The sequence below is a fragment of the Klebsiella sp. 141203 genome (assembly GCF_032601985.1).
Lineage (GTDB): Bacteria > Pseudomonadota > Gammaproteobacteria > Enterobacterales > Enterobacteriaceae > Klebsiella > Klebsiella aerogenes.
Genome location: NZ_JAQIRL010000001.1, coordinates 510,535 through 625,877, shown reverse-complemented (window position 1 = coordinate 625,877; position 115,343 = coordinate 510,535). Strand labels below are relative to the sequence as shown.

Annotated in this window: 104 protein-coding genes (2 of these 104 only partly in view); 66 read left to right on the top strand and 38 right to left on the bottom strand. The window is 54.8% G+C overall.

Annotated features, from left to right (window positions below; translation table 11 throughout):
• From PGR29_RS03070 to PGR29_RS03025, 10 genes are all read left to right on the top strand, one after another.
• On the top strand, positions 1–498 hold the 3' portion of the coding sequence (locus PGR29_RS03070) for a T6SS effector BTH_I2691 family protein (RefSeq protein ID WP_316424044.1). The gene continues 2,385 nt to the left of window position 1, outside the view; only the last 498 of its 2,883 coding nucleotides appear in the window; its start codon lies off the left edge, out of view; it ends in the stop codon at positions 496–498.
• A gap of 167 nt (positions 499–665) precedes the next feature.
• Positions 666–932 (top strand): PAAR domain-containing protein, encoded by a 267-nt coding sequence (locus tag PGR29_RS03065; RefSeq protein WP_087859424.1) that lies wholly within the window; start codon positions 666–668, stop codon positions 930–932.
• 4 nt (positions 933–936) lie between these two features.
• Positions 937–2,106, top strand: coding sequence for a hypothetical protein (locus PGR29_RS03060; protein ID WP_316424043.1), 1,170 nt, complete (start codon positions 937–939; stop codon positions 2,104–2,106).
• A complete protein-coding gene (locus PGR29_RS03055) occupies positions 2,093–5,539 on the top strand; it encodes an ImcF-related family protein (protein ID WP_316424041.1) in 3,447 nt (1,148 codons plus the stop codon). The genes PGR29_RS03060 and PGR29_RS03055 overlap by 14 nt, the downstream gene beginning before the upstream one ends.
• Positions 5,539–7,110 (top strand): type VI secretion system protein TssA, encoded by a 1,572-nt coding sequence (gene tssA, locus PGR29_RS03050; RefSeq protein ID WP_316424040.1) that lies wholly within the window; start codon positions 5,539–5,541, stop codon positions 7,108–7,110. The genes PGR29_RS03055 and tssA overlap by 1 nt, the downstream gene beginning before the upstream one ends.
• Positions 7,111–7,148: 38 nt before the next feature.
• Positions 7,149–8,912 carry a type VI secretion system baseplate subunit TssF gene (tssF, locus tag PGR29_RS03045; protein WP_213793906.1) on the top strand — a complete coding sequence of 588 codons (1,764 nt, stop codon included), beginning with the start codon at positions 7,149–7,151 and terminating at the stop codon, positions 8,910–8,912.
• Positions 8,913–8,941: 29 nt separating this feature from the next.
• Positions 8,942–9,967: a type VI secretion system baseplate subunit TssG gene (gene tssG, locus PGR29_RS03040; protein ID WP_410477021.1), complete on the top strand. Its 1,026-nt coding sequence runs from the start codon at positions 8,942–8,944 to the stop codon at positions 9,965–9,967.
• On the top strand, positions 9,948–10,484 hold the full coding sequence (gene tssJ / locus PGR29_RS03035) for a type VI secretion system lipoprotein TssJ (RefSeq protein ID WP_183269068.1): 537 nt from the start codon (positions 9,948–9,950) through the stop codon (positions 10,482–10,484). Before tssG ends, tssJ begins: the two co-directional genes overlap by 20 nt.
• A gap of 1 nt (position 10,485) precedes the next feature.
• The gene (tssE, locus tag PGR29_RS03030; RefSeq protein WP_087859431.1) at positions 10,486–10,929 is read left to right on the top strand and encodes a type VI secretion system baseplate subunit TssE; all 444 of its coding nucleotides are present in this window, start codon (positions 10,486–10,488) and stop codon (positions 10,927–10,929) included.
• A gap of 21 nt (positions 10,930–10,950) precedes the next feature.
• Entirely contained in the window at positions 10,951–12,297 is a 1,347-nt protein-coding gene (locus tag PGR29_RS03025) for a VasL domain-containing protein (RefSeq protein WP_316424039.1), read from the top strand.
• A gap of 50 nt (positions 12,298–12,347) precedes the next feature.
• Here the strand turns inward: PGR29_RS03025 and bdcA are convergent, their stop codons facing one another.
• A complete protein-coding gene (gene bdcA, locus PGR29_RS03020) occupies positions 12,348–13,061 on the bottom strand; it encodes an SDR family oxidoreductase (protein WP_316424038.1) in 714 nt (237 codons plus the stop codon).
• Positions 13,062–13,223: 162 nt separating this feature from the next.
• On the bottom strand, positions 13,224–13,790 hold the full coding sequence (locus PGR29_RS03015) for a DJ-1/PfpI family protein (RefSeq protein WP_113373199.1): 567 nt from the start codon (positions 13,788–13,790) through the stop codon (positions 13,224–13,226).
• A 463-nt stretch (positions 13,791–14,253) separates the two neighbouring features.
• On the opposite strand from PGR29_RS03015, the gene PGR29_RS03010 reads away from it, so the two are divergent.
• A complete protein-coding gene (locus PGR29_RS03010; RefSeq protein ID WP_316424037.1) occupies positions 14,254–15,012 on the top strand; it encodes a hypothetical protein in 759 nt (252 codons plus the stop codon).
• Positions 15,013–15,092: 80 nt separating this feature from the next.
• On the opposite strand, the gene PGR29_RS03005 is transcribed toward PGR29_RS03010, so the two are convergent.
• Positions 15,093–15,287, bottom strand: a complete 195-nt coding sequence (locus PGR29_RS03005; RefSeq protein ID WP_316424035.1) for a hypothetical protein — start codon at positions 15,285–15,287, stop codon at positions 15,093–15,095.
• A gap of 248 nt (positions 15,288–15,535) precedes the next feature.
• Here PGR29_RS03005 and PGR29_RS03000 point away from each other — a divergent pair, with 248 nt between their 5' ends.
• On the top strand, positions 15,536–16,513 hold the full coding sequence (locus PGR29_RS03000) for a threo-3-hydroxy-L-aspartate ammonia-lyase (RefSeq protein WP_316424034.1): 978 nt from the start codon (positions 15,536–15,538) through the stop codon (positions 16,511–16,513).
• Positions 16,510–17,142: a helix-turn-helix transcriptional regulator gene (locus PGR29_RS02995; RefSeq protein WP_316424033.1), complete on the top strand. Its 633-nt coding sequence runs from the start codon at positions 16,510–16,512 to the stop codon at positions 17,140–17,142. Before PGR29_RS03000 ends, PGR29_RS02995 begins: the two co-directional genes overlap by 4 nt.
• A 39-nt stretch (positions 17,143–17,181) precedes the next feature.
• On the opposite strand, the gene PGR29_RS02990 is transcribed toward PGR29_RS02995, so the two are convergent.
• The 5 genes from PGR29_RS02990 to PGR29_RS02970 form a co-directional block, all read right to left on the bottom strand.
• Entirely contained in the window at positions 17,182–18,264 is a 1,083-nt protein-coding gene (locus PGR29_RS02990) for an oxidoreductase (RefSeq protein ID WP_316424032.1), read from the bottom strand.
• Between the two features lie 13 nt (positions 18,265–18,277).
• The gene (locus PGR29_RS02985) at positions 18,278–19,024 is read right to left on the bottom strand and encodes a DeoR/GlpR family DNA-binding transcription regulator (RefSeq protein ID WP_087859439.1); all 747 of its coding nucleotides are present in this window, start codon (positions 19,022–19,024) and stop codon (positions 18,278–18,280) included.
• A gap of 187 nt (positions 19,025–19,211) precedes the next feature.
• Positions 19,212–21,029, bottom strand: coding sequence for an ABC transporter ATP-binding protein (locus tag PGR29_RS02980; RefSeq protein WP_316424031.1), 1,818 nt, complete (start codon positions 21,027–21,029; stop codon positions 19,212–19,214).
• Between the two features lie 3 nt (positions 21,030–21,032).
• Positions 21,033–22,484, bottom strand: a complete 1,452-nt coding sequence (locus tag PGR29_RS02975) for a M81 family metallopeptidase (protein ID WP_087859441.1) — start codon at positions 22,482–22,484, stop codon at positions 21,033–21,035.
• A gap of 13 nt (positions 22,485–22,497) precedes the next feature.
• On the bottom strand, positions 22,498–23,631 hold the full coding sequence (locus tag PGR29_RS02970; protein ID WP_113373205.1) for an ROK family transcriptional regulator: 1,134 nt from the start codon (positions 23,629–23,631) through the stop codon (positions 22,498–22,500).
• A gap of 232 nt (positions 23,632–23,863) precedes the next feature.
• On the opposite strand from PGR29_RS02970, the gene PGR29_RS02965 reads away from it, so the two are divergent.
• The 4 genes from PGR29_RS02965 to PGR29_RS02950 are packed head-to-tail and all read left to right on the top strand — an operon-like array spanning position 23,864 to position 28,117.
• Complete coding sequence (locus PGR29_RS02965; RefSeq protein WP_316424030.1) at positions 23,864–25,396, top strand: ABC transporter substrate-binding protein; 1,533 nt, start codon at positions 23,864–23,866, stop codon at positions 25,394–25,396.
• Positions 25,397–25,420: 24 nt separating this feature from the next.
• Positions 25,421–26,341, top strand: coding sequence for an ABC transporter permease (locus tag PGR29_RS02960; RefSeq protein ID WP_032711787.1), 921 nt, complete (start codon positions 25,421–25,423; stop codon positions 26,339–26,341).
• 1 nt (position 26,342) lies between these two features.
• Entirely contained in the window at positions 26,343–27,203 is an 861-nt protein-coding gene (locus PGR29_RS02955; protein ID WP_087859443.1) for an ABC transporter permease, read from the top strand.
• Positions 27,200–28,117 carry an ROK family protein gene (locus tag PGR29_RS02950; protein ID WP_316424028.1) on the top strand — a complete coding sequence of 306 codons (918 nt, stop codon included), beginning with the start codon at positions 27,200–27,202 and terminating at the stop codon, positions 28,115–28,117. The genes PGR29_RS02955 and PGR29_RS02950 overlap by 4 nt, the downstream gene beginning before the upstream one ends.
• 403 nt (positions 28,118–28,520) lie before the next feature.
• Here PGR29_RS02950 and PGR29_RS02945 read toward each other — a convergent pair whose 3' ends face one another.
• A complete protein-coding gene (locus PGR29_RS02945) occupies positions 28,521–28,964 on the bottom strand; it encodes a GNAT family N-acetyltransferase (RefSeq protein WP_045397472.1) in 444 nt (147 codons plus the stop codon).
• 180 nt (positions 28,965–29,144) lie between these two features.
• Here PGR29_RS02945 and zntB point away from each other — a divergent pair, with 180 nt between their 5' ends.
• The 3 genes from zntB (at position 29,145) to dbpA (ending at position 31,986) form a co-directional block, all read left to right on the top strand.
• Positions 29,145–30,128, top strand: a complete 984-nt coding sequence (gene zntB, locus PGR29_RS02940) for a zinc transporter ZntB (protein WP_045397470.1) — start codon at positions 29,145–29,147, stop codon at positions 30,126–30,128.
• Between the two features lie 278 nt (positions 30,129–30,406).
• A complete protein-coding gene (locus PGR29_RS02935; RefSeq protein ID WP_087859447.1) occupies positions 30,407–30,598 on the top strand; it encodes a hypothetical protein in 192 nt (63 codons plus the stop codon).
• Positions 30,599–30,612: 14 nt separating this feature from the next.
• Positions 30,613–31,986, top strand: coding sequence for an ATP-dependent RNA helicase DbpA (gene dbpA, locus PGR29_RS02930; protein WP_087859635.1), 1,374 nt, complete (start codon positions 30,613–30,615; stop codon positions 31,984–31,986).
• 47 nt (positions 31,987–32,033) lie between these two features.
• On the opposite strand, the gene ttcA is transcribed toward dbpA, so the two are convergent.
• The 4 genes from ttcA to nifJ form a co-directional block, all read right to left on the bottom strand.
• Positions 32,034–32,969: a tRNA 2-thiocytidine(32) synthetase TtcA gene (gene ttcA / locus PGR29_RS02925; protein WP_015366315.1), complete on the bottom strand. Its 936-nt coding sequence runs from the start codon at positions 32,967–32,969 to the stop codon at positions 32,034–32,036.
• A 213-nt stretch (positions 32,970–33,182) separates the two neighbouring features.
• On the bottom strand, positions 33,183–33,617 hold the full coding sequence (gene uspF, locus PGR29_RS02920; RefSeq protein ID WP_316424027.1) for a universal stress protein UspF: 435 nt from the start codon (positions 33,615–33,617) through the stop codon (positions 33,183–33,185).
• A gap of 144 nt (positions 33,618–33,761) precedes the next feature.
• On the bottom strand, positions 33,762–34,904 hold the full coding sequence (gene ompC / locus PGR29_RS02915; protein WP_087859449.1) for a porin OmpC: 1,143 nt from the start codon (positions 34,902–34,904) through the stop codon (positions 33,762–33,764).
• Between the two features lie 360 nt (positions 34,905–35,264).
• Positions 35,265–38,792: a pyruvate:ferredoxin (flavodoxin) oxidoreductase gene (nifJ, locus tag PGR29_RS02910; protein ID WP_316424026.1), complete on the bottom strand. Its 3,528-nt coding sequence runs from the start codon at positions 38,790–38,792 to the stop codon at positions 35,265–35,267.
• A gap of 655 nt (positions 38,793–39,447) precedes the next feature.
• On the opposite strand from nifJ, the gene PGR29_RS02905 reads away from it, so the two are divergent.
• A complete protein-coding gene (locus PGR29_RS02905; RefSeq protein WP_032711780.1) occupies positions 39,448–39,714 on the top strand; it encodes a putative hemolysin in 267 nt (88 codons plus the stop codon).
• A gap of 16 nt (positions 39,715–39,730) precedes the next feature.
• Here the strand turns inward: PGR29_RS02905 and hslJ are convergent, their stop codons facing one another.
• The 3 genes from hslJ to PGR29_RS02890 all read right to left on the bottom strand — a co-directional run bounded on the left by hslJ (position 39,731) and on the right by PGR29_RS02890 (position 41,915).
• Positions 39,731–40,153, bottom strand: a complete 423-nt coding sequence (gene hslJ, locus PGR29_RS02900; RefSeq protein WP_087859451.1) for a heat shock protein HslJ — start codon at positions 40,151–40,153, stop codon at positions 39,731–39,733.
• A gap of 125 nt (positions 40,154–40,278) precedes the next feature.
• A complete protein-coding gene (locus PGR29_RS02895; RefSeq protein WP_015366323.1) occupies positions 40,279–41,268 on the bottom strand; it encodes a 2-hydroxyacid dehydrogenase in 990 nt (329 codons plus the stop codon).
• Positions 41,269–41,414: 146 nt separating this feature from the next.
• Positions 41,415–41,915, bottom strand: a complete 501-nt coding sequence (locus tag PGR29_RS02890; protein WP_316424025.1) for a DedA family protein — start codon at positions 41,913–41,915, stop codon at positions 41,415–41,417.
• Positions 41,916–42,101: 186 nt separating this feature from the next.
• On the opposite strand from PGR29_RS02890, the gene PGR29_RS02885 reads away from it, so the two are divergent.
• Genes PGR29_RS02885 through PGR29_RS02875 form a run of 3 tightly spaced genes read left to right on the top strand, consistent with a single transcriptional unit; the run spans position 42,102 to position 45,248 of the window.
• Positions 42,102–44,735 carry a YdbH family protein gene (locus tag PGR29_RS02885; protein WP_271032665.1) on the top strand — a complete coding sequence of 878 codons (2,634 nt, stop codon included), beginning with the start codon at positions 42,102–42,104 and terminating at the stop codon, positions 44,733–44,735.
• On the top strand, positions 44,732–44,917 hold the full coding sequence (locus tag PGR29_RS02880; protein WP_015366326.1) for a YnbE family lipoprotein: 186 nt from the start codon (positions 44,732–44,734) through the stop codon (positions 44,915–44,917). The genes PGR29_RS02885 and PGR29_RS02880 overlap by 4 nt, the downstream gene beginning before the upstream one ends.
• Before the next feature lie 7 nt (positions 44,918–44,924).
• Positions 44,925–45,248, top strand: coding sequence for a YdbL family protein (locus PGR29_RS02875; RefSeq protein ID WP_015366327.1), 324 nt, complete (start codon positions 44,925–44,927; stop codon positions 45,246–45,248).
• Here PGR29_RS02875 and feaR read toward each other — a convergent pair whose 3' ends face one another.
• On the bottom strand, positions 45,249–46,157 hold the full coding sequence (feaR, locus tag PGR29_RS02870) for a transcriptional regulator FeaR (RefSeq protein ID WP_087859454.1): 909 nt from the start codon (positions 46,155–46,157) through the stop codon (positions 45,249–45,251).
• Between the two features lie 235 nt (positions 46,158–46,392).
• On the opposite strand from feaR, the gene PGR29_RS02865 reads away from it, so the two are divergent.
• Both PGR29_RS02865 and PGR29_RS02860 read left to right on the top strand, forming a co-directional pair.
• Positions 46,393–47,892, top strand: coding sequence for an aldehyde dehydrogenase family protein (locus PGR29_RS02865; RefSeq protein WP_316424024.1), 1,500 nt, complete (start codon positions 46,393–46,395; stop codon positions 47,890–47,892).
• A 261-nt stretch (positions 47,893–48,153) separates the two neighbouring features.
• On the top strand, positions 48,154–49,104 hold the full coding sequence (locus PGR29_RS02860; protein WP_316424023.1) for a zinc-dependent alcohol dehydrogenase family protein: 951 nt from the start codon (positions 48,154–48,156) through the stop codon (positions 49,102–49,104).
• Positions 49,105–49,106: 2 nt separating this feature from the next.
• On the opposite strand, the gene tynA is transcribed toward PGR29_RS02860, so the two are convergent.
• The gene (gene tynA / locus PGR29_RS02855) at positions 49,107–51,374 is read right to left on the bottom strand and encodes a primary-amine oxidase (protein WP_316424022.1); all 2,268 of its coding nucleotides are present in this window, start codon (positions 51,372–51,374) and stop codon (positions 49,107–49,109) included.
• Positions 51,375–51,557: 183 nt separating this feature from the next.
• Positions 51,558–53,603 (bottom strand): phenylacetic acid degradation bifunctional protein PaaZ, encoded by a 2,046-nt coding sequence (paaZ, locus tag PGR29_RS02850; RefSeq protein WP_316424021.1) that lies wholly within the window; start codon positions 53,601–53,603, stop codon positions 51,558–51,560.
• Between the two features lie 286 nt (positions 53,604–53,889).
• Here paaZ and paaA point away from each other — a divergent pair, with 286 nt between their 5' ends.
• The 16 genes from paaA to PGR29_RS02770 all read left to right on the top strand — a co-directional run bounded on the left by paaA (position 53,890) and on the right by PGR29_RS02770 (position 67,323).
• Entirely contained in the window at positions 53,890–54,819 is a 930-nt protein-coding gene (gene paaA, locus PGR29_RS02845) for a 1,2-phenylacetyl-CoA epoxidase subunit PaaA (protein ID WP_025713674.1), read from the top strand.
• Positions 54,820–54,830: 11 nt separating this feature from the next.
• Positions 54,831–55,118 carry a 1,2-phenylacetyl-CoA epoxidase subunit PaaB gene (gene paaB, locus PGR29_RS02840; protein ID WP_004224492.1) on the top strand — a complete coding sequence of 96 codons (288 nt, stop codon included), beginning with the start codon at positions 54,831–54,833 and terminating at the stop codon, positions 55,116–55,118.
• A gap of 7 nt (positions 55,119–55,125) precedes the next feature.
• Positions 55,126–55,881 carry a 1,2-phenylacetyl-CoA epoxidase subunit PaaC gene (gene paaC, locus PGR29_RS02835; protein ID WP_316424020.1) on the top strand — a complete coding sequence of 252 codons (756 nt, stop codon included), beginning with the start codon at positions 55,126–55,128 and terminating at the stop codon, positions 55,879–55,881.
• Between the two features lie 11 nt (positions 55,882–55,892).
• Positions 55,893–56,390, top strand: a complete 498-nt coding sequence (gene paaD / locus PGR29_RS02830) for a 1,2-phenylacetyl-CoA epoxidase subunit PaaD (RefSeq protein WP_308958708.1) — start codon at positions 55,893–55,895, stop codon at positions 56,388–56,390.
• 7 nt (positions 56,391–56,397) lie between these two features.
• The gene (gene paaE, locus PGR29_RS02825; RefSeq protein WP_316424019.1) at positions 56,398–57,468 is read left to right on the top strand and encodes a 1,2-phenylacetyl-CoA epoxidase subunit PaaE; all 1,071 of its coding nucleotides are present in this window, start codon (positions 56,398–56,400) and stop codon (positions 57,466–57,468) included.
• Entirely contained in the window at positions 57,465–58,232 is a 768-nt protein-coding gene (gene paaF / locus PGR29_RS02820; RefSeq protein ID WP_213316205.1) for a 2,3-dehydroadipyl-CoA hydratase PaaF, read from the top strand. Before paaE ends, paaF begins: the two co-directional genes overlap by 4 nt.
• Before the next feature lie 2 nt (positions 58,233–58,234).
• Entirely contained in the window at positions 58,235–59,023 is a 789-nt protein-coding gene (gene paaG, locus PGR29_RS02815) for a 2-(1,2-epoxy-1,2-dihydrophenyl)acetyl-CoA isomerase PaaG (protein WP_316424018.1), read from the top strand.
• 3 nt (positions 59,024–59,026) lie between these two features.
• Positions 59,027–60,448, top strand: a complete 1,422-nt coding sequence (locus PGR29_RS02810; RefSeq protein WP_316424017.1) for a 3-hydroxyacyl-CoA dehydrogenase — start codon at positions 59,027–59,029, stop codon at positions 60,446–60,448.
• Complete coding sequence (gene paaI, locus PGR29_RS02805) at positions 60,438–60,860, top strand: hydroxyphenylacetyl-CoA thioesterase PaaI (protein ID WP_023279988.1); 423 nt, start codon at positions 60,438–60,440, stop codon at positions 60,858–60,860. Before PGR29_RS02810 ends, paaI begins: the two co-directional genes overlap by 11 nt.
• Entirely contained in the window at positions 60,860–62,065 is a 1,206-nt protein-coding gene (gene pcaF, locus PGR29_RS02800; RefSeq protein WP_316424016.1) for a 3-oxoadipyl-CoA thiolase, read from the top strand. The genes paaI and pcaF overlap by 1 nt, the downstream gene beginning before the upstream one ends.
• A gap of 26 nt (positions 62,066–62,091) precedes the next feature.
• A complete protein-coding gene (paaK, locus tag PGR29_RS02795) occupies positions 62,092–63,408 on the top strand; it encodes a phenylacetate--CoA ligase PaaK (RefSeq protein WP_004224503.1) in 1,317 nt (438 codons plus the stop codon).
• Between the two features lie 99 nt (positions 63,409–63,507).
• Positions 63,508–64,434, top strand: coding sequence for a phenylacetic acid degradation operon negative regulatory protein PaaX (paaX, locus tag PGR29_RS02790; RefSeq protein ID WP_026612287.1), 927 nt, complete (start codon positions 63,508–63,510; stop codon positions 64,432–64,434).
• Positions 64,435–64,443: 9 nt separating this feature from the next.
• Positions 64,444–65,040, top strand: coding sequence for a phenylacetic acid degradation protein PaaY (gene paaY, locus PGR29_RS02785; protein ID WP_113373226.1), 597 nt, complete (start codon positions 64,444–64,446; stop codon positions 65,038–65,040).
• 120 nt (positions 65,041–65,160) lie between these two features.
• On the top strand, positions 65,161–65,763 hold the full coding sequence (locus tag PGR29_RS02780) for a CDP-alcohol phosphatidyltransferase family protein (protein WP_087859466.1): 603 nt from the start codon (positions 65,161–65,163) through the stop codon (positions 65,761–65,763).
• Positions 65,760–66,677, top strand: a complete 918-nt coding sequence (locus PGR29_RS02775) for a phosphatidate cytidylyltransferase (RefSeq protein WP_087859467.1) — start codon at positions 65,760–65,762, stop codon at positions 66,675–66,677. Before PGR29_RS02780 ends, PGR29_RS02775 begins: the two co-directional genes overlap by 4 nt.
• Positions 66,678–66,681: 4 nt before the next feature.
• Complete coding sequence (locus tag PGR29_RS02770; protein ID WP_410477025.1) at positions 66,682–67,323, top strand: lysophospholipid acyltransferase family protein; 642 nt, start codon at positions 66,682–66,684, stop codon at positions 67,321–67,323.
• Between the two features lie 194 nt (positions 67,324–67,517).
• Here PGR29_RS02770 and PGR29_RS02765 read toward each other — a convergent pair whose 3' ends face one another.
• The 6 genes from PGR29_RS02765 to PGR29_RS02740 are packed head-to-tail and all read right to left on the bottom strand — an operon-like array spanning position 67,518 to position 73,024.
• Positions 67,518–67,985, bottom strand: a complete 468-nt coding sequence (locus PGR29_RS02765; RefSeq protein WP_316424014.1) for a tellurium resistance protein TerW — start codon at positions 67,983–67,985, stop codon at positions 67,518–67,520.
• A gap of 38 nt (positions 67,986–68,023) precedes the next feature.
• Entirely contained in the window at positions 68,024–68,971 is a 948-nt protein-coding gene (locus tag PGR29_RS02760) for an HpcH/HpaI aldolase/citrate lyase family protein (protein ID WP_113373230.1), read from the bottom strand.
• A complete protein-coding gene (locus PGR29_RS02755; RefSeq protein ID WP_316424013.1) occupies positions 68,971–70,044 on the bottom strand; it encodes a cysteine protease StiP family protein in 1,074 nt (357 codons plus the stop codon). The genes PGR29_RS02760 and PGR29_RS02755 overlap by 1 nt, the downstream gene beginning before the upstream one ends.
• A 1-nt stretch (position 70,045) precedes the next feature.
• Positions 70,046–70,819, bottom strand: coding sequence for a hypothetical protein (locus tag PGR29_RS02750; RefSeq protein ID WP_087859471.1), 774 nt, complete (start codon positions 70,817–70,819; stop codon positions 70,046–70,048).
• Positions 70,812–71,942 (bottom strand): phosphoribosyltransferase domain-containing protein, encoded by a 1,131-nt coding sequence (locus PGR29_RS02745; protein ID WP_316424012.1) that lies wholly within the window; start codon positions 71,940–71,942, stop codon positions 70,812–70,814. Before PGR29_RS02745 ends, PGR29_RS02750 begins: the two co-directional genes overlap by 8 nt.
• Positions 71,939–73,024 carry an ATP-grasp domain-containing protein gene (locus PGR29_RS02740; protein WP_271032655.1) on the bottom strand — a complete coding sequence of 362 codons (1,086 nt, stop codon included), beginning with the start codon at positions 73,022–73,024 and terminating at the stop codon, positions 71,939–71,941. The genes PGR29_RS02745 and PGR29_RS02740 overlap by 4 nt, the downstream gene beginning before the upstream one ends.
• A 288-nt stretch (positions 73,025–73,312) precedes the next feature.
• On the opposite strand from PGR29_RS02740, the gene PGR29_RS02735 reads away from it, so the two are divergent.
• The 6 genes from PGR29_RS02735 to PGR29_RS02710 are packed head-to-tail and all read left to right on the top strand — an operon-like array spanning position 73,313 to position 77,840.
• Entirely contained in the window at positions 73,313–73,903 is a 591-nt protein-coding gene (locus tag PGR29_RS02735; RefSeq protein ID WP_316424011.1) for a TerD family protein, read from the top strand.
• The gene (locus PGR29_RS02730; RefSeq protein ID WP_308958706.1) at positions 73,903–75,042 is read left to right on the top strand and encodes a TerD family protein; all 1,140 of its coding nucleotides are present in this window, start codon (positions 73,903–73,905) and stop codon (positions 75,040–75,042) included. Before PGR29_RS02735 ends, PGR29_RS02730 begins: the two co-directional genes overlap by 1 nt.
• Before the next feature lie 21 nt (positions 75,043–75,063).
• Positions 75,064–75,519, top strand: a complete 456-nt coding sequence (locus PGR29_RS02725) for a tellurite resistance TerB family protein (protein WP_316424010.1) — start codon at positions 75,064–75,066, stop codon at positions 75,517–75,519.
• 22 nt (positions 75,520–75,541) lie between these two features.
• Positions 75,542–76,582, top strand: coding sequence for a TerC/Alx family metal homeostasis membrane protein (locus PGR29_RS02720; RefSeq protein ID WP_316424009.1), 1,041 nt, complete (start codon positions 75,542–75,544; stop codon positions 76,580–76,582).
• 46 nt (positions 76,583–76,628) lie between these two features.
• Positions 76,629–77,207, top strand: coding sequence for a TerD family protein (locus PGR29_RS02715; protein ID WP_087859477.1), 579 nt, complete (start codon positions 76,629–76,631; stop codon positions 77,205–77,207).
• Positions 77,208–77,264: 57 nt separating this feature from the next.
• Positions 77,265–77,840: a TerD family protein gene (locus tag PGR29_RS02710; RefSeq protein ID WP_087859478.1), complete on the top strand. Its 576-nt coding sequence runs from the start codon at positions 77,265–77,267 to the stop codon at positions 77,838–77,840.
• 47 nt (positions 77,841–77,887) lie between these two features.
• Here PGR29_RS02710 and azoR read toward each other — a convergent pair whose 3' ends face one another.
• The gene (gene azoR, locus PGR29_RS02705; protein WP_015366346.1) at positions 77,888–78,493 is read right to left on the bottom strand and encodes an FMN-dependent NADH-azoreductase; all 606 of its coding nucleotides are present in this window, start codon (positions 78,491–78,493) and stop codon (positions 77,888–77,890) included.
• 201 nt (positions 78,494–78,694) lie between these two features.
• Between azoR and hrpA the strand changes: the two genes are divergently transcribed.
• Positions 78,695–82,597 carry an ATP-dependent RNA helicase HrpA gene (hrpA, locus tag PGR29_RS02700; RefSeq protein ID WP_316424007.1) on the top strand — a complete coding sequence of 1,301 codons (3,903 nt, stop codon included), beginning with the start codon at positions 78,695–78,697 and terminating at the stop codon, positions 82,595–82,597.
• A 47-nt stretch (positions 82,598–82,644) separates the two neighbouring features.
• On the opposite strand, the gene PGR29_RS02695 is transcribed toward hrpA, so the two are convergent.
• From PGR29_RS02695 to PGR29_RS02670, 6 genes are all read right to left on the bottom strand, one after another.
• Positions 82,645–83,319 (bottom strand): O-methyltransferase, encoded by a 675-nt coding sequence (locus tag PGR29_RS02695; RefSeq protein ID WP_074160623.1) that lies wholly within the window; start codon positions 83,317–83,319, stop codon positions 82,645–82,647.
• The gene (locus tag PGR29_RS02690) at positions 83,320–84,699 is read right to left on the bottom strand and encodes an efflux transporter outer membrane subunit (protein WP_316424006.1); all 1,380 of its coding nucleotides are present in this window, start codon (positions 84,697–84,699) and stop codon (positions 83,320–83,322) included. It lies immediately after the preceding gene.
• Positions 84,696–85,781: an HlyD family secretion protein gene (locus PGR29_RS02685; protein ID WP_113373241.1), complete on the bottom strand. Its 1,086-nt coding sequence runs from the start codon at positions 85,779–85,781 to the stop codon at positions 84,696–84,698. The genes PGR29_RS02690 and PGR29_RS02685 overlap by 4 nt, the downstream gene beginning before the upstream one ends.
• 27 nt (positions 85,782–85,808) lie before the next feature.
• Positions 85,809–87,461 (bottom strand): MFS transporter, encoded by a 1,653-nt coding sequence (locus PGR29_RS02680; RefSeq protein ID WP_049034926.1) that lies wholly within the window; start codon positions 87,459–87,461, stop codon positions 85,809–85,811.
• On the bottom strand, positions 87,461–87,892 hold the full coding sequence (locus PGR29_RS02675) for a MarR family winged helix-turn-helix transcriptional regulator (RefSeq protein ID WP_015366352.1): 432 nt from the start codon (positions 87,890–87,892) through the stop codon (positions 87,461–87,463). The genes PGR29_RS02680 and PGR29_RS02675 overlap by 1 nt, the downstream gene beginning before the upstream one ends.
• 184 nt (positions 87,893–88,076) lie before the next feature.
• Positions 88,077–89,351, bottom strand: a complete 1,275-nt coding sequence (locus PGR29_RS02670) for a Glu/Leu/Phe/Val family dehydrogenase (protein WP_015366353.1) — start codon at positions 89,349–89,351, stop codon at positions 88,077–88,079.
• 531 nt (positions 89,352–89,882) lie between these two features.
• Between PGR29_RS02670 and PGR29_RS02665 the strand changes: the two genes are divergently transcribed.
• The 7 genes from PGR29_RS02665 (at position 89,883) to PGR29_RS02635 (ending at position 98,304) form a co-directional block, all read left to right on the top strand.
• Positions 89,883–91,088 (top strand): bifunctional succinylornithine transaminase/acetylornithine transaminase, encoded by a 1,206-nt coding sequence (locus tag PGR29_RS02665; RefSeq protein ID WP_316424005.1) that lies wholly within the window; start codon positions 89,883–89,885, stop codon positions 91,086–91,088.
• Positions 91,089–91,106: 18 nt separating this feature from the next.
• Complete coding sequence (gene astA / locus PGR29_RS02660; protein ID WP_316424336.1) at positions 91,107–92,129, top strand: arginine N-succinyltransferase; 1,023 nt, start codon at positions 91,107–91,109, stop codon at positions 92,127–92,129.
• Complete coding sequence (astD, locus tag PGR29_RS02655; protein WP_316424004.1) at positions 92,120–93,586, top strand: succinylglutamate-semialdehyde dehydrogenase; 1,467 nt, start codon at positions 92,120–92,122, stop codon at positions 93,584–93,586. Before astA ends, astD begins: the two co-directional genes overlap by 10 nt.
• A gap of 22 nt (positions 93,587–93,608) precedes the next feature.
• Positions 93,609–94,949 carry an N-succinylarginine dihydrolase gene (gene astB, locus PGR29_RS02650; protein WP_087859486.1) on the top strand — a complete coding sequence of 447 codons (1,341 nt, stop codon included), beginning with the start codon at positions 93,609–93,611 and terminating at the stop codon, positions 94,947–94,949.
• A 10-nt stretch (positions 94,950–94,959) separates the two neighbouring features.
• Entirely contained in the window at positions 94,960–95,955 is a 996-nt protein-coding gene (astE, locus tag PGR29_RS02645) for a succinylglutamate desuccinylase (protein ID WP_316424003.1), read from the top strand.
• A 10-nt stretch (positions 95,956–95,965) separates the two neighbouring features.
• Positions 95,966–97,402 carry an amino acid permease gene (locus PGR29_RS02640; protein ID WP_087859488.1) on the top strand — a complete coding sequence of 479 codons (1,437 nt, stop codon included), beginning with the start codon at positions 95,966–95,968 and terminating at the stop codon, positions 97,400–97,402.
• Positions 97,403–97,512: 110 nt separating this feature from the next.
• Positions 97,513–98,304, top strand: coding sequence for a YdcF family protein (locus PGR29_RS02635; protein WP_316424002.1), 792 nt, complete (start codon positions 97,513–97,515; stop codon positions 98,302–98,304).
• 41 nt (positions 98,305–98,345) lie between these two features.
• Here PGR29_RS02635 and gap read toward each other — a convergent pair whose 3' ends face one another.
• Complete coding sequence (gene gap / locus PGR29_RS02630) at positions 98,346–99,344, bottom strand: type I glyceraldehyde-3-phosphate dehydrogenase (protein ID WP_015366361.1); 999 nt, start codon at positions 99,342–99,344, stop codon at positions 98,346–98,348.
• Between the two features lie 780 nt (positions 99,345–100,124).
• Between gap and PGR29_RS02625 the strand changes: the two genes are divergently transcribed.
• The 10 genes from PGR29_RS02625 to PGR29_RS02580 all read left to right on the top strand — a co-directional run bounded on the left by PGR29_RS02625 (position 100,125) and on the right by PGR29_RS02580 (position 110,234).
• On the top strand, positions 100,125–100,442 hold the full coding sequence (locus tag PGR29_RS02625; RefSeq protein WP_042894619.1) for a colicin V family bacteriocin: 318 nt from the start codon (positions 100,125–100,127) through the stop codon (positions 100,440–100,442).
• Between the two features lie 177 nt (positions 100,443–100,619).
• A complete protein-coding gene (locus tag PGR29_RS02620; protein WP_087859490.1) occupies positions 100,620–101,318 on the top strand; it encodes a CPBP family intramembrane glutamic endopeptidase in 699 nt (232 codons plus the stop codon).
• An 18-nt stretch (positions 101,319–101,336) separates the two neighbouring features.
• A complete protein-coding gene (locus PGR29_RS02615) occupies positions 101,337–102,614 on the top strand; it encodes an HlyD family secretion protein (RefSeq protein WP_316424001.1) in 1,278 nt (425 codons plus the stop codon).
• Positions 102,604–104,715, top strand: coding sequence for a peptidase domain-containing ABC transporter (locus PGR29_RS02610; RefSeq protein WP_316424000.1), 2,112 nt, complete (start codon positions 102,604–102,606; stop codon positions 104,713–104,715). The genes PGR29_RS02615 and PGR29_RS02610 overlap by 11 nt, the downstream gene beginning before the upstream one ends.
• Positions 104,716–104,983: 268 nt before the next feature.
• A complete protein-coding gene (locus PGR29_RS02605) occupies positions 104,984–105,886 on the top strand; it encodes an endonuclease/exonuclease/phosphatase family protein (RefSeq protein WP_113373251.1) in 903 nt (300 codons plus the stop codon).
• Between the two features lie 142 nt (positions 105,887–106,028).
• Positions 106,029–106,556 carry a cytochrome b561 gene (cybB, locus tag PGR29_RS02600; RefSeq protein ID WP_113373252.1) on the top strand — a complete coding sequence of 176 codons (528 nt, stop codon included), beginning with the start codon at positions 106,029–106,031 and terminating at the stop codon, positions 106,554–106,556.
• Positions 106,557–106,841: 285 nt separating this feature from the next.
• Positions 106,842–108,224: a 4-hydroxyphenylacetate permease gene (gene hpaX / locus PGR29_RS02595; protein WP_316423999.1), complete on the top strand. Its 1,383-nt coding sequence runs from the start codon at positions 106,842–106,844 to the stop codon at positions 108,222–108,224.
• A 15-nt stretch (positions 108,225–108,239) separates the two neighbouring features.
• Positions 108,240–108,713 carry a GNAT family N-acetyltransferase gene (locus tag PGR29_RS02590; RefSeq protein WP_316423998.1) on the top strand — a complete coding sequence of 158 codons (474 nt, stop codon included), beginning with the start codon at positions 108,240–108,242 and terminating at the stop codon, positions 108,711–108,713.
• A 103-nt stretch (positions 108,714–108,816) separates the two neighbouring features.
• Entirely contained in the window at positions 108,817–109,092 is a 276-nt protein-coding gene (locus tag PGR29_RS02585) for a metal/formaldehyde-sensitive transcriptional repressor (RefSeq protein ID WP_015705585.1), read from the top strand.
• 23 nt (positions 109,093–109,115) lie between these two features.
• Positions 109,116–110,234, top strand: coding sequence for an S-(hydroxymethyl)glutathione dehydrogenase/class III alcohol dehydrogenase (locus tag PGR29_RS02580; protein ID WP_316423997.1), 1,119 nt, complete (start codon positions 109,116–109,118; stop codon positions 110,232–110,234).
• Between the two features lie 56 nt (positions 110,235–110,290).
• Here PGR29_RS02580 and PGR29_RS02575 read toward each other — a convergent pair whose 3' ends face one another.
• From PGR29_RS02575 to pcaG, 5 genes are all read right to left on the bottom strand, one after another.
• Complete coding sequence (locus tag PGR29_RS02575; protein WP_087859498.1) at positions 110,291–110,569, bottom strand: hypothetical protein; 279 nt, start codon at positions 110,567–110,569, stop codon at positions 110,291–110,293.
• A 91-nt stretch (positions 110,570–110,660) separates the two neighbouring features.
• Positions 110,661–110,975 carry a hypothetical protein gene (locus PGR29_RS02570; RefSeq protein ID WP_228302256.1) on the bottom strand — a complete coding sequence of 105 codons (315 nt, stop codon included), beginning with the start codon at positions 110,973–110,975 and terminating at the stop codon, positions 110,661–110,663.
• A gap of 83 nt (positions 110,976–111,058) precedes the next feature.
• Positions 111,059–113,431, bottom strand: a complete 2,373-nt coding sequence (locus tag PGR29_RS02565) for a glucose/quinate/shikimate family membrane-bound PQQ-dependent dehydrogenase (RefSeq protein WP_316423996.1) — start codon at positions 113,429–113,431, stop codon at positions 111,059–111,061.
• Positions 113,432–113,731: 300 nt separating this feature from the next.
• Positions 113,732–114,655, bottom strand: a complete 924-nt coding sequence (locus PGR29_RS02560) for a LysR substrate-binding domain-containing protein (protein WP_045382604.1) — start codon at positions 114,653–114,655, stop codon at positions 113,732–113,734.
• Positions 114,656–114,833: 178 nt separating this feature from the next.
• Positions 114,834–115,343, bottom strand: partial view of a protocatechuate 3,4-dioxygenase subunit alpha gene (gene pcaG / locus PGR29_RS02555; protein ID WP_087859503.1) — the 3' portion only. Its footprint extends 111 nt past the window's final position; 510 of the gene's 621 nt are visible here — the last part of the coding sequence; the start codon falls outside the window, past its right edge; the stop codon is at positions 114,834–114,836.

The following is a 115,343-nucleotide window of genomic DNA, read 5'->3' as shown; positions in this document are numbered from 1 at the left end:
TTTAAAGCGAATGGTAAGCTGCTGGAAGCGCTGATTGCCCGCTTTGGCTGGGAAACCGCCGTTGCTTCGCGCGGAACATGGCTGGGAAGACTGGTAAAGCCGGCACTCAGTCCACTAATAGCTATCGAATGGGTAGGATTACTTTCCTCCTGGCAAGTGTCGCTGCTGATCATGCTCGTTGATTATGTCGCGACGCAATACTATTCTCGCGATGAGCTGCAAAAGTGGTTTGAACAAGGCATCTTTGGCAATGAGTGTGAAAAAAACACCGATGATTTTACTGCAGAGGACATCAGTACTGAAATAGCTCGCTGCCAGCAGTCATTAGAATATGCGCTAAGTAAAATGGCGGAACCGCAAGAAGAGATTAAACAAGATGTAATAATTCAGGAGTCATCTTATCCACTTTATAAAGATCCGCTAGTTTCTAAACTAGAGGAAAAAACCAAACAGGATGAATGGAAAAAGAGATCACCATACCCTATTTATAAGAGTTAAGTTGTTTCTGTACTGGCAACAGGTATTGATTGATGGATTGATGAAGTAACAGGGCGTATAAACCTGAACTATTCAACCATCTATCTCTCTTCAGCTTATTGTGGCGACCTTACGCAGTAATTGAGTAATATTAACGGAAACTGTTTGTAAAGGATTATTGAAAGCTTATGTTAACAGGTGTTGTGAGGTTAAATGATCGGCTAAATAGTGGTGGCCGTGTCATTTCGGCATCGTCAACAACGATCGTTGACGGACAACCAGTTGCTTTGTTGGGTGATAAAGTAATATGTCCGCTAGATGGCCATGGTGAGAATTATATTATTGAGGGTTGTCTTCAGTGGATATCCGATAACAAACCCGTTGCCGTTGATCGCTGTGCATGCCTGTGCGGTTGTTATGTTATCTCTAGTCTTTCTGATACGGGAATAGGATAATATAATGGCCTGGAATATACCGGAGAAACAAAAATTAATTGATGTGTCACCAGTCGCATGGGGAAAAATGACACTATTCTTCATTGTCTCTCTAATTTCGATCGCGGTTGCATGTGTCTCATGGTATTATTTTACGCATGATGCGAATTCTGTCCTGTATGCGCTTATATTATGTGCAAGCAGTCTGGCGATACTTTTGCTGTTCGCCGGATGGCGTTCATTTCAGCTTGGTATTTGTCTTGAAAAAAATGCAGTAATTAAGGCAGAGAATGCTGCATTGGACAAGATTTACTCTGCGTGGGCGTCGGAATATATCAGTATTGTAGATTATCACTTCATGTTCCCGGAGCAGGCGCAAGTTGAGAACCTGAAACAAGGCGGTGAGATACACATTATCGGGCAACAACCGGTGATGTTTCCTGTTAACGTTGATTATAATACATTATTTTACGAACTGCTTTCACCACTACGTTCTGTTTTAATTACATTAGCAAAAAAGAATAAATTGAAAATTGTCTTTCCTATGGGTATGCCTCTTGATACTGCAGCATGGCAATCCTTCACGCTGGCATGGCGAAAATTAGGGATGCAGGAGGAGAGCATTCAAACACCTGCGTGGATGATGACTCACTATGCTGAGCAAATTGATGAATGGCTTAATTATACCGATAATAACTTTCGCTTAATTATCACTTTTGCCCCCCTGGTTTCGCTTGTCGGTAATGGGGCAAATAGTGCCAGCGATGGTGTTTGCGCGTGGCTTTGCGCGCCTCCTGCAACAGATAAGAATGAACAGCTAAAGGAAAAAATCAGAATTTATCGTGCGATGGCGACAAATTCCGCTGAGTTAACTCAAGACCTGGCAGATGTTCTCAACTTTCAATCGTCTACGGGTATTATCGAAAAAATATGGATTGGTAAACTTAAGAATCAAGCAGCATTAGGTCAAGCTATTAAAATTCTCAATGCTAATAATGGTGAAGAAAAAGTCAGACATCATTTCACGGAATTTATACTGGGTAGGCAGGGAAGAAATAATATGTGGGCAGCGTTATCTCTATCACTGGCATCATCAGGTGATAACGGTTCTGTAAATCTTATTGTGTCAGAGGATGAGGCTGGGATCGTGCTATCTAAAATAAAGATCCTGGGGAAGCGCGATGCAAAAATATAGTTTACTAAGATTACTGGGTGTTGCCATATTGGTCGGCGTGATTGGCATTTTGGCTGCAATAGCAATACATTTATGGGGAGATGATTTTGGACTGACAGGTAAGGCCGGGAAAGTATCTTGCTGGTTTGCTTTTATGTTTGTTTTTTTATGCGCATTTAAACTCCTTAGATTAAATTCCTATTTTTCAGTATTCAAACGCTACGCTTATGCAACCAAAGCAAATCCATCGACATCATACCTGGCGAAACGCTTTTCAGCGCTACATACCTACCGCACGCCTGAAAATGATGAAACCAATGGCGAAGAAAATAGGTATTACGCTGAATTAAACGACTACCTGAAACAGCAGTATGGTTATTTCTGGCCGTCGAAAGTTCGTATCCTGATGGTGACGGGTAAAAGCGCTGATGTGGAGCAAGCTATTCCTGGCCTGATCGATCAATACTGGCTTGAGGCGAATGGAACCGTTTTGCTGTGGGACGCAGAGTTGACAAAACAGGGCGATCGCACCAAGCGTAATGCGGTTTGTAAGCTTCGCCGCCAACCCGATGGCGTCATATGGATAACATCGGCCTTCGACCAGCTGACCGTGCTGAGTGGGGATGCAATAACTCCGGCTTTATCCACTATGGATATAGACAGCATCGCCCATACCCTGAATGCCCGTTATGTTCAGCAGCGCAGGCGTCTACCGCTATACGTCTGGTCCTTACACCCGCGAGCTGGGGAACGACGAGGACAAATAACACAATCAATAGGTTGCCTGTTGCCTGCCAACTGCACGCCAGAGCAATTCCGTCAGTTGGTGGATAATCTGGCCGGGCAGCTGATCGCTCGTGGAATACACTCAGTAAGTGACAGCCATGAAGACGCATTTTTATTGCGCCTTGCCGAGCAATTGACCCGGTTTCCTGAATCTATTGTTGGTCCCTTATCCGCATTCTTGTCGTCCGCGCGGCCTTTGCCGTTGGCCGGTATCATGTTCGGATCTCAGGTCCAGGAGCTCTCCCATAGCGCGGATCATTACTGGCGGAAGGATAATCGCTGGGATGTTCTGCTTGAATCGCTTGCGACGTTACCCGCGGGACTGAAAGCCCATAAAACGGGTTATTCTCTTGCAAAAATCATGACCGTTATCAGCGCGGTGCTGATGTTGTTGTGGGGAGGCGCTATGTTCGTCTCTTTTGCGGCCAACCGCCATTTGCTGGTCACAGCGCAGGAGCAGGTGCAACGAGCCGCAGCGCAAAAACAGCCACTTGCCGAACGCCTGCATGCGCTGGCCGCCGTGCAGAAAACGCTGGCTCAACTGACATACCGCAAAGCGCACGGGGCGCCTTGGTACGCGCGCGCCGGATTAAGCCAGAATGATGATTTGCTGGCGGCGCTCTACCCACGCTACGGCGTCATGGCGCTACCGCTGGTTCGTGATGCGGCGGCGGAACATCTTCAGCAGCAGTTACAGGCTTTCGTGCAATTGCCGCCGGAAAGTCCGCTACGTGAACGGCTAGCCAAAACCGCCTATGACCAATTGAAGCTCTATCTCATGCTCGCCCGCCCGGAAAAAATGGATGCAGGCTGGTTTGCTCGCGAGTTGATGCGCAACTGGCCGCAGCGGGATGGCGTGACGGACGGCTTCTGGCAGGGCCGCGGAACGTCTCTACTGAGATTTTACGCATCCAGCCTGGCGTTACATCCGCAGTGGCGGTTGCCGGCCGATCCCACGCTGGTCAGTCAGGCTCGTACGCTGTTAATTCGTCAGTTAGGTAAACGTAATAGCGAATCCACCCTCTATCAGCAAATGTTGGCGCAGGTGGCGAACCAGTATGCTGATATGCATCTGGCGGATATGACCGGTGACACCGACGCCTCACGCCTGTATACCACCGATGCGGTAGTCCCGGGTATGTTCACCCGCAACGCCTGGGAGCATGCCGTGCAGCCGGCTATTGAAAAAGTGGTTAACGCGCGCCGCGATGAAATCGACTGGGTGCTCAGCGATAACCAGCTTCCGGTAGCGCAGGCGGCGACGCCGGAAGCGCTTCGCGAACGCCTGGCGGAACGCTATTTTGCCGATTTCAGCGGCGCCTGGCTGAACTTTCTCAATAGTCTACGTTGGCAGCGCGCCGCCACGCTGTCGGATGCCATCGATCAGCTAACTCTGATGGCGGATGTGCGTCAGTCGCCGCTGATTGCGTTGATGAATACCTTGAATGTACAGGGACGAACCGGACAGCGCGGCGAGGCGATAACCGATTCGCTGGTCAAATCAGCGAAAAATTTGTTTAACCGTGAAGATCAGCCGCTTATCGATCAGCAAGGCGGCCTGCGGGGGCCACTGGATGCGACTTTCGGCCCGGTGCTCGCCCTGATGGATAATCGCGATGGCAGCATGTCTGGTAGTCGTTTGAATCTACAAACGTTTCTGACCCGCGTGACACAGGTTCGTTTGCGTCTGCAGCAGGTGACTAATGCGGCCGATCCGCAGGCGATGACGCTGGCGCTGGCGCAGACGGTTTTTGAAGGTCGCGCGGTGGATCTTACCGACACCCGAGACTACGGTAGCCTGGTGGCGGCAGGGCTAGGGCAGGAGTGGCGTGGCTTCGGCCAAACGGTGTTTGTCCGCCCGATGGAGCAAGCCTGGCAGCAGGTGCTGACTCCGGCGGCAGAAAGCCTCAATGCCCGCTGGCGTAGCGCGGTGTTCGATGACTGGAACCGGGCATTCGGTGGGCGCTATCCCTTCAAAAATGTGAGCAGCGAGGTCTCTTTACCTCTGCTGGCGAAGTATCTCAATGCAGAGAGTGGCCGCATCAGTCATTTCCTGCAGACCCGGCTTAATGGGGTGCTGCATAAAGAGGGAAGCCGTTGGGTGGCGGACAGCATCAATGCCCAGGGGCTGACATTTAACCCAGCCTTCCTGCGCGCGATGAATACCCTGAGCCATATTGCGGATGTGGCATTTACCAACGGCGAGGCTGGAATGCACTTCGAACTGCGTCCGGGAACCGCGGAAGGCGTGATGCAAACAATGCTGGAGGTCGATCGTCAAAAACTGAATTACATGAACCAGATGCCGACCTGGCGTCGCTTTAGCTGGCCGGCGGACACCGAAGCGCCGGGGGCCAGTTTAAGTTGGATCAGCACCCGGGCGGGAACACGCCAGTACGCTGACCTGACCGGGGCGTGGGGCTGGATCCGGTTACTGGATAAAGCCACGGTGAGAGCTTATCCGGGCACAGGCAGTAGCTGGAGCCTGAGCTGGAAAGCGCCGGATGGACTGATGCTGAACTATACGCTCCGTACCGAAGCCGGCGAGGGGCCGCTGGCGCTGTTGGCGCTGCGCAACTTTACCCTGCCAGAGACCATTTTTATGGTCAGCGCAGAAACGACAGACAGTGACCTGGAGAGTGAAAGCCGAGGGGAGGATATTTATTAATGGCATCGGTTCTTACATTGATTAATGCTTGCCAGGCCGTGCCTGAAACGCTGGTTGCCCAAACGCAGCAACGTCTGCTGCTATGGGAAAGCTGGCTGCAGCCAGTCGCAGCCGATTCGCCGACCGGCAACGACCCTGGCTATAACGATGATTTCCAGCTGATGCGCGAAGAGGTGAATAAGCTTTCGGGAGCGGATACCGATCTCATTTGCCAGCTTGCGGAAAAACTGTTAACGACCGTGACTCGTGATATCCGCGTCGCTTCCTACTACGCCTGGGCTCGCCTGCATCGCGATGGCGAAGCCGGCCTGGCCGATGGGCTGGAATTGCTGGCGGGGTTAATGCAGCGTTTTGGCCTTCATCTGCACCCGCAGCGTGAGCGCAGCAGAAAAGCGGCTCTTGACTGGCTGGCCAGCCAGCGAATGCTCGACAGCCTCTCGCTATTCCCCGAAGTGAATAATAGCGTCGCGATGCGCATTACCGGAGCCTTGTTGCTTATCGAGCAGGTAGAAGAGGGGGCCGTCCCCGGCGCGCTGTGCGGCGTCCTCGAAACCCGGTTGATGAAATCCGGCGGCCCGGAGGCCGTAGTACCGCAGAATATCAGCGATACACCGCTAACGGCAGCAGTCAGTAGTGCGCCGCAGACAGGTACGATTACGTCTGGTCAGGAACTTCTGACACAGGCGCGGGTGCTGGCAAAATATCTCAGCGATCGACCGGACGGTTGGCTCTCTGCCTATCACCTGATACGAAGTATCCGCCATGACACGCTGCACCAATTACCCCCTCTGTTGGCGGACGGCAGGACCCGTATCGATCCGCCAAAACCGGATCAGCGGGCGTTGCTGAAGCGCTTGTATCTGCAGCAGAGCTGGCTGGAGCTGCTGGAGCAGGCCAGCGAGATGTTTTCCCGCGCAGCGAATCATCTGTGGCTGGATTTGCAGTGGTATGTTCACCAGGCGTTGCTGAAATCCGGGCGCGAGGCGGAAGCCAATATTATTCAACATGACCTACAAGGACTTCTGGCTCGCTTAATTGGCCTGGAGGAGCTGGCGTTCAACGACGGCACGCCGTTTGCCGATGAGGTGACTCAAAACTGGATTCAGCAACTGGTGCTGGATAATGCCGCCTTCCGGGACGATGCCGTGTCTGGCGCTGTAACGGCTTCCGGCGATGACCCTATCCTTCAACTGGAGCCCGAAGCGCTGGCGCTAGCCGACAGCGAGGGAGCCGATGCGGCGCTGTCCTGGTTACAGCATCGTCCAGGAATAACGACTCCGCGAAGCCGTTGGCTGCTGCGATTATTGATGGCGAGGGTTGCCGAACAGACTGGAAAAAATGAACTGGCGCAGCATTTGTTGGCGGATCTGGACGCGCAGGCCGCCACACTTTCTCTGGCGCAATGGGAACCAGAGCTGCTGTTTGAGGTCTGGGCCCGTCATCTTCGACTTTTGCGGGGTAAGGCCGGGCGCAGTGAAACGGACAAAAATCGTTTGCAGCCGCTGATGGACCGCTTACTGGCTGAATTGATCGCCATTAATCCCGCCCGAGCGGCGGTACTCTGTGTTTAAAAGCCCGATCGTCATGGATGAATAACGGAAAACCTACGATGGAAGATTTAACCCTACGCTATTTTGACGCTGAAATGCGTTATCTACGCGAAGCGGCAAAAGAGTTCGCCCAAACGCACCCCGATCGGGCGGCAATGTTGGATCTCGACAAAGCCGGTACGCCGGATCCCTACGTGGAGCGGCTGCTTGAAGGCTTTGCGTTTTCGATGGGCCGCCTGCGTGAAAAGATCGACGATGATCTACCGGAGCTCACCGAAGGGTTGGTCAGTATGCTGTGGCCACATTACCTGCGCACTATTCCGTCATTATCGATAGTGGCTCTCATGCCGGAACTTACGGCGATGAAAATGGCGGAAACGGTACCTGCTGGTCTTGAGATAACGTCCCGCCCGGTGGGGCCGAAAAATACCCTTTGCCGCTACCGTACCACTCGCGATGTGACGCTGAATCCGATAACGGTGGCGAAAATTGCCATGGTCAGCGAGCCGGACGGGCGTTCGCTCCTGAGGATTCGTTTTGCCTGCAGTGGCCAGGCTGACTGGTCCCACGCCGATCTGCGCCGCCTGCCGCTTTATCTCGGAGAAGACGCTGTAACCGGCAGCGCCCTGCATTTGTGGCTTACCAAACGCCAGGCCGCGATGTATCTGCGCCTGCCAACGCAAGCTGAGCGGATAAAGATTAACGGCTATTTCTCACCGGGTGGATTCGGCGAGGAGGACGGCCTGTGGCCGAAGGGAGAGAGTGCTTTTAGCGGTTATCAGCTATTGCTGGAATATTTTTCCTTCCGCGAAAAATTTATGTTTGTCCAGCTGCAGGGTCTGGACAATTACACCTTTCCTGCTGGGATAACTCATTTTGATATCGAGGTGGTGTTCAACCAACTTTGGCAAAGCGATTTACCCATAACCGAAGACTGCCTACGCCTGCACTGCGTACCGGTGATTAACCTGTTCACCCTGGAAGCGGATCCGTTAACTATCAGCGGCCTGGAGAGCGAATACCTGCTGCGGCCGAAACGTTTGCAGGACGGACATACTGAGATTTATTCCGTTGATAGCGTCACCGGCTCAGGGCGATCGGGCGAGGCGCGATATGTCCCTTTTACCAGTTTCCGACATCGGGGAGGAATGATGCGCCGCCATGCGCCGGAGCGGTATTACCATACGCGCGTGAAGCGCGGCGTCAGCGGAATGCACGACACCTGGTTAATCCTGGGCGGCCAGCGCTGGGAAGCCGATCGGGGTTTTGAAAGAGAAACCGTATCGCTACGTATCACTGGCACCAACGGGCAATTACCGCGCCGGGCGTTGCAAAGCACCGTGCTTGACCGCTGTGACCAGGTTTCAGAAACGCAGCTGAGCGTGCGGAATCTGTGTAAGCCGACGTTGCCTGCTTATCCGCCCGCAGAGGATCGCTTTCACTGGCGGGTTATGAGCCATCTGGGTACTCGTTTTTTAAACATGATGAGTAACGCCGAGGTACTTCGCGGCACGCTGTCACTCTATAACTGGCGTGACGATGAGCTGAATTACCGCCGTCTTGAGGCGATCCAGTCGGTCAAGCATCATCGTCTTCAGCGTTTTGAAGATGGGTTTCTGTTACGAGGGTTGGAAATTGAAGTGACCCTCGACAGCCGAGGGTTCACCGGCGAAGGGGATATTCATCTGTTCGGCGAAATGCTGAATCGCTTTTTTGCCCTCTATGCCGATATGAATCAATTCAACCAGCTTACGCTTATTGTTCAGCCAGAAGGGAAATATATTCGGTGGAAAGAGAATCACAATCCGCGCCTGCCCGGTTGATAGCGAAGGCTCGGGAGCGGTTGCCGTACATGAATTTTTATCGCTTCAGTCAGTTGCTTGAACAGAGCCAGCCAGAGGCGCCGTTGACCGGTGGAGGCTGGCAAATACGGCATGAACCGATACGCTTTCGACCACATCCGGGAATGGGATTCCCGGCCAGTGAAATTCGGCAACTTGAAATGCCTGAAGCGGATGTTTCGCACTTACCGCCCTCGCTTCGCGTCACGTTTATGGGATTGTACGGAGTCGAGTCGCCGCTGCCGACGCACTATATTGATGATATCGCGCAGCGCCGCGAGGGGTATGCCGCCGCAGCGGATTTTCTGGATATTTTCAACCATCGGTTGATTAGCCAGTATTACCGCATCTGGCGTAAATATTCATACCCGGCGACATTTCAGGCTGGCGGCACAGACAATACCTCGCAGTACCTATTGGGATTAGCCGGGTTGGGGATTAAGGGGTGCGCGGCCGCGGTGGATATACCGTTATCACGCTTTTTGGCGCTGCTGCCATTGATGCTTCTTCCGGGACGAACGGAGGAAGGAATGAGGGCGTTGGTTGAACTGCTGGCGCCGGAAACTCGTGCCGAGATCTTTCATCACGACCGCTGTCGTATTCCGCTGAAAAAGGCGCTGACCATGAGCGTGCGGCATCCCGTTAGCCTGGCGGCCAGGCCGGTCATGGGAACCCACGGCACGGATGTTAATGGTCAGGTGTTGTTACGTTTAACGACCAGCAACCATGAGGAAGCGCAGGGATGGTTGCCCGGGGGGGAACGACTCCAGGACCTCATGGCGTTGCTGCATGTTTGGCTCGGCACACACCTGGATGTGCGCATTCAACTATGCGTCGCCCGTCATTTATTGCCGGAAGCGCAGCTTACCTGCCAGTTAACAAAAGCGGTGCGGTTAGGGCGTACTGCAGTGCTGCGCCCGCTAAATCCACATCGCAGTTCGAATGACATTATCACCATTCATCCAGGGCGTTATCAGCGCGTCCAGGAAAATATTCACCGAAGGGAGCACGATGAAGATGGCGACTATCGCTGGTAAATATTCCGCTGCGTTATTGGCGATGATTTTCTCGACGGCCTTGGCCGGTTGCGGCTTGACACAGAGTGTGAAGGACGGGGCGGTCTCAGTGACCAGGTCTATTTTTTATAAGCAGGTGAAAACACTGCATCTGGATATTCGCGCCCGGGAAGGGGTGAATAATAACGCGCAAGGGGCATCGCTGGCGACCGTAGTACGTATATACCAGCTCAAAGATCGAAAGGTGTTTGATGATACAGATTATCCTTCGCTGTTTGCTGAGGATAGCCAGGCGATCCAAGGCGATTGGCTTGCCGAGAAAGATATTCGTCTGCGCCCCGGAGAATCCGTGGCTGTTGATATGCCGCTGGAGGCGGCAACGCAATACGTCGCGATCGCGGGGATGTTTATGGCGCCTGACCTGGCTGGGAACAGCTGGCGGCTGGTGTTGACTCGCGACGATCTTGACGCGGACAAACCGCGGGTTATTGAAGCCGGCCATAACCGTTTAACCTTGCAACCGTTGAAGGATAACTAAGATGCCGCGCCCCTCGCTTTACGACACGTTGTTCGGTAATTTTTCCGGCGGTCTCGACCTGCATCAGGTCAGCGAAGAAAATCAGGTCATTCTTTCGGTGCTCGATAACATGCAGCGTATTCTTAATTGCCGGGCGGGAGCATTGGCGCATCTCCCGGACTACGGGCTGCCGGATATGACAAAAATCCTCCAGGGGATGCCGGGCACCGCGCACCAGCTTATGACCACGCTGTCTGCAGTACTACTCAAATACGAGCCGCGTCTAAGCAGCATCCGCGTTGAGATGTTGGAACAGACACAGCCTGGCGAACTGCGTTATGCCATTGACGCGGAACTGAAGGAAATTGGTCTGGTACGTTACGGCACGGAGTTTATGCCTGAGGGCAGGGTGCTAATTCGCCATCTCAAACAGCAACAGTACCTGGACGCCCGTACCGCCATTTAGTACTCACTTTGGTTAATCCTTATGACGACATATTCTGAACGCCACCTCACTACCGGGGGGGACCCGCGCACGCAGGCGGACTACGCAAAGCTGCGTGAAGAAATGCAAAAGCTCAGCCACCCGGCGCGCCCGGACGTTAACTGGCGATATGCGGAACAGTTATGCCTGTCGCTGTTTGATCGTAACGGTGTGGATCTTCAGACAGCAGCCTGGTACACGCTGGCCCGCACGCAGTTGGCTGGATTATTTGGCCTCAATGAAGGTCTCGCTATTCTTGAAACGTTGATTACACGTCAATGGGGCGCTTTGTGGCCGCAGCCGGTGCATGCGCGGATGGAAATCGTCTGCGGGTTGAGCAAGCGGTTACAGCAGGCGCTGCGCACGTTAACCCTGGCATATGCCGACCTCAGCGAATTATATCAAGCGGAAACACATCTAAAAGCGCTCGATGCAGCCCTGCAACGGCTCGAGCTAAAGCATGCCGGTCAGTTGGATGTCCTGGTCGCTCTGATACATAACGCCGCCGTGCGGCTGGAAAACAGCGATGGCATAGCTCGCGCCGATAATTCGCAGCACGCCGGCGTGACCGTGCCGGGGAACGCAATTATTGAGGTTGATGAGTCGGTTGAACGGATAAAACGGGTGTACATTGCCCCCGCGGATACCGCTGCGGAGATGGCGACAGCTTGTGACCTTCCGTCGGCGGTACAGCGCTGGCGCCCCTTTGCTGCCGGTATGATCACCATGCTGTTGTTAACGGTGGCGACGATATGGGGATGGCGGGTTCTCTATTCATCAGACCAGGAGCAAGTGCAATTCGCCGCCAGCCTGGCGCCATTGCCCGTGGCGCTTTCGGCTGAGCAGCTGCGTTCCTTTCAGCCGCGCTCGCCGTCAGCTGATAAGGGGATACTACAGACCCAGCAGCAGCTGGCGCGGCTGGCTGAGCTCAATCCGGATTGGGCTATCGATGATGGAGAGCGATTGGTGCAGCAGGCGTTAACGCTGTGGCCTGAGCAGGCTCAAACGCTCTCCCGGCAGTGGCGGCAACAGCTCGCCGCCGCCGCGCTGCCGGTTGAAAATCTCAATGGATGGCATCAAGGAATGAAGCAGTTGCAGCAATTGGCCCAGCGCCTTGATGCGCTGGATGAACAAAAGGGAAAATATCTAACCGTAAGCGAGCTGAAATCAGCGGTGTTCGCAATGACCCAGTCGTTTAATCGTACTGTTCCGGTCGAAGAACAACTGCGTCAGCTGGCGGAGATGCCGCAAGAGCAGGCCCAAAGTTCAGCGCAGCAACATCAGGCAGAACAGCATTTGCAGCAGTTGATTACTCGTTATGCCTTGCTGAAATTAGACATGAAGGAATAGTCGTTATGGTTGCTGCGATAAAGGGCTAGCTAATCTAGCCCTCCTGTATATCAGGCGCCAAATGCGCCATCTATGGTGTGCATTGCCCCCGTCACAAACGATGATTCCGGGCCTGCCAGCCAGGCAACCATTGCCGCAACTTCTTCCGGGCGGCCATGCCGCTTAATCGCCATAAAACTGTGCATCAGTTCTTTCATAGGGCCGTTCTCCGGGTTGGCATCGGTATCAATAGGGCCCGGCTGCACGATATTCACCGTAATACCGCGGGGGCCAAAATCTCGCGCCAGCCCGCGCGCCAGTCCCTGCAACGCGGACTTGCTTAACGCGTAAGCCGCCATGCCAGGCATCGGCATGCGATCCCCATTCACCGAACCAATTATGATAATTCTACCGCCTTCCGGCATCGTGCGCGCCGCCTCGACGGCCGCATGGTAGGGGGCATGAATGTTGATGCGGAACAGACGGTCGATCGCATCGCTATCTTGCTCCAGCGCATCGCCAAAGAGGGCTATACCGGCATTAACGACCAGTACATCCAACGGCCCGCTATCGCGAACTAGCTTGATCACTTCATCGCGATCGGCGCTATCGGTAAATACCGCGGTACTGCCGGTTTCGCCAGCCAACTGCTGTGCCGCTTGCCCTGAACCCGCGTAGCTGAAAGCCACCGACGCGCCGTCGGCACGAAAGCGCCGTACAATCGCCGCGCCAATGCCGCGACTCCCGCCCAATACCAGTACCGATTTGTTATCAAATACAGCCATGACCTTTGCCTCACTATATTGTAGTGATCGATACAATATTGTTCAGCGGTGAAAGCTGTCAAGAAATAATATAGTGAGTGATACAAAATGTCCGTGATTAGCAGGACTGGCACTACAGCAGATACGCGATAATGAATGCCAGTCCCTGATAAGACCAGAACCTTACTGCGGGAGTAATTCGATGAATTTAGCCAGCCACTGTGGGTGCGCGGGCCAGGCGGGGGCGGTGACCAGATTACCGTCAACGTGCGCCTGGTCGATGCCGATATCCGCATACTGGCCTCCGCTCAGCCGCACTTCCGGGGCGCAAGCCGGATAAGCGCTACAGGTACGGCCTTTGAGAATCCCCGCCGCGGCGAGAATTTGCGGGCCGTGGCAGACGGCGGCAATCGGCTTTTGCGCAGCGTCAAAAGCCTGTACCAGCTTAATTACCTGCTCATTCAGGCGTAAATATTCGGGCGCACGGCCGCCGGGGATGAGCAGCGCGTCGTAGTCTTGCTCTTCTGCGCTTTCGAAGTCGGCGTTCAGCACGAAGCGATGACCGGGTTTTTCGCTGTAGGTTTGCGCGCCGTCAAAATCATGAATCGCCGTCAAAATATAGTCGCCTTTGCTTTTATCAGGACAAACGGCATCAACCTGATAGCCGATCATCTGTAGCGCCTGAAACGGTACCATGGTTTCGTAATCTTCGGCGTAATCGCCCACCAGCATCAATATTTTCTTGCCCATTGCGACAGCTCCTTGATGAATAATGATGCCTAAGGTATAGCCTGGTAAAATGAACAATGCCAACAGTTAACGTATGAATAAGACAGGATAGCGACAATAGCGATAAAATATAGTTTGGGTGTATTGGATAATGTCTAATAAATTTAAAATATGAATTAAATGGAGTGGCAAAAAATTTATCGATAAATAAATAACTTCTATTTTCTAAGTTTTTCCTTTTTTGTTGACGGATACAATGTATTTGTTAGTATCGGCTTGTTCTCTATTTAATTGGGGGGTAGTCCGTTGGGATATACTGTCTGCCGTATATATGCTTTCCATTTTTCACACCTGTGAATATATTCGGGTATCTCGAGTGGTTGAGCGTTGGTGGGCGTTGATAATGGCTTTTAATATTGCCGGTATAGTGTAAATTTATTATTTAAAGTAATATTTTACGATGAGTAAGCATAATGGAGTATGAATGAATAAAATTCACCGTCTGACATTGATTGGTATTATTATTAACTTAGCCATGTTTCTTTTGGTGCTCAATGAGGTTAACTCGCTTTCAGATTATTATGGCTACGATCGAACGCTGCGTTTGATTAAAGATTTGGTCACAATAGTACTTCCCATTGCTATAGTCGCTCAGGTTGCAAGCGTTCTGTTATTACCGAAAGCTCCGCGTGTTGGTATTGTGTTTGCTTATATCGGTGGAATTACTATGGTGCCGATTGGTTTGGTGTTTTTAATCGGTTATCTTTTTAGCTACGAACGATACTGCAACGCAGGTCTTGATATTTACAGCACTAAAACTGCGGTTGATATATCAAAGCCTGAAGACAACAGTTATAAATTAACATGCGATACATCCCGATTTGTTCCTACCGGAGCTATTGCTTTATGCATGGGGGTTATTGTTCTGGTGATGGGCGTGGGAATTGGCTACTTATTGGTCGCAGTAGGAGTTCTCAATATCTGGAATGGGGTACGCCTCAAGGAGCGCGTTATGATTGGTCTTTCTGGCGATAAATTGATAGTTAAACCAAAGTTGTACTCAGACACCTTTATCGTTCCGTTGAGTGAAGTCGTATTAACCGATAAAGGGGTGAATAATGATAAGGTTTCTTTAAAGTTCTTACGTACCGGACGGGCGTTTGACGTGCGCAAGAAAATGCTGGCAGGTGAGAATATTGATGAATCATTAGAATATATTATTTCAAAAATCCCCGTAGCGTGATTATTTATCAGTGAAGTGAATGTAGAACGGCACCTTTAAGGTGCCGTTTTAGTATTTTCTGGTGATACTGAAGCGTTGCGTTAATCCACGTTGGTAAAGTAATCGCGAGCGACCGCTTCCACACGCTTTTCTTCCAGGCCGGTCTTTTCGCTGATCCCGGCGATAAAAGGCTTGAACTGCTCGGTCATCACGTGGCCGCCGTCCCAATGGGCGACGTAGTAACGGCACTGATAGCGATAAAAGTGGAGGGTCTTTTCTCCTAACGTGTAATACATGACATTCTCCTGTCCAGTGTGTCGGGCTGCGTCCGCAGAAGCTAATGGGGCGTTACCACAATAATCAGGTATTTGATTATATCCTGCTCCCAAATGTGGGAAATTTCCAGCAGGCATTAGCCCGGCGGGGCACATTTTCCTCTGGTTGCGAACTATACCATTTGCGATTGATTGTTGATCATACATAATGTATTTAATTAGACTAAATGTATTAAAGATGGCTACCCATTGATCAACAAGGCGAAACAATGACTCTACAACTCCCCGATTATCGCGACGTGGCGGCAGCCGCGCAGCGCATTGCCGACTACGCCAACCGAACGCCTGTGATGACCTCGCGTACCCTGGATGAACGATACTCAGCGCAGCTGTTTTTAAAGTGTGAAAACTTTCAGCGCATGGGGGCGTTTAAATTTCGCGGCGCAATGAACGCGTTGCAACAGTTTAGCCCAGCGCAAAAACGGGCCGGGGTAGTGGCGTTTTCTTCTGGCAATCATGCGCAGGCCATCGCGCTGGCGGCCAAACTGCTGGGCATTCCGGCAACCATCGTGATGCCACATGATGCGCCAGCGGCGAAAGTCGCCGCCACCCGGGGCTACGGCGGCAAAGTGGTTTTTTATGACCGTTACACGGAGGATCGCGAACAGATCGGACGTGACCTGTCTCAGCAGCATGGGTTTACGCTTATCCCTCCTTACGATCATCCGCACGTGATTGCCGGGCAGGGGACAGCGGCGAAAGAGTTAATAGAAGAGGTCGGTCCGCTCGATGCGCTGTTTGTCTGCCTCGGCGGCGGTGGTCTGCTGTCAGGCTCGGCGCTGGCGGCACGTCATCTGTCTCCGGGGTGTAAAGTCTATGGCGTAGAGCCTGAAGCTGGCAATGACGGCCAGCAGTCGTTTCGTTGCGGAAGCATTGTGCACATTGAGACGCCGAAAACCATCGCCGACGGCGCGCAAACCCAGCATCTGGGGCAATATACTTTTCCGCTAATACAGCAACACGTCGACGATATCCTGACCGTGAGTGACGATGAATTAGTCGCGTCGATGAAATTTCTCGCTGAGCGAATGAAAATGGTGGTTGAACCGACAGGTTGTCTGGGTTTTGCTGCCGCCCGGAACGCTATGGCGCAGCTGCGGGGTAAAAAAGTCGGCATTATCATCAGCGGCGGTAATGTGGATATGAGCCGTTATAGCGCCTTATTAGGCACCGGGGACGGCTTATGAGTAGTGAGTTGTCACCCTTGCTGGCGCAGCTTGATATCCTCGCTCAGGGGTTAAGCGAAACCTTTGCGCCGTTTTGCGAAGTGGTCGTGCATGACCTCACGCATCCTCAGCACGCCATTTTATCAATTCACAATAACCTCTCGGGCAGAGAGGTTGGTCAAGCGGCGACCGAGATGGGGTTAGCGCGGATTGCCAGCGCCGAGTTCCCGGCCGTTGTCGCCAACTATGCTAATCAGTTTGCTGACGGTCGTGCGGTGAAAAGTACCTCTATCGGTATTAAAGGGGAGAGTGGTGAATATGTAGCCGCGCTTTGTCTTAACGTCGATATCACGTTGTTTCGCGGTATGCAAAGCGCGTTAACGCGTTTTACCGCTACGGAAAGCGCCGCGGTGACCGAACATCTTGAACCCGGCGGTGCGGCGGCCATTCGCCAACGAATTGATGCATTTGCCGCCGAGCGGGCGACGACAGCCAGGGCGCTGAGCGCAGCGGATCGTAAAATGGTCATTCAACAGTTGCGTAAAGAGGGGCTATTAGATCTGCGCAAGTCGATGGAAATGGTTGCGCAGCATCTTGGTATTTCGCGTGCGACAGCTTATTTATACGCCCGGCAGGAGAGAGAAGCCTAGCGGCCGCGAGGAGGTGCAGCCGCTATTCCATCTGGATATTTACTGAAGCCCGGCCAGTTCGTCGGCGGTTAACGCCAGCTTTTGCACGCTGCCGCTTTCTGATGAGGCAACGGCGGCTTCCAGCACCGCCATTACCGCCAGCGCCTGTAGCGGCGGCACCGGGTTGGCGATTTTGCCCAACAGGGCATCGCGAACCTGAATATAGTACTGGCGCTGATCGCCTTTCGGCGTGGCGAGCGTGTGCGTCTGCAGGCTGGCATCGAACAGCGTCATGCTGTCGTCATCCTGGCCCCAGCTTTCGCTCCCTGGGATGACCCCAGCCAGCAACTGGCTCTCCTGCTGGTCTGCTTTCAGTTTCACAACGCTGCCGCTATCGCCGTGGACCGTAAAACGCGAGATGCCGCCGGCAACCAGCATACTACAGTGCAGAATCACTTTGTGCTGCGGATAGTTCAGTACCACGTGCGCCCAATCGTTGATCTCCGCACCCTGTCGTAAGGTGGCGATATTGCCCTGTACAGTTTGCGGCAGGCCGAAAAGTTGTAGCGTCTGGTCGATCAGATGGGGGCCAATATCAAACCACAGGCCGCTGCCGGGCACGTTCTGCTCGCGCCAGCGGACGCGTACTTCCGGGCGGAAGCGATCGATATGCGACTCGAAATGCTTAACCTTGCCGATTAGCCCCTGCTCGATGGTTTGCTTAATGCCAAGATAATCGCTATCCCAACGGCGGTTATGGAATACTGAAAGCAGGCGTTGCTTTTCTTCAGCCAGCGCGATCAGCTCGCGCGCTTCCTGCATATCGAGAGTGAAGGGCTTATCCACCACCACGTGTTTTCCGGCGTTCAACGCCAGTCGAGCCAGCGGGGCGTGGGTGGCGTTTGGCGAAGCGAGTACCACCAGGTCAACGTCCGGATGCTGAATGGCCTCTTCCGGCGAAGCGATTACCGTGACATCCGGCAGGTCCTGCTTCACTTTGGCTTCATCGCGGGAGGCGACGACGGCAAGCTTTAACCCCTCGACCGAGTTAATGAGCGGCGCGTGAAACGTTTTGCCGACAAATCCATAGCCGATCAGCGCAATATTAATGGGTTTACCTGCGCCGGTGATAACTTTATGCATGACTTTCTCCACGTTATTCAGCGTCAGCAATGCTGACCTGCATTGAATTGTCTTCGCCAAGCGCGTGCCACGGCTTGTCGAGGAACAGACGATCGATGTGTTTCAGTTCGGCGACCAGGTAAGGCTCGCAGCGATCAAGTTTTAGATGGTCAGCCACCAGCCAGTGCTCGATGCTGGCTGCCAGCATGGCGCGTTTTACTTCCGCATCTGCTTCCTGGCTGGCGCTAAGCCCTTGCCGCGCATGGATCGCGCAGGCGCCCAGAATGGCGATATCCGCGCGGTAACGGGAAAGCAGCGTAAGCGTAGCGCTACCGGCAAACAACCGCTGCCGCATATCCCATTTACCGCCGAGTAAAACCAACTCGATATCGGGCCGTTCGCTAAATAGTTGGGCAATATCCAGCGAAGGGGTGATGACCGTCAGCGGCCCTTTTAGATGAGCGGCGACGGCAAGTACCGTGCTGCCGGCGTCTAAAAATAGTGTTACTCCCGGTGGAACCTCACGGGCGACCAGCGCGCCGAGGCGCTGTTTAGTCTCGGGCAGCAGCGCATTGCGCCCCTGACGATTCATGGCTGGAAGATCGAGAGCGATAGCGCCGCCATGGTTTTTCTGCACCAGTCCGCGTTTTTCCAGGTCACCAAGATCGCGGCGGACGGTATCGGGCGAGACCTGCAATCGTTCAACCAGTTCACTGATGCTAATTTGACCGTTTTCGCTCAGTAGTTCGAGCAAAAACTGTTGTCGTGCGGTTTTATGCATAATCGCTTTCCCTGCAAAATGCTGCAATAACCTGCATAATACAGCATGATGTGAGAATGTGAATCGCAATAAACAGCAAAAAATGCGTTACCAGTTAAAAGGGTGATTGTGCATCGCTTTTTGGGAAGGGGGACCGGCTTAGCGCAGCCTGAGGCGCGTTCAACCGGTCTATTTAAATATAATGCGCTCAGCGCATTACCCAGTGCTGATTACCGACTTGTTCGTAGCGGCGGGTCGGCGGCTGCCAGTCTTTATCGCGAAACGGCGAGGGCAGTTCATCGTTATTGACTTCACGCAACAGATGGCGACGAGACGGATCGGTTTTCGGGATCGCCGCAATCAGCTTTTGCGTATACGGGTGCTGCGGATTAGCGAAAATGGCCTGCCGTGGGCCAATTTCGACGATTTCACCAAGATACATCACCGCCACCCGGTGGCTGATGCGTTCAATCACCGCCATATCATGCGAGATGAACAGAAAAGCGATTTTCATCGTTCGCTGCAGTTCGATAATCAGATTGACCACCTGCGCCTTGACCGACACATCCAGCGCCGACACCGACTCGTCGGCGATAATCACCTTGGGATTCATCGCCAGCGCGCGAGCAATGCAGATGCGCTGGCGCTGACCACCGGAGAATTCATGTGGATAGCGGTTAAGCACCGCGACGCTGAGACCCACTTTCTCAATTAATTCATGGGCGCGCGCCAGCGCCTGCTGGCGGGTGGCAAGGCCATTTTCCAGCAGCGGTTCAATCAGCGTTTCCTGGATTTTCAGCCGTGGATTCAGACTGGCGAACGGATCCTGAAAAATCATCTGGATATCCTGGCGCATACGCTTTTGCTGCTGGCGCCCGGCTTGCAGGACGTCATAGCCATTCAGGCGAACCTGACCGGATTGCGCCTGGACCAGACGAATGAGACTGCGACCGGTAGTCGATTTACCGCAACCTGATTCGCCCACCAGTGATAGTGTTTCGCCGGGCCATAAATCAAAGCTGACGTTTTCTACGGCGTGAATATGCCCGGCTAACTGATTAAAAAAGCCTTTTTTAACCGGAAACCGGGTGACCAGGTTTTTGACGGATAACACCGGTTCGTTGCTGGTCAGGCTAAGGTCTGGCTCTGGCGGAAAACGACGAATGTCCCCCGTTTGTAGGTTCACCGATGGGAACTTACAGGGTGTCGAGCTCATATCCATTTCACCTGCCGCGGGTACCGAGGCCAGCAGCGCGCGGGTATAGGGCTGCTGCGGGGCGGCGAATAGCGTCGGCGTGCGCTCGCATTCGATGGCATCGCCGCGGAACATCACCAGCGTATCGTCGGCGGTTTCCGCGACTACGCCCATATCATGGGTAATAAACAGCACCGCGGTATTGTTTTCTGCCTGCAGGGTTTTGATCAGATCAAGGATTTGCCCCTGGATAGTGACGTCCAGCGCGGTCGTGGGTTCATCGGCGATCAGCAGTTTAGGCTTCAGGGCCAGCGCCATCGCGATCATCGCGCGCTGGCGCATACCGCCGGAAAACTGATGCGGATATTCATCGAAACGCTGCGCAGCATGCGGAATGCGGACTTTATCCAGCAGGGCGATGGCCTCCTGCTTCGCCTGGCGCGCCGATAAACCTTGATGGCGAATAAAGACTTCCGCTATTTGGTTGCCAATGGTAAATGCCGGATTGAGACTGGTCATCGGCTCCTGAAAAATCATCGCTACCTCGGCGCCGCGTACGCGACGCATTTCCTCTTCAGGAATCTCGAGCAGTGATTTACCGCCGAGCAGCACTTGTCCCTCGGTACGGCTATGGCGGGTAGAAAGCAGGCGCATAATGGCCATCGCCGTCACGCTTTTGCCTGAGCCGGATTCGCCAACAATCGCCAGCGTCTTACCAGGATAAAGGCTAAAACTAATATTACGCACCACCTTCTGCCAGCTCTCGCCGTGGCGGAATGAGACGCTCAGATTGTCGACGGCCAGCACTGGCGCAGGCGTTTCACGGTTCATGACTCAGGACTCCCTGGCAAAGGGCGCGCGGGCGGAAACCCGCACCAGTGGAGTGAATTCGAGGTCACGCTTAAACGGCCAGGTGGGGGTCAGCATTCGCAGACGCGCCACCCGTTCAATATCCTGATCGACCACCCCTTCCGAGAGCGCCATCAGATTCGGATTGGCCAGCGGCGCCAGTTCCGGCGATAAATAGCCGGATTTGACCACCAGAATTTTCACCTGCCGCGGGTCGAGTCCCAGCGCGCTAAAGTCAGCGATATCGTGATACGGACGACGACGGTCGGCCACCACTACGGTAATCCCATCTGTCTGTAGCACCGCCTGATTGGCCGGGCGCTGCGGATCCGCCGCCAGCAGACCAGTGACGGTAAAACGCGCGCTCGCGCTGACGCCCGTCGGATCGAGGCTGGCGCCGACCGTTAACTGCAGTTCTGCGCCGATGCCGGCTTCAAACGCCGAACGCGTTGCCGGCGCGTCGGTAATGCCGGCGACAAGGGTATTTTGCGCCTGCTGACGTAGCAGTTCGGCGAGCACGTCGCCGCGATCGCCGACCCCGCCGCCGGTGGGATTATCGCCCGAATCCGCCAGGATAACCGGGCCCGTGGCGCTGGCGATAGCCTGAGCGACGCATTCGGCGACGCTGCCCGTCCGGCAGCCGAAAACAAAATCTTCCCGCACGTCCCAATAGGCCTGCGCCAGTTTCGCGGCCTGTTGCTCCAGTACCGCGCGATCGGTGCCGGTAAAAATGGCCGCGGCGGTGGCGCGCGGTTCGTCGGCCCACACGTAGCCGACCATTAATGAGCTATCGAGTACGCCGTCTATCTGGTCGCTGTTTGGCAGCATGGCATAGAGGCTTTTCGCTGGCTCATCTTCCGTACTGGTCCGCTCGCCAGGGAGTAATACCGGGATGGGGGCCCACACTATGCCCGGGCGCACGCCGCTTTGCAGACTATCCACCAGCATACTGACCGAACGGCGCATGGTTTCTTCAATATCGATATGCGGCGCGGTGCGATAGGTTGAGAACATGTCGATGGCGTCGATAATGCGCTGGGTCACGTTACCGTGTAGATCGTAGCTGACGGCAATCGGGCAGTCATCGCCGACGCAGGCGCGGGCAGCAGCGATCCAGTCGCCTTCAGCGTCTTCCATACCTTCAACGTACATTGCACCGTGCATCGCGAGGTACAGGCCGTCGATCGGCAGTTGCGCCTGCAGACGGCTTAAGAATTCGGCCTTGAACTGTTCGTAAGTTTCCCGAGCTACCGGGCCGCCGGGAATCGCCCGGGTGTGCAGCGTCGGCAGAAACGTCGCCGGATACTCACGTAAAAACTGAAAGTGGGGCGCCTGCAGCAGGGCATCGCCTCTGACGGTGCGAAACTCTGCTTCATGAGTCAGTACCGGGTTAAACGTGCTGCATTCAATATGTATTCCACCAACGGCAATGCGCATAGGGACCTCGAAATTATCCTGGAAAGAGAACGTGAGTCAGAGCGACGCTCGCCGCGGCGAGCGCCCAGCTATCTGGAGCCAGCGGGCGATAGATAAGCGGCGTTTTCCCCGCCATCCCCGGCAGCAGGTTGGTTTCAATGGCTTGTTGCATCACGGTATTCAGTAAACCGTTAAAGCTATCCGGCTGGTGGGCAAGCATGATCGCCGCCGGATCGTGGGTCTGGATCTGATGTGAAATAGCCAATCCTAAGGCGTCGCCGGCCCGATGCAGGATCTGGATGGCGGCGGTGTGGCCCTTACGCGCCATGGCCTCCAGTTCATCCAGGTGGTCGGTATGGATACCAGCCATGCGCGCCTGTTCAAAGATGGCGGTGAGAGACGCGATGGTGTCGAGACAGCCACGCTTCCCGCAGCGACAAGGCGTGCCCGCCGGCACGATGGTGCAGTGGGCTATTTCGCCTGCGCCGCCGTGGGCGCCGCGCCAGATTCGGTTATAGATAACCGCCGCGCTGCCGATGCCGCTGCCGTGCGATATCACCACTGCGCTCTCCAGCTTGCGTAGATGGCCAAACGTTTTCTCCCAGTTCGCCAGCGCCCGGGTGTCGTTTTCAATAAATACCGGGATCCCGCCGGTCGCGCGGCTTAACAGTTCAGCCAGCGGCACCTGATGCCAGCCGAGCAACGCCGACTGTACGCAGACCGATTGCGCAGCGTCGACAAAGGCAGACAGGGCAAAACCGATGCCGACCAGCCGTTGGCGCTCAATGAGCGTATCGTTTAACAAACTGCGGATTTCACCCGCCAGTTGCTGGATTACGTCGGGAATTTCAAGCTGCGGCGTGAGCAGGCGCTCGGCGATTTTCTCACCGCTGGCATTCATCAGTACCAACACCAACTGGTTATCAATCAGCGAGATGCCGATGGCGTAAGCGGCGTCCGGCGCCAGTGAAAGGGTGACGGAGGGGCGTCCCTGACCGCCGGAAGCGGCCATATCGCTCTCCTGTAGCAGACCATCAGCCAGCATCTCTTTTACCAGTGCGCCAATGGCCGCCTTACTCATACCCGTCAGGCGGGCGAGATCTGCGCGGCTGGCGCCTTCCTCGCTGCAGACCAGATGAATCAATTGTTGGTGGAGTTTGTTCAGCATAGTTACTCAGCCATAACGCTTTTTTCTGAACATAATCGCGGACTGGCGCTTTAGCAATCAGTTTATTTTCAAAAATAACTAAACCATCACATATAAGTTAAATTTATTACCTAATTAAGCGTTAATCATGGCTAATATCACATTTATGGGACTCTGTTTTGGGTAAAAAGAAAACCTAATCGCAACATAACAGCCACAACTGGCGACATAACAGACAGGTAGGGGTTAACGGATGAAGGCAATTATGAATAAATATCGACTTGCCATTCTGGCAGGCTTACTGGCAGCCGGCGGAGCGACGGCGCTGCAGGCGGCAACGCTGAACGTGATGCAAAACGAACCTCCGCGTAGCATGGATCCGGGCGACCAAACCGCGACCTTTACCGATACCGTATTAAAACCGATGTATGAAGGTCTGGTGGATTTGTCGCCGGATTTCAAAATCGCCCCGGCGCTTGCTACCGCCTGGAAGGTCAGCGATGACGGTAAAGTCTGGACTTTTACCCTGCGTAAAAACGTCACTTTCCATGACGGCTCGCCGTTCAATGCCGATGCGGTAGTCGCCAATATCGAACGACATATCGACCCGAAAGGCGGACTGGCAGCCAGTTCGCGGATGCGCAACGTGATCGCATCCGTGAAGAAGCTCGATGATGACAACGTCGAGATTACGCTGAAAAAGGTCTATCCCTCTTTCCTCAATCTGTTGACCGGCGGCTCGGCGAAGATGGTGAGCCCTGCGGCGGCGAAAGCTGGCACCATTGGCCGGAAAGCGGACGGTACCGGCCCATATATGCTGCAGGAGTATAAAACCGGTGAATACGTGCTGGAGAAGAAAAACCCGAAATACTGGGGCGAGAATCACGGCCCGGATGAGATTAAGTGGACCTGGAGCGCGGAGCCGTCGGTGATGAACATGGCGCTGCTTTCCGGTCAGGTCGATGTGATTAACCCGGTACCGCCGCAGTTTGGTCTGCAGTTGAAAAGCAACCCACAGGTGAAGCTGGAGCAGGGGCAGGGTGCATCCGTATTCTGGGTGGCGCTCAACGTTGAGCAAAAACCGCTAAATGATGTCCGCGTGCGTCAGGCGCTGAACCTGGCGACCGACAAAGAAGCGCTGTTGAAGGCGGTGATGTTTGGGTTTGCTTCTGCCGCCAACTCACCGCTGGCCCCGGTGAACGAAGGATATGATAAAACCCTCAACGACTTTCCGTGGGATCTCAATAAAGCGAAAGCGCTATTAAAAGAGGCCGGTTACCCGCAGGGTTTTGAGATGAACATCGCCGTGCAGGGACCGGATGCGCGTACCGCGCAAATCCTGCAGGCGATGTGGGGCAAAGTTGGCGTGAAGCTCAATATCCAGCAGATGGAGAGCGGCGTCTGGAGCAAAGCGGCGTTTGCCCCGGCGGCGGAAAAGTTGGCCAACCGTACCGATGCGGTGCTGGCTTCCTGGTCTTCCGGGCTTAATGGATCTGATTTGCAGTTGCGCCCGCTTTACTATTCGCAGAGCGCCGCGCCGGCTGGGGCCAATCTCGGATTCTACCGCAACCCGCAGGTGGATGAACTGTTAGACAAAGCGGCGACCACCATGGATGACAACGCGCGTATCGCCGAATATGTGGCGGCGCAAAAGGCCATTATGCAGGACGCGCCGCATGTGATGCTCTACTTCCAGGACGATCTGTACGCCACCCGCGCCACCATTAAAGGCGTGCGAATGGAACCGGGCGGCGAAATTATCGTTACCGAAGCGCAAAAACCATAACGCTGGGGCCAGCGTGGAGTTGTTATGAAAGCTTATGTGATTAAAAAACTGCTTTCTTTGCCGCTGATCCTACTGGGGGCATCGCTGATTGTCTTTATGGCGATCAGAATGCTCCCCGGTGACCCGGCCCGTCTGATGGCCGGGCCGCAGGCCACCCAGGATGATGTCAGCCGGATGCATACGCGCCTCGGTCTGGACGATCCGCTGGCGGTGCAGTATGGCCATTTCGTTAGCGGAATGCTGAAGGGGGATTTTGGCACTTCGTTGAAGTCCGGCCAGCCGGTCTCCGCCGAAATGAGCGAACGGGTTCCTTATACTTTAGGCCTGGCATTGCTGGCGTGGATGATGGCGGTGATCCTCGGCATTCCAATGGGAATGTGCGCGGCGATTTACCGCAATCATGTGGCCGACCATGTGCTGATGCTGGTGGCGATTGCCGGCGCGTCGATAGCCAATTTCTGGCTAGCGCTGATCGCCATGGATACCTTTTCCGTGAAGCTGGGTTGGCTGCCGCTACTGGGCGCCGAAGGCTGGAAAAGCTATATCCTGCCGTCGGTTTGCCTGGGGATTTTCCCGATGGCGGTGATGTCGCGGATGACCCGCTCGAGTATGGTTGACGTGTTAGGAGAGGATTACATCCGCACCGCGCGGGCCAAAGGGCTGGCGCCGTTTCAGGTCTATTTCAAGCATGCGCTGCGCAATGCGCTGATCCCCATCGTGACGATTATCGCACTGAACTTCGGCAGCCTGATCGGCGGCGCGGTGGTGACCGAGTCGGTGTTTAACTGGCCTGGGATAGGCCGCTATCTGGTGGATTCGGTACGCTATCGCGATTACCCCGTCATCCAGGGAGTGACGATGATTACGGTGGCAAGCGTGGTGGTGATGAACCTGGTTGGCGAGATGATTATCGCCAGAATCAATCCGAAAATAAGGTTTGACTGATATGTCGGAAATTTCACTCGCCAAATCGCGCAGCGGCGTTCTCAGCGGCCTGCGTTGGGGGATGGAGCATCCCTCGCTGACCCTTGGCGGCATCATCGTCGCCTTAATCCTGGTATGTGCGCTCTTCGCGCCGTGGTTAAGCCACTACGATCCCTATGCGCAGGACCTGCTGAATATTCTCTCCGCGCCGTCGGCCGACCACTGGCTGGGCACCGATGACTATGGCCGCGATATCTTTTCCCGCACCATTTACGGCGCCAGGATCTCGCTGATTGAAGTGGTGGTCAGCGTAGCGCTGTCGCTACTGATGGGGCTGCCTCTGGGCATTATCGCCGCCCTGTGCGGTAAAAGTGTCGACCACCTGATTATGTGGGTGATGGATGTCATTTTCGCTTTTCCCGGCATCGTGCTGGCTATCCTGCTGGTCAGCGTCCTCGGCGCAGGGTTGATGAATATGCTGTTGGCGATCGCTATCTTCTCGGTGCCGGTTTACGCGCGTCTCAGCCGTAACCTTACTTTGGGCATCAAGAATATGGAGTACATGGAAGCGGCGCGGGCGTTGGGAATTGGCTATCGCCGACAGATAATTCACTACATTCTGCGTAATACCCTGGGGCCGATTACCGTGCAGGCGACATTGACGGGCGGCTCGGTGATCCTCGCCGCGGCTTCGCTCTCCTTCCTCGGCATGGGCGTGCAACCGCCGATGCCGGAGTGGGGGACAATGATGAGCGATGGGCGTAACTTCCTTGGCATCAGCCTGGGAATTTCGCTATGGCCGGGGCTGGCTATTGTCTTTTCGGTATTGGGCTTCAACCTGTTGGGCGATGGCCTGCGTGATTTAATGGATTCGCGCCTATGAGTAACAGCGTGCTGTGTCTGGATATTGGCGGCTCCTTTATTAAAAGCGCGGTTTCTCCAGCGCCGGGGAAACTGGTTATGCCGCGCCAGCGGGCGATGCCGCTAAGCTCCTGGCCCGACTTCGTTTGCGCCGTGCAGGAGATTATCGCGCAATATGGCGATGCGATTAGTGAACAGAGTCCACTGGCGCTCTCCTGCGCCGGAGTGGTGGATGTAGCCAATGACCGTATTCTGTCGAGCAACATTCCGCCGTTCGCTGGTATTGATATTACCCAATCGCTGCAGGCTGAGCTTGGGCGGCCGGTGACGATGGCCAACGATGCGGACTGTTTTACCTTAGCCGAGGCGCGTTTCGGCGCGGCAAAAGATCTGCCGGTGGTGTTGGGCGTGATCCTCGGCAGCGGGATCGGCGGTGGGATTGCCATCAACGGTAACATTCTCTACGGCAATCAGGGAATCGGCGCCGAGTGGGGGCACGGACCCATTACGCGTACTCATCTACGGGGAATTGAGTTACCGCGGTTAACCTGCGGCTGCGGACAGCAGGGGTGTCTTGATACCCTTGGCGGAGCAAAAGGGATGCAGCGGCTGCATCAACTGCTCAGCGGTCAGGCGCTAAGCAGTGTCGAGATTGTAACGCGAGGCAAGGCGGGGGAAGAGACTGCGGTGTTGACCCTCGAAGTATGGCTCGATCTGGTAAGCGAACCGTTGGCCCATACGGTGAACATTCTCGGGCCGCATAAAATCGTCGCTGGCGGCGGGCTGGCGGGTGAAACGGCGTTGCTGGCGCGCCTTGATACAGCGTTGCGGGCAAAGATTCTGCTGAAGAGCGCTGAGCCACTACTGGTCGCCGGGCAATTTAGCCGCGAAGGGGGATTACTGGGGGCATCGGTGCTGGGCTGGGAAAAATTTTAGCCAGGAATGTGGCAAATCTGACGGAAGCTTCTAGGATTAGAGCCTATCCCAGTAGGCGTAATTGGCGCAGCCAGTTTGAACACGGACAGCGCGCAGAAACCGGAGCGTACACGTAGTACGTGAGGATTTCGAGCACTGCCCTGGTTCAAAATGGCAAGTAAAATAGCCCTAATGGGATAGGCTCTTAGTCTGCTTATAAAAATGGAGTAATAACCATGTGCACCAATTTACACGATAACGCCCGCCGCTATGCGGAAGAGAAAAAATGAACGCTTCCTGCTAATCCTGCCCTGCGCCCGCCCAGACGATGGCAAGGGTTAATACTGTGGATTAGCCGACGACTGATACGAACTAATAAGAACCCGCCAATGGCGGGTTCTCCCTTTCTGATGGCCTGAACAACTTACTTGAGCATTTTGTTATAGACGTAAAAATCCGTATCACGTACGAAGCCGCTACGCTCGTATAACGCCTGCGCTTTAGTATTATCGGTTGCCGTGCTGAGCATAATAAATGCGGAATCACTCTCTTTTGCCAGTTGTTCGGCACGGGCAATCAGTTGCTGCGCCACGCCGTGCTGGCGGGCAGACTCATCAACGTACAGATCGTAAAGCAGCCAGATGCGCTTCATTTCCAGCGAGCAGAACAGGGGATAGAGCTGGGTAAAGCCCACCGCTTTGCCGTCCACTTCTGCGAAGAAAATGACCGACTCATTCAGTTGCAGGCGCTTAAGGATGAACTCCCGCGCCTGAACGAGATTTTCTTCGACCTGATAGAAACGACGATAGGCGAGATACAGCGGCAGGACGGTATCGACATCCTGGGGCTGGGCTTGATAAATATTCATACTAAAACCTCATTACAATTACGGATGTAATTGTAATACAAATATGATCAGCTGTCGCCAAACGCGCTATGCTGCGTATTTGTTAGGCGATTGCGACGATTGCGGGAGGCGAAATTCAGCCGAATAGCGTACCTTATGGATTATTCACGCTTTTTACAGGCATGCATTAATGGAGGTTCAGTGGACGCGATTAAGGGCTCGGAGCTGAAAGTGCCGGACGCCATCTTTGCATGGGTGCTCGACGGGCAGGGCGGCGTAAAGCCGCTGGCTGATAACGATAATATCGATAAGAGCAATCCCTGCTGGCTACATCTCAATTATACCCATACCGACAGCGCCGACTGGTTAGCCGCCACGCCGCTGTTGCCGAATAACGTTCGTGACGCGCTGGCCGGGGAAAGCACTCGTCCGCGGGTGACGCGCATCGGCGATGGCGCGCTGATTACCTTGCGTTGTATCAACGGCAGCACCGATGAACGCCCCGATCAACTGGTGGCGATGCGTCTGTATATGGACGAGCGGCTGATTGTCTCTACCCGTCAGCGCAAGGTGCTGGCGCTGGATGACGTGCTGGGCGATCTGCAGGAGGGCAACGGGCCGACGGATTGCGGCAGCTGGCTGGTGGAAATCTGCGATGCGTTGACCGATCACGCCAGCGAGTTTATCGAACAGCTGCATGACCGGATTATCGACCTTGAAGATGACCTGCTCGACCAGCAGGTGCCGCCGCGCGGATTTCTGGCGCTGCTGCGTAAGCAGCTCATCGTGATGCGCCGCTATATGGCTCCCCAGCGCGATGTCTACGCCCGTCTTGCCAGTGAGCGCTTGCCGTGGATGAGTGACGATCACCGTCGCCGGATGCAGGATATTGCCGACCGCCTTGGCCGCGGTCTTGATGAGATTGACAGCTGTATTGCCCGTACGGCAATCATGAGCGATGAAATCGCGCAGATTATGCAGGAGTCGCTGTCGCGACGGACTTACACGATGTCGTTGATGGCGATGGTTTTTTTGCCCAGCACCTTCCTGACCGGGCTGTTTGGCGTCAACCTTGGCGGTATCCCGGGTAACAGCTGGCATCTTGGTTTTTCGATATTTTGCGTAATGTTAGTCGTTCTAATCGGTGGTGTTACCTGGTGGTTACATCGTAGTAAATGGTTGTAAGAAATTGTCTTTTCAGGCGATTTTGCCGCTGAAACCCCGGCAATATTTGAGCGAAATCAATAAACCATCTACCCATTCAGGGCAATATCTCTCTCGCAGGTGAATGCAACGTCAAGCGATGGGCGTTGCGCTCCATATTGTCTTACTTCCTTTTTTGAATTACTGCATAGCACAATTGATTCGTACGACGCCGACTTCATTGAGTCGGCTTTTTTTTTGCCCTCTGCCAGCTAACTTCTACGCTTAAAGAATAGTCCTGTAAAGTGAGGGGATAAACTATGCGTAACCTGGCGCTTTCCTTGCAGTCGATACCCATCGGCCCTGAGCCCAACGACCCGGTGCCCGTACCCGATCCGCGGCCCCGTCCGCACCCGCTTCCCGACCCGCCGCCGGACGATGATCCGATTAAATTGTCGCATCAAGAGCGGAGATCTGCGAGGATACGCGCCTGCAGATTGTCCGCCCTTTAATGCGAGAAAACATTGTGACCGCTTTTTCAACACTGAACCTTTTGCCCGAAGCTCAACTGAACAACCTTAACGAACTGGGATACCATGCGATGACGCCGGTGCAGGCCGCCGCATTGCCGGCTATCCTGGCCGGGAAGGATGTGCGCGTACAGGCGAAAACCGGCAGCGGTAAAACGGCGGCCTTTGGTCTGGGATTGCTACAGCACGTTGACGCCGGTCTGTTCCAGACCCAATCACTGGTGCTGTGCCCGACCCGCGAACTGGCGGATCAGGTCGCTGGCGAACTGCGTCGCCTGGCGCGCTTTTTGCCAAATATTAAAGTATTAACCCTCTGCGGCGGCCAGCCTTTCGGAGCCCAGCGCGATTCCTTACAGCACGCGCCGCATATTATTGTCGCCACGCCTGGCCGCCTGCTTGACCACCTGCAGAAGGGGACCGTATCGCTGGATGCGCTGCAGACGCTGGTTATGGATGAAGCCGATCGTATGCTCGATATGGGCTTCAGCGATGCTATTGATGAAGTGATTCGTTATGCGCCAGCTTCGCGCCAGACATTACTGTTCTCCGCGACCTGGCCGGAAGCTATCGCCGCCATCAGCGGCCGGGTGCAGCGGGATCCGCAGACGATTGAAATCGATAGCGTTGATGCGCTGCCGTCTATTGAACAGCAGTTCTTCGACGTTTCGCAAAGCGGTAAAATCAAGCTGCTGCAAAAATTGCTCAGTCAGCATCAGCCGGCTTCCTGCGTGGTATTTTGTAATACTAAGCGCGACTGTCAGGCGGTATGCGATGCGTTGAATGCTGCCGGCCAGAGCGCGCTGTCGCTGCATGGCGACCTGGAGCAGCGTGACCGCGATCAGACGTTGGTGCGTTTTGCCAACGGTAGCGCGCGCGTACTGGTGGCGACCGACGTTGCGGCGCGCGGCCTGGATATCAAATCGCTGGAGCTGGTGGTTAACTTTGAACTGGCGTGGGATCCTGAAGTTCACGTTCACCGTATCGGGCGAACCGCTCGCGCAGGTGAAAGCGGCCTGGCGATTAGTTTCTGCGCGCCGGAAGAGGCGCAGCGCGCTAACATTCTTGCTGAAATGCTGCAGATCAAACTCAACTGGGTTAACGCGCCGGCGGGTAATAATATTGCGCCGCTGCAGGCGGAGATGGCGACCCTGTGTATTGATGGTGGTAAGAAGGCGAAAATGCGTCCGGGCGATGTGCTGGGGGCGTTAACTGGCGATATGGGGTTTGATGGCGCCGATATCGGTAAGATCAACGTTCATCCCGCGCATGTTTATGTCGCTATTCGTCAGGGCGTGGCGCAAAAGGCCTATAAGCAGCTGCAAAACGGCAAGATCAAAGGCAAGTCCTGCCGCGTACGTTTGCTGAAGTAAGGACGGCAAGTGACGGTCTCCGGCGGTTGCCGGAGACGCGTTGCGTATTATTTTACTTCAACCACATTCAGACGCAGTTCATCTAACTGAGCGTCTTCTTCTTCCGGCTGCCAGCCCGCAGGCTGCAGCGGAATCTCTTCGCGGTCAAAGGCCAGATCGCCGCCGTCAACTACCGCAGAACCGTGTGTGATGGATTTAAAATCAAACAGATTGACGTCGCTCAGGTGCGACGGCACCACGTTCTGCATTGCGCTAAACATGGTTTCGATACGGCCAGGATAGCGTTTATCCCAATCGCGCAGCATATCGGCGATCACCTGACGCTGCAGGTTAGGCTGGGAGCCGCACAGGTTACAAGGAATAATCGGGAAGCCTTTGGCCTGCGAGAAGCGTTCGATATCTTTTTCGCGACAGTAGGCCAGCGGGCGGATAACGATATGTTTGCCGTCATCGCTCATCAGTTTCGGCGGCATACCTTTCATTTTGCCGCCGTAGAACATGTTGAGGAACAGCGTCTGCAGAATATCGTCGCGGTGATGGCCGAGCGCGATTTTGGTTGCGCCCAGTTCGGTCGCCGTACGGTAGAGAATGCCGCGACGCAGACGAGAACACAGTGAGCAAGTGGTTTTGCCTTCCGGGATTTTCTCTTTAACGATGCCGTAAGTGTTCTCTTCGACGATCTTGTACTCAACGCCCAGCTGTTCCAGATAGGCCGGCAGAATGTGTTCCGGGAAGCCCGGCTGTTTCTGATCGAGGTTAACGGCCACCAGCGAGAAAGAAATAGGCGCGCTTTTCTGCAGGCTACGCAGAATTTCCAGCATGGTATAGCTGTCTTTGCCGCCGGAAAGACAGACCATAATGCGGTCGCCATCTTCAATCATGTTGAAGTCGGCGATCGCCTCACCGACATTGCGGCGCAGACGTTTCTGCAGTTTGTCGATATTGTATTTTTCTTTTTTGCTAATTTCTTGATTTTGCAGCATTTAATAGTGGCTCAATTCATAGTGTGGCATCAGAAGAGCACGCGTTGTGCCAGTCGCTGGATCAATTCCCGCTGGCGCGTAGCAATGAGTGAGGTCTGATAGAAAACCGTGGCGTGTATGGTACGGATTCGGGGGGGCAATGTCAGCATCTTTCCGGCACTTTAATCCGCGAGGAGTAAAGATAATAAAGCCCGCCGGGCGGCGGGCTTGCGATTACCTGACGACCAGCACCGAGCACTCGGCATGGCGCACCACCGCCGCGGCGTTAGAGCCGAGCAGATAAGTGGTGATGTCCGGGCGATGCGAGGCGATAATGACCAGGTCGGCGGGCAGCGATTCAGCCAGCGCCAGAATCTTATCTTTTGGCGAGCCCTCGGCAACATGGAAATGCATTCTGTCTTCCGGAATGGCGAAGCCTTTTGCCAGCTCACGCAACTGTGCTTCCGATTCGGCGCGCAGTTCATCCATAGCCGGCAGTTCAGCGGTATAGGCCATACCCAGAGAGGCGTAGTAGGGTAGCGAAGGGATAACGGTGAGGAAATGCACCTGCGCGTCATCGACGCGTGCTTCGGATTCAACGTGGCGGATCACACGTTGAGTAAATTCTTTATCAGAAATATCGATGGGTACCAGAATCATTCTACTCATAAAACCTCCTGTTTTAATAACCACCAAAACAGTATGCCATCAGGATTGAGGTTCTACTATAGCGTGAATCACAAATTGGTACGACAACTGGCAATTTATTGTTGGTTTAAGTGAAGCGCCCGCCGTGAACGGCGGGCGCAAGCATTAGAACTGATATACCAGACCCAGTGCTACGATATTGTCGGTAGAAATACCGTTGTCTTTATAGAAGTCGTCATTGCCGTCGAGCAGGTTGATTTTGTAATCAACGTAGGTAGACATATTACGGTTGAAGTAATAGGTCGCGCCGACATCCATATATTTAACCAGATCTTGATCGGCATACTGACCTTTGTAAACCAGATCTTTACCTTTGGATTGCAGGTAGGAAATTGCCGGACGCAGGCCGAAATCGAACTGATACTGTGCGGTTACTTCAAAGTTCTGCGTTTTATTAGCAATGGTGCCGTTCTGATTGCCGTACGGCGTCATGTTACGGGTTTCTGAATACATGGTCGCCAGATAGATGTTGTTCGCATCATATTTCACGCCTGCGGTCCAGGCATCGGCTTTATCGCCGCCCGCGGTAGACTGATGGGTCTGTTCGTTGGTGCGGTCAGAAGAACTGTAGGCCGCGCCGAGGCTGACGCCCATACCTAAATCATAGGTAGAGGAGATACCGAAACCGTCGCCGTTGGAGTTTTTCACGCTGCGGCCATCGCCGTTAGCGGTTCCTTCCTGGCTGGCGGAAGAATTAAATTCATGGCTGGCTTGGTTTTCGTTTTTACCCTGATACTGGAGCGCGAAGTTCAGGCCGTTAACCAGGCCGAAGAAATCGCTGTTACGGTAAGTTGCGACACCGTTGGCGCGGCCGGTCATAAAGTTGTCGGACTGGGTATAAGAGTCGCCGCCGAACTCTGGCAGCATATCGGTCCAGGCTTCTACGTCGTACAGGACGCCGTAGTTACGGCCATAGTCGAATGAACCGTAGTCACCCGCTTTGATCCCGGCGAACGCCAGACGAGTCCACGCCTGATCGCCAGAGCTTTCGGTGTTGTTAGCCTGAACGTTGTATTCCCACTGACCATAGCCGGTGAGCATATCGTTAATTTGCGTTTCACCTTTAAAGCCGAAGCGCAGGTAGGTCTGATCGCCGTCTTTACTGGAGTCGCTGGAGAAATAATGTAAACCGTCTACCTTGCCGTAGAGATCTAATTTGTTGCCATCTTTATTATAAATTTCTGCCGCGTGAGCAGCGCCGGCAGCCAATAATGCCGGGATAACCAATGCCAGTACTTTTCTTTTCATTTGGATATTCCTTTAACTTTTTTGTTTTAACTTCCTGGGTGGAAGTACGGCCATGCTAAAGGAGCGCATTCTGATATGATAAGTATCAATTGTTACAATATAAGTAAATTCTAAAGCAAATAAATATACAGTAATGACAATTTCCAGCGTGAATGTTTTGGGTTGATATATATAAAATAAAAATTATACAATATAGGTTGAATATCGTATTCTGCCTGCGTTATATGCCTTTATTGTCATTGAGAATTTATATTATTGCCGTCTCATTCATATTGAATGATTAATTTGTCGGAAAATGACAAGCCCGAATAGATTTACTATTCGGGCTTTTTTTATAGCGCCAGATTTCCGTCAGCCGGTTTAGCTTTCGGTTGTCGGTTTCTCCGCTTTACCTGCCAACTGGGCCAGGAAGTCATAGCGTTTTTGTAGATCGGCGGCCGCGTCTTTCCACAACTGCTCGGCTACTTCCGGCTGCTGGGCGTTAAGGCGGCGGAAGCGTTGCTCGTTAAGCAGCGTCTCAGCCAGCGCGTCTGATGGCGGGCGTGAGTCCAGCGCCAGCGGCAGCTTGCCTTCATCGGCGCGGCGCGGGTCGAAGCGATACAGCGGCCAGAAGCCGGTGGCCGTTAGCTGACGCATCTGGTCGTGGCTTAGCGCCAGGTCGTAACCGTGCTCCTCGCACGGGCTATAGGCGATAATCAACGAAGGACCCGGATAGGATTCCGCTTCCTGAATGGCTTTCACCGTTTGGTTAAGCTGCGCGCCGAGCGAAATCTGCGCCACATAGACATGACCGTACATCATCATGCTCACGCCGAGATCTTTGCGTGCCTTACGTTTGCCGTGCTCGCCAAATTTGGTGACCGCGCCGAGCGGCGTCGCCTTCGATGCCTGCCCGCCGGTGTTGGAGTAACACTGGGTATCGAGTACCAGGATATTGACGTTTTCCGTCAGGCTCAGCACGTGGTCAAGGCCGCCAAAGCCAATATCATAGGCCCAGCCATCACCGCCGATAAGCCAGACCGACTTCTCGACTAACGCATCCGCATCGATGAGCAGCTCTTCGGCCCCGGCGACGCCCGTCAGCGCCTGACGCAGATCGGCTACCTGTTCGCGGCGCGCTTCCGGCGTCGCTTGCGCATGTAGCGCGGTATTTAGTTCAGCCGGGAGTTTATCGGCAAATTCGCTCAACAACCGCATCACACGCTGGCGGTGTTGGTCGACGGTTAAGCGGAAGCCCAGGCCGAATTCAGCGTTATCTTCAAACAACGAGTTGGCCCACGCCGGACCGCGACCGTTAGCATCAGTGGTATAAGGCGTTGAGGGGAGGTTGCCGCCGTAAATGGACGAACAACCGGTGGCGTTGGCAATCAACATCCGATCGCCATACAGCTGGGTCAACAGTTTGATATACGGCGTTTCGCCGCAGCCCGAGCAGGCGCCGGAGTATTCAAACAGCGGACTAATCAGCTGCGAGGTACGAATATCAATACGCTCAAGTTTCGTGCGATCGATTTCCGGCAGGTTGAGGAAGTAATCGTAATTGACTTTCTCTTCTTCAACGTGCTCAAGGCGCGACATCATATTGATGGCCTTGATGTCCGGATTCTGGCGATCTTTCGCCGGACACACTTCAACGCACAGGTTGCAGCCGGTGCAATCTTCCGGCGCGACCTGCAGAACGTATTTCTGCCCGCGCATATCGCGGGATTTCACATCCAGCGAGTGCAGGCTGGATGGCGCGTTTTCCATTTCTTGCGGAGCGACCACTTTGGCGCGGATCGCCGAATGCGGACAGGCGGCGACGCAGTGGTTGCACTGGGTACACAGCTCTTCCTTCCAGATTGGGATCTCTTCGGCAATGTTGCGTTTTTCCCAACGGGTGGTGCCCATGGGCCAGGTACCATCTGGCGGCAGCGCGGAGACCGGCAGCGCATCGCCAAGACCGGCAAGCATCGCTGCGGTGACGGTTTTGACAAAGTCCGGCGCGGCATCGGAGACCACTGGCGGACGGTTGGGGCTACTGGCGTTAACCGGCTGCAGCGGCACTTCCGCCAGCGATTCGCGGGCCAGAGCCAGCGCCTGCCAGTTGCGTTCCACCAGCTCCTGGCCTTTGCTACTGTAGCTTTTGGCAATCGCGCCCTGTAGCTCGGCCAGCGCGCTGTCGCCCGGCAGGATTTGGGTTAAATGGAAAAAAGCCATCTGCATAACGGTGTTGATGCGCGCGCCAAGGCTGCACTCGCGGGCGATTTTCGCCGCGTTGACCACATAAAAACGTGCTTGCTTTTGATTCAGCGCGGCCTGTACTTCCTGTGGCAGGCGCGACCATACCTCATCAGCGCTGTAGGGCGTATTGAGCAAGAAAATGCCGCCGGGCTTCAACCGTTCGACCATCTGATATTTGTCGATAAATTGCAGCTGGTGGCAGCCGACGAAATCGGCCTGCGAGATAAGGTACGACGAACGGATCGGTTTTTCACTGACGCGTAGATGCGAGACGGTCAGGCCGCCGGCCTTCTTCGAGTCATAGACAAAATAGCCCTGTGAGAACCACGGCGTGGAATTGCCAATAATCTTGATATTGTTTTTGGTCGCAGAGACGCTACCGTCGCTGCCGAGGCCGTAAAACAGCGCTTCCAGCTTCGCTTCTGCCGGTAGCGTATTTTCCGCCAGCGGCAGCGAAAGGTTCGTCACATCATCGTAAATGCCAACGGTAAAGCGGGGTTTTGGCTGTGCGGCCTGTAATTCATTAAAGATAGCCAGCACGCATTCCGGGCCAAACTCTTTGGAGGAGAGGCCATAGCGGCCGCCAATAGTACGCGGTAGCGTTTCGCGCTCGCCGCGGTTGAAGGCTTCCGCCAGCGCGGTCATCACGTCGAGGTACAGCGGTTCGGCAAGCGCGCCGGGTTCTTTGGTGCGATCCAGTACGGCAACCGCGCGGGCGCTCTCCGGCAAGGCCTGCAGCAGATGCGCGGCGGAGAACGGCCGATAGAGGCGAACTTTCAGCACGCCGACTTTTTCCCCACGGCTCAGCAGTTCATCAACAACCTCTTCACAGGTACCGATAGCGGACCCCATGATGACAATAACCCGTTCCGCCTGCGGGTGGCCGTAAAATTCGAACGGTTTGTACTGACGACCGGTTGCGGCGGCGAAATCATTCATCGCCGTTTCTACGTGCTCATATACCGCGTCGTACCAAGGGTTGGTCGCTTCACGGGACTGGAAATAAGTGTCCGGGTTGGCTGATGTACCGCGAATGACCGGATGCTCCGGGTTAAGGGCGCGTTGGCGATGCTCGGCGATTTTATCCTGCGGCAGCAGGGAGCGAATGGTGTCATCCGCCAGCGGCGCGATTTTGTTGATTTCGTGCGAGGTGCGGAAACCATCGAAGAAATGAATAAACGGCACCCGGCTTTGCAGCGTGGCGATATGGGAAATCAGCGCGAAGTCCTGCGCTTCCTGGACGCTGCTGGCGCACAGCATCGCGCAGCCGGTCTGGCGCACGGCCATCACGTCGGAATGATCGCCGAAAATTGATAGTGCGTGAGTGGCGACGGTACGGGCGGCGACGTGCAGGACAAAGGGCATCAACTGGCCGGCCAGCTTGTATAGCGTTGGGATCATCAGCAGCAGGCCCTGCGATGACGTAAAGGAAGTGGAAAGGGCGCCGGTCTGCAGCGCGCCGTGCACGGCGCCGATAGCCCCGGCTTCCGACTGCATTTCGACCACGCGGGGGACGTCGCCCCAGACGTTTTTCAGCCCATCGCCAGACCAGGCATCGGCCTGCTCCGCCATCGTTGAACTGGGCGTAATCGGGTAGATGGCGATAACTTCACTCGTGCGAAACGCGACTGAAGCGACCGCGCCATTACCGTCAATCGTAATCATAAGAAGACACCCTTACATTGCGCAAAAAGAAGGGACTCGTGAAACGGCGACGAGTCCTGTTGTTATCTCCATATTTTAGCAAACGCCCGCCGCGACCATTTTCGCATTTGTGTCCTTGGGAATGTCCTTATCTATGTTTGGATCAATTTTTTGGCGGAAAAACAGAAAAGTGTCTGGCCAGAGGGCTCAAAAGGTAGTGACGGATACCGGCGATGCACCACTTAAATAAAGCAAAATATATTTTTAAATTTAATAGCTTTTAGCCAACCGGCAATCGCATGATATTTATTTGCTGCGGTGAATTCCCCTCTGCGGCGGAGCGTTCAGTTCAGTCTCCTGTTGGCGAAAATTAGCACGCGAATTAGTTCGAACTGGCTAATTCACCGGGAGGCACCCGGCACCGCAATCACCACCCGCAAACTATGCCGCCCGGTCGCTGCAAGCGTGATTTTTTCGTCGGGAAAATATTTCGGGCTGGGATAAAAGCCGCGCGGGGGCTGCGCTTTGCCTGACGAGATCAAGCTTTAAGCGGAAAATTTGCTAGAAAATGTTAATGAGGCGCATAAATACGTATTTCGCCTCTCGACGGCAGGCGCTGCGCTGCCTATTATTCTTGAGTTTGTTTATTCTAAGATGTTTCTGAAAGGGGGAGAGAATGCGAGCTGCGTTTTTAGTGGGGTGCGCTGCGTTATTACTGTCGGCTTGTAGCAACGAGCCGGTGCAACAAGCCACTGCGGCACACGTACCGCCCGGCATGCGCGCGGCGATGAGCGACAGCGGCCAGGCGAATTGCGCGATGGTTGGCGGTTCATTATCCGTTGCCCGCCAGCTTGATGGCAGCGCTATTGGTATGTGCGCGCTACCGAATGGTAAACGCTGCAGCGAGCAGGCATTAGCGGGCGGAAGCTGCGGAAACTACTAGTACGCAAGGCGTATCGCTACATTAAATCGGCGAGTTTATACACCAGCGATTGGTCGGCGGTCGCCAGCGTGAGCTGATTCTCCGTCAGATCGACCTGCGCGCCATCGCGCAGCATTTTGCTGAGGGTATTATCCAGCGCGTTCCGCTGTGGATCCGCGCACAACTTACGCGTCATCGCCAGCTGTTCAACTTTTAGCTCGCCGTCTGACAGTTTGCCCTGGCCGCTGAAGCCGTTGCACATCGTGCCTGACACATACATTTTTTCGCCGAAGCTAATTTCCGGCGGCGGCGTCTGGCTTGCCGGTAGCGCCTGGCCGTTAACGCTGGTCAGCACAAAACGATGATGTTGTAGTTGTTCGGCGTTGGTTGAAACTTTGCTGTTGTATACGCAGCCCGATAGCAGCATGCCCGCCGCCAGCAGTGCAGCAAACTTATTCATTCGTACTCCAAAACATTTGTCATATCAATAAAACGAAAAACAGTGTAACTGTAATGCAGGCAGGATCTGTGGGGATTGTCTGAATGTGCCCCCCGCTAGCGGGGAGCACAAAAGGGGAAAGAAACTTAGACCAGCGCGTTCGGGCAGGTTTCGCCTTTAGCAACCTGTTGCAGATTACCCAACGTTGTTTCGGAAATACCGATCAGCGCTTCAGCGGTCAGGAACGCCTGGTGACCGGTAAACAACACGTTGTGGCAGGCGGAGAGCCGGCGGAACACGTCATCCTGGATGACATCATTCGATTTATCTTCAAAGAACAGATCGCGTTCATTTTCATACACGTCCATTCCCAGCGCGCCGATTTTCTGATGTTTCAGCGCGTCGATAGCCGCTTGTGAATCGATAAGCGCGCCGCGGCTGGTATTAATGACCATCACGCCGTCTTTCATCTGATCAAACGCCGCCTGATTGAGCAGGTGATAGTTTTCGTTGGTAAGCGGGCAGTGCAGAGAGATGACGTCGGACTGCGCGTACAGCGTCGGCAGGTCGACATATTCAACGCCAAGATCCAGCGCCGCCGCGCTCGGATAGGGATCAAACGCCAGCAGGCGCATACCGAAACCTTTGAGGATCCGCAGCGTTGCGACGCCAATTTTGCCGGTGCCGATCACCCCTGCGGTTTTACCGTACATGGTGAAGCCGGTCAGCCCTTCCAGCGAGAAGTTGGCATCGCGGGTACGTTGATAGGCGCGGTGGATGCGACGGTTTAGCGACATCATCATACCGATGGCGTGTTCAGCAACGGCTTCCGGCGAGTAGGCCGGAACGCGCACGACGCGCAGGCCCAGCTCTTTAGCCGCGTCAAGATCGACGTTGTTAAACCCGGCGCAGCGCAGCGCGATGTATTTCACGCCGTGGGCTTTCAGCTCTTCCAGCACCGGGCGGCTGCCGTCGTCGTTAACGAAGATACATACCGCTTCACAACCGTTGGCCGTTTTCGCGGTCTTTTCGGTCAGCAGGAAGTCAAAAAATTCCAGTTCAAAGCCGTATGCGTCGTTAACATGCTGCAGATACTTTTTATCGTACTGCTTGGTACTATAAACAGCGATTTTCATAAGGCTTTCCTCTAGTGATAATACCGTCACGGTAGCATAATTAAAATAATCTTACAAATATTAAAAATTAGTTTAATCATCAGGTTATGATATTAATTCTAGAGCATATCGCAGTCTTAAGAAATCTCTTTAAAAGACAATACGTTTCACCAAAAACTGAGGCTGAATGCCCCCGGCGCCAGCAGGATAAATGGCCAGAGTAAACCCGATGCCACATTGGCAACCTGGAAACGCCATAGCGAGGTACCGCTGGCGCCGGTGACCAGCGGTAACGTTGCGCGCAGCGGCGACAGAAAGCGGCCAAAGAATACTGCCCAACCGCCGTGACGGCGCAGGAATAGCTGGCTGCGCAGTACTCGCTCGGCACTGAGCCAGCGCAGACGCGGCAGATGATGCTGATAGCGACGGCCAATTTGCCATGAGAGCCAGAATCCGCCGATTGCGCCCAGGCTGGCGCTTAGCCACATTAGCAGGAAATGACCGATGCTGGTTGACGCCAGCGCCCCGAGCACCAGCAAACCGGAGGTGCCGGGGATCACAAAAGAGATGAGGGCGCAGGATTTACTGAACGTCAGTAGAAAAACAATCAGTAATACCAATGAATAGTGGCTCTGCGCGCGTTCGATCAGCGAGATAATGAGCTCCACGAAATAACGGCTCCTTATTACCTGTTTTTCCAAGTGTCGCAGGCACAATTTAAACGAAGACTAAATAGTTATTCAGCAGAAATGAGTGCGACTATCCTTAATCAGAACGTTAACTTTCACTCGCGGGTCGAACGTGCCACAATAGGCGCCTATCGGCTTATACTTAGAATCAGGATTTGACTGCCCATGAAGGGTAAATATAAAGCCGCTCTTGCGCTGTTATTAGCACTTATTTTGCTGCCGCTGGCCCTGTTGGCCACATTAACGCATTGGGTTCCGACGCTGGCGGGTATCTGGCTGCCGGTCGGGACGCGTATCTCGCTTGGTGAAAGTCCGCGCCTGACGCGCTCCTCGCTGGTCATCCCCGATCTACGCTACCTGGTGGGCGATTGCGAAATTGCTCGCGTCAGCAATGCGCGCCTTACCCGTCCCAGCCGTTGGCGGCTACACCTGAGTGAACTGGATATCAATAGCGCATGCCTGGCTAAGATCCCCGCCAGCGAGCCGCTCTCCGGCGCGCCGCGAACCCTCGCCGAGTGGCAATCGATGCTGCCGTATAGCTGGTTAACTATCGACAATCTGCGCCTGTCGCCGTGGGAAAAATGGCAAGGGAAACTGGTGATGTCGTTGACGCCTGGGCAGCAGGATATCGGCTATTCCGGCAAAGAGGTTACGCTACAGGCGAAACTGCGCGGCCAGACCTTAACGGTCAGCAATTTCAGCGCGCGGCTGGTGGAAGATCAGGCGCCGGTTAAGCTGGTCGGTGAATTCGAAATGCCGCTGGTGCCGGATGGCCTACCGGTCGATGGCCATCTGGTCAGCACCTTCGAATTCCCGCAAACGCCGGGTCTGGTGGATGCGGAACTGGAATGGCAGAAAAACCGCGGTCAGCTGCTGGTCACGCCGCGCGGCGAGGTTGAACCGATGCTCGACCTGCCGTGGGAGATAACCCCTGAACGTATCACCATCAGCGATGGGCGTTGGAACGCGGTGTATGCCGGCTATCCGCTTAGCGGGCGGGTTGCGCTATCGGTTGGCGACTGGCAGAAAGGCACCGAAGAGATGGAAATCAGCGGCCGGCTCAACGTGTTAACGCACGGCGAAGCGGGTAAGGGGAACGCCGTGTTGAATATTGGCCCTGGTAAGCTGAGTATGGACCACAGCGACATGCCGCTTAGCCTGACCGGCGAAGCCAAGCTCGACGACATGATTTTTTACGCTGTGCTGCCCGCTAAACTGAGCGGCCCGCTGATGACGCCAGAGCTGGCTTTTCATCCCGGGGCGCTGCTGCGCTCGCGCGGGAGGGTGATCGACTCGCTGAATATCGATGAGATCCGCCTGCCGTTGGCGGGGGTGAAAGTGACTCAGCAGGGAGTGGATGGCCGCCTGCAGGCGATACTGCGCGCCCATGAACAGGAAATGGGCGATTTTACTCTGCATCTGGATGGGCAGGCCGACAACTTTATGCCCGACCGCGGTCGCTGGTCGTGGCGTTATTGGGGCGATGGTCACTTTACGCCGATGCAGGCGCGCTGGGATGTGAAAGGCGCCGGTGAGTGGCGGGACAGCGCCATTATCCTTAACAGCCTGTCGACCGGGTTCGATAAGCTACAGTACGGCACCATGCTGGTCAGCACGCCGCGCCTGACCCTCGATAAACCCATTCACTGGCTGCGTAATGAGCAGCATCCGAAATTTAGCGGCGCGTTGTCGCTGGATGCCGGTAAAACCACCTTCAGCGGCGGCAGCGTGTTGCCGCCGTCAACGCTCAAATTTAATATTGATGGCCGCGATCCGACCTGGTTCCTGTTCAACGGCTCATTACACGCGGAGAAAATCGGCCCGATTCGTCTGACCGGGCGCTGGGACGGCGAACGCCTGCGTGGCCAGGCATGGTGGCCGAAACAGGCGCTAAGCGTATTCCAGCCGCTGATCCCGCCGGACTGGAAAATGACCCTGCGTGAAGGTGATATGTATGCGCAGGTAGCATTTTCCGCGGCCGCCGGGCAGGGCTTTGAGGCCGGTGGGCACGGGGTCTTAAAAGGCGGTAGCGCCTGGATGCCGGACAACCAGATCAACGGCGTCGACTTTGTTCTGCCGTTCCGCTTCAGCGGCGGGAGCTGGCAGCTCGGTACCCGCCGCCCGGTTTCGCTGCGCATTGGCGAAATCGTCAACCAGTTTACCGCCAAAAACCTGAGCGCCGATCTCCAGGGAACATGGCCCTGGAGCGAGCAGGATCCGCTGGAGTTGAGCAACGTCAATGTTGATATCCTTGGCGGCAAGCTGACCATGCAGCAGCTAAGGATGCCGCAGCACCAGCCGGCGCTGCTGCGTCTGCAGAATATCTCCAGTAGTGAATTAATCAGCGCCATCAAGGTAAAACAATTTGCGGTCTCTGGCGCGTTTAACGGCGCGTTACCGCTATGGCTGAACAACGAGAAATGGATCATTAAAGACGGCTGGTTTAGCAACCCCGGCCCGATGACCATGCGTCTGGATAAAGACACCGCCGATGCGCTGGTGGCCGATAATGTCTCCGCGGGCGCGGCGATTAACTGGCTGCGCTATATGGAGGTCTCGAAATCCTGGACGCGTATCAACCTTGATAATCTTGGCAAGCTGACGATGAGCGCGGCGATTAGCGGCACCAGTCGAGTGGACGGAAAAAGCAGCACCGTGCATTTAAACTATACCCATGAAGAGAATATTTTCGATCTGTGGCGCAGTTTGCGCTTCGGCGATAATTTGCAGGCATGGCTTGAGCAGAATGCGAAACTGCCCGCCCCGCGCTGTACGGATACATGTAAGGAACCAAAATGATAAAACTGTTCGCCGCGGCGCTGGCGACCCTGCTGCTGGCAGGCTGTACGCCGCGTATTGAAATCGCCGCGTCCAAGGAGCCAATCACCATCAATATGAATGTCAAAATTGAGCATGAGATTCATATTAAGGTGGATAAGGACGTCGAAAATTTGCTGAAGTCGCGTAGCGATCTGTTCTGAGGCGATGATGAGAAAACGACTGCTGACTGCCACCCTGGCGTTAATGCTGTTGAGTAGCCCGGCGCTGGCGCTGACCTTGAATGAGGCGCGGGCGCAGGGGCGAGTAGGAGAAACGCTGAACGGCTATCTGGCGCCGCTGAAACAGGATGCGCAGACGTTGGCGTTAGTTAAACAGATTAATGCCGCGCGCAGCGAAAGTTATCAGCAACTGGCGGATGACAATAACCTGCCGGTGGATGAAGTAGCGAAAATGGCCGGGCAGAAGCTGGTCGCCCGGGCGCAGCCGGGGGAATATGTGCAGGGTATTAACGGCAAATGGCTGCGCAAATAGTTAACGATAGCGCTTGCGGTATTCGCCGGGCGACACGCCGAAGCGCTGCTTAAACGCCGTTGAAAAATGGCTATGGTCGCTAAATCCCCAACTGTAGCCAATTCCCGCCAGTTTCTCTTCATCGTGCGCGTTTTGTAACGCCCGGGCGCACAGGTCAAGACGCCGGTTTTTAATATACTGCGCGACCACCAGACCCTTATCGGCAAACAGGCGGTACAGGCTGCGTACCGACATGCCGGTTTCCCCGGCCAACCACTCCGGACGCAGCTGTTCCGACTGTATCGACTCATCAATCAACGCCATAATTTTTTGAAATTGCTTGTCGCGGCGCGTCGGCGGCGCTTCTTGCTGCTGTAGCATCGGTCGCAGCAGACAGACGATGGCCTCCAGCGCCGCTTCGCCTTCGCTTTCTGAGAGCGCCGGGCTGCGCATGCTTTCTTGCAGCAGCCGCTGGCTAAGTTGGACCATCGGCAGCGTTTTATTCAGCCGGGTGGCGATGCTGATGTCGCTGCCGTGCAGCTGGCTTTCCACGAGCTGGCGAGGCAGCAGCAGCGAAGCCTGTTTTGACGTGTGTTGCCAGAAGATAGAGCAGGGACGAGAAGCATCAATGAGCGTGATATCGCCGGCCTCGAGCACCACCTGGCGCTCGTCCTGCTCGATTGCCGCCTGGCCGTCGAGCTGAAAAACGGTATAGAACCAGGCGTCGTTGTCGCGTTTGATTTCGTTACGGGTGCGGTAAAGATTGACGCCGCGGGCGGTGACGGTACTGACTTTGAGACTACCGGTATAGCTTGCATCAATCTCGCCATGGAATTCGTCGCCCAGCGGACGAGCGGCAAAATGGCCGCACACTTGATTAATCTTTGCTAACCAACGCTGATAGTCCTGCCCGCTTTCTACCGTCGCCATCGTCTGCACCTTGTAAAAATAATGTTTCTGCATTGTTGCATTTATGCCGTGAGTGGCAAGAGCGCAGCGTGGAGTATATGAAAGAACTATTACCTGCGGCACATTTCACCGCCTTTCTGGGTGCTTAATTGCGGGACCTGTCACAGCGGCAACAACGATTGTCACAGAGAAAAAAGCGCAAATGGCTGACCCATCCTAGACTGTGTTCACTATCCGCGAACAATAAGGAAGTCGCATGTCCACATCACAGGTCGCGCTGCTCGCCAGCGTACAGCAGTTTCTCGATAGACAGCATGGCTTATATATTGATGGCAACCAGCAGGCGGCGCAGAGTGAAAAACGCTTAACCGTCTGGGACCCGGCCACCGGCCAGGCGATTGCCACTACGGCAGATGCTAATGCCGCCGACGTTGACCGCGCGGTGATGTCCGCCTGGCGCGCTTTTGTCGCCCGTAGCTGGGCCGGGCGCACGCCGGCCGACCGCGAGCGGATCCTGCTGCGTTTCGCCGATCTGGTGGAACAGCATGGTGAAGAGCTGGCGCAGCTCGAAACCCTTGAACAGGGGAAGTCGATCAATATTTCGCGCGCGTTTGAAGTCGGTTGCACCCTCAACTGGATGCGCTACACCGCCGGGCTGACCACCAAAATCAGCGGCCGTACGCTGGACGTTTCCATTCCGTTCCCGGAAGGCGCGCGCTATCAGGCGTGGACCCGTAAAGAGCCGGTTGGGGTAGTGGCGGGGATTGTTCCGTGGAACTTCCCGCTGATGATCGGCATGTGGAAAGTGATGCCGGCGCTGGCTTCCGGCTGTTCCATTGTGATTAAACCCTCCGAGACGACGCCGTTAACGTTGCTACGGGTAGCGGAGCTGGCAACGGAAGCCGGGATCCCGGATGGCGTCTTTAACGTTGTCACCGGCAGCGGCGCCGAGTGCGGGGCGGCCTTAACTACCCATCCGCAGGTAGCGAAAGTGAGCTTCACCGGTTCGACCGCCACCGGCAAACAGATTGCCCGCGCGGCAGCTGACCGTCTGACCCGCGTAACCCTTGAACTCGGCGGCAAAAACCCGGCCATCGTACTGAAAGATGCCGATCCGCAGTGGGTGATTGAAGGGTTGATGACCGGAAGTTTCCTCAATCAGGGGCAGGTATGCGCCGCCAGTTCGCGGATCTATATCGAAGCGCCGCTGTTTGATAACCTGGTGGCAGGCTTTGAGCAGGCGGTTAAGTCGCTGCAGGTGGGGCCGGGAATGGTTGAAACGACGCAGATTAACCCGGTGGTGTCGCAGGCGCACTGCGCCAAAGTTGCCGCTTATCTGGATGAAGCGCGTCAACAAAACGCCGAGCTGATTAGCGGTAACGTTGGGCCAAATGGCAACGGTTTTTATATTGCGCCGACGCTGGTGATTAATCCGGATGCCGGGCTGCGCCTGAATCGCGAAGAGGTGTTCGGCCCGGTGGTAAACCTGGTGCGCGTCGCCGATGGCGAAGAGGCGCTACGTTTAGCCAACGACAGCGATTTCGGTCTTACCGCTAGCGTCTGGACCCGCGACCTGACTCAGGCGCTGAACTATACCGATCGCCTGCAGGCCGGTACGGTATGGGTTAACAGCCATACGCTGATTGATGCCAACCTGCCGTTCGGCGGAATGAAGCAGTCAGGTACCGGGCGCGATTTTGGCCCGGACTGGCTGGACGACTGGTGCGAAACCAAATCGGTGTGCGTGCGCTACTGATTTTTTGTCGGATGGCGCTACGCTTATCCGACCTACAGCGTGGTGGGGTTTGGTAGCCCGGAGAAGGCGCCATGTGCCGCCTGCGGTAAACTCCCCGGTGGCGCTATCGCTTACCGGGGCTACAGCATTGTGCGATTTGGTAGCCCGGAGAAGGCGCAATGCGCCGCCTCCGGGAAACTCCCCGGTGGTTGGACATACCTCTTCCCCCTGAGCGCTGATTTGCTATGATCGGCGCTCTTTTTTTTCTGATGTTGCCCCGCTATGTGGAATGATGCGCTTTGCTATCAGCAGTACGGCGCGCCGGAAACGGTGCTCGCGCTGCATCACCTGTCGTTGCCGCCGCTGGAGCCCGGACTTGTTCGGGTACAAATGCGCTATGCGCCGGTCAACCCTTCCGATCTGATCCCCATTACCGGCGCTTACCGCCATCGTACGACGCTGCCATCGGTGGCGGGCTATGAAGGCGTTGGGGTGGTGATTGAAGACTCGACAAGTGGGCGTCCACGACTGGGGCAGCGGGTCCTACCGCTACGCGGCGCCGGAACCTGGCAGCGTTATCTTGATATTGATCCGCGCTGGCTGGTGCCGGTCGCTGAAGACATCGATGACATCGTGGCCGCGCGCGGCTATATCAATCCGCTGACCGCGATGCTGATGCTCACGCGCTGGCCGGTAGCGGGAAAGCATGTGCTTTTGACCGCTGCTTCATCGTCCTGCGCCAGTTTGCTGGCGCAATGGGCGCTCGCCATGGGGGCGCGATCGGTCAGCGGTATTATTCGCTCGCCGCAGCACATCCCGCGCTTGCAGCAATATGGCGTCTATCCGCTACTCGAAGGCGACAGGGCGCTGATTGAACAAGTCAGTCAGTACAGCGTTCTGGTGTTTGACGCGGTGGGCGGTGAGCTGGCGAATTTTCTGCTGGCGGTACTGCCGGTGTCGTCAACGCTGGTCTCTTATGGCTTGTTATCCGGTAAACCGCTCATCCAGACGCGAGGCAGCGCATCGGTACGCAAATTTCATCTGCGGGAGGCCTTACCGACACTCAGCGTTGATGCGTGGCAGGCGGCGTTTGCCGGGATCTGGCGACAGCTGCCGACCACGGCGCAGCCCGCGGCGCAGGTGATAAAGCTGTGCGACTGGCGTGAGGCGATTGCCGCCGCAGGCCAGCCGGGAAGAGGCGGTAAAATCCTGCTCGATTTCACCGCGGGTTAAGATTACTTTTTCTTCTCGCCAAGGGTTGGGGTTTCGTCAAAGAAGTTCCACGGCTTGAGCAACGCATGCGCCCATTCGGTCGGCATGATCGGCCACTCTTCGGCGCGCGCGACGTGAGTGGTGCCGGTGGTAATCCACACGACGTCGTCGTGGTTTGTCAGCGACTCATCATCCTTCGCGTACTGCCCTAAGCCGGTATCCTGGGCGGAACGGTTGGGATATTTCCCTTCCGGATAACGCTCTGTCGGGTGGTAACGCGTCACCCACAGCTGTTTATCCATAAAGCTCAGACGATGATATATCCACTCGTCCGGGGCGAACTTGGCGCCAGTCGCCGCCGGGTGCGTGCCGCCGGCATAAGGGATAATCTGGTAAGAGACCGGGTTACCCATGCGGTTCTCTTTGCTGGTGTTGCTCAGCAGGCGGATAGTGCCAGGGTCGAATTTCTGCGCCGCTTTCTGCTCGCTATCGATTGTGTATTGATTCACCTGCATGGTGCTGGTGCGCGGGCCGCCGGCGGTGTTTGGCTTCACTTCAGGATCCATCGCCACCAGTGTGTTGTTTTCGCCGTCCACGTCAAGATCGAGGCGGAAATTATAAATATGCTGGTGGGTGGTGCCGACAATATTATGGTCGATCAGCGTCCCGTAGCGGGTATCCTCTTTGGCGCTGGGGTCGTGCATGGTCTTCGCCATCACGCCTTTCACCGCTTCAATGCCGGTGGCGCCGGCATCGATACCGATGGTGCCGTTGTCATGGAACACCCAGTCAAAGATATAATCATAGTTCCCGACGGTACTGATCCAGCGCACCACCAGTTCCCGGCGCTCGGTGCTGACGTTAGGTTTGCCCATTTCCAGATGCTTATATTCCGGCCCGGCATAGCGTTCGAATATGGCGACCGCGCCTGGAATAGTGGTCGGTTTGCCGGTGTAATCGGCGATAGTTTCATCCAGCAGTACCGCATTTGACGGCGCATCTTTACCGCGAACAATCGGCGATGTTAGGGTGCCCATGCCGTAATCGCCGGAGTCCAGATAGGCTTTGAAATACCAGCCGACGTCAGGGTCGCCGTAGGGGACGATCATCCCGCCGAGGGAACCTTCATACATTACCTGGCGTTTTGTGCCGTTATCGTTGTAAGTCACCGTCGAGAGAATGGGCCCGACGCGCGAGTTCAGGCGCAGATGAAAATCCCAGTTCCGCCAGTGAATGGTATCGCCGGTGATCGTGTAGTTTTTGCCTTCCGGTTCGGTAATATCCAGCGGTTTCACCGCCGGGGCGTTGCGGTCGCGACCATCATAAGGACGGGGTTCCATTGGGACCGGGATCACCGGGCCTTCTTCAATTTTGATGATTTTCTTCGCTTCAAGGTCGACCACCGCCACCAGGTTTTCAATCGGGTGCGCCCAGTAGTTGCCGTCGCCGGTATCGAGATAACTGACGACTTTCAGCAGACGCGCATCCTGCTGCAGGCCATCTTTGCCATCAAAGTAGCCGACGGTGAGCGGGGTGGTGACCACTTTACTGGGATCGGTAATACCGTGCTTTTTCAGCACCTCAGCGAATTCGCTGCTGGCATTGATGATGTTCTGCACGCTGACGAAGTCATCGAGCAGCACCATCCCGTGGGCGCCTTTAATCGGCGTCCATGAGAGGATTTTTTTGTTCTGCAGATCGACGACGGCTTCAATGACATGTTTGCCATCGAGCATCACCACATCGGCGGTGCGCGGGGCATCAACGGGCGTTCCCTGCAGGGCAAAGGCCCATACCGCCGCTTTATCCGGCTCGTGCAGCGAAATCTCAGTGAAGCGGGTATTTGGCTGAAACTCCGGCGCGGCTTTAACAATGGTCACTGCGTCACTGATTTCCGCCGCCGAGAGCGAGTTTAACGGGTGAGGGCGCTTTTCGACCTGGAAGGTCTGATCGAGACCGGACTGGAACACATCGTTGATAAAGGTATCGGAGACCCAGGCTTTACCCTCCTTCATTACCACCGGCACCTGTAGATCAAGGGGTTTACCGTTGACGATCGCCGTTTTGGCGCCGGGCTTTACTTTGACGTAAGCGCCGTCTTTTATCAGGGTAAACATTTGCGCATAGTCATCCCACTGCACATCGGCGCCGAATTCCTGCAGCGTTTTATCCAACGGCACCATGTGCGCTTCGCTACCGTGAGCGAAGACCGGTGATTGCCAGGCGCAAACCACCGCGACGGCCAGCGCCAGCGCGGTTTTACGTGGGGAAAACATCAATCCGTTTGCCATTGTGACCTCATCTTATTGTTGTGTTGTTGTTGCCGCTGCGAATGTCGGCTTTGTTACGCTTACCCTAGCAGTCTGCCGCACGCGAACGTTTGTTTGCTTTTGCCAGCTTGTTTGTCAGTTTTGCCAGACGGACGTAAAAAATGCCTCCGTAGAGGCATTAAGCGCGTGGTACCTGCGTGTTGACTACGCCGGGAAGTCTCCCTGCTGGCGCGCCACCAGGGTAAGAATGGAATACAGCGCCACCGCCTGCTGATGCTGGTTGAAAATCTCGACTGCCCATTCCACCACACCGGTGGCTTTTTCATCGGCGCTGCGCTGACGTTTGACCGTTTTCCGCTTACAGGTCAGACGAACCTGAATGGTGTCTCCCGGTTTGACCGGCTCAATAAAGCGCAGGTTTTCCATGCCGTAGTTGGCGATAACCGGCCCGACGCCGGCATCAACAAACAGCCCGGCCGCAGCTGAAATCAGGAAATAGCCGTGGACCACCCGTTCGCCGAAAATCGACTCGGCGGCGGCGATTTTGTCCATGTGCGCGTAGAAATGATCGCCGCTCAGGCAGGCGAAATTAACGATATCCGCTTCGGTCAGCGTTCGGCGCGGGGTTAATAGGCTATCGCCAGGTTGGATCTCTTCGAAGTATTTACGGAACGGGTGAATGCGGTCTTCATTCACCTGAGCGCCGCGCACCCACTGCTGGCTTATGGTCGCCAGCATCGTTGGGCTGCCCTGAATCGCGGTACGCTGCATATAGTGTTTCACCGAACGCAGTCCGCCGAGCTCTTCTCCGCCGCCAGCACGGCCGGGGCCGCCGTGTACCAGCTGCGGCAGCGGCGAACCGTGACCAGTGGACTCCGCGGAGGATGCTTCGTTCAGAATCTGAATACGGCCATGCGCGCGCGCGGCGCCAAGGATAAACTCGCGCGCCAGCTCGCCGCTGGCGGTGACCAGCGTACCAGCCAGGCTACCGCCACCGGCGCGTGCCAGCGTGAGCGCATGCTGGCGGTCGCGATACGGCATCAGCGTCGCCACCGGGCCAAAGGCTTCAATGGCGTGAACCGCTGGCGTTTCATCCGGCTGTGGGCAGTACAGCAGGGTCGGCGGGAAGAACGCGCCATCAGCGTTAAGATCTGCCTGTCCGCCGAGCAGCGCTTCGCAGCCGGCGGCAATCAGTTTATTGACGTTATCCTGCACATCCTGACGCTGTTCGCTGTTAACCAGGGCCCCCATCTTAATGCCCTCCTGCGCAGGGTCACCGACGGTTACTTTATGCAGGCGGGAGATCAGTGCATCGCTAACCGCATTAATCTGAGCCAGTGGCACAATGATTCTGCGGATAGCGGTACATTTTTGCCCGGCTTTCGCCGTCATCTCGCGGACCACTTCCCGAATAAACAGCGCGAATTCCGGTTGCTCCGGCGTGACGTCTTCGCCTAATACGCAGCAGTTGAGCGAATCTGCTTCCATGGTAAAGGGAATAGATTTGGCCACCAGGTTAGGGTGAGTCCGTAGCTGCTGGCCGGTGGCTGCTGAGCCGGTAAAGGTCACTACGTCCTGGCTATCGAGATGGTCGAGAAGATCGCCCGCGCCGCCGCAAATCAGGCTGATGGCACCTTCCGGCACCAGGCCGCTGTCGACAATCGCTTTCACCATTGCCAGGGTGAGCTGGGCGGTAGCGGTGGCGGGCTTAATGATAGCTGGCATGCCGGCAAGCCAGGTCGGCGCCAGTTTTTCCAGCATTCCCCAGCAGGGGAAGTTGAAGGCGTTGATATGGACGGCGACACCTGATTTTGATGTCAGCACATGACGCGCGGCAAAACCGCCCTGTTTGGAGAGCGGGATCAGCTCGTCTTCCGGCCACAGAATATCGTCCGGCAGTTCGCGGCTACCGAGCCCTGCATAGGTGAAAAGGGTACCGATGCCGCCTTCGATATCCACCCAACTGTCGGCGCGAGTGGCGCCGGTTTGCGCGGAGATGGCGTAGAACTCGTCTTTCTGCTCCAGCAACCGTTTCGCTACCGCTTTCAGCATCGCGCTGCGTTCAATAAAGGTCATCGCCTGCAGGGCTTTGCCACCGCGTTCAATCGCGAAGCGGCGCGCCTGCGCCATATCCAGGCCTTCACTGGTCACCTCCCAAAGCGCCGCGCCGGTAATGGCGTGATGGATAGTACGGGCGCGGCCCCGGCCGGTTTGCCAGGCGCCGGATAAGTAGCTGGCTAACTGCTGCATCGCAAATCTCCAAATATGTTACGTGTGTTATCTATAAATAGTTCTTTTATGAATCATAAAAATCAAGTCCGAATTTAATAATTTATTAACATTGTGATCGGTGGTTAATCAGGGGTTGTGTTTATGTTTCTGATTTATTTGCTGTTTATAAAAGGTTTTGCGGTTGCTATCACAAAAAGAACAAACAAAATTTGTGGTTTTATTTAACCAATATGTAACCTTCAATAAACAAAGTGATTCACATAAATTTTTTTGCTGTGAATATCGGAATCATAAAGGTGATGACGTGACAGAAGAACAACGCTTTGACCAGCGCATCGCGCAGGAAACGGCCATCGAACCGCAGGACTGGATGCCGGATGCCTATCGTAAGACCTTGATTCGTCAGATAGGTCAACACGCGCACTCGGAAATTGTCGGCATGCTGCCGGAAGGCAACTGGATCACCCGCGCGCCGACACTGCGCCGCAAAGCGATCCTGCTGGCTAAGGTACAGGATGAGGCTGGACACGGGCTGTATCTCTATAGCGCCGCGGAAACGCTGGGCTGCGCCCGGGAAGACCTGTATCAGAAAATGCTCGACGGGCAGATGAAATATTCCTCCATTTTTAACTACCCGACCCTCAGCTGGGCGGATATCGGCGTGATCGGCTGGCTGGTCGATGGCGCGGCCATCGTCAACCAGGTGGCGCTGTGCCGGACCTCCTACGGCCCCTATGCCCGGGCGATGGTCAAAATCTGCAAAGAAGAGAGTTTTCACCAGCGCCAGGGATTTGAAGCCTGCATGGCGCTGGCGCAGGGCAATGACGCACAGCGGCAGATGCTGCAGGACGCTATTAACCGCTTCTGGTGGCCGGCGCTGATGATGTTTGGCCCTAACGATGACAACTCGCCGAACAGCGCCCGTAGCATGGCGTGGAAAATCAAACTGCACTCCAACGACGAGCTACGTCAGCGCTTCGTCGATAACACCGTGCCGCAGGTAGAGATCCTCGGTATGACCGTACCGGACCCGGATTTGCGCTTTGATGAAGCCAGCGGCCACTACCGCTTCGGCGAAATCGACTGGCAGGAATTTAACGAGGTGATTAGCGGCCGTGGCATTTGCAACCACGAGCGGCTTGCCGCCAAGCGTAAGGCCTGGGAAGAGGGCGAATGGGTGCGCGAAGCCGCACTGGCCCATGCGCAAAAACAGCAGGCCCGCAGCGCGGCATGAGGAGAGACAACATGAGCAAAGTTTACTGGCCGTTATATGAAGTGTTCGTTCGCAGCAAACAGGGGTTATCCCATCGTCACGTCGGCAGTCTGCACGCTGCCGATGATCAAATGGCGTTGGAGAATGCCCGCGATGCCTACACCCGCCGCAGCGAAGGCTGCTCAATTTGGGTGGTGAAGGCCAGCGAAATCGTTGCTTCGCAGCCGGAAGAACGCGGCGAATTCTTCGACCCGGCGGAAAGCAAAGTCTACCGTCATCCGACTTTCTATACCGTGCCGGACGGCATGGAACATATGTGAGGCGGCGATGAATAACCTTAACCCCGTAGCCACCTACGCCCTGCGCCTTGGCGACAATGGTCTGGTTCTGGCCCAGCGTTTAGGCGCCTGGTGCGGCCATGCGCCCGAGCTCGAGATCGATCTTGCGCTGGCCAACATCGGCCTCGACCTGCTCGGCCAGGCGCGCAATTTTTTAAGCTATGCCGCCGAGCTTAACGGCTGCGGCGACGAAGATACGCTGGCCTTTGGCCGCGATGAGCGCCAGTTCAGCAACCTGCTGCTGGTGGAGCAGCCAAACGGCAATTTTGCCGACACTATCGCCCGCCAGTTCTTTATCGACGTCTGGCACGTCGCCCTGTTCAGCCGCCTGGTGAACAGCCGCGATACGCAGCTGGCGGCCATTGCCGCTAAAGGGCTGAAAGAGGTGCGTTACCACCAGCGTTTTAGCCGCGGCTGGCTGGAGCGACTGGGTAACGGCACCGAGATATCAAACCGCAAAATGCAGCAGGCGGTCGACAATCTGTGGCGCTTCACCGGCGAACTGTTCCTGGCTGATGAAGTGGAGCTCAGCCTGGTTGAGCAGGGTATTGCGGTTGATCCGCGTGAACTGCAGGCCGAATGGCAGAGCATTGTGCAAACCGCGCTGCTTGACTCTGGGCTACAGATCCCGCAGGAAGCTGCCTTCCGCAGCGGCGGCAAACAGGGGCTGCACAGTGAACATCTCGGCCCGCTGCTGGCGGAGATGCAGTATCTGCAGCGTTCGCATCCTAGAGTGCAGTGGTAAGTGAGGTGACTATGCAACGTCTTGCCGATATCGCTCCTGCAGAGGTTCGCACCATCTGGGGATTATTAAGTGCGATCCCGGATCCGGAAGTGCCGGTACTCACCATCACCGACCTCGGAATGGTGCGCAGCGTCGCGCGCCACGGCGACGGCTGGGTGATTGGCTTTACCCCGACCTATTCGGGCTGTCCGGCGACGGAGCATCTGCTGGGCGAGATCCGTACGGTCATGAGCGAGCATGGCTTTGTGCCGGTACATATCGTCCTGCAGCTGGATCCGCCGTGGACCACCGACTGGATGAATCAGGATGCCCGCGAGCGCCTGCGCCAGTACGGCATCAGCCCGCCCCAGGGGCACGCCTGCCATGCGGACATGCCCGCTGAGGTGAGCTGTCCGCGCTGCGGCAGCACCCATACCTCGCTGATTAGCGAATTCGGTTCCACGGCCTGTAAAGCGCTGTATCGCTGCGACAGCTGCCGCGAACCTTTTGATTACTTTAAATGTATTTGAGGTTGCCATGACGACGTTCCATTCGCTTAAGGTGGCGAGAGTCGAGCCGGAAACCCGCGATGCGGTGACCATCACTTTTGCGATTCCGCAAGCCCTGCAGGCGGAATACTGTTTTCGCCCGGGCCAGCATCTGACGCTAAAAGCCCGTCTGGGCGGCGAAGAACTGCGCCGCTGTTACTCCATTTGTCGCAGCCGCACGCCAGGGGAAATTAGCGTCGCGGTCAAAGCCATCGACGGCGGGCGCTTCTCGCGTTACGCCCAGCACGATATCCAGCAGGGTATGGAGCTGGAGGTGATGGTGCCGCAGGGGCATTTCGGTTATCAACCGCAGGCTGAACGGCAGGGTGAATATCTGGCGATTGCCGCCGGTTCCGGGATCACGCCGATGATGGCGATCATTAGCGCGACGTTGGCGACCGAGCCGCAAAGCCGCTTCACGCTGATCTACGGTAACCGCAGCAGCCATAGCATGATGTTCCGCCAGGCGCTGGCCGATTTAAAAGACCGCTATCCGCAGCGCCTGCAGGTGATACATCTGTTTAGCCAGGAGTCGATGGACAGCGATCTGCTACAGGGCCGCATTGACGGCGACAAACTGCGCCAGCTCGCTGACCATCTGCTGGATTTTAGCCGTTTCGACGAGGCCTTTATCTGCGGTCCGGCGGTGATGATGGATGAGGCGGAAACGACGCTGCGCGAACTTGGCGTGCCGGAGAAGTCCATTCATCTCGAACGCTTCAATACGCCAGGCGGCAATGTGAAGCGCGCTGCCGGTGTGCAGGCGGAAGGGCGCACGGTGACCATCCGCCAGGATGGGCGCGATCGGCTTATCGCCCTCAGCGCCGAAGACGACAGCATCCTGGATGCCGCATTGCGTCAGGGCGCCGATCTGCCGTTCGCCTGTAAGGGCGGGGTATGCGCTACCTGTAAATGCAAAGTGCTACGCGGTGAAGTGGCGATGGCCGCCAATTACAGCCTGGAAGCGGACGAGCTGGCGGCGGGTTACGTGCTGAGCTGCCAGTCGCTGCCAACCAGCGGCGATGTGGTGGTCGACTTTGACGCGCGGGGGATGGCATGAGTGACCTGCTGATCCACCGTCATGGCCGGGTGTTACAGCTGACGCTGAACCGCCCGCAGGCCCGCAACGCGCTGAACAATGCCCTCTTAACCCAGATTGCCGAGGTGCTGGAGGCGGCGTCAATTGATGACAGCGTCGGCGTATGCGTTGTCAGCGGTAACGCGCGTTTTTTCGCCGCCGGGGCCGATCTCAACGAGATGGCGGAAAAAGATCTGCCTGCCACCCTTGATGATATTCGCCCGCGGTTATGGGCGCGAATCGATGCCTTTACTAAACCGCTCATCGCCTCGGTCAACGGCTACGCGCTTGGCGCCGGCTGCGAGTTGGCCCTGCTGTGTGACCTGATTGTTGCCGGTGACAATGCCCGCTTTGGCCTGCCGGAAATTACCCTCGGCATTATGCCGGGCGCGGGCGGCACCCAGCGTCTGATCCGCAGCGTTGGCAAGGCGTTGGCCAGTCGGATGGTGCTGAGCGGTGAGAGTATTGACGCCCGCCAGGCGCAGCAGGCCGGGCTGGTTAGCGATATCCATCCGGCGGCGTTAACCGATGAGTATGCCCTGAAACTGGCAACCACCATTGCCAGCCATTCGCCGCTGGCGCTACGGGCGGCAAAACAGTCGCTGCGCCTGTCGCAGGAAGTCAGCCTGCAGGCCGGTCTGCAACAGGAGCGCCAGCTGTTTAGTCTGCTGAGCGCCACCGAGGACCGTCGCGAAGGCATCGACGCCTTCTTACAAAAACGTACACCGGAATTTAAAGGACGCTAATCGTGGAAGCTTTCATTCTCAGCGCAGTGGAACAGGGCGTCATGACCATTACCCTCAATCGCCCGGACCGCCTCAACAGTTTTAACGATCTGATGCATCAACAGCTGGCGGAATGTCTGAAGCAGGCCGAGCGTGATGACGGCGTGCGCTGCTTGCTGATCACCGGCGCTGGTCGCGGCTTTTGCGCCGGCCAGGATTTGAACGACCGCAATGTCGACCCCAGCGGCCCGCCGCCGGATCTCGGCCTGTCGGTAGAACGTTTTTATAACCCGCTGGTACGCCGTCTGGCGGCGCTGCCGAAGCCGGTTATCTGCGCGGTCAACGGCGTTGCCGCCGGCGCGGGCGCTACCCTGGCGCTGGGCTGCGATATCGTGCTGGCCGCGCGTTCAGCCAAATTTGTGATGGCGTTCAGCAAGCTCGGCCTGGTGCCGGACTGCGGCGGCAGCTGGTTCCTGCCGCGGGTGGCCGGCCGTGCGCGCGCGATGGGGCTGGCGCTGTTGGGCGATAGCCTCAGCGCGGAACAGGCCGCACAGTGGGGGATTATCTGGCAACTGGTGGACGATTCAGAACTGGCCGATACCAGTCTGCAGCTGGCGCGCCATCTGGCGGCGCAACCGACGTTTGGTCTTGGGCTGATTAAAAAGGCGCTGATGGCTTCTGAAACCAACAGTCTCGATGCGCAACTGGATCTTGAGCGCGATTATCAGCGCCTGGCCGGGCGCAGCGATGATTACCGCGAAGGGGTCAGCGCGTTTCTGGCCAAACGGCCACCACAGTTCAGCGGGAAATAGGCCATGACAACATCCTTAGCTACCGTGGCGGTGATTGGCAGCGGCACCATGGGGGCCGGTATTGCCGAAGTGGCCGCTGCCGCCGGACATCCGGTGCTTATTTTCGATATTAATGCAACCGCGATCGCCCAGGCGATCGACGGCATTGCCAGGCGTCTGGCATCACGTGTCGAGCGCGGCAAACTGGCCTCAGAGCAGGCCAATGCGTTGCTGGCGCGCCTGCATCCGGCCCACGATTTATCCGCGCTTGCCGACGCAGATTTAGTAATTGAAGCGGCCTCTGAACGGCTGGAGGTCAAAACGGCGCTGTTCGCACAGCTGGCGGAGATATGCGCGCCGTCAACGCTGTTGACCAGTAATACCTCGTCTATTTCGATTACCGCCATCGCCGCCGGGGTCAAAAACCCGGAGCGGGTGGCCGGGCTGCACTTTTTTAATCCGGCGCCGGTGATGAAACTGGTCGAGGTAGTGAGTGGGCTCGAGACGTCTGATGAGGTGGTAGAGCAGCTGTGCCAGTGCGTAAGCGGCTGGGGGAAACAGCCGGTGCGCTGCCGCTCAACGCCCGGTTTTATCGTTAACCGCGTAGCGCGTCCCTTCTACGCCGAGGCCTGGCGCGCGCTGGAAGAGCAGGTTGCCGCCCCTGAGGTTATCGATGCCGCTTTGCGTGACGGCGGCGGTTTTCCGATGGGACCGCTGGCATTGACTGACCTGATTGGCCAGGACGTCAACTTCGCCGTGACCTGTTCGGTGTTTAACGCCTTCTGGCAGGACCGCCGCTACCTACCATCGCTACTACAGCAAGAGCTGGCGCTGGCCGGGCGATTGGGTAAAAAGAGCGGCCACGGCGTCTATCGCTGGCCCGCCGAGACGCAGCCGGACGCGGCGCTGCCGCCGGTATCTAGTGGTGTTCAATCTATTACGGTTGTAAGTGACAGTGTCACAGAACTCGATGAACTCTTATTGTTGGAGACCGAAGGCGAAACGGCATTGGCGCTGAGCCTTAAGCATAAACGCCCGGTGGTGGTGTATGACCTGTGCGCCAGCGATACGGTGGTGCTGGCCGCAGCGGCCACCAACGCGCCTGCGGCCACTGATAAGGCCGTGCATTACTTCCAACGGCAGGGCAAGAAAGTCCTGCGTATTGCCGATTATCCCGGCCTGCTAGTGTGGCGCACGGTGGCGATGCTGATTAACGAAGCGCTGGATGCGGTGCAAAAAGGGGTCGCCAGCCCGCAAGACATCGATACCGCGATGCGCCTTGGCGTCAACTATCCGCGAGGCCCGCTGGCGTGGGGAGAAAGCCTTGGCTGGCGGCGGGTGCTGCAACTGCTGGAGAACCTGCAACACCATTATGGCGAGGAGCGCTATCGCCCCAGTTCCCTGTTGCGCCAGAAGGCGCTGATGGAGAAGCACCATGAGCAATGATCCGTGGCGAAACGCGCGCGTGATGTACGAAAAAGATACCTGCGCCAGAAAGATGGGGATCGAACTTATCGAAATGGACGACGGTTTTGCGCAGATGAGCATGACCGTCTCGGCGGACATGCTTAACGGCCATCAAACCTGTCACGGCGGTCAACTATTTACGCTTGCCGATACCGCTTTCGCTTACGCCTGTAACAGCCAGGGGCTGGCGGCGGTGGCCTCGGCGGCGAGCATTGATTTTCTTCGTCCGGCGTTTGCCGGCGACAGGCTGGTCGCCACCGCCAGAGTCAAACAGCAGGGCAAGCTGACCGGCGTCTACGACATCGAAATTGTTAATCAACAGCAAAAGATTGTGGCCCTGTTCCGCGGCAAATCGCACCGCATCGGCGGCACAATCACGGGAGAAGTGTAATGCGCGACGCCTTTATTTGTGACGGGATCCGCACGCCGATTGGCCGCTACGGCGGAGCGCTGGCCGGCGTCCGCGCCGACGATCTGGCGGCGATCCCGCTGCGTGAGCTGCTAAGCCGTAACCCCGGGCTCGACCCGGCAGCGATTGATGATGTGATTTTCGGTTGTGCTAACCAGGCCGGTGAAGATAACCGCAACGTGGCGCACATGGCGACGCTATTGGCCGGTTATCCGCATACCGTACCGGGCACCACGATTAACCGCTTGTGCGGATCGGGTCTGGATGCAATCGGTTTTGCCGCCAGGGCGATCAAAGCCGGCGATGCCGATCTGTTGATTGCCGGCGGCGTCGAATCGATGTCGCGCGCGCCATTCGTGATGGGAAAAGCCAGCACGCCGTACCAGCGTCAGGCGGAACTCTTTGATACCACGATTGGCTGGCGTTTTGTGAACCCGCTCATGGCGCAACAATTCGGAACTGACAGCATGCCGGAAACGGCAGAGAATGTAGCTGAATTGTTAAATATTAGCCGGGCCGATCAGGACGCTTTCGCCTGGCGCAGCCAACAGCGCACGGCGCAGGCCCAACGCGACGGCATTCTGGCGCAGGAAATCGTGCCGGTGCAGATCATCGGCAAGAAAGGAGCGGTCAGCGCGGTACGCGATGATGAGCATCTTCGACCGGAAACCACGCTTGAGCAACTCGCGCTATTAAAAGCGCCGTTCCGGAAAGGCGGAGTCATTACGGCTGGAAATGCATCCGGCGTTAACGATGGCGCAGCGGCGCTGATTATCGCCAGTGAACAGCAGGCCAGCGTACAGGGGCTCACGCCGCGCGCGCGTATTGTGGCGATGGCGACGGCGGGTGTTGAGCCGCGCCTGATGGGCCTGGGGCCGGTACCGGCAGTGCGTAAAGTGCTGGAGCGAGCCGGGCTCAATATTAACGATATGGACCTGATTGAGCTGAATGAGGCCTTCGCCGCGCAGGCGCTGGGGGTGCTCAGACAACTCGGCGTGCCGGATGATGCGGCGCACGTGAACCCCAACGGCGGCGCCATCGCGTTAGGCCATCCGCTGGGCATGAGCGGCGCGCGGCTGGCGCTCAGCGCCAGCCTTGAGCTGCAACGCCGGGGCGGACGTTATGCGCTGTGTACGATGTGTATTGGCGTGGGTCAGGGCATTGCCATGATCCTCGAGCGAGTGTGAGCTAATTTACCTGCGAGTACCCTACAATGATAACTACTACAAAATTAGATCCGATTGAAACCGCATCGCGTGATGAACTGCAGGCCCTGCAAACCCAGCGCCTGAAATGGACGCTCAAGCATGCGTATGAAAATGTGCCGATGTATCGCCGCAAATTCGACGCCGCCGGCGTGCACCCTGACGATTTTCGGGAATTAAACGATCTGAAAAAATTCCCCTGTACCACTAAACAAGATCTGCGCGACAACTATCCCTTCGATACCTTTGCGGTGCCGATGGAGCAGGTGGTGCGCATTCACGCCTCTTCCGGCACCACCGGCAAACCGACGGTGGTAGGTTATACGCAAAACGATATTGATAACTGGGCCAATATTGTCGCCCGTTCGCTGCGTGCGGCAGGAGGTTCAGCGAAAGATAAAATTCACGTCGCCTACGGCTACGGCCTGTTTACCGGCGGCCTTGGCGCGCACTACGGCGCGGAGCGTTTAGGCGCGACGGTGATCCCGATGTCCGGCGGACAGACCGAAAAACAGGCGCAGCTGATCCGCGACTTCCAGCCGGATATGATCATGGTGACGCCGTCCTACTGCCTGAATCTGATTGAAGAGCTGGAACGCCAGATGGGCGGCGATGCCCGCGGCTGTTCATTGCGGGTCGGCGTGTTTGGCGCCGAGCCGTGGACGCTGGCGATGCGCGCGGAAATCGAGCGCCGCCTGGGGATCACCGCGCTGGATATTTACGGTCTGTCAGAGGTGATGGGGCCGGGGGTGGCGATGGAGTGTCTGGAAACCGTTGATGGCCCGACCATCTGGGAAGACCACTTCTTCCCGGAAATCGTCAACCCGGACGACGGTACGCCGCTGGAGGATGGCGAGCATGGCGAACTGTTGTTTACCACGTTGACCAAAGAAGCGCTGCCGGTGATCCGCTATCGTACCCGCGACCTGACGCGCCTGCTGCCGGGAACCGCGCGGACCATGCGCCGCATGGATCGCATCAGTGGACGCAGCGACGATATGCTAATTATCCGCGGGGTTAACGTCTTCCCCTCGCAGTTGGAAGAGGAGATCCTCAAGTTTGAACACCTGGCGCCGCACTATCAGTTAGAGGTCAATCGCCGCGGTCATCTTGATTCGCTGGCGGTACGCGTTGAGCTGAAAGAGAGCGGGCTGGCGTTAAGTCATGAACAACGCTGCCAGATTTGCCATCAGTTGCGTCACCGTATTAAGTCGATGGTCGGGATCTCTACTGACATTACTATCGTCAACTGCGGCAGCATTCCGCGCTCTGAAGGGAAAGCCTGTCGGGTATTCGACCTGCGTAAAGCGGTGGTCAGCGGTTAATTCTCTCCCCGGTAGCCCGGCTGAGGCCTTTACGCCGTAAGCCGGGAATTTCCTGTGCTATGATTCATAAAGGAAAAATATAACAACAGAATGAATCAGATGAGTAAACTCGACGCCTTTATTCAACAAGCGGTGACGGCGATGCCGATAAGCGGCACGTCATTGATTGCCTCGCTGTATGGCGACGCCTTATTACAACGCGGTGGGGAAGTGTGGCTGGGTAGCGTCGCGGCGCTGCTGGAAGGATTAGGATTTGGCGAGCGCTTTGTTCGCACCGCGCTATTTCGCCTCAATAAAGAAGAGTGGCTCGACGTCGTGCGTATCGGCCGGCGTAGCTTCTATCGCCTGAGCGATAAAGGACTACGTCTGACCCGGCGCGCGGAACATAAAATCTATCGGGCGAATGCCCCGGAATGGGACGGAACCTGGCTGCTGCTATTGTCGGAAGGGTTAGAAAAAACGGTTCTGGCGGAAGTCAAAAAGCAACTGTTATGGCAGGGATTTGGCGCGCTGGCGCCGAGCCTGCTGGCCTCGCCGTCGCAAAAACTGGCCGATGTCCAATCGCTGCTACATGAAGCGGGCGTTGCCGAAAACGTCATCTGTTTTGAAGCCCATTCGCCGCTGGCGCTCTCAAGGGCGGCGCTGCGCGACCGCGTAGAAGAGTGCTGGCATCTCACCGAACAAAATGAGATGTACGAGGCGTTTATCGCATTGTTCCGACCGTTACTGCCGCTGCTGCGCGACAGCGAACCGTCAGAATTGACGCCGGAGCGCTGTTTCCAGATCCAACTGCTCCTTATCCATTTCTATCGCCGGGTGGTGCTTAAAGACCCGCTGCTGCCGGAAGAGCTGCTTCCCGCACACTGGGCCGGGCAAACCGCGCGGCAGCTGTGCATCAATATTTATCAACGCGTGACCCCCGGCGCGCTGGCGTTTGTCGGCGAGAAAGGTGAAAGCTCGGTTGGCGAGCTTCCCGCGCCGGGACCGCTTTATTTTCAACGCTTTGGCGGTTTGCCGGGCGTCTAAGGAGATTGCATGCCGATTTATCAGATTGATGGGCTGACGCCAGTGGTGCCGGATGAGAGCTATGTTCATCCGACGGCGGTACTCATTGGCGACGTGATCCTGGGAAAAGGGGTCTATGTTGGGCCTAATGCCAGCCTGCGCGGCGATTTTGGCCGTATTGTAGTAAAAGACGGAGCCAATATTCAGGATAACTGCGTCATGCACGGCTTCCCCGGTCAGGATACCGTGGTGGAAGAGGACGGTCACATCGGCCACGGCGCCATCCTGCATGGCTGTGTGATTGGCCGCAACGCGCTGGTGGGAATGAGCGCGGTGATTATCGACGGGGCGGTAATTGGCGAAAATAGTATTGTCGGCGCTTCTGCTTTCGTAAAAGCGAAAGCGGAAATGCCCGCTAACCATTTAATTATCGGCAGCCCGGCAAAAGCGATTCGTACGCTGAGCGAACAGGAGCTGGAGTGGAAAAAACACGGTACCCGTGAATACCAGGTGCTGGTCGAACGCTGTAAGCAGACGCTACATCAGGTGGAGCCATTAAAAGAGATGGAGGCCGGGCGCAAGCGTCTGGAATTTGACGAAAACCTGCGGCCAAAATCGTCGAGCTGAATGTTATTAATTTTTTTATTAGCTTGTTGAATATTAACGGATTCTGAATTTTACTTTGCCGTCTTTTGTCACGCAGCGGCTAAGCGCAATATGGTCCTTTGACTTTATCGAGGATTGACAATGACGCTTTACAGCGTGAAGCCTGCGTTTCAGGCGCTGCTGCGGCCAATCATGTTCTGGTTGGCGAAGCGAGCGGTCACCGCCAATCAGGTGACGCTCGCCGCCTTGTTATTATCCGTTCTGACCGGCTTAGTCCTGGCGATCTTTCCGCATTACACTCTTTACTGGATACTTCCAGTCGTTCTGTTTATCCGTATGGCGCTGAATGCGCTTGATGGCATGCTGGCCCGAGAGTGTCGTCAGCAGTCCCGACTCGGCGCGGTGCTCAACGAATTTGGCGATGTGATCTCCGATGTTGCGTTATATCTTCCTTTTTTATTGCTTCCCGGTAGCCATCCGACGCTGGTGTTAACAATGCTGCTTTGTACGGTTCTCAGTGAGTTTGCCGGAGTGCTGACGCAGGCGATTGGCGGCGTACGTAGTTACGCCGGGCCGATGGGGAAAAGCGATCGCGCTATGGTGTTTGGCGGTTGGGGGATAGCATTGAACCTGTGGCCGGACGTGGCGGTATGGAGCAATATGCTGTGGGGGCTCGTTACCTTGCTGCTTATCTGGACCATTATCAACCGCTGTTCCAGCGTTCTGCCCGGAGCCAGGGCATGACGCTATTGCTGCGTTCTCTGGCGGTTATCTTTTTGCTATTGCTATTGGCGACAGCGGTGGATGGTCTGCTGCGCTGGCGGAAGCCTGAGAAAAACTGGCGTGAGTTGACCTTACGGATCCACACCTGGTGGGTGATTATCGTCCTTTTTTCGCTGGCGTTGCTCAGCCCGCGCTGGTTGGCGCTGACCTTTTTCGCGCTGGTCAGCTTTATGGCGCTGAAAGAGTTCTTGACTCTGGTGCCCTCCCGACAGGCTGACCGCATGCCCGTACTGTGGATGTTCATCGCCATCCCCATCAACTATTGGCTAATCAGTATTGGCTGGTACGGTCTGTATATCATTTTCATTCCGGTGTACGCCTTTTTATTCCTGCCTGCGAGAATGGTTCTGGCGGGTGATACACGGGGGTTTTTACATAGCGCCGCGCAGCACCATTGGGGGCTGATGACCACCGTCTTCGCTTTTAGCCACGTGGCTTCTTTGCTGGTGTTGCCAACCAACGGTCAGCAAACCGGCGCGCTGCTGGTGCTGTTTCTGGTGGGCTTAACCGAATTCAACGACATTGCGCAGTATCTTTGGGGTAAATCATTGGGGCGGATCAAAATCACGCCAACCGTGAGCCCAAATAAGACCCTGGCCGGGTTGCTTGGCGGTATTGGCTGCACCACGCTGGCCGCATGGCTGCTGGGGCCGATAATGACGCCGCTTAACTGGCAGATGTCGTTATTGGCGGGCGCGATGATCGGCAGCGCGGGTTTCTGCGGAGATGTGGTGATGTCGGCGGTGAAACGCGATATTGGGGTGAAAGACAGCGGTACCTTGCTGCCGGGCCACGGCGGCATTCTTGACCGGCTGGACTCTCTTATCTTTACCGCACCGGTATTCTTCCATTTTATTCGTTATTCCTGCTACTGACATGATGCTAAAAAATGGCTTTAGAATGCTGTTTGCGATAGTGGTTATCTGGCCATTAGCCTGGTTGTGGCTAGGGCTGCGGGTGAAACATCGTGAGCGCCTGCCGGAAAAGGGGCCGGCGATCGTGGTGGCTAATCATAACAGCCATATGGATGTGTTCGCGCTGCTGGCGCTATTTTCGTTGCGAACGCAGAGACAAGTTCATCCAGTGGCGGCGGCGGACTATTTTTTACGTAATAAAGCGCTGGCCTGGTTCACCCCGAATGTACTGAATATTATTCCCGTAGCGCGCCGCGGGCAGGGGAAAAATCCGTTAGCGGCCTGTGAACAAGCGCTACGTGATGAACAAATCCTGATCCTTTTTCCTGAAGGTACCCGCGGACAACCGGGAGTGATAACGCCGATAAAATCAGGGCTTTGGTATCTCAGCCAAAGTTTGCCGCAGGTCGCTATTATCCCTATAGGGCTCAAAGGTACCGAACGGGTGATGGCTAAAGGCAACCGCATTCCTTTACCCCTGTTCATCGACGTCAATATTGGCGAGCCGTTATATTTCCATCCGGATAAACAGCAGTTTAAAGACCAGATAGGGCGGCAGTTACTGTTGCTCAGCGCTTCCTTTAATGGAGAAGAACCGCATGGCTGAGCCCCGCGTGGCGTAAGAACGTACCGTTGTCACCCGCGACGTTACGGCTTCATATTACTGTTGCTGGCCGGTACGATTTCCGGCGCTACCTGACTGCAGATATTGAGTGGCTAAATTGAGATAACGGGGTTGATAGCGTGACAGCTCAAGTAGATGTTTGTTGCCGCCCGGACATAGGGCGGCGAACGATATAATCAGCGCTTTTGGTTGTAAAATGAATCAATTAATTCATCAATAAACTTTTGCGCCAGCATCTCTACCGCGCCGCTACGGGTAAGCATCGCCAGGCGGGCCAGACGGTCCAGTTTACGTAGCACCGAGCGTTTAACCGACAGCGAAATAGCCGTTTTTTGATCCTTATTCAATACGACTTTACCCGAAGTTATCGGCATTTTCAGGTCGCTATTGACACGGATCGCTTCTGCCATTCGCTCCATCATCTCCTTCGTCAAGGAGCCACTAGCGACAAGTTGATAGGTATGGGCGGCTTTACTGTATTTTATTTCCGCCGCATAAGTATCACGCAACGTTTTTAGCGTTCTTGATAACGTTGGATCCGAACAACCTAGCTTTTCCAGCAGTTCCGTTGAGGGGACCGGTTGCCCGTTGCCGAGAATCAGCGCCAGTTTAAAAATGCGCTCTTGTTTACTATTTAATCTCATCCTGAGGCCATCGCATTATCCATAGTGTAGTGTGTCGGTTAATTTATCGACCCTTGGGCAAAAGCGTCTTGGGCGAATTCGCTAACGATGCCGTAATGGGCTGCTCTGGCCAGGATGGCTGCAGCCCAGTTGCGATGGGTGGCCGGTTCGCACATTGTCCCTTGAGATTTAAACACAGCCTGGCTGGAGTTAAGGATCCGTAGCGCATCAGCGTGTTCGCCGGGTGTGACCATTAGCGCGCGTTCAATCGTCAGCAATTGATTGGGATGAATAGCTGTTTTTCCGACCAGCCCGTGGGCCATATCCAGCTGCAGTTCCCGCGCCATGATCTCCTGGCTATCGATATGTTCGCAAACCGGCGCGGTAAGGGCGAAATGATAAGGAGAGAAAACGGATACCAGCATTTTGATAACGTATCCCATTGGCCCGTCGTACAGCGTCAGGTTACGCGAACGACGCAGCGAGATAACATTCATGAGATCGTTACCACCGATACGCAAGGCGATTATCCGGGCTCGACAGGGATGAGCGCTGAGTTCTACGGCAAGTTGGCGCATTTTCTCGCAATCAAATACCTCTTCGGTTTCCAGCGTTGGCATCATGCTCAGAGAAGTGCTGCCGATCGCTCGCCACCAGCCAGCCAGTGAATGGTGAGTGAATTTGGGTATGACCATGCCGTCAATGGCCGTCAAATCAAAGTTCTCGATTAGTTGTTTCGCCATGGTTAGATGTCGTGGACGAATAAATACCAGCGGCCAGAGACGGTGCTCTTGTGTTGCTTTGGCATGGGCCAGCTGTGTACAGAGCTTTTCGAGGTTTACCAGAGCGTGGTTGATATCGCTATCGCTAACCGAATCCTCAAGACAGATCACTAATGAGCGTAGTCCTTTCATTTTGCCGTCAATGATGGTTGAGGCAATATCATGGCGCGTGGCGGGCATGTATAGGGTCGCTCCCAGATTCCATGCCGAGAGACGTGTTTTCATTAAAATACCTTCTTGATAATAGTGACGGCACGGTATTGGCCGATTTCATCGCCAACTTCGCTTACGTGAATACCTTTATCGCGGGCTAACGCAATCAGTAGCGCAACATCCGGATCGTTAATGGCGCGCACCAGAACATGATCGGGTACCCTGCGAAGCACCGCTCGTGTTGCTTCTGCGATGCCTGGTTTGATGCGGTTAAGATTGTCGACGGCATATCGTTCAGCAAGGTGGAGCACTACAGTTTCGCTTTTGCGTCGAAGTCTGGCTTTCTGCGCTAAATCAGGTTTAATCCGCGCGGCGGATAGTAGCGTCTGTCGATAGTTGTCAACGGTATCAACCAGTAGCTGGCCGCATTCAAAATCAGCTAAATGATCGCATTGCACACAACCGTGAAAGCCGACCGGTGACCACAAAGAGCGAGAAATCAGACCCGATACCGGCGCGCCCATGATTCCGAAGGGGATTAACCAGTCATCGTCGGACGCGGACAACCACGCGCAGCCGCAGGGATCGGCTAACACCACCAGTCTGGGATCGGCGGGGTAGCCTTTACGGCCATGTAGCGAACGTTGCAGCTGCGAGCGAATGGCGCCTTTGCCGGTCCATCCGTCGACAAAGACGATACCTTGCGTGCCGTGACGGTGTTCAATCCAGTCAAGCGCGGCGCTATCAATACCGCGATCGCGAATGATGCTAATACCGTAGTGGAAGGACGTTTTACCCGCATCACGCAGCGCACGCTGTAGCATCACCCCTAGCGGCACACCCGCGCGCACTAAACTCACCAGTATGATAGGCGTATCAGTGAACTGCGCGATGAGCGTGTGACAGAGCTGCTGCACCTCGTTAGCCATACGTGGCGTTTCACGCTGCAGGGCCTTGGCAAAAAGATTAAGATGCCACTGACTTGGCGCGGGCTCCTGGCTGAGCAGGTCGGAATAGTGCGCTTTACCCGATTGAATCAACACCTCTTTTTCATCAACCGACGTCATGGCGATATTCACCGGACTGAGTAGAAAGCGGACGTCATTTTGCGGAAAAGCGCCGGAAAAGTGATGGAGCTCGTGCATATTAAGAACCTGCGAAAATATGGTGATTAATGGCTGCGGCAAACTGGCTTTGCCTGGGGATGGCAAACCAATGGCAAAGTTGCAAAAAGCGATGATCGCTAAGGCTGTCGCCAAAACCGAGCACCGGGAATTTGCCGCGCTGGGCCTGCAATTTATTTACTAGCCAAGCGACGGCCAACCCTTTATCGACAGGTTCAGGTATCCAGGCAACATTATTACCGTTGCGGTGAAGATAAAAGCCCTGCAGGGTGAAGCGCTGCGTCAGCCAGTCGGCAAAGGCGTAAAGTTCGGCGATTCTGGTGCTGTCGCGATGTTTCATCACCAGGTAAACGGGCACTTCGTCATACTCTTTGTTGATGCGCGCCCAGCCGTCGACGCCTTGAATAGCCATCTGGGTAGTGATGTCGTGTTGCATGGCTGTCAGTTTGTCAGCATACGGCGCCAGGTTAGCCAACATATGCTGTTGCCACTCAGCATCCGCTAGCCCTTCAGGCGTGATGATGACCGCGCCGTGGGTGGTTATAGCCCATGAGTCAAACGCGATTTGCACCCGCGCCAACTCTTCGCTTCCTCTGGCGGTGACGGGGATCAGTTCGGCGTGTTCCAGCAGCCAATCGACGAGCATGGCCTGCTCTTCGTTCATATAGCTGCGTGGACGCATTTCCCGGTCCAGCGCGGCGCAACGAAAGGGGGCCGCAGAGAGTTCATTGACCATCTTTCGTCTGGTCTGAAATAACGTATCGTCGAGATCGGAAAATACTACCGGCTTATTCATAAGATAAAATCTCCAGTCGCGAACAAAGCGACTCCAGCGCGTGTACCAGGTGGGGATCAACGCTTTCCTTTGGGGTCTCAATACATAAAATAATGCGATCGAAACGCTGGTGGGCGACGTTGTAGACAAAGTTTGGGATGCCCAGCCCGTAATTATCGTTAAATGACAGCAGCGATTGGATGGCCATGCCGGGCGCAATCGGCGAGCGACTAGTGGCGCTGAACTTAATGCTGGCCCCTTGCTGCTCAAGACGCTCAGCTAGCAAAAATGGTTCCCAGACAAACTCACCGCTGCCTAGTACCAGGATAGTTTCGCCTGTGGCTGCGACGATCTCGCAGCCGAGGTCAGCGGCGGGACGTATCATTCCCAGGCGCCCCCACGTCTGGCGCCGTGAAAGGGTATACTCTCCACGCGAGGTAATATTGACGGCAGGCATTTCAGGAGGCGTAGCGTTGGACTGTGGATGCCATTCCCAGCGTCCTTTAACTAACGCGACCTGGCTGACAGGCAGGTTACAACGCCTGGCGAAGGCATCGCCGCTCCAGTCGGTGAGGGTCACGGAGACAACCCTTTGCAAATGTGTCAGATGCGGGTGCAACGCGGACACAAGATTGATGAAGGTATTACCGGTCGTTGCTTCATCATCGATGAGCACCAGAGTTTTTGCTTCCAGCACCCGTCGGCGCATTTCTCGATCGTCGGGGAGATAAATCAAATGGTCCGTGGCATGGCTATGAGCTTCTTTAAATTCGCACAGCAGTTCCGCCTCTTGCGGATGACGCGTAGAGGTGAGATAGATTGCCTGGTCAACACGTTTGCGGAGTTCGTCAAACACGCCTGCGCCGAGGCCAACGGCAGTCTCAGCCATCCCTACGAACAACACCGGCCCGGCGAGGTCGGCGGGGAAACCAACGGCAAGTCGCTGGTAAACTGCGCGCATCGTTGCCGGCGAAACAGGGATATGTCGACCTAACACCTGACTGACAAACAGAAATGCCCGTTTAGGATTGCGCCGTTCAGCGATGTCAAACAGTGCATGAAGTTCGTTATCCTCGCCGTGGTGAAACACGCGTAATTCGCCGCTTGAGAGCTGACGGCGGTAGCAGTTTTCGTGTTTCATCATTTCACCTCCGCATTGTACGAAGGCGCAAGAACGTTGTTGAGTTGCTGAGGGTATCGCCTGCTCTCTGTCATTACTCTGATGGTTGCAGGGGTGAACTGATGCGCTACGCGCCGTATGATGTCATCCGCTGTCAGTAAATCCAGCCGCTGCGCGGCGAACAACCCGGGCAGATTAACGCCGCTGTGACGGGTATAACCAATACCACCGGAAGGGCGTAGATTTATTTCCAGTAAAAGTGGTTTGCCTTCTGTATCGTTCCGGGTCTGCACGTTAACCAGGCCATCAGCGTGCAGTGCTTCGGCGCAGGCGCAGGCAAGTTCTATCGCCGGCCCTCTATTTTCCAGATACTGCAGCGCGCCTTCTTTTCGTCTACCAATGGCTGTCAGTACTTTGCCGTGACTAAGCAGCATGTCGACAGAGTATTCGGGCCCGGGTAACCAGGGCATGAGGGTCAGTGGAGTAAACACCTCACTGGTCTTAACGGCGGCAAGATACTGTTCCGGCTGAATACGTCGTTGTTCCGGGTGGTTAATAATATCTGTAGAAAGCGCGTGCTCATCAAATAGCCAAAACCCCATGCCATAAATACCGGTCACGGGTTTCACACATAAACGGCAACCGGGAAAAGGTGACGCTTTGAGGAGATATTCCAGCGTGTTGGTATCAGTTACTCGAATGGATGGCACCACGGGAAGCCCATACGCTTGCATGGCTTTTGCAAAGCTGACTTTGTCATCGGCAATATCAAACGTGGATACCTGGCTTGCGCCCGTGGTGAGACTCACGCCTAGCGCTTCAATTTGGCGTCGGTGCTGTTCGTACCAACGGCACGCTTTGCCAACCTGAATGGCGGATATGCCATATTCTTTTGTTATTGATGAAATAAATGACATTCTTGAATTGATGTCTATGGGTTCACTTAATGAAAAATGTGCCGTTGATAATATTTCATGTCGTGATTGACTATGTGAAGCGTAGGTGGTTATTGGGTGTTTGTTATTATTGATTGTGAAATCATTAATGCCGAAAATGATATCGCGTTGGGAGGCGAGCCCCTCCATAATCCATATTTTTCTTTCCATTAATATTACTTCCACGCGTCCAGCGTTAAATTTAACTGGAGTCTAGGTTCGCTATAATGGCATGTCAATCATAATATGAGGTGCTTTTTTGTTTTCGGAATGAGTATTTGTGCAGTGAATATTTTTATATTTTTTAATGATTTTGGGAATGCATTGCTATCAGTGGCGTATTTTTCTTTTCCCTAATTTTATAAATTGCCTTGTCTCAGTTCTTTATCATGATATGATTTTTTTCGAGTCTTTAATGCATATTGATTTGCTAAATATATTTTTTATAGGGAATAATAAATGGTCTCACTTACTAAGAATCAGACAATTTCATTAAGCAAAGCGTCTCCGGCATTATCGCAGCTGACTTTCGGTTTAGGCTGGGATCCGCTGCAGGCGAAGAAAAAAGGGTTATTCGGCGGATTGTTCTCCGGTGGCGCCGGTTCTATCGACCTTGATGCCAGCTGCATTCTATTGAATAAGTATGGCAACGTGCTGGATACCATTTGGTTTGGACAGCTGAAATCTCGCTGTGGCGCTGTCGTTCATAGCGGTGATAATTTAACTGGAGAGGGTGAGGGTGATGATGAAGTCATTCGCGTCAATCTGGAAAAACTTTCCGCTAATGTGGAGTATCTGGCTTTTACCGTCAATAGTTTTCGCGGCCAAACTTTTAACGAAGTTGAGAATGCCCATTGCCGCGTGCTCGATCAAAATAATCAGGAGTTGGCCCGCTACCAGCTAACCGAGCAAGGTTCTCATACCGGTATTATTATTGCTTCATTAAGCCGTCAGAATGGCAGTTGGGATTTTACCGCCCATGGTCAAGCTGCTCAGGGGCGCACTATCGAAGATATGGAAAGTGACGTATTACGCATTGTGGTGCGCTAATGAAATTATTACCCGGAGGAAATAGCGCGGTTCCTGCAGCTAATCTTAGTATCAAAATAAGCGCGGGAAGCGGTGTTGATGTGTCGTCATTTCGTCTCTATACCAATAATAAAGTGAGAGGCGATGCGGATATGTGTTTTTACGGCCAGCCGCGGAATGATGATAATACCATACAGGTTAGCGCTAATAATTCTGTTACTGTATTTCAGGTTGCATTAGGGCTGCTGCAGGCGGACGTCCAAAAGGTGGCATTTACCGCAACCTGCGATAATAACAGGACTATCGGTGAATTAGGCCATTTGACTATCGCGGTGGAGCATAACGGCAATACGCTGATTGACTGTCAGGTCGATGTTCACGGTCGAAATGAAGCCGCGCTGATTCTGGGCGAGTTTTACCGGCGTAATGGCGAGTGGAAGTTTCGCTTTGTCGCTCAGGGTTTTACGGGCGGACTAAAACCGCTCGCTGAATACTATGGCGTTGATATTGCCGATGAAGTTACACCTCCTGCTGCTGAAGCCGCGAAAGTGAACCTCAGCAAAGTCACTTTGACTAAAGAGAAACCGGCAATCAGCCTCGCTAAACGAGACGACTATGGCGAGATACGCGTTAATCTGAATTGGCATCGCCAAAGCTCGGCCACAGGCTTATTTGGTTCATTATTAGGGGGAGGGGCCAGCAACGTTGATCTGGATCTTGGCGCTTTTGTCGAATTAAAAAATGGCGATTTAAGCGTAGTTCAGGCATTGGGTAATGCATTTGGGCGATATCAACAACCGCCCTTTATTCAGCTTCAGGGTGACGATCGTACGGGGGCTGTTAACGATGGCGAATGGATCTGTATCAATGGCAGCGAATGGCAAAATATTCAGCAGATATTAATCTACGCCTTTATTTATGAAGGCGTTGCCAGTTGGGATAAAACAGATGGCGTAGTTACGCTACATGTCCCCGGCCAGCCGCCAATCGAAACCCGACTGACCGAAGGCAATAATCGTCGAACAATGTGCGCTATTGCTCGCTTAGTCAATGACAACGGCGCCATAAAAGTTGAGCGTATAAATCAATATTTCACCGGCCATAAAGAGATGGATCGCGCATTCGGTTGGGGATTCCGCTGGCGAGCAGGTTCTAAATAAAGAAAACCAAGTGAGGGAACGATGGGATTATTTAATAAAGTAAAATCGACATTGAACGCCAGCCGCGATGAACTGGTCAAACAGGTTGGGCGTTTTAAAAATAAGAAATTCATGCAGGGAACGGTTGCGGTATGTGCTCGCATTGCCGTTTCCAGCGATGGTGTTAGCGCCGAAGAAAAACAGAAAATGATGGGCTTTCTTCGTTCGTCGGAGGAAATGAAAGTTTTTGATACCAACGAAGTGATCGACTTTTTTAATAAATTGGTATCCAGCTTCGATTTCGATATGGAAATCGGCAAAGGCGAAACCATGAAATATATTCTGGCTTTAAAAGATCAGCCAGATGCAGCTCAACTGGCCGTGCGAGTAGGCATTGCGGTGGGCAAAAGCGATGGCCATTTCGACCCGGATGAACAGGCGGCAACCCGAGAAATAATCGCTGCGCTCGGTTTTAACGCTGAAGAGTTTGGTCTTTAACCCCAGCATTTAAAGGTATTTCATGGTCTCCACGCATTTAGGTTTTCCCGTTGAAACGGTGAGCGTTTTTATTATTCTCGCCATTGGGGCGATCGTTATCGACCTCGTAATGCATCGTAACGATAGCGTCATATCGCTGAAAAGCGCGGCACTATGGTCACTATTTTGGGTTGTGGTGGCAATGGCTTTTGCCGGATTTCTGCTGGTGCACCACGGCGCGGAAGTGGCTAGTTTGTTTGTCACCGGTTATGCCTTAGAAAAGGTGCTTTCGGTCGACAACCTTTTTGTCATGATGGCGATTTTTTCCTGGTTTGGCATTCCGGAGCGCTATCGTCACCGTGTCCTTTACTGGGGCGTCATTGGGGCAATTATTTTCCGCGGCATTTTTGTCGCCATTGGCACAGGACTGTTAGCGCTGGGGCCTTACGTTGAAATTGTCTTCGCTTTAATTGTTCTCTGGACTGCGGTCATGATGTTAAAGAGCGGAGAAGAAAGAGATGAAATTGAAGATTACTCGCAGCATCTCGCTTATCGTCTGGTAAAACGTCTGTTTCCTATCTGGCCAAAGTTAGTGGGCCATGCTTTTTTACTTACCAGTAAAGAGGTCGAGCGTGAACGGGCGAAACCGGAGAATAAAGATATCGTAATTAGTGCCGGTAAGCGTCTGGCGTTATATGCAACGCCGCTGATGTTGTGTGTGGCGGTAGTGGAACTCTCTGACGTGATGTTCGCGTTTGATTCCGTGCCGGCCATCATTGCAATAAGCCAGGAACCGCTTATTGTCTACAGCGCTATGATGTTTGCCATCCTTGGTTTACGTACCCTGTATTTTGTACTGGAGGCGTTAAAGCAATATTTGGTGCATCTTGAAAAAGCGGTCATCGTATTACTTTTCTTTATTGCCTTTAAACTTGGTCTGAATGCCACCGATCATCTTTGGCGCCATGGCTATAGTATTTCGGTTACCGCCAGTCTGTATGTCGTTCTGGTGGTGCTTATTCTTGGGATTGTCGCTAGTTTTGTATTTCAGGAAAAAAACGAGGAACAGCCGGGAGGTAGTTAATTCTTTGCACTGTCCTTATTCATGTTCACTTTAAAAAGGATTTAATATGAGCGTATCACTATCAAAAGGCGGTAACGTTTCTCTTAGCAAAAGCGATCCGTCAATGAAAAATGTGCTGGTTGGATTAGGGTGGGATGTTCGTACCACCGACGGCCAGGATTTTGACCTCGACGCTTCCGCCTTCCTGTTATCTGAGACAGGAAAGGTGCGCAGCGACAGCGATTTCATCTTCTACAACAACTTAAAATCGGCAGATGGTTCGGTCACTCATACCGGTGATAACCGGACCGGTGAAGGAGACGGCGATGATGAATCGCTGATCGTCAAACTGGATATGATCCCCGCGAATGTCGCGAAAATTATCTTTGTGGTGACCATTCACGACGCGCAAATGCGTCGCCAAAGCTTCGGTCAGGTTTCTGGCGCTTTTATTCGTTTGGTCAACAACGATTCGCAGCATGAAGTAGCCCGCTATGATTTGACCGAAGACGCTTCCAGCGAAACGGCGATGCTTTTCGGCGAACTTTATCGCCATAACGGCGAGTGGAAGTTCCGTGCCGTCGGTCAGGGATACGCAGGCGGCTTGTCCAGCGTCTGTGCCCAGTATGGAATCAACGCATCGTGATTCGAGCTGCCTGATTGCGAATCGGGCAATACGGTAGATTTATAACAGGAGGTTTAAATGGCTGTTTCCCTGGTTAAGGGTGGTAACGTATCACTCACTAAAGAAGCGCCGTCGATGAATATCGCGATGGTGGGGTTAGGTTGGGATGCTCGGGTCACTGACGGGCAGGGCTTCGACCTTGACGCGTCGGTCTTTATGGTTGGCGAGGATGGCAAGGTGCTCTCGGATGCGAATTTCATCTTCTTTAATAACAAGAAGAGCCCTTGCGGCGGTGTTGAGCACCAGGGTGATAACCGTACCGGTGAAGGAGACGGCGATGATGAACAGGTCAAAATCACGCTTTCCCAAGTTGCCGCAGAGGTGAAAAAACTGGTTTTCTCGGTCACCATCTACGACGCCGAAGCCCGTAAGCAGAACTTCGGTATGGTACAGAATAGCTATATGCGCGTGTATAACCACGACAATGGTGAAGAAATCGCGCGTTTTGATCTGTCGGAAGATGCATCAACGGAAACGGCGATGATCTTTGGCGAACTGTATCGTCACGGTGCTGAATGGAAATTTAAAGCGGTAGGTCAGGGATTCGCTGGCGGTCTGGCGGCGTTAGCTTCCGCGCATGGCGTTAGCGTTTAATTCTTGGCAAGAATAAAACCTCCCGCTGGTGCGGGAGGTTTGTTTTATTAGGCTGCAACCACGCTGTCGATCGCCGCTTTGGCATCGGACTGCGCTTTGGCCGCAACTTCTGGACCATAAGCAATACCCTCTGCAAACACGAAGTTCACGTCGGTGATGCCGATGAAGCCAAGGAAGGTGGTCAGATACGGCGTAACCAGGTCGGTCGGCGTATCTTTATGGATACCACCGCGGCTGGTTAGCACTACCGCACGTTTGCCGGTAACCAGACCTTCAGGCCCCTTCTCGGTGTAACGGAAGGTGACGCCTGCGCGGGCAACCAGGTCAAAATAGTTTTTCAGCTGAGTCGGGATGTTGAAGTTGTACATCGGCGCAGCGATAACAATCACATCGTTAGCTTTCAGTTCAGCGATCAGCTCATCGGAGAGTGCCAGCGCTTCCTGCTGACGCGCAGTCAACTGTGCATCGCTCGGACGCAGCGCGCCAACCAGTTCACCATCCAGTACCGGAATCGGGTTTGCCGCCAGATCGCGCACGGTGATAACGTCGCCTGCGTGTTTTTCGCGCCATTGTTCAACAAAATAGTCGGACAGTTGGCCGGATTGCGAGTACCCTGCAAGAATACTGGACTTCAGAACTAATACTTTGCTCATGGGTGTTTCCTTTTAATGTGATTGACGGGTCAATGCCCTGGTGCTTGATGACACTGTATTCACAATCATGCCGCAGAGATAGCGCAATATATCGAATCCTATGTTCAGTTTTTTTGAACAAGGCATGAATTCTACAGATGTGGTAATCTACAGCAATATTTCATGAGAGATTTTTCCGGCAGAGCACTGCCCGATAACGCTATGACAGAACAACAAAAAATCACTTTCTCGCAGCTCTATGAACGGCTCGATGGTCTGATGCTGCGCGATAAATCGCGCTACAGCCGCCGCCTGCATGGCGCAAAGAAGGTTAAAAATCCTGATGCCCAGCAGGCCATTCTCCACGAGATGGCGCAGGAGATAGAACAGGCCGCAGGGAAAGTCCTGCTACGCGAAGCCGCGCGTCCGGCAATTACCTATCCGGAAAACCTGCCGGTTAGCCAGAAAAAACAAGAAATTCTCGAAGCGGTGCGCGATCACCAGGTGGTGATCGTCGCCGGGGAGACCGGTTCTGGCAAAACCACTCAGTTACCCAAAATTTGCATGGAGCTGGGGCGCGGCCTGAAAGGCCTGATTGGCCACACCCAGCCGCGTCGACTGGCGGCGCGAACCGTCGCTAACCGTATTGCCGAAGAGCTGCAGAGCGAGCCAGGCGGCTGTATCGGTTATAAAGTCCGCTTCAGCGACCACGTCAGCGAAAACACCATGGTTAAGCTGATGACCGACGGTATCCTGCTGGCGGAAATCCAGCAGGATCGCCTGCTGATGCAGTATGACACCATCATTATTGATGAGGCGCACGAGCGCAGTCTGAACATTGATTTTCTGCTGGGCTATCTGAAAGAGCTCCTGCCGCGCCGCCCGGACCTGAAAATCATCATAACCTCCGCAACCATCGACCCGGAACGTTTCTCGCGCCATTTTAATCATGCGCCGATTATCGAAGTTTCCGGGCGGACTTACCCGGTTGATGTACGTTATCGTCCGATTGTTGAAGAGGCGGACGATACCGAACGCGATCAGCTCCAGGCGATTTTTGATGCCGTCGATGAACTGGGGCGCGAAAGCCCCGGCGATATCCTGATCTTTATGAGCGGCGAGCGGGAAATCCGCGATACCGCAGATGCGTTGAATAAGCTCAATCTGCGTCATACCGAAGTGCTGCCGCTGTATGCTCGTTTATCAAACAGTGAGCAAAACCGGGTCTTCCAGTCCCATAGCGGGCGGCGTATTGTCCTGGCAACCAACGTTGCTGAAACCTCGCTAACGGTTCCGGGTATCAAATACGTTATCGATCCGGGTACCGCGCGCATCAGTCGCTATAGCTACCGTACAAAAGTGCAGCGCCTGCCTATCGAGCCGGTATCACAGGCCTCTGCTAATCAGCGTAAAGGCCGCTGCGGACGTGTGTCAGAAGGTATCTGTATCCGTCTTTACTCGGAAGACGATTTCCTGTCGCGGCCGGAATTTACCGACCCGGAAATTCTGCGTACCAACCTGGCGTCGGTCATTCTGCAAATGACCGCCCTGGGGCTGGGCGATATCGCCGCGTTTCCGTTTGTCGAAGCGCCGGATAAGCGCAACATCCAGGATGGCGTGCGTCTGTTAGAAGAGCTCGGCGCCATCACTACCGATGAGCAGGCAACGGCTTATAAACTAACCCCACTGGGCCGCCAGCTTAGCCAGCTACCGGTGGATCCTCGTCTGGCGCGGATGGTGCTGGAAGCGCAGAAACATGGCTGCGTGCGTGAAGCGATGATTATCACTTCCGCGCTGTCGATTCAGGATCCGCGCGAGCGCCCCATGGACAAGCAGCAGGCGTCTGATGAAAAGCATCGTCGCTTCCACGATAAAGAGTCTGATTTCCTTGCGTTTGTCAATTTGTGGAACTATCTCGGCGAACAGCAAAAGGCGCTCTCCTCGAATCAGTTCCGCCGCCAGTGCCGGGTGGATTTCCTCAACTATTTACGCGTGCGCGAATGGCAGGATATTTACACCCAACTGCGCCAGGTAGTGAAAGAACTCGGCCTGCCGATCAACAGCGAGCCGGCGGAGTACCGGGAGATTCATACCGCGCTGCTGACCGGTTTGTTGTCGCATATCGGGATGAAAGACTCTGATAAACAAGAGTATACCGGCGCCCGTAATGCCCGGTTCTCTATCTTCCCCGGCTCCGGTCTATTCAAGAAACCACCGAAGTGGACGATGGTCGCGGAACTGGTGGAGACCAGCCGCCTGTGGGGGCGCATCGCCGCCCGCATTGAGCCGGAGTGGGTCGAGCCGGTAGCGCAGCATCTGATCAAACGTTCATACAGCGAACCGCACTGGGAGCGGTCGCAGGGCGCGGTAATGGCGACAGAAAAGGTTACCGTCTACGGTCTGCCGATCGTCGCCGCGCGTAAAGTGAACTATAGCCAGATTGACCCGGCGCTGTGCCGTGAGCTGTTCATTCGCCACGCGTTGGTAGAGGGCGACTGGCAGACGCGGCATGCTTTCTTCCGCGATAATCTGAAGCTGCGCGCTGAAATCGAAGAGCTGGAGCATAAGTCGCGCCGTCGCGACATCCTGGTGGATGACGAGACCATGTTCGAGTTTTACGACCAGCGCATTAGCCACGATGTCATCTCCGCTCGCCACTTTGATAAGTGGTGGAAGCAGGCCAGCCGCGAAACGCCAGACTTGCTCAATTTTGAAAAGAGCATGCTGATTAAAGAGGGGGCTGAGCAGGTCAGTAAACTGGACTACCCGAATTTCTGGCATCAGGGCAATCTTAAACTGCGTCTTAGCTATCAGTTTGAACCCGGTGCGGATGCCGATGGCGTAACGGTTCATATTCCGCTGCCGTTGCTCAACCAGGTAGAGGAAGCCGGATTTGAATGGCAGATCCCCGGCCTGCGTCGCGAGCTGGTCATCGCGTTAATTAAATCGTTGCCGAAACCCGTTCGGCGTAATTTTGTCCCGGCGCCTAATTACGCCGAGGCGTTTTTAGGCCGCGCGACGCCGCTGGCGTTGCCTCTGCTGGATTCGCTGGAGCGTGAGTTGCGTAAAATGACCGGCGTGACCATCGACCGCGAATCCTGGCAGTGGGATCAGGTGCCCGATCACCTGAAAATCACTTTCCGGGTGGTGGATGACAAAAATAAGAAACTGCAGGAAGGGCGTTCTTTGCAGGCCTTAAAAGACGCGCTAAAAGGTAAAGTTCAGGAGACGCTATCGGCGGTGGCCGACGATGGTATTGAACAGAGCGGGCTACATATCTGGAGTTTCGGCACTCTGGCGGAGAGTTACGAACAGAAGCGCGGCAACTATAAGGTTAAAGCCTGGCCGGCGCTGGTGGACGAGCGTGACAGCGTCGCCATCAAACTGTTTGATAATCCACAGGAACAGCAGCAGGCGATGTGGCGTGGTCTACGCCGTTTGCTGTTGCTTAATATTCCGTCGCCGATTAAATATCTGCACGAGAAACTGCCCAACAAAGCCAAACTGGGACTCTATTTCAACCCGTATGGCAAGGTGCTGGATTTGATTGACGACTGCATCTCCTGTGGTGTTGACAAGCTTATCGATGAAGCCGGCGGCCCGGTGTGGACCGAAGAGGGCTTTAGTAAACTGCACGATAAAGTGCGCGCCGAACTGAACGACACGGTGGTCGATATCGCAAAGCAGGTCGAGCAGATCCTGACGGCGGTGTTTAACATCAATAAGCGTCTGAAAGGGCGGGTAGATATGACGATGGCCCTGGGGCTGTCGGATATTAAAGCGCAGATGGCGGGTCTGGTTTATCGTGGCTTTGTTACCGGCAACGGTTTCCGCCGCCTCGGCGATACGCTGCGTTATCTGCAGGCAATTGAAAAGCGTCTTGAGAAGCTGGCAATCGATCCACACCGTGACCGCGCCCAGATGCTGAAAGTCGAGAGCGTGCAACAGGCGTGGCAGCAGTGGTTGAATAAGCTGCCGCCGAATCGCCGCGATGATGACGACGTACAGGAGATCCGCTGGATGATCGAAGAGCTGCGCGTCAGCTTCTTTGCTCAGCAGTTGGGTACCCCGTATCCGATCTCGGACAAACGCGTGTTACAGGCGATGGAGCAAATTACGCCGTAGCCTGGCTGGTTGTCCCCGGTGGCGCTGCGCTTACCGGGGCTACTCGCTTAAGCGTTTACCCACGCCAGAGTAAAGCCGTCCCAGCCTTTAGTACCCACGGTCTGCAGCGCCGTTGCCGTCAACCGTGGCTCGGCGCCCATCATCTCAATGAATTGACGCACGCCCTGAACGCGCTCGTCGGCGCTCTGTGGGTTAACCACTTCGCCGTCGCGTACCACGTTATCGCCAATAATTAAGGTTCCTGGGCGGGAATAACGTAGCGCCCAGCGCAGATAATGGGGATTATTCGGCTTATCGGCATCGATGAAGATCAGGTCGAAAGCGGGACATTCGCCAAGCGCCTCCAGAGACTGTAGCGCCGGCCCCTCCCGCAGCGTGACCCGCTGGTCAACGCCCGCCAGCTGCAGATTCTCCCGCGCCACCTGGGCATGATGCGCGTCGGCCTCCAGCGTGAGTAGTTGGCCGTCGGCAGGAAGCTCGCGCGCCATCCAGATGGTGCTATAGCCGCCGAGAGTACCGATCTCCAGTATCCGCTTAGCTTGGGTAAGCCTTACCAGCAGGGCGAGAAACTGCCCCTGATTGGCGGCGACATCGTGTGCCGGCAGCCCGGCTCGATGGTTGTTTTCCAGTACCCGATCGAGCATAGGATCGCCGGGGATTAAGGCCTCAATCAAATAATTGTCTACTGCCGACCACTGTTGTTGCATATGACGCTTCCCCATTTAGCTCCCTGATGAGTCAGACCAGCCGCCTCCCAGCGCCCGGTACAAATCAATCTGCGCCAGCAGCAGGTTATTTTTCACCTGCACCACGCTCAACTGAGTGGAGAATAACGTACGTTGCGCATCCAACACGTCCAGATAGGAAGAATAGCCGTTACGATAGCGGTTCTGCGCGATACGCAACGTTTCTGCGGCGACCGATTCCTGCTCCTGGAGCTCGCTTAACTGTTCGCCGTAGCGGCTGATGGCATCCAGGCTATCGTTCACCTCTTTGAACGCGCCGCGTACCGTTTTCTCATATCCGTATAACGCCTGATTGCGCTGGGCCATCGAGACATCAACCTGCGCATTTAGCGCCTGGCGGTTGAGTAACGGCGCCAGAATACTGCCGCCAAGGCTCCATAACCGCAGCGGGTTGTCGAGCAGATCCGGCAGCGTTCTGTCCTGCAGGCTGCCGGTGGCGGTCAGGTTGATGGAAGGCAGCAACTGCGCCTGCGACGACGCGAGGGTGGCATCAGCGGCCACCAGTTGGTGTTGAGCCTGCACAATGTCCGGACGGCGGCTCATTAGCGTCGAGGGTAGCTGTGAGGGCAGGCGTAGCGGGCTAAGTTGGGCGAACTCGTTACGTTTTACCGCACCGGGATTGTCGCCCAAGAGAACGCTCAGGGCGTTCTCTTGTTGCGCGATTTGATGCTGCAATGGCGGGATCTGCGCCCGCGTCGAGCGCAGTTCGGAATCCGCCTGCATGAGCTCCAGGCGCGAGGTATAGCCGGTTTCATACTGCCGTTTAGCCAGATTCCACGCATCTTCTCGCGATTTCAGCGTTTGGCGGGTGACCCGCAACTGCTCGTCTAATGACAACAAGGTGACGTAGCCGACGGCGACCGATGACGCTACGGTGAGATTAGCCGCGGCGGCAGCGGCTTTCTGCGCTTCAAGGCTGGCTTCGGCGGCGCTGGCGGCGCTGCGGTTGGCCCCCCAAATATCGACGTCATAGCTGGCGGTCAGGCCGCCTTTGTACAGCGTGCTGTGGATGGGCAGACCGGTCGCGGCGGACTGTGCGCGAGCGCGGGTACCGGTCAGGCTGGCATCAAGCGAGGGGAATAAGCTGCTATCAGCAGCGTACGCGCGCGCCTGATATTCGTTAACCCGCTCGCGGGCGATCAGGACGTCGCTGTTGTAGCGTAACGCCCGATCGACATACTGATTAAGCGCGCTATCGTGAAAATTGCGCCACCACACGCCTTCCACCGGGCTGGAAGGCCCCACATCGGCACGCCAGGCGGCAGGGATCGCCAGTGAGGGCTCCGCACGTGGTACATCGGCAGACTGACAACCGACCAGCGCCAGCGCCACGGCAAGCGTTAACGGGCGGATCATTGTTTATTCTCCGCGCGGGTATCAATCGTCACCTGCACCGACATTCCCGGGCGCAGACGATGGCTGTTTTTCTGCCCCTCATCGACCGCGATACGGACAGGGATCCGCTGGGCGATTTTGACAAAGTTGCCGGTCGCGTTATCCGGCGAGATCGCGCTGAATTCGACGCCGGTCGCAGGCGAAATACTTTGTACCTTGCCGTGGAAGGTTTCGCTGTTCAGCGCATCGACCGAGAAGGTGACCGGCTGGCCGACGCGCACCTCGGCAAGCTGCGTCTCTTTCAGGTTGGCGATAACCCAGTGCTGAGGCGGTACCAGCGAGGTCAAATGCGTACCGGCGCTGACATAGGCGCCGAGGCGTACGGAGATCTGCCCCAGTTGCCCGGTCGTCGGGGCGATAATCCGCGTATTCTGCAGGTCGATTTCGGCAAGCTCCAGCGCCGCTTTGGCACTGGCCACATCGGCCTCCAGCGAATCGCGATTGACGATAGTGGACTGCAGATCCTGGCGCGACATCTCCAGTGTGGCTTTCGCCTGTTCGATATCGGCTGCGCCCTGAGCCGCGCTGGCCCGCGCGGAGTCGCGTTCGCGAATGGATAACGACCCATCCGCGGTAAGCTCCTGTACGCGTTTTAAATCGGCCTGGGTTTTCTGATTCTGCGCGCGGGCGTTTTGCAAGGCGGCCTCGTTTTTGACGATCGTCGCTTCGGCGCTTTTCCGCTGCTGCTGGTTGTTTTTCAGCGCCGCTTGTTTCATCGCCAACGTGGCCTGCGCCTGGTGTACCCGCTGCTTATAAATGCGATCGTCAATCTGGAACAGCACCTGTCCCGGCTGAACGGTATCGAAATCTTTGACGTTCACCGCGGTGATATACCCGTTAACCTGCGGGCTGATAAACGTCGTCTGACCGCGCACATAAGCGTTATCGGTAAACTGACTATGCCGGGTGAAAGGGGGCAACTGCCAGGCGTAAAGAATCACCAATACGCCGACGATGCCGATCGCCGCGGCGGTAAAAATAGACACCACGCGGATGTTGTTTCGGGTATTGGCCTGTTGCCTGGCCGCGTCCTGCTGACTCATAACCACTCCAGAGTAAAAATTATCTTATTATTTGTTGCCGGTTGCGCGTTTTAACGCGATACGGGCGGTGATTCGCAATCTGATTAAGCGCCAGAAAATCCACACCAGCGTTGCGGCAGAGATCGCCGCCGTCAGGAGATAAGTGTCATTGTAGGCGAGAATATTGGCCTGTAGCGTCGAGGCGTTTTGCAGCAACGTGGTAGCCTGCACATTCAATAGCGTGCTGTCGCCAATCTGGCTTTGATACATCTGGCTGTACTGCTGCAGTCGCTCGGCGATTAACGGGTTCAACGTGGTTATCTGATCGGCCAACTGACTGGAATGAAATTTTTCACGCCAGGTCTGAAAAGTACCGAGGATAGCTGAGCCGAGCAGGCCGCCGATATTTTGGCTCATGCCAAACAGTACCGAGAAGCTAACCAGATTCCGCTGGTCGGCAATCACCCCGCCAATTCCCGCCAGCATGGCCGGCGCCAGGAAGAAGGCGCTGCCGAAGCCAAGTAAAAACTGGCTGAACATCAACTGTTCCGGACGGGTCAGGGCAGTGGACTGGCTATCAAGCAATGACGCAATCATGATCAACGCCAGCGCGGTCGCGGTGGGCCAGTAGAGGCGCTGCGGGTTAAGCGTCAGGCAACTGGCGACGATACCGCAGACGATACCGGCGAAAATAGACCATGCCAGATTGGTCATCTGCTCGTTTTGCAAGCCGACGTACTGCAGCCAGCCGATGACCCCGGTATTCTGTTCCGCCAGCACGATGCGAATCAGCAACATAATCAGTCCCAGACGAAGGATACTGCCGCTGGAAAGCCATTTGGTGTTAAGCAGCGGGTTAGTGCGATTATGCTCGAAGGCGATAGCCGAAACGATCAGCACCACCGCTCCCGCCAGCGACCAGCCAAGCCACGGCGCCTCAAACCACCAGTCCAGACGGCCCAGCGACAGGACCGCGCAGACTAAAGCCATACCGGGAGCCAGCAGGAAGAAGGTAATAAAGTCCTTCTTCTCAAACACCTTTTTGCGGTCGCTTGGCGGCAGTTTCAGCGCGATGACGCAGGCTAGCGACACCAGCGCCAGGCCGAGCTCAAAGAAGTAGAGCCCGCGCCATTCGTCAATCTGCAGCAGTTCGGTCGAGAACAGACGCGCCAGCGGGATCGCCAGCGACGATCCGGTGATCCCAATGGTCAACGCCTTCAGACGGTGGCGCGCCGGCCAGGCCTGCACTTGATAGTAAATTCCCAGTGAACTTAACGCCGCTGCCACCATGCCGTGCGCCGCACGCACCATCATCGCTGAGCTGAGGTCGTTGACGAACAGGTGGAAGAAAGTGACCAGTACATACAGTACCAGGAAGCCTTCAGTAAAGGCGCGCAGGCCAAACTGCTGGCGAAATTTCACCAGCAGCAGATTGATGGAGACGTTAGTCATGACGTAGACCGCCGGCAGCCACGCAATTTCCGTCGACCAGGCGGCAAAAGTGCCCTGCAGCAGCTGCAGGTTGGCGGTAACGACGGCATTACCCAGCGCGCCGGTCAGGCATACCAGCAATCCGACGATGCCGTAAGCGACACGTTTTGGCGTACTGTGGATGGGCGTCGACGGTGAACCGAGCATCGCCGGTTTTTCATGCGGCGCCCAGTCGTGGGGCACATAGGGATTAGCATCGCGACGAGGCATTATTTCTTTTCCACCTCGTGCAGTAGCTTTTCCAGTACCCGGTGGGTTTGCTCACGCTCTTCCGGAGTGATGGCGGTGAGGATCTCCTCGCGCAGGTCGTCGGCGACCGCTTTCACCTGATGGAAAAGCGCCATCCCTTTTGCGGTGGCGACCAACAGACGCTTACGTTTATCGCTGTCAGGCTTAACGCGCTCCACCAGTTCAAGTTCGACCAGGCGGTTAATGAGCGGGACGATGGTGGCGCTTTCGACACCGAGTTCCTGCGCCAGTTCGCTTTGCGATAGGGGCTGCTCGTTGCGGGCAATGGCTGACACCGCCACCCATGACGCCTGGCTCATGCCAAGATTTTTCAACCGCCGGTTAACCGCCAGCCGCCAGTGATGCGCGGTTAAGTATAAGAGATGGGAAAAGTTAAGCTGTCGGTTATCCATGTTCCGCCTACAAATTCATTAGAGCTCTAATGATTTTAGGCGCGGCGATTTACCGATTTCAAGTCACGAAGATAAAAATAGGTTAACGCAATGTGCGTTTTTTGTGGAAAAGGCCGGCTGGCACGTGGAGAAAAAATAAAAAAACCCGGGCGAACCCGGGTTTAGTATCTGGATTAACCGGACATTAGCCCGGGTAGATGCCGCGATCTTTACGTGCCAGCAGGATGCGCTCACAGGCGACGATGTAGGCCGCGGTACGCAGAGAACACGCTTTCTCGGCGGCTTTATCGCAGACGTGAACGATAGCATCGGTCATGATACGGTCCATCTTGGCGTTGATCTCTTCTTCACTCCAGAAGAAGCTCGCCATGTCCTGTACCCATTCGAAGTAGCTGACGGTCACGCCGCCGGCGTTACAGATAACGTCCGGAACCACGATCACCCCGCGGTCGGCCAGCACGTCGTCGGCGTCCGGGTAGGTTGGGCCGTTGGCGCCTTCGAGGATCAGCTTACAGCTGATTTTTTCCGCGCGCTCACGGGTGATTTGGCCTTCCAGCGCCGCCGGGATCAGGATATCCATCTCGGTGGTCCAGAAATCTTCTTTGGCGATTTCACGCGCGCCTGGGAAACCAGCAATCTTCTTGTTCTCGGCCTGCCATGCGGTCAGCGCCTGCATGTCGATACCGCCTTCGTTGAACAGGGTCGCGGTGTGATCCTGGATAACGACAATACGCGCGCCAACGTCGGCGAACAGACGAGCGGCTTCGCTGCCAACGTTACCAAAACCTTGCAGTGCGACTTTCGCGCCTTCGATTTCGATACCGTTACGACGAGCCACTTCACGACCGGTGACGAAGACGCCGCGGCCGGTGGCTTTTTCACGACCCAGCGAACCGCCGAGATGAATCGGCTTACCGGTAACCACGCCGGTGATAGTGGTGCCGTGATTCATGGAGTAGGTGTCCATCATCCACGCCATCACTTTACCGTTGGTGCCAACGTCCGGCGCCGGGATATCTTTCTGTGGCCCAATGATAATGCCGATTTCGCTGGTATAGCGACGAGTCAGACGTTCCAGCTCGCCTTCAGACAGTGAGAACGGGTCGACGCGGATGCCGCCTTTGGCTCCGCCGTAAGGAATATTGACCGCGGCGCACTTAATGGTCATCCAGGCAGAAAGCGCCATTACCTCGTTAAGATCGACATCCGGATGGTAGCGAACACCACCTTTACCCGGTCCACGCGATAGATTGTGCTGTACGCGATAGCCTTCGAAATGGCGGATGGTGCCATCATCCATCTGCACGGGAATATCAACGATCAGCGCGCGTTTCGGGTGACGTAGAGTTTCCACCCAGTAGGCGAGGTCGCCCAGATACGGCGCGACGCGGTCGATCTGGCGCAGGTAAGTGGTCCATGGAGATGTACTACTTTCAGATGCGTAAGATAACTTTTCCATAAGAGTCCTGTATCTCAATGTTATTTGTGTCGTGTAAAACCGTGGAATAGGTACAGCAGTAAAATCTGTGTGATGAATGTTATCACCAATTTTATAAACCAGTATTTGACGGCTATTCCGAATTTTACATTTTTGTTAGTTTTTTGGGGTTGCATTTGAATAAATAAGCACGGCCAGGCGCCTGCATGTCATGCATCAATATGCATATTTTATGCAGATAAGTGAATATGGAAATAATTTTTTCATATTTTTCATTATCTTGATGATCCTCTAAAAGTGAATAAAATGATTCGAGGTTGTATTGACTTTGTTGCGTGTCAGGGCCCAGCATTAGCTCACGCAATACACAAGGTATTAACTGTGAATTAACATATACCCATACAAATAAAATGGCTTATTTCAGTTGTGGTGAAAATATTTGTCATCGCAGCGGGGCGTGTGCGCCCTGAAAACGGCTAAAGGGAAATGGTTAAATTCGACTATTCACGATTGGCCAATTTATGCCGCCGATCCTCGTTCCGGAGAATTGTTATGTCAGGCAGTATCACTCGCGAAGATTTTGATGCTTATATGGTCCCGTGTTTCGCTCCCGCGCCGTTTATCCCGGTGAAAGCGACAGGCTCACGCGTCTGGGACCAGCAGGGTAAAGAGTACATTGACGTGGCTGGTGGCATTGCGGTTAACGCGCTGGGTCATGCGAATCCGGCGCTGGCTAACGCGCTGAAAGCGCAGCTGGATAGGCTGTGGCACATCGGCAACGGCTATACCAACGAACCGGTGCTGCAGCTGGCGAAAACCCTGGTGGAGTCAACCTTCGCCGATAAAATCTTCTTCTGTAATTCTGGTGCTGAAGCCAATGAAGCCGCGTTGAAGCTGGCGCGCAAGTATGCACACGACAAATTCGGCGCCGATAAGAGCGAAATCATCGCCTTTAAGAACTCCTTCCATGGCCGCACTCTGTTTACCGTGACCGTAGGGGGGCAGCCGAAATACTCCAGCGACTATGCGCCATTACCGCAGGACATCACCCATCTGCCGTATAACGACATCGACGCGGTGAAAGCGGCGTTCTCTTCCCGCACCTGCGCAGTTATCGTCGAGCCGATTATCGGCGAAGGCGGCGTCATGCCGGCGGATCCGCAGTTCCTGCAGGCACTGCGCGAGCTGTGCGACGAGCATGAAGCAACGCTGATTTTTGATGAAGTGCAGACCGGCGCCGGGCGTACCGGCCAACTGTATGCTTACCAGCACTACAACGTAGTTCCGGATATTCTCACCAGCGCAAAAGGGCTGGGCGGCGGCTTCCCAATTGGCGCGATGCTGGCGAAAGAGGCCTGGGCGCAAGTGTTCCAGCCGGGTACCCACGGCACGACTTTCGGCGGCAACCCGCTGGCGGCGACCGTCGCTAATAGCGTGCTCGCGCAAATGGATAGCGCGCTGCTGGCGGGCGTGGGCGAACGCCATACCCTTATTGTCGATAAACTCAATGCGCTGAACGCTAAATATGATGTCTTCAGCGCCGTACGCGGGATGGGGCTGCTAATTGGCGCCGAACTGGCAAGTCATCTGCGAGGAAAAGCCAAGGCGCTGACCAATCTGGCGGCGGAAGAGGGACTGATCGCGCTGATAGCCGGGCCGGACGTCCTGCGTTTCGCCCCTGCGCTCAATATTCCCCTGGCGGATATTGATGAAGCCTTCATGCGCCTTGAGCGCGCCGTCGCCCGCTTAATCAGCTAATCCGGGAGACGGCCTATGATGTTATTTCGTCCCGTACGGGAAAACGACCTCGATGATATTGTTCGCCTGGCCTCCCGGGCGGGCGTGGGAATGACATCGCTGCCGAATGATGCCGTGCGCCTTGCCGCACGGATTAAACGCAGCGTAGAAACCTTTGCCGGCAAGCTGACGCGCGGCGAACAGGGGTTTCTGTTTGTTCTGGAAGATACCGAACTGAGCCGGGTTGTCGGCGTTAGCGCCATTGAGGTCGCGGTGGGGCTCGACGAACCGTTCTACAATTTTCGTATTCAGAAGACGGTACGGGCATCTAAAGAGCTTGGGGTTTATAAGCATCAGGAATTGCTCAATTTAAGTTACGACCATACCGGTCACAGCGAACTCTGTACCCTGTTTCTTGACCCGGAGTACCAGAAGAACCGCAATGGCCTGCTGCTTTCCAAAGCGCGGTTTGTCTTTATTGCCGCGTTCCGCGAGTGGTTTTCACGGCATCTGTTCGCCGAGCTGCGCGGGCGCAGCGACGAGCAGGGGAATTCACCATTCTGGGATGCGTTAGGGCACCACTTTTTCGATATTCCCTTCGCCGATGCCGACCGTCTTACCGGGACGGGGATGAAAACCTTTATCGCCGAACTGATGCCGGCTTACCCGATTTACATCTCGCTGCTGCCGGATGATGCCCGCGAGGTAATAGGACAGGTTCATGCCAACACCGCGCCGGCGCGGGCTATTCTGGAAAAAGAAGGGTTTAGCTGGCGCGGGTCCGTCGACATCTTCGATGCCGGCCCGGTACTGGAAGCTGAAACCGATAATATTCGTGCCATCAGAGAGAGCTATTCGCTGCCGGCGCTGCAACTCATGACGCCGCAGACGACGCCAACCATCGTCGCGAATGGACAGTTTGAAAACTTCCGCGCGGTACTGATTGCGCAAGAGACGCCGGGAGCGCTCGATCAGCAGGCGCTGGACGCCCTGCAGGTCAATGCCACCGACCGGGTTCACGCGGTGACACTCAACCCAGAGGAAAACAGATCATGGCGGTAAACGCACATTTTATAGCAGGTAAGTGGCAGCAGGGCGCAGGCGCGCCGTTAACTAAGCTGGCGCCGGAAGACCAGTCCGTTTTATGGCAGTCGCAAAGTGCGGGCGCAGCCGACGTGCAGGCCGCATGCGCCGCCGCGCGCGAGGCGTTTTATGGCTGGTCGCATCGTCCATTAAGCGACCGCATTGCCGTGGTTCAACGTTTCGCGGCGCTGCTGGAAGAGAATAAAGAGGCGCTGGCGACGTTAATTTCCCGTGAAACCAGCAAGCCGCTGTGGGAAACCCGCACCGAAGTACAGGCGATGATCGGCAAGGCCGGGATTTCTATTGATGCCTACGCCGAACGTACCGGTTATCGTGAGTCCGCTCTGCCGGACGGCAAAGCGCTGCTGCGCCATAAGCCGCACGGCGTGATGGCGGTGTTTGGCCCTTACAACTTCCCGGGGCATCTGCCGAACGGCCATATTATCCCGGCGCTGATCGCCGGTAACACCGTGGTATTTAAACCGAGCGAATTGACGCCGGCGACCGCGGAACTCACCGTTCAGCTATGGCAGCAGGCTGGGATCCCTGATGGGGTGCTAAACCTGGTGCAGGGGGCGAAAGATACCGGCCAGGCCCTGCTGGAAAACCGCGATATCGACGGGGTGCTGTTTACCGGGAGCGCCGCCGCTGGCTTCCATTTCCACCGCTACCTCGGCGGCCAGCCGGAGAAAATGTTGGCGCTGGAGATGGGCGGCAATAATTCGCTGATCGTGGCCGACGTTGTCGATAGCGTTGCGGCGCTGAACGTGATTATTCAATCGGCCTTTATCTCCGCCGGGCAGCGCTGCACCTGCGCGCGTCGTTTACTGGTACCGCGCGGTGAACAGGGCGATGCGCTTGTTGAACAACTGATTGATGCCAGCCGGCAGATTCGCGCAGGTAAATGGAACGCCGAACCGCAGCCGTTTATGGGCGGGGTGATTTCGCAAAGCGCCGCGCAGGGCATGCTGGCGGCGCAGGCGAAGCTGGAAGCGCTGGGCGGCAAAGTGCTGCTGCGCATGAGTCAGCCGGATCCTCACTCTACCGTGTTAACGCCGGGGATTATCGACGTTACCGGGATTACGGTACCGGATGAAGAGTACTTCGGCCCGCTGCTGACCGTGATTCGTTACGACCGGTTCGATGAGGCGATCGCGATCGCCAATAACACCCGCTACGGCCTGGCGGTGGGGCTGATTTCCGCCGACCCGGCGCTGTTCGACAAGCTGGCCGACGAAGCGCGCGCCGGGATCGTTAACTGGAATAAACCGCTCACCGGGGCCTCCAGCAAAGCGCCATTCGGCGGTGTCGGCGCCTCCGGCAACCATCGCGCTTCGGCGTGGTATGCCGCCGATTATTGCGCCTGGCCGATGGCTTCTCTGGTCAGCGAAACGCTGACGCTGCCGGCGGCGACGTCGCCAGGTCTGCCATTCTGATAACCGTTTTTGTGAGGACACTATGTCTGGATTTGAAGCGAATTTTGACGGCCTGGTGGGGCCAACGCACCACTACGCCGGGTTGTCGGTAGGCAACGAAGCGTCACAAAACAACCGCGACGGTTTATCTAACCCGAAGAAGGCGGCGCTGCAGGGACTTTATAAGATGAAGACCCTGGCCGATCGTGGCTTTGTACAGGGCATTCTGCCGCCGCAGCCGCGGCCAAATATGACGATGCTGCGCAGTATTGGTTTTCAGGGTAGCGACGAGCAGGTGATCCAGCGTGCAGCTAAAGAGGCCCCGCAGCTATTGTCGGCCTTTAGCTCCGCTTCCTCGATGTGGACCGCCAACGCCGCCACCGTGTCGCCGTCGGCCGATAGCGCTGATGGAAAAGTGCATTTTACGGTGGCGAACCTCAACAATAAGCTGCACCGCATGCAGGAGGCGCCGATCACCTCGGCCATCCTCAGGGCGACCTTCGCCGATGAACGCTACTTCGCGCATCACGCGGCGCTGCCGCAGCATGGCGATTTAGGTGATGAAGGGGCGGCGAACCATAACCGTTTCTGTGGGGATTATGACCGCCAGGGCGTGCAGTTTTTTGTCTATGGTAAGCGCGCCAGCGGCGGCATTGCGCCAGCTAAATACCCCGCGCGCCAGACGCTGGAGGCCAGCGAAGCGGTGGCGCGTCTGCATCAGCTCGACCCGCAGTACACCGTATTCGCTCAGCAAAATCCGCAGGCTATCGACCATGGTGTATTCCACAATGATGTTATCGCCGTCAGCAACCGCCACGTGCTGTTCCATCATCAGCACGCCTTCCTGCAGCAGCGGGAGGTGCTGGCGACGCTGAAGGAGAGCAACGCCAGTCTGAATATTCCATTCACCAGCGTTGAAGTCCCTGACGAGCAGGTTAGCCTCGATGACGCGGTGGCCTCTTATCTGTTCAACAGCCAGTTACTCAGCAAAGCCGATGGCAAAATGTTGATTGTGGTGCCGGAAGAGTGCCGTCAGCGTGAAAACGTCTGGCGTTATCTCTCTGCTCTCGCCGCCGATAGCGCATCGCCTATCGATGAAGTGGCGGCATTCGATCTACGTGAAAGCATGCGCAACGGCGGCGGCCCGGCCTGTTTACGTCTGCGGGTGGTGCTTAATGACGCTGAGCGTGCGGCGGTCAACGCTCACAGCCTGATGAATGACGAACGATACCAGCAACTGACCGCGTGGGTTGAAAAGCATTATCGCGATCGCCTGCATGCCAGCGACCTCGCCGACCCGCAGCTGCTGCGCGAGGTTTATCAGGCGCTGGACGAGCTGACGCAGATTTTACATCTGGGCGCGATTTATGACTTCCAGCGATAAGGGGCCGGGAATGGAACAAAACGTCAACGATTTACTGCATTGTAAACTGCAGACATGGACCTTTCCGCCGACTATCGAAGCCAGTTGGTTAGGCGATGGCATTCTGCAACTGCTGCCAAAAACGTCATGGCGACAGGCGACGGTGCTTTCTGCCGGGGTGCACGGTAACGAAACCGCGCCGATTGAAATGTTGCTGCAGATCCTGCAGGGGTTAAGCCATGGCGAACAGCCGCTGACCCAGGCGCTACTGGTGGTGTTCGGCAATTTGCCCGCCATTCGCGCCGGCCGTCGCTATCTGCATAACGATCTCAACCGGCTGTTTGGCGGCCGCCATCTGGCGGCGATGCCCGGGAACGAGTCGCGTCGCGCTTTTGAACTGGAGATGGCCGTACAGGCCTTCTTCCGTAGCGCCGATGTCCACGGCAAGGTGTCGCGCACGCATCTCGATCTGCATACCGCCATTCGCGGGTCGAAATATCGGCAGTTTGCGCTGCTGCCCGCTCATGATGGCGACTACAGCGCAGATTTTTATCAGCTGTTGCAGGCCAGCGGTATGGATGCCATCGTGCGCCATACCGAACCGGGCGGCACCTTTACCCACTTCACCAGCGAGAAGTTCGGCGCGCAAAGCGCCACGCTGGAACTGGGGAAGGTGATGCCATTCGGTGAAAATGATCTGCGCTTGTTTGCCGCCACCGAACTGGCTATCGGCGCGCTGATCGCCGATGGCATCATGCCGCCGCGTAGCAAAGCGCCGGTCGAATACTTTGTGGTGCAGCAGAGCATCATCAAGGGCGAGAACGGTTTTACCCTGAATCTCGACCCGAAAATCGAAAACTTTACCGCGCTGCCGGCAGGCTATGAAATCGCCCGTCAGGCACAGAAAACCTGGGTGGTCAATGCCGACGCCCCCTACATCCTGTTTCCGAATGCGGGCGTCGCCGCCGGTCAACGCGCCGGGCTGCTGCTGACCGCTACCGCGCCAAGCCTTTCCATGCCTGCTTGAAGGAATCAACATGACTGAACATCAACGCGAGGGGCAGGTTCATCCTGCCGCCGACGGGGAGTGCCCGTCGCAGCTCAAACGCGGCCTTGGCGCCCGGCACATTCAGATGATTGCGCTGGGCGGCGCTATTGGTACTGGACTGTTTATGGGGGCGGGCAGAAACATCGCCGTCGCCGGAACATCCATTCTGCTTATCTATCTACTGGTAGGTTTCTTTACCTATATGGTGATGCGGGCGATGGGGGAGCTGTTGCTGACCCGCCTGGATTACCGTTCGTTTGCGGATTTCGTCGGCGACTATCTTGGCCCGCAGGCCAGTTTCTATCTGGGTTGGACCTACTGGCTTAGCTGGGTGGTGACCTGTATCGCCGACGTGGTGGTTTGCGGTAGCTATATGCAGTACTGGTTCCCGGAGATGTCGGCGTGGATGCCCGCGCTGAGTACGCTTGGGATCCTGTTCTTGTTTAATCTGTTGTCGGTAAAGATGTTCGGCGAGGCCGAATTCTGGTTTGCGCTGATTAAGGTCATCACCATTATCGCGCTGATTTTGACCGGCGCGTGGATGATTGCTATTGGCTGGACTTCGCCGGATGGCGTGAAGGCTTCGTTAGGTCATATTACCGACCCGACGGCCTTTATGCCCCACGGCGTGACCGGTTTCTTCGCCGGTTTCCAGATAGCGATTTTCTCCTTCACCGGTATTGAGCTGCTCGGCACCATGACGGCGGAAACGCGCGATCCTGAGCGCATCCTGCCGAAGGCGATTAACGCGCTGCCGCTGCGCATCATTATTTTCTATCTGCTGTCGATGGTGGTCATTATTGCCGTGGCTTCATGGCCTGGCGTCTCGCCGGATGCCAGTCCGTTCGTGACCCTGTTCGCCAAGGCCGGGCTACCTGCCGCCGCCGCGGTAATTAACTTTGTCGCCTTGACGTCGGCCATGTCGTCGGCGAACAGCGGCGTTTATTCCAGTACCCGCATGCTGTACGGTCTGTCGGTGGAAAAACATGCGCACTGGCAGTTCCGTATACTCTCACGTAATACCCGCATTCCGGTACGTAGCCTGCTGTTCTCCTGCTTCTGCATGCTGAGCGGTACGTTACTGCTGTTCCTGGTGCCAAACGTGATGACGTTGTTCACCATCGTTTCAACGTTGGCGGCGATCATGGTGGTTTTCAGCTGGGGTATGATCCTCGTGGCGTACCTGGTGTATCGTCATAAACGTCCGGACCTGCACGCGCGGTCGAAATTCAAAATGCCGGCGGGAGTAGTGATGTGCTGGCTGAGCCTGCTGTTTTTCGCCTTCTCAATCTTCATTATGATTTTCGACCCGGATACGCTGCTGGCGCTGATAGCTTCGCCGGTGTGGTTTATTGCGCTATGGTGCTTCTGGAAAGTGAAACAGAAGCGCGAAGGGCAACTGGCATTGGATAACGCCAGTGCCTGATGATACCCGGCAGCTGAAGCGTGGCTGCCGGATTTTCTTTTTTGCCATAGCGCGGTTTATGATGTCGCCCGACACTTCATTGTTGGATCAGGACAGAAGAAGGAAAGGGTATGACAGAGCATTTCCCGGCGCTTTCACACGACACGTTAGCGGCGGCCAATCTCATCGGCGACTGGTTGGCGCAGGATGATTTGCCGCAGAATGCGCAGCCGCAGATTGCGGTGTTGGCCGGTAACGCGGTGATCCCGACCATTGACGCCGCCTGTCGGCTCGCGGCACAGAGGCAGATTCCACTATTGATAAGCGGCGGTATTGGTCATTCGACGACCTTTCTATACGACGTCGTACGAAAGCATCCGCACTATCAGGCGCTGCAGGTAGAGGGGCGTCCGGAATCGCATATCCTGGCGGATATCGCCGAACGTTTCTGGCAAATACCGCGCGATCGCATCGTGGTGGAAGACCGTTCAACCAACTGCGGCGAAAACGCGTGGTTTACCCGCCGGTTATTGGAAGAGCGTGGGTTGGATCATTCCTCTGGCGTGGTGATTCAGGATCCGACCATGCAGCGTCGGACGATGGCGACGTTTGCCCGCGTCTGGCAGGAGGCACCGGCGAAGCCGCAGTGGTGGAGCTATCCCGGTTGTTCGCCGCGGCTTGAAAACAGCGCTGCTGGCCTGAGATTCAACGGAGACGATAGTGGATTGTGGCCAGTGGGGCGTTATCTGGCGCTGCTGCTTGGCGAGCTGCCGCGTCTGCTGGATAACGCGCAGGGTTATGGCCCCAACGGTAAAGGGTTTATTACCCACGTCGATTTCCCACGCGATGTTAGCGCGGCGTGGCAATGCTTGCGTGAAGATACGCTATTGAGCGAGGCGCTGAACGCCAGAACGCTGGGGTAGGGAGCAAGGCGGATAGCCGCAGCTATCCGCTGGTTCTGAGTTTACTTCGCGAATTTATCCAGTACGCGGACAAGCTGGGTAACAAAGCCGTACTCGTTATCGTACCAGGCCACGGTTTTCACGAGCTGTACGCCGCCGGCCTCCATGATCTCCAGTTGAGTCGCATCATAGATTGAGCCGAAATGGCTGCCGATAATGTCGGAGGAGACAATTTCTTCTTCGGTGTAGCCAAAAGATTCATTGTTCGCCGCCGCATTTTTCATGGCCTGATTAACCTCTTCAGCGGTGACTTTCTTCGCCAATACGGAAACCAGTTCCGTCACTGAGCCGGTTTTAGTCGGCACGCGCTGGGCGTGACCTTTCAGTTTCCCGCTGAGTTCCGGGATCACCAGACCGATGGCTTTTGCCGCCCCGGTGGTGTGCGGAATAATGTTTTCCGCCGCCGCTCGCGAGGCGCGCAGGTCTTTGCCGCGCGGCCCGTCGACCAGAGATTGCGTCCCGGTATAAGCGTGAATAGTGGTCATGGTGCCCACGGTAATGCCGAAGGCATCGTTCAGCACTTTAGCCATTGGCGCCAGGCAGTTGGTGGTGCAGGATGCAACCGAGATGATGGTGTCATCCGGGCTCATGGTGTCGTCGTTGACGTGATAAACGATGGTTTTCATCTCGCCGGCAGGGGCGGATATCAATACTTTTTTCGCGCCGGCGGTCAGATGCGCCTGCGATTTTTCCGCCGACGTATAGAAACCGGTACATTCAACAATCACCTCAGCGCCTGCGGCTTTCCACGGAATATGCTGAGCCTCTTTTTCCGCATAAACGGTGATTTTTTTACCATTAACGATCAGCGCATCTTCTGTAAAATCAACGCTCCATGGGAAAGGACCGTAGTTAGAGTCATGTTTAAGCAGGTAGGCTAAGACTTTCGGTGAGGTGAGATCGTTGATGGCCACGACCTCCAGCGGGCTATTTACTTCTAACAGGCGGCGAAGTACTAAACGTCCTATACGACCAAATCCATTAATCCCAAGTTTGCTCATGGATATTCTCCTGGTGGTGAAGTTGATACGTTAAAACTTCTTCAGGCAGAGCGGGAAGAGTAAATCCTACCTTTCAGTGGCTTAGCAGTTCACCTGAGGTGTTTCTATTGCTAAGTTACCTGCCTGAAGCGTTTTCGGTAACTGTCACGTGGAGCTAGATGGTGCGAAGGAAGTATAACGCCGGGTCGGAGGTGGTTCCAATGTTCTTACCGCGACAGTACAACAAAAAGAGTGCCTACCATTGTTCGCTATTTCATGCGGCGTTGAGTGGTAAATATGATCTACATCACAATAACAGAAATTAGAAAAAGCGCAGAAGGATATAGCTACATCGAGGCTGTATTGATAACTATAGCGGTGGTTCAGCACAATATTGATAATGAGAATGAATATCATTCATTGACATCTGGTCATATTAATGTAACCTTGCATTAGGAATAATACAGGGATGAATAGAAAATGGATTGCTGCCTGAGGAATAATTATCAACCCATAGCTTAAAAATTTAAAAATCATGCCGAAATCCCATCCTGCTGGCATGAAATGCGGGAAGGAAAATCTGCAGGGTAAATCATAATGCGGGTGTTTAAAGATATTATCCTTGCCGGGAGTATTCTCTTTTCTATCTTATATTCTGTTTTCTCGTTGTGCGATGTTTTGTTGATGATGCAGATATTTTATCGGCACCCAGAGCACTGCTGCCTGTGTTTGCCGTTGGATGTATATATTTTCTGAGCAATGCTTATTTTTGGCTATTGAATTACATAAGGAATATGAAAGATGAAAGAGCTGACAAATAAACAGTTGGGTATGGTCTCCGGTGCAGGGGGGGATATTGGGCGGGAAATTGCTCAGGGAATCGGCGCTGGAGCTGGCACATTTGTAGGCGGAACTCCTGGTGCCATAACCGGTGGGATCGCAGGGGGACAGGTTTATGACTGGGCTGCAACAAAAACACCGGACCCAGCGATGTCCCCATCTGGTTTGGGCGGAACGCTCAAACAAAAACCAGCTAACCTTCCATCCGAAGCGTGGAATGCAGCAGCAGGCAGAGAATGCTACTGGAGTCCGAATAACCTCAATGATATTTGTTACTGACAGATGCTGATTGGCGTACGGGTATAAACCAGTCTAAAAGCGAATAAGGATAGCTGTTAGCGTATGGAAGAGCATGTTATCAGCTCTTCCATCTCTTAACCTTTAAAACTAGCCATAATTAAAGTTTGTCAGTCGAGTGGGAGTCGTCCACGCCTTTTGGCGCCGATGGAATAAAAAATGAACGTTGACGGATATAACCGCGAGTACAATATTGCAAGAAACAAAGCCGTAACCGGCTGTTTTGCCATGTTTGCGCTATTTTTTGGCATCACATGTTTGCCGCTTTTTTTCGAGGGCAGCAAAGACCTTATGATAACGGGATATCTCTATCCACTACTTTTCGGACTGGAGTTTCTGGCAATTGCCCCCCTTTATTATCTCTATTTCTACAAACGCGAGGGCATGGGGAGAGGGAATTTTCGTTTCGGCATTTTTATTATACTTTTCCTGTGTATTCTGTTGATCCAATTTCTGTTGCCTTTTGTCACTGCAGGCTATCAGACTGAAAACTGGTCAGCTTCACAGATGCGACTGGATGGGCATGTATTCTGGCTAAATGCCATTGTGATGATTCTATTGGTTCCTGTTTATGAAGAGATGGTCTTCCGCGGCTGTCTTTTCAGTGTGTTTAAATACTGGCTCGGGAATAACAATTATGCGGCGGCTGTCGCTGTGTCTGTTGTATTTTCAGCCTGTCATTTACAGTACATAGACTGGCGATCGTTCCTGATATTATTTCTGGTTTCGCTGATGCTGGTTATCGGGAGAATAAAAACCGGCGGAATACTGATGCCAATTATTCTTCATGCGCTGATGAACGCGGTCGTAATTGGTATTCAGTATGTGTCATTCCTCCAGTATTCCGGAGAGGCTTAGCCATAGCGGGAATGAAATATGTTTCGTAAGGAAGCGCTCGAAAACAGGGATAAAATATGGTGTGGCAAAGCAGTATTACTACCGGGACTCTCCTCTCGGCTGGTTATAATTACCAGCGCGCTTTTTTTCGTCTGCTTCATTGTTTTAATTAGCACCGGCACTTATACACGACGTATTAGCGTGCAAGGTGAAGTTACCACCTGGCCGAGACCGGTTAATGTCTATTCCGGTGTCCAGGGATTTGTCGCGACACAGTTCGTCCGGGAAGGGGACCCTGTAAAAAAGGGTGATCCTGTTTATCAAATTGATGTCAGTAAAAGTACACGTAGAGGCGTGGTCAATGAGACTCAACGACAGGATATCGAAAACCAATTGAAGCGCATCGCCGAGATTATCACTCGCCTTAGAGAGAGTAAGGAAACCACTTTGCGGATGCTTGAGCAACAGAAAATACAGTATAGCGCCTCTTTTGAACGCTCGGCAGGCATTGTCAGGCGCGCTGAGGAGGGAATAAAATTAATGAAAAATAACATGGATAATTACCGACGGTACCAGCAGCAGGGGTTGATTAATAAAGACCAGTTAACCAGTCTGGTGGCCTTGTACTACCAGCAGCATAATAGTTTGCTCAGCCTGAGCGCGCAGCATGAACAAAATGCTCTACAGTTAACCAATCTGGAAAGTCAAATTCAGACGCAGGCGGCGGAATTTGACAATCGGGTTTATCAGATGGAACTGCAGCGTTATGAGCTACAGAAAGAGCGGATTAATACTGATGCGGGAGGCGATATTATCATTCGTGCCTCATCAGACGGCAAAATTGATTCATTAAGCGTCACCCCAGGTCAGATGGTCAGCGAAGGCGACAGTCTGCTGCAGATAATTCCAGAAAAAATACAACGCTATTATTTGGTTCTTTGGGTACCCAATGAAGCCGTTCCATATATTTCAGTCGGTGATAGGGTGAATATACGCTACGAAGCCTTTCCGGCTGAAAAATTTGGTCAGTTCTCGGCAAAAGTCACACTCATTTCCCGGACGCCTGCCTCCTACCGCGAAATGCAGACCTATACGACCGCCCCGATTAACTCTGCGGCAGGTGCGGCTGCTTACTACAAAGTTGTGATTAGTCCAGAAAAGCAGGCTGTCAGCTACGCCGGCAAGCGTCTGCCTCTGGAAAATGGCATGAAGGCACAGAGCACGTTATTTCTGGAAAAACGTAAAATCTATCAGTGGATGCTCTCGCCATTCTACGATATGAAGCGCAGTGTTACGGGGCCGATTCATGAACCGTAACCACTTCATATCATCCATCGAGGAGAAATTGGATCTGAAATTTCGGCGGCGAGTCCCGGTCGTTCATCAGACAGAAACGTCAGAATGTGGACTGGCCTGTCTGGCGATGATATGCGGACATTATGGTCGTAATATCGACCTGATCGCCCTACGTCGCCAAATAAATCTGTCTGCCCGTGGAGCCTCGCTTGCCAGTGTTCAGCAAACCGGGATTGAGTTAGGGATGGAAAGCCGGGCATTGTCACTGGATCTCCATGAACTTAATGCTCTCAGAATGCCCTGTATCCTGCACTGGAATTTTAATCATTTCGTGGTGCTCGTCAGCGTACGTAAGAATCGCTTCGTGCTTCATGATCCAGCCAGGGGGCGAAGAACTGTCGGGACCGATGAAATGTCACAGTGCTTCACCGGAGTGGCGCTGGAGGTCTGGCCCGGCAGTACATTTGTGCAGGAAACGATAAAAAGCCGAATCGGAATACGGGCGTTAATCAGCAGCGTGCAGGGTATCCGGGGCGTACTGAGCAAAATTTTCTGTCTGTCGCTGATTATTGAAGCTATCGGCCTGGTGATGCCTGTCGGTACCCAATTGGTAATGGATCATGCTATTCCTGCGAATGACCGGGGACTGCTCATGCTTATCTGTGGAGTCCTGATGTTTTTTATTTTGGGGCGTACTTTGGTTAGCGTGATCCGCGCATGGTCATCCCTTGCGATGGAGTCATTGATAAATGTGCAATGGCAGTCGGGGCTATTCCGTCATCTGCTTCAGTTGCCGTTGACCTATTTTGAGCGACGAAAGATGGGCGATATTCACTCCCGCTTCAGCTCGTTGGATGCGCTTCGCGCCACGTTTACAACCAGTGTGGTGGGGGCAATGATGGACAGCATCATGGTTGCCGGTCTCTTGTTGATGCTTATCCTGTACGGTGGAAAATTGACGGTTTTTGTACTGGGCTTTACAGCGGTATATGTCTTCATTCGTATATTGACCTATAGCCGGTACCGCCAGCTGTCGGAAGAAGCGTTAATCGCCGGAGCCCGTGCTGGTTCATATTTTATGGAAACACTCTACGGAATAGCTACGGTTAAAATGCAGGGAATGGCAGAACGGCGTGGGAGCCACTGGCTGAACCTGAAGATTGATGCCATCAATACCGGTATCAGACTCAGCCGTCTTGATATGTTCTTCGGCGGCATTAACACGTTTGTGGCGACGTGCGATCAGGTGACTATTCTGTGGCTGGGCATCAGTCTGGTTATGGAGAACCAAATGACCATCGGCATGTTTGTGGCATTTGGCGCATTCCGCGCACAGTTTTCTGACCGGATAGGATCGCTGGTCAACTTCTTATTACAGCTGCGTATGATGAGCCTGCATAACGAAAGGATTTCGGATATCGCGTTGAATGAAAAGGAAGAAAGAAAACCAGATTCAGGATTAAAGGCAACCATGTCTCCGGCCAGCCTGGAGATTAAAGCGCTAAGCTTCCGTTACGACAGCCAGTCAGCACCCGTCTTTAGCGGCCTCAGTTTCAGGATTCGAGCAGGCGAGAGTGTGGCCATTACCGGGCCCTCTGGTTCGGGGAAAACCACGCTGCTTAAAGTACTGTGCGGCTTGTCTGAACCGATATCAGGGGCTGTCTTAATGAATGGTACGGATATCAGGCAACTGGGTATAAATAACTATCATCGCTTGATCGCCTGCGTGATGCAGGATGACCGGCTGTTTTCTGGCTCTATTCGGGAGAATATCTGCGGATTCACTGAAAATGTTGATGATGCCTGGATGAGAGAATGTGCCCGGACAAGCAGCATTCATGACGTGATATTGGCTCTGCCAATGGGGTATGAGACTTTAATCGGAGAACTGGGGGAGGGGCTATCTGGGGGACAGAGACAGAGGATTTTTATTGCCCGGGCGCTTTACCGCCGTCCGGATATATTATTCATGGATGAAGCCACCAGCGCACTGGACGCAGAGTGTGAAAAAGACGTCAGTCTGGCAATGAAAAAGTTGAATATAACCCGAATAATTATTGCTCACCGTGAAACGACCCTGCAAACCGCGGACAGAATCATCACCCTCGGCGAATCCGATTAACAGCCAATATCCTACTCTATTGCGGGCATTTGGTTCGCTATGTGGTTGAATAATGAACACAAGGCGGGATGGCTGGAGTGACGGGGCCTGTAGCGAGTTATCCACAAACTATGCGATCTGATACCGACTCGTTTTGTGGATAACCTCAAATCTTTCGGGATACTTAATTCACTCTGCGTTATAAGTTTGCGCTATACATCACGATAATCAATGTCTTCACTCGGTACCCTTAATATAAGAATACTTAAACAAGGGGAATAGCATACCAATGAAAAAGAGCATTGCACTGACTATGGTGGCGCTGGCTTGTCTGGCGGCCAACGTCCAGGCAGCTGAGAAACTTGCTGGTAATGAAATACTTGCGGTACAAAAAGGCGGGGTGCCGGATAAAGTCTATACCCAGCATCAGCCGAAACTACGTATAGCAACCTATAATATTGGCAAGAATGAAGCTTCTGATAATGTGGCCGATTTTACGGCACTTAATTCAGCGATTAAAAAAATTAACGCCGATATTATCGCCGTTCCGGAAGTCGATAACAAAACCCAGCGCAGCCAGAAAATCGATCAGCTTAAGACGATTGCCGATGCCAACAATATGCATTATGCCTTTGGTAAAGCGCTTGATTTTGACGGCGGAGAGTACGGGCTGGGGCTGCTGTCAAAATACAAAATCCTGCATTCTCAGGTGGTGAAGCTGCCGTCAGGCAATGCGGAACAGCGCGTGGCGCTACTGGCGCAGGTTGATGTACCGGGTTTTGATTCCGCGCCGATTATTATGGTGACCCATCTCGACTGGCAAAAAGATCCCTCCATGCGTACAGAGCAGGCTCGTTATCTTCTCGATTTGAGTATTGGCGATGCGGCGTCTGATTTTAAAGATATCGCTTCTTCAATTAAGATCCTGGCCGGCGATTTCAATTCAACCCGTGAAGAACAGCCGGTGAAAGAGATCGGTTATTTCTTTAACGAAGTGTCGAAGCAGGGGACGGATACGCGTAGCTGGCCTGCCGTTAACCCGGCTATTGATATCGACCATATTTTCACCTTCAAAGGGCAAAAGTGGGATGTGAAGAAGCTGGAGATTCCGCATAACTCGACGGAATTTAACTGGTCAGCGGCCAGTGACCATCTGCCGGTCATTGCTGAACTGCAACTCACCGAGCAGTAACATCGCCCAGGGCTCTTTGCAAAAGAGCCCTGATGCTATTCAATTCGCGCTAACGCTGTTTTTTAAGCCTCGGTAAAGGTTAATGAAAATTTAAGGGAAGGCGGTTATGTTAACAACATCACACTTCCATTAAGGTTTATTCATGCGCGATAAATATTCTGGCCTGCAGATAGGAATTCACTGGCTGGTCTTTTTACTGGTTGTCGTCGCCTACGCGGCGATGGAACTGCGCGGTTTTTTCCCGCGCAGCGACCGTCCGGTGATAAACATGATCCATGTCTCCTGCGGCATTTCCATTTTTGTGTTGATGATTGCACGACTGCTGGTGCGCCTGAAGTCTCCGGCGCCGCCGATTGTTCCTAAACCCTCGCCGATGATGACCGGTTTCGCCCATCTTGGCCATCTGGTGATATATCTGCTGTTTATCGCGCTACCGTCGATTGGCATGGCAATGATGTATTACCGCGGTAACCCGTGGTTTGCTTTCGGTCTGACGATGCCCTTTGCGGCGCAAAGCAACTTCGCTTTGGTCGACAGCCTTAAGGGGCTGCACGGCTTACTTGCCAATATCGGCTATTTCGTGATTGGCCTGCACGCGCTGGCGGCGCTGCTGCATCACTATTTATGGAAAGATAATACGCTGCTGCGCATGATGCCGCGCAAGCGTTGAGTACTACGCCTGACATGCCTGAACCCGCCAACCGGCGGGTTTTTTGTTTCCGTTAACTCGCCAATAAATGATTCGTGAAATGTTACTTATGCTGCAAATTTGTATCTAATATGTAAATAAAAATGTCTAAACGAAACGAAAGGTTCTATAAGAATCTCAGTGCGGTGGATTGAATCCAGCCGGGAGGTCGTCGAAACGACACCCAGGCACGTTCAGCGGTATCCGCAGCGTCATTGGCTAAAACGCCTGCATTTTCAATACCGATGAGCAAAAGGAAAACCTGACATGACCGATAATATACCGGCCACTTCCCCTCCTGTCGCCGATGCGGGGGGCGCTGAACGCTTGAGCCCGCGCGAACAGGTGGTTATCAATAAATTGTTCCGTCGCTTAATTCCTTTTCTGTTTCTGCTTTTTATCTTTTCATTTCTTGATCGTATCAATATCGGCTTTGCCGGGCTCACCATGAGCCAGGATTTGGGACTGAGTAGCACCATGTTCGGACTCGCGACAACGTTGTTCTACGCGATGTATGTCATCTTCGGTATTCCCAGTAACATCATGCTGGGGATCGTTGGCGCCCGCCGCTGGATCGCCAGCATTATGGTGGTTTGGGGGATAGCATCGACCGCGACCATGTTCGCGACCGGGCCAAATAGCCTGTATCTGCTGCGCATGCTGGTGGGGATTGCCGAAGCCGGCTTTCTTCCGGGGCTTCTGCTCTACTTAACCTTCTGGTTCCCGGCGTACTACCGAGCGCGTGCTAATGCGCTGTTTATGATTGCCATGCCGGTGACGATGGCGCTGGGGTCGCTGGTCTCCGGCTATATTCTCAGTATGGATGGCATGCTGGCGCTTAAAGGCTGGCAGTGGCTGTTCCTGCTGGAAGGATTTCCATCGGTGCTGTTGGGGGCGGTAGTCTGGTTCTATCTTGACGACAGTCCGCAAAAGGCCAAATGGCTCACCGATGAGGACAAACGTTGCCTTAGCGAGATGATGGAGAAGGACAAACTACGACTGGTACAACCGAACGGTAGCGCCAGCCTGAGCGCCCTGCAGCAGGGGAAAGGCAGCCTCTGGCGCGACGTCTTCACCCCGGTGGTGTTGATGTATACGCTGGCCTATTTCTTTCTCTGTAATACCTTAAGCGCGCTCAGCGTCTGGACGCCGCTGATCCTCAAGAGCTTTAATCAGGGCAGCAGCAATATCGCCATCGGTTTGCTTAGCGCCGTACCACATATCTGTACCATTGTGGCGATGATCTGGTGGAGTAAACGTTCTGACCGCTTACAGGAACGTAAGCTGCACACGTTATTGCCCTATCTGTTTGCCGCCGCGGGCTGGATGCTGGCGGCGCACGGGGCAAATAGCGTGATGCAACTGTTGGGGGTAATTATGGCCTCGGCAGGGGCCTATGCGGCGATGGTGATATTCTGGACCACGCCAGATCAGTCCATCAGCCTGCGCTCACGAGCGATCGGCATTGCGGTGATTAACGCGACGGGTAATATGGGATCGGCCATGAGTCCGCTGTTATTCGGCTGGCTGAAGGATTTAACCGGCAGCTTTAACGCCGGATTTTACCTCGTGGCCGGGTTCCTGGTATTGGGGGCGCTGGTGGTATCGCGCATCCCAATGAAGGCCAGCCGTCCGCGAGCGACGCCATAAAAAACAGGAGTAGCGATGAGAGTGAGACGCGCGGTACCCGATGAAGCCCCTGCGTTGTGGAATATCCGTAATCAGGCGATTCGCCATGGCTGTCGTCAAAGCTATGGCGCTGAAGTGATTCACGCCTGGACGCCGGAACAGATGCCCGAGGGGTATCGTCACGCCGTTGCCGATAATCCGTTTTATATCGTGGAAAATACGTTGGGCCAACCTATCGCGACCGGCTATCTCGATATTGGGTCCTTAAGCGTGGAAGCGATCTTTACGCTGCCGGAGTGGGGCGGGCAGGGATGCGCGGATTTGATCATGGCGGCGGTTATTGCTGAAGCTCGCCGACGGGGGCTCGAAACCATTACGCTTGAGGCGACCCCCAATGCGGCGGGCTTTTATCTACGCCATGGCTTTGTTTCACAAGGCGAAAAGAGCCATTATTCGAAAATGGCCAACGCCGAGCTACGCTGTATAGCCATGAGCCTCACTCTCGATTAAGGTAAACCTGCGCCGCTATGCTATGGTTGTTAGCGGCGTTTCAATTTGCCACTTTAACTAAATAAATATAGTATACCCCCCTATATGATATGGAGGGCATCTCGTGCCACATTCACCAGAAGACAAGAAGCGTGCGCTTAGCCGCGTACGCCGTATTCGCGGGCAGGTTGAAGCGCTGGAACGCGCGCTGGAGTCCGGCGAACCCTGCATGACTATCCTGCAACAGATTGCCTCCATTCGCGGCGCCGCCAACGGTTTGATGGGCGAGCTGGTGGAGATGCATCTGCAGGATGAACTGGTTAGCGGCGATACCACCCCGGACCAACGCGCCGCCCGCATGGCGGAAGTCGGTCACCTGCTACGATCCTATTTAAAATAAAATCACGACGAGGAATGGACAGTATGAAATCACGTGCAGCAGTTGCCTTTGGCCCCGGTCAGCCGTTAAAAATCGTGGAGATTGACGTCGCGCCGCCAAAGAAAGGCGAAGTTCTGGTAAAAATCACCCACACCGGCGTTTGCCACACCGATGCTTTTACTCTCTCTGGCGACGATCCGGAAGGCGTGTTCCCGGCGGTGTTGGGCCATGAAGGCGGCGGTATCGTCGTTGAAGTCGGCGAGGGCGTGACCAGCCTGAAACCTGGCGATCACGTTATTCCGCTGTATACCGCCGAGTGCGGCGAATGCAAATTCTGCAAGTCTGGCAAAACTAACCTCTGCCAGGCGGTCCGCGCCACGCAGGGGAAAGGTCTGATGCCGGATGGCACCACGCGATTCTCCTATAACGGCGAGCCGATTTATCACTATATGGGCACCAGCACCTTCAGCGAATACACCGTTTGCGCCGAGATTTCTCTGGCAAAAGTTAACCCGCAGGCGCCGCTGGAAAAAGTGTGTCTGTTGGGCTGCGGCGTCACCACCGGTATCGGCGCGGTACATAATACCGCGAAGGTGAAAGAGGGAGACAGCGTCGCGGTGTTCGGGCTGGGCGGTATTGGCCTGGCGGTGATTCAGGGCGCGGTGCAGGCGAAAGCCGGACGCATTTTGGCGGTCGACACTAATCCGGATAAATTTACCCTCGCCAAAGAGATGGGCGCCACCGACTTTATCAACCCGAACGACTACGATAAACCGATTCAGGACGTGATTGTCGAGCTAACCGATGGCGGCGTTGATTTCAGTTTTGAATGTATCGGTAACGTCAACGTCATGCGCGCGGCGCTGGAGTGCTGCCATAAAGGTTGGGGTGAGAGCGTCATCATCGGTGTCGCGGGCGCCGGTCAGGAAATCAAGACCCGTCCGTTCCAGTTAGTCACCGGCCGGGTATGGCGCGGATCCGCCTTCGGCGGGGTGAAAGGGCGTAGCCAGCTACCGGGAATAGTTGAAGACGCGATGGCGGGTAAGATTCGCCTCGATCCGTTTATCACCCACCGGTTGCCGCTCGACCAGATCAACGAAGCCTTCGATCTGATGCATGAAGGTAAATCGATTCGTACGGTTATTCACTTCGGTGATAACTAAGTATTGCTGATAGCGAAACCCGGGCCATCTATCGCCCGGGTTGACTTCTGGTTGCGTTAATACTTGCGCCAGTGCTCATAGCCGGATTGCCAACGTCGCTGCTCCCGCCGCTCTCTCTCACGCTGAATATCGGATTTTTGATCTTCCCAGATGGGACAATCAGGGCCGTTTGCCACTTCGCAGGGGACCGAGACATCGTTTAGCGGATTGACCTTTCTCTCTTCCCACAGCGTCGGGTCGCGTAAATCCACTTCTGGCGCTTTCAGCGCCTGGGCCGAGGTGGTTGCGGCTAATAAGAGTGCGCCGATCGGCAGGTGATAGAGGGCTCCTTTCATCTTTTATCCTTGTCATGTTGTTATTGATAACTGTTCGCAATAATAACATAACGTAATAAAACATTCTAAAATCAGAACCTGCCGAAGAAACTTATAGTGCTGACTCAGGGATCATATTGATCTTAAATTCTCCCGGCATAGTCGATATCGCTTCTACGGTTAAACCGTTTTTATCGGTTCTGCCCTTAAAGACTATACCGTCTGGCGTGGTGATTTGGTAAGGGAGATAGGGCAGCGGCATACCCGTATGCGGATTCTTCAACACAAAGTCGTGGCGATAAAGCTGTGGTGGTTCCTCGTTGGCGCATCCCGATAGTAACGCGGCCAAAAGCAGCGCGCTTGAGCCTTTCATCAAAACCATGATGGCTTCCTCCCTGTTTATCCAGCCTGAGAAATGAGCTTCCATAGTAACAAAAGCCTGAAGATCGGCGCCTAAATGGAATCTGAAACCGGGGAGATAAAGAAAGGCCCCTGAACGGGGCCCTGGTTTTATTTTTGATCGGGTAAAGCGTAAGCGATGATGTAATCGCCGCGATCGGGAGACTGACGCGCGCCGCCGGCGTTGATAATGATGTACTGCTTACCGGTTTTCGGTGAAACGTAGGTCATCGGGCCGGATTGGCTGCCCACCGGTAGGCGAGATTTCCAAATCTCTTTGCCGTTGGCGGTATCAAAGGCGCGCAGATAGAAATCCTGGGTGCCGGCGAAGAACAGCAGGCCAGACTGGGTAGATAGCGAAGCTCCCAGCGTTGGCATGCCGATAGGGATCGGCATATGCATGCGGATACCCAACGGACCGGTATCTTCTACCGTACCCACCGGAACCTGCCAGACCAGCTTACCGCTTTTCAGATCGACCGCCGACATGGTGCCGAACGGCGGCTTTTGGCAGGGGATACCCAGCGGCGACAGGAAACGCTCACGCATTGCGCCATACGGCGTACCTTCCATCGGTACGATACCCATTTCGATACCGCTGGCATCTTTGGCCACTTTCGCTCGCGGTACCATGTAGTTAGCCAGTCCAAGGCGCATGTCATTGACGAACATCAGGCCGTTATTCGGATCGACCGACACGCTGCCCCAGTTCATTCCGCCAAGCGAGCCCGGATATTGCAGGGAGCGGTCTTCACCCGGCGGTGTAAAGACACCCTGATGGCGCATCTCTTTGAACTGAATACGGCACAGCAGCAGGTCAACCGGGGTGGCGCCCCACATATCCGATTCTTTCAACGTTTCGTTGCCGATCATCGGCATGCCGACGGAGTACGGTTGCGTCGGCGAGTAGCGTTCACCTTTAACGTTACCAGCCGGGACCGGACGTTCTTCCACTTTAGCGACCGGTTCGCCCGTCGCGCGGTTAAGCATAAAGATCATACCCTGCTTGCTGGTTTGCACCAGTACCGGCGTCGTACCGCCTTTACCGTCCGGCAGATCGTACAGCAGCGGTTGCGAAGGCAGGTCGAAATCCCACAGATCGTGATGGGTGGTCTGGAAATGCCAGCGCACTTTACCGGTGGTCGCATCGACCGCAACGATTGATGAGCTGTATTTATCATCCAGCGCCGTACGTTCGCCGCCGAAGAAATCTGGCGTGGCGTTACCGGTTGGCAGATAAATAAGATTCAGTTTGGCATCGTAAGACATTGCAGACCAGACGTTCGGCGTCCCGCGCGTGTAGGTCTGTCCCTCCGGAGGTACGCCGGTCAGCTGCGGATTACCCGGATCCCAGGCCCAGGCCAGTTTACCGGTATGCACGTCAAAAGCGCGAACTACGCCCGGTGGTTCACCGGTGGAGTAGTTATCCGCGATGCGACCACCAACGACAACAAGGTTACCGGCCACCAGCGGGGTAGAGGTCTGCTGATAATAACCAGGTTTGATTTCCCCCATGCCGACGCTGAGATCGACGGTACCGTGTTCGCCAAATGCTTCACAGGCTTTACCAGTATCGGCATCGATTGCGATCAGACGCGCATCGGTAGTCGGCAGGAACAGGCGGCGGGCACAGGCGGCAGGCTGAGTCCCGGCAACGGCATTAGCCTGTGCCTGGCTATCTTCGTAGTAGCCTAAACCGCGGCAACGTTGCCAGTTCGGCGCCGTCGCTTTCGAGTCGTAGCGCCATTTTTCTTTGCCGCTATCGACATCCAGCGCCAGGACTTTGCTATATGGCGTACAAACATAGAGTGTATCGCCAATCTGCAGCGGCGTATTCTGGTCTTCCGCGCCGGAACCGTTACTCTGCGGAATATCGCCGGTATGGGCAATCCAGGCAACCTGTAGCTGGTTGATATTGTTTTTATTGATCTGATCCAACGCGGCAAAACGGTCGCCGTGAGTGGTATTACCCCAGTGCTCCCAGTTTTTTTGTTCTTCACCTGGCTGTACCGGTTTTACCGGCACGGGTTCGCTGGCGCTGACCAGCGGCTGGGATTTGAACATCCAGCCAAAGCTGACCAGCAGTACCACAGCCAGCACGCCCGCGAGGGTGAAGGCCGCGCCTTTTTTGGCCGGAGCGCTGGAAAGGAAAGGCCAAACAATGGCGCACAGAAAAGCCAGAACGCCAAGCGCAAACAGGCGTGAGAACAGCGGCCAGTAGGTCCAGCCTGCGTCGCTGATAGCCCAAACAATGGAAGCTGCGAAGGCGACGGCATAAAGAACGATACCGCCGCGACGATTGCGGAAAATAAGCAGGGAGGCGATAACCATCACCAGTCCCATAATGGCGAAATACCAGGTGCCGCCGACGCTTGCCAGTTTGGCGCCTAAAATGCCGATTGCCAGACCGATGATTAACATCAGTCCGGCGAGTAGCCACTGCAGGATCCGGGGGAATCCGCGCGGCACGTTGCCCGTAGCCATGTTGTCTCCTTATACCACCCCTTGCCAGGCGTGTACCAAATGAATCAAGTGCAAATGGAAATTGCTTTTGAGTGAAGCTCTTTAAAGCTTCATAAAGGTGATTTCAAAAGATGAATTCATTTCACATGAACCAAATGGTGAAATCATGGCTATGATAAATCTGTTAATGAAATGAGCGCAAATGTTAATGAATGATTTCGCACTAATTGATTAGCGCGATGTATATATTAAGTGGCAGAAGAATGAACGTAGCGGTGCCGTTACCCCAATGTGTTGATTCGGGGTAACGGCCATTGAGGGTCAGGCAGGCATGGATTTGCGTATCGCGCTCAGTAGAGTTTGCGCCCCCTGCGACAAGCTGGCGTCCACCCGGGTAAGAATACCGATCGGCTCGCCGGCGCCTTCGGTGGCGATAGGTAATGAGGTTAACAAACCGCGACGCAGGTCGTCTTTTACCGCGCCGGAAGGGACGAACCAGACATAGTCGTAATCGACGGTGAGCTGGCGCGAAAGCGAGGCCGACAGCGTTTCAATACAGCCGGGGGGAATTTTACAGCCCTGGCTTTGCAGTAGCGTTTCCGCATTCTGCCGCGGAATGGTCCCTTTTGGTGAGACCACTACCGGCCATTCCATCACCCGGCTGAGCGTTACCGTCTCCTGCAGTAGCGGGTGGCCGGGGCGGACGACCAGTTTTAGCGATTCAAGAAACAGCAGTTCATAGTTGAGGCCGCTCATGAGCTCCGGATCGGACATGCGCCCAATACCAATATCGACATCGCCGGATTTCAGCCCCGCCAGCAGCATGGTGTTATTCATGGTGGCGACCTGTAAGGTGATGTCTTTTTGCTGTTTATGAAATTGACCAATCACCGTAGGCAAAATACCGAGCGCTGCGGTTGGCAGGGCACCAATTCGTACCACATCGCTATTCATGCCCTCTTTACGATTGAGAGCCTGGCCCGCGGTATTGAGGGCATCCAGCACCTTGACCGCATGGGTAAGAAACTGTTCGCCAACCAGCGTCAACTGCGCGCCAAGCCGCCCGCGCTCAAAGAGCCGGGTACCGGTCAACTGCTCAAGCTCGTTGAGGGTTTTTGATAGCGCAGGTTGGCTAAGATTCAGGGTTTCTGCCGCCCGCCCCAGGGTTCCCTGTTGTGCGACGGCGACAAAAGTATGTAAATGGCGCAAGCGAATGCGCTGACTGAAGAGACCATTTTTTTCCATAATCGATGTTAAAAACAGAGCTGTCTCGGTAGCAAGCGAAGTTGTTTAATTTTGATAACTAGTTAGCAAAATATTATTAACATTTGATCTTATTGTCTTACAAGTCATTTCTGTCAGGCGCGTTAAAAAGCCCCGTGGTCGACGGGGCAAGGAAAAAGGGAGTTATTTTGGTGGGAAATTAAATATCGAAGAACACGGTCTCTTTATCGCCCTGTAAATAAATATCAAAGCGGTAGACGATTTCATCTCCACGCACTTCACGTTGCGCGATAAGCGTCTGGCGGCGAACTTCCCACTCAATCAGGTTCAGTACCGGATCCTGTTCATTTGCCGCCTGTTCATCAGCGAAATACATCCGCGTATTCAGGCCAATGTTGATACCCCGCGCCACCACCCACAGATTGAGGTGCGGCGCCATCACACGTCCGTCACGGCCGACGACCGCGCCGGGTTTGATGGTTTGAAAGCGCCAGACGCCGGATGCAAAGTCTGAACACGTGCGGCCCCAGCCGCGAAAGTTGGGGTCCAGAGCCTTGCTCTGCTGGCGGTCGTCGGGATGGTTATAACGCCCGTCGGCGTTAGCCTGCCAGAGTTCCAGCAGCACGTCGCGTACAGGCGTTCCGGAACCATCGAAAACCCGTCCTTCAATCGTAATACGTTGGCCTTTGGTTTCCGCGCTCACTAAGTT

Excerpts from the sequence above, each read along its gene's own strand:
- PGR29_RS03055 (WP_316424041.1), top strand. The coding sequence starts at position 2,093 with ATGCAAAAATATAGTTTACTAAGATTACTGGGTGTTGCCATATTGGTC.
- PGR29_RS02860 (WP_316424023.1), top strand. The coding sequence starts at position 48,154 with ATGTGGAATGATGCGCTTTGCTATCAGCAGTACGGCGCGCCGGAAACG.
- paaK (WP_004224503.1), top strand. The coding sequence starts at position 62,092 with ATGATAACTACTACAAAATTAGATCCGATTGAAACCGCATCGCGTGAT.
- paaX (WP_026612287.1), top strand. The coding sequence starts at position 63,508 with ATGAGTAAACTCGACGCCTTTATTCAACAAGCGGTGACGGCGATGCCG.
- PGR29_RS02735 (WP_316424011.1), top strand. The coding sequence starts at position 73,313 with ATGGTCTCACTTACTAAGAATCAGACAATTTCATTAAGCAAAGCGTCT.
- PGR29_RS02810 (WP_316424017.1), top strand. The coding sequence starts at position 59,027 with ATGACAACATCCTTAGCTACCGTGGCGGTGATTGGCAGCGGCACCATG.
- PGR29_RS02725 (WP_316424010.1), top strand. The coding sequence starts at position 75,064 with ATGGGATTATTTAATAAAGTAAAATCGACATTGAACGCCAGCCGCGAT.
- astE (WP_316424003.1), top strand. The coding sequence starts at position 94,960 with ATGGAACAAAACGTCAACGATTTACTGCATTGTAAACTGCAGACATGG.
- PGR29_RS02715 (WP_087859477.1), top strand. The coding sequence starts at position 76,629 with ATGAGCGTATCACTATCAAAAGGCGGTAACGTTTCTCTTAGCAAAAGC.
- hslJ (WP_087859451.1), bottom strand. The coding sequence starts at position 40,153 with ATGAATAAGTTTGCTGCACTGCTGGCGGCGGGCATGCTGCTATCGGGC.
- PGR29_RS02580 (WP_316423997.1), top strand. The coding sequence starts at position 109,116 with ATGAAATCACGTGCAGCAGTTGCCTTTGGCCCCGGTCAGCCGTTAAAA.
- PGR29_RS02975 (WP_087859441.1), bottom strand. The coding sequence starts at position 22,484 with ATGCGCATTGCCGTTGGTGGAATACATATTGAATGCAGCACGTTTAAC.
- PGR29_RS02640 (WP_087859488.1), top strand. The coding sequence starts at position 95,966 with ATGACTGAACATCAACGCGAGGGGCAGGTTCATCCTGCCGCCGACGGG.
- PGR29_RS02675 (WP_015366352.1), bottom strand. The coding sequence starts at position 87,892 with ATGGATAACCGACAGCTTAACTTTTCCCATCTCTTATACTTAACCGCG.
- tssJ (WP_183269068.1), top strand. The coding sequence starts at position 9,948 with ATGGCGACTATCGCTGGTAAATATTCCGCTGCGTTATTGGCGATGATT.
- paaY (WP_113373226.1), top strand. The coding sequence starts at position 64,444 with ATGCCGATTTATCAGATTGATGGGCTGACGCCAGTGGTGCCGGATGAG.
- astD (WP_316424004.1), top strand. The coding sequence starts at position 92,120 with ATGGCGGTAAACGCACATTTTATAGCAGGTAAGTGGCAGCAGGGCGCA.
- tynA (WP_316424022.1), bottom strand. The coding sequence starts at position 51,374 with ATGGCAAACGGATTGATGTTTTCCCCACGTAAAACCGCGCTGGCGCTG.
- ompC (WP_087859449.1), bottom strand. The coding sequence starts at position 34,904 with ATGAAAAGAAAAGTACTGGCATTGGTTATCCCGGCATTATTGGCTGCC.
- PGR29_RS03015 (WP_113373199.1), bottom strand. The coding sequence starts at position 13,790 with ATGGGCAAGAAAATATTGATGCTGGTGGGCGATTACGCCGAAGATTAC.
- PGR29_RS02990 (WP_316424032.1), bottom strand. The coding sequence starts at position 18,264 with ATGCATAAAGTTATCACCGGCGCAGGTAAACCCATTAATATTGCGCTG.
- PGR29_RS03060 (WP_316424043.1), top strand. The coding sequence starts at position 937 with ATGGCCTGGAATATACCGGAGAAACAAAAATTAATTGATGTGTCACCA.
- PGR29_RS02615 (WP_316424001.1), top strand. The coding sequence starts at position 101,337 with ATGTTTCGTAAGGAAGCGCTCGAAAACAGGGATAAAATATGGTGTGGC.
- paaD (WP_308958708.1), top strand. The coding sequence starts at position 55,893 with ATGCAACGTCTTGCCGATATCGCTCCTGCAGAGGTTCGCACCATCTGG.
- PGR29_RS02885 (WP_271032665.1), top strand. The coding sequence starts at position 42,102 with ATGAAGGGTAAATATAAAGCCGCTCTTGCGCTGTTATTAGCACTTATT.
- uspF (WP_316424027.1), bottom strand. The coding sequence starts at position 33,617 with ATGAGTAGAATGATTCTGGTACCCATCGATATTTCTGATAAAGAATTT.
- PGR29_RS02755 (WP_316424013.1), bottom strand. The coding sequence starts at position 70,044 with ATGCACGAGCTCCATCACTTTTCCGGCGCTTTTCCGCAAAATGACGTC.
- PGR29_RS02610 (WP_316424000.1), top strand. The coding sequence starts at position 102,604 with ATGAACCGTAACCACTTCATATCATCCATCGAGGAGAAATTGGATCTG.
- PGR29_RS02745 (WP_316424012.1), bottom strand. The coding sequence starts at position 71,942 with ATGATGAAACACGAAAACTGCTACCGCCGTCAGCTCTCAAGCGGCGAA.
- tssG (WP_410477021.1), top strand. The coding sequence starts at position 8,942 with ATGAATTTTTATCGCTTCAGTCAGTTGCTTGAACAGAGCCAGCCAGAG.
- bdcA (WP_316424038.1), bottom strand. The coding sequence starts at position 13,061 with ATGGCTGTATTTGATAACAAATCGGTACTGGTATTGGGCGGGAGTCGC.
- PGR29_RS02980 (WP_316424031.1), bottom strand. The coding sequence starts at position 21,029 with ATGAACCGTGAAACGCCTGCGCCAGTGCTGGCCGTCGACAATCTGAGC.
- ttcA (WP_015366315.1), bottom strand. The coding sequence starts at position 32,969 with ATGCTGCAAAATCAAGAAATTAGCAAAAAAGAAAAATACAATATCGAC.
- PGR29_RS02780 (WP_087859466.1), top strand. The coding sequence starts at position 65,161 with ATGACGCTTTACAGCGTGAAGCCTGCGTTTCAGGCGCTGCTGCGGCCA.
- PGR29_RS02680 (WP_049034926.1), bottom strand. The coding sequence starts at position 87,461 with ATGCCTCGTCGCGATGCTAATCCCTATGTGCCCCACGACTGGGCGCCG.
- PGR29_RS02570 (WP_228302256.1), bottom strand. The coding sequence starts at position 110,975 with ATGGAAGCTCATTTCTCAGGCTGGATAAACAGGGAGGAAGCCATCATG.
- PGR29_RS02905 (WP_032711780.1), top strand. The coding sequence starts at position 39,448 with ATGCGAGCTGCGTTTTTAGTGGGGTGCGCTGCGTTATTACTGTCGGCT.
- tssA (WP_316424040.1), top strand. The coding sequence starts at position 5,539 with ATGGCATCGGTTCTTACATTGATTAATGCTTGCCAGGCCGTGCCTGAA.
- PGR29_RS02720 (WP_316424009.1), top strand. The coding sequence starts at position 75,542 with ATGGTCTCCACGCATTTAGGTTTTCCCGTTGAAACGGTGAGCGTTTTT.
- PGR29_RS02955 (WP_087859443.1), top strand. The coding sequence starts at position 26,343 with ATGTCGGAAATTTCACTCGCCAAATCGCGCAGCGGCGTTCTCAGCGGC.
- hrpA (WP_316424007.1), top strand. The coding sequence starts at position 78,695 with ATGACAGAACAACAAAAAATCACTTTCTCGCAGCTCTATGAACGGCTC.
- paaB (WP_004224492.1), top strand. The coding sequence starts at position 54,831 with ATGAGCAAAGTTTACTGGCCGTTATATGAAGTGTTCGTTCGCAGCAAA.
- PGR29_RS02730 (WP_308958706.1), top strand. The coding sequence starts at position 73,903 with ATGAAATTATTACCCGGAGGAAATAGCGCGGTTCCTGCAGCTAATCTT.
- PGR29_RS03065 (WP_087859424.1), top strand. The coding sequence starts at position 666 with ATGTTAACAGGTGTTGTGAGGTTAAATGATCGGCTAAATAGTGGTGGC.
- PGR29_RS02875 (WP_015366327.1), top strand. The coding sequence starts at position 44,925 with ATGAGAAAACGACTGCTGACTGCCACCCTGGCGTTAATGCTGTTGAGT.
- paaZ (WP_316424021.1), bottom strand. The coding sequence starts at position 53,603 with ATGCAGCAGTTAGCCAGCTACTTATCCGGCGCCTGGCAAACCGGCCGG.
- tssE (WP_087859431.1), top strand. The coding sequence starts at position 10,486 with ATGCCGCGCCCCTCGCTTTACGACACGTTGTTCGGTAATTTTTCCGGC.
- astA (WP_316424336.1), top strand. The coding sequence starts at position 91,107 with ATGTTATTTCGTCCCGTACGGGAAAACGACCTCGATGATATTGTTCGC.
- PGR29_RS02565 (WP_316423996.1), bottom strand. The coding sequence starts at position 113,431 with ATGGCTACGGGCAACGTGCCGCGCGGATTCCCCCGGATCCTGCAGTGG.
- PGR29_RS02620 (WP_087859490.1), top strand. The coding sequence starts at position 100,620 with ATGAACGTTGACGGATATAACCGCGAGTACAATATTGCAAGAAACAAA.
- PGR29_RS02935 (WP_087859447.1), top strand. The coding sequence starts at position 30,407 with ATGCGTAACCTGGCGCTTTCCTTGCAGTCGATACCCATCGGCCCTGAG.
- PGR29_RS02760 (WP_113373230.1), bottom strand. The coding sequence starts at position 68,971 with ATGAAAACACGTCTCTCGGCATGGAATCTGGGAGCGACCCTATACATG.
- PGR29_RS03000 (WP_316424034.1), top strand. The coding sequence starts at position 15,536 with ATGACTCTACAACTCCCCGATTATCGCGACGTGGCGGCAGCCGCGCAG.
- PGR29_RS02740 (WP_271032655.1), bottom strand. The coding sequence starts at position 73,024 with ATGGAAAGAAAAATATGGATTATGGAGGGGCTCGCCTCCCAACGCGAT.
- PGR29_RS02960 (WP_032711787.1), top strand. The coding sequence starts at position 25,421 with ATGAAAGCTTATGTGATTAAAAAACTGCTTTCTTTGCCGCTGATCCTA.
- PGR29_RS02695 (WP_074160623.1), bottom strand. The coding sequence starts at position 83,319 with ATGGGGAAGCGTCATATGCAACAACAGTGGTCGGCAGTAGACAATTAT.
- PGR29_RS02965 (WP_316424030.1), top strand. The coding sequence starts at position 23,864 with ATGAAGGCAATTATGAATAAATATCGACTTGCCATTCTGGCAGGCTTA.
- PGR29_RS02605 (WP_113373251.1), top strand. The coding sequence starts at position 104,984 with ATGAAAAAGAGCATTGCACTGACTATGGTGGCGCTGGCTTGTCTGGCG.
- paaC (WP_316424020.1), top strand. The coding sequence starts at position 55,126 with ATGAATAACCTTAACCCCGTAGCCACCTACGCCCTGCGCCTTGGCGAC.
- PGR29_RS02560 (WP_045382604.1), bottom strand. The coding sequence starts at position 114,655 with ATGGAAAAAAATGGTCTCTTCAGTCAGCGCATTCGCTTGCGCCATTTA.
- PGR29_RS02880 (WP_015366326.1), top strand. The coding sequence starts at position 44,732 with ATGATAAAACTGTTCGCCGCGGCGCTGGCGACCCTGCTGCTGGCAGGC.
- tssF (WP_213793906.1), top strand. The coding sequence starts at position 7,149 with ATGGAAGATTTAACCCTACGCTATTTTGACGCTGAAATGCGTTATCTA.
- PGR29_RS02625 (WP_042894619.1), top strand. The coding sequence starts at position 100,125 with ATGAAAGAGCTGACAAATAAACAGTTGGGTATGGTCTCCGGTGCAGGG.
- gap (WP_015366361.1), bottom strand. The coding sequence starts at position 99,344 with ATGAGCAAACTTGGGATTAATGGATTTGGTCGTATAGGACGTTTAGTA.
- PGR29_RS02985 (WP_087859439.1), bottom strand. The coding sequence starts at position 19,024 with ATGCATAAAACCGCACGACAACAGTTTTTGCTCGAACTACTGAGCGAA.
- PGR29_RS02945 (WP_045397472.1), bottom strand. The coding sequence starts at position 28,964 with ATGAATATTTATCAAGCCCAGCCCCAGGATGTCGATACCGTCCTGCCG.
- paaI (WP_023279988.1), top strand. The coding sequence starts at position 60,438 with ATGAGCAATGATCCGTGGCGAAACGCGCGCGTGATGTACGAAAAAGAT.
- PGR29_RS02865 (WP_316424024.1), top strand. The coding sequence starts at position 46,393 with ATGTCCACATCACAGGTCGCGCTGCTCGCCAGCGTACAGCAGTTTCTC.
- PGR29_RS02770 (WP_410477025.1), top strand. The coding sequence starts at position 66,682 with ATGCTAAAAAATGGCTTTAGAATGCTGTTTGCGATAGTGGTTATCTGG.
- PGR29_RS02750 (WP_087859471.1), bottom strand. The coding sequence starts at position 70,819 with ATGAATAAGCCGGTAGTATTTTCCGATCTCGACGATACGTTATTTCAG.
- PGR29_RS03005 (WP_316424035.1), bottom strand. The coding sequence starts at position 15,287 with ATGTATTACACGTTAGGAGAAAAGACCCTCCACTTTTATCGCTATCAG.
- astB (WP_087859486.1), top strand. The coding sequence starts at position 93,609 with ATGTCTGGATTTGAAGCGAATTTTGACGGCCTGGTGGGGCCAACGCAC.
- PGR29_RS02995 (WP_316424033.1), top strand. The coding sequence starts at position 16,510 with ATGAGTAGTGAGTTGTCACCCTTGCTGGCGCAGCTTGATATCCTCGCT.
- PGR29_RS02685 (WP_113373241.1), bottom strand. The coding sequence starts at position 85,781 with ATGAGTCAGCAGGACGCGGCCAGGCAACAGGCCAATACCCGAAACAAC.
- PGR29_RS02970 (WP_113373205.1), bottom strand. The coding sequence starts at position 23,631 with ATGCTGAACAAACTCCACCAACAATTGATTCATCTGGTCTGCAGCGAG.
- hpaX (WP_316423999.1), top strand. The coding sequence starts at position 106,842 with ATGACCGATAATATACCGGCCACTTCCCCTCCTGTCGCCGATGCGGGG.
- azoR (WP_015366346.1), bottom strand. The coding sequence starts at position 78,493 with ATGAGCAAAGTATTAGTTCTGAAGTCCAGTATTCTTGCAGGGTACTCG.
- cybB (WP_113373252.1), top strand. The coding sequence starts at position 106,029 with ATGCGCGATAAATATTCTGGCCTGCAGATAGGAATTCACTGGCTGGTC.
- PGR29_RS02670 (WP_015366353.1), bottom strand. The coding sequence starts at position 89,351 with ATGGAAAAGTTATCTTACGCATCTGAAAGTAGTACATCTCCATGGACC.
- pcaF (WP_316424016.1), top strand. The coding sequence starts at position 60,860 with ATGCGCGACGCCTTTATTTGTGACGGGATCCGCACGCCGATTGGCCGC.
- paaF (WP_213316205.1), top strand. The coding sequence starts at position 57,465 with ATGAGTGACCTGCTGATCCACCGTCATGGCCGGGTGTTACAGCTGACG.
- PGR29_RS02690 (WP_316424006.1), bottom strand. The coding sequence starts at position 84,699 with ATGATCCGCCCGTTAACGCTTGCCGTGGCGCTGGCGCTGGTCGGTTGT.
- PGR29_RS03025 (WP_316424039.1), top strand. The coding sequence starts at position 10,951 with ATGACGACATATTCTGAACGCCACCTCACTACCGGGGGGGACCCGCGC.
- PGR29_RS03010 (WP_316424037.1), top strand. The coding sequence starts at position 14,254 with ATGAATAAAATTCACCGTCTGACATTGATTGGTATTATTATTAACTTA.
- PGR29_RS02765 (WP_316424014.1), bottom strand. The coding sequence starts at position 67,985 with ATGAGATTAAATAGTAAACAAGAGCGCATTTTTAAACTGGCGCTGATT.
- PGR29_RS02590 (WP_316423998.1), top strand. The coding sequence starts at position 108,240 with ATGAGAGTGAGACGCGCGGTACCCGATGAAGCCCCTGCGTTGTGGAAT.
- PGR29_RS02710 (WP_087859478.1), top strand. The coding sequence starts at position 77,265 with ATGGCTGTTTCCCTGGTTAAGGGTGGTAACGTATCACTCACTAAAGAA.
- PGR29_RS02775 (WP_087859467.1), top strand. The coding sequence starts at position 65,760 with ATGACGCTATTGCTGCGTTCTCTGGCGGTTATCTTTTTGCTATTGCTA.
- PGR29_RS02575 (WP_087859498.1), bottom strand. The coding sequence starts at position 110,569 with ATGAAAGGAGCCCTCTATCACCTGCCGATCGGCGCACTCTTATTAGCC.
- PGR29_RS02635 (WP_316424002.1), top strand. The coding sequence starts at position 97,513 with ATGACAGAGCATTTCCCGGCGCTTTCACACGACACGTTAGCGGCGGCC.
- PGR29_RS02950 (WP_316424028.1), top strand. The coding sequence starts at position 27,200 with ATGAGTAACAGCGTGCTGTGTCTGGATATTGGCGGCTCCTTTATTAAA.
- nifJ (WP_316424026.1), bottom strand. The coding sequence starts at position 38,792 with ATGATTACGATTGACGGTAATGGCGCGGTCGCTTCAGTCGCGTTTCGC.
- PGR29_RS02665 (WP_316424005.1), top strand. The coding sequence starts at position 89,883 with ATGTCAGGCAGTATCACTCGCGAAGATTTTGATGCTTATATGGTCCCG.
- feaR (WP_087859454.1), bottom strand. The coding sequence starts at position 46,157 with ATGGCGACGGTAGAAAGCGGGCAGGACTATCAGCGTTGGTTAGCAAAG.
- paaE (WP_316424019.1), top strand. The coding sequence starts at position 56,398 with ATGACGACGTTCCATTCGCTTAAGGTGGCGAGAGTCGAGCCGGAAACC.
- PGR29_RS02895 (WP_015366323.1), bottom strand. The coding sequence starts at position 41,268 with ATGAAAATCGCTGTTTATAGTACCAAGCAGTACGATAAAAAGTATCTG.